General features: G+C 60.2%; 97 protein-coding genes, 5 pseudogenes and 1 riboswitch (2 of these 103 cut by a window edge). Of the genes and pseudogenes, 60 read left to right on the forward strand and 42 right to left on the reverse strand.

The features are described 5' to 3' along the window. The 6 genes and pseudogenes from MUU54_RS07045 to MUU54_RS07070 form a co-directional block, all read left to right on the forward strand. A pseudogene (locus MUU54_RS07045) lies at nucleotides 1-480 on the forward strand (ABC transporter substrate-binding protein) (its annotated part extends 99 nt beyond the left edge of the window); the annotation flags it as partial. Between the two features lie 274 nt (nucleotides 481-754). Continuing rightward, nucleotides 755-2,281, forward strand: coding sequence for an ABC transporter substrate-binding protein (locus tag MUU54_RS07050; protein ID WP_247243327.1), 1,527 nt, complete (start codon nucleotides 755-757; stop codon nucleotides 2,279-2,281). A 78-nt stretch (nucleotides 2,282-2,359) separates the two neighbouring features. Next, on the forward strand, nucleotides 2,360-3,301 hold the full coding sequence (locus MUU54_RS07055; protein WP_247243328.1) for an ABC transporter permease: 942 nt from the start codon (nucleotides 2,360-2,362) through the stop codon (nucleotides 3,299-3,301). Next, the gene (locus MUU54_RS07060; RefSeq protein WP_247243329.1) at nucleotides 3,301-4,173 is read left to right on the forward strand and encodes an ABC transporter permease; all 873 of its coding nucleotides are present in this window, start codon (nucleotides 3,301-3,303) and stop codon (nucleotides 4,171-4,173) included. The genes MUU54_RS07055 and MUU54_RS07060 overlap by 1 nt, the downstream gene beginning before the upstream one ends. A 1-nt stretch (nucleotide 4,174) precedes the next feature. Continuing rightward, nucleotides 4,175-5,383 carry an amidohydrolase/deacetylase family metallohydrolase gene (locus MUU54_RS07065; RefSeq protein WP_247243330.1) on the forward strand — a complete coding sequence of 403 codons (1,209 nt, stop codon included), beginning with the start codon at nucleotides 4,175-4,177 and terminating at the stop codon, nucleotides 5,381-5,383. A gap of 30 nt (nucleotides 5,384-5,413) precedes the next feature. Continuing rightward, nucleotides 5,414-5,911, forward strand: coding sequence for a RidA family protein (locus MUU54_RS07070; RefSeq protein ID WP_247243331.1), 498 nt, complete (start codon nucleotides 5,414-5,416; stop codon nucleotides 5,909-5,911). A gap of 9 nt (nucleotides 5,912-5,920) precedes the next feature. Here the strand turns inward: MUU54_RS07070 and MUU54_RS07075 are convergent, their stop codons facing one another. Then, on the reverse strand, nucleotides 5,921-6,742 hold the full coding sequence (locus MUU54_RS07075; protein ID WP_247243332.1) for an IclR family transcriptional regulator: 822 nt from the start codon (nucleotides 6,740-6,742) through the stop codon (nucleotides 5,921-5,923). A gap of 105 nt (nucleotides 6,743-6,847) precedes the next feature. Here MUU54_RS07075 and MUU54_RS07080 point away from each other — a divergent pair, with 105 nt between their 5' ends. From MUU54_RS07080 to MUU54_RS07100, 5 genes are all read left to right on the forward strand, one after another. Further along, a complete protein-coding gene (locus MUU54_RS07080; RefSeq protein WP_247243333.1) occupies nucleotides 6,848-8,044 on the forward strand; it encodes an aminotransferase class V-fold PLP-dependent enzyme in 1,197 nt (398 codons plus the stop codon). A 36-nt stretch (nucleotides 8,045-8,080) separates the two neighbouring features. After that, entirely contained in the window at nucleotides 8,081-9,913 is a 1,833-nt protein-coding gene (locus tag MUU54_RS07085) for an ABC transporter ATP-binding protein (protein ID WP_247243334.1), read from the forward strand. 342 nt (nucleotides 9,914-10,255) lie between these two features. Then, nucleotides 10,256-10,618, forward strand: coding sequence for a hypothetical protein (locus tag MUU54_RS07090; protein ID WP_247243335.1), 363 nt, complete (start codon nucleotides 10,256-10,258; stop codon nucleotides 10,616-10,618). A 307-nt stretch (nucleotides 10,619-10,925) separates the two neighbouring features. Further along, nucleotides 10,926-11,648, forward strand: a complete 723-nt coding sequence (locus MUU54_RS07095; protein ID WP_247243336.1) for a Crp/Fnr family transcriptional regulator — start codon at nucleotides 10,926-10,928, stop codon at nucleotides 11,646-11,648. A gap of 222 nt (nucleotides 11,649-11,870) precedes the next feature. After that, nucleotides 11,871-12,635 carry a response regulator transcription factor gene (locus tag MUU54_RS07100; protein ID WP_247243337.1) on the forward strand — a complete coding sequence of 255 codons (765 nt, stop codon included), beginning with the start codon at nucleotides 11,871-11,873 and terminating at the stop codon, nucleotides 12,633-12,635. Nucleotides 12,636-12,778: 143 nt separating this feature from the next. Here the strand turns inward: MUU54_RS07100 and MUU54_RS07105 are convergent, their stop codons facing one another. Beyond that, nucleotides 12,779-14,152, reverse strand: coding sequence for a glycosyl hydrolase (locus MUU54_RS07105; protein WP_247243338.1), 1,374 nt, complete (start codon nucleotides 14,150-14,152; stop codon nucleotides 12,779-12,781). Nucleotides 14,153-14,220: 68 nt separating this feature from the next. Next, nucleotides 14,221-15,252 (reverse strand): glycosyltransferase family 8 protein, encoded by a 1,032-nt coding sequence (locus MUU54_RS07110; RefSeq protein WP_247243339.1) that lies wholly within the window; start codon nucleotides 15,250-15,252, stop codon nucleotides 14,221-14,223. 135 nt (nucleotides 15,253-15,387) lie between these two features. Between MUU54_RS07110 and MUU54_RS07115 the strand changes: the two genes are divergently transcribed. From MUU54_RS07115 to MUU54_RS07135, 5 genes are all read left to right on the forward strand, one after another. Next, entirely contained in the window at nucleotides 15,388-16,560 is a 1,173-nt protein-coding gene (locus MUU54_RS07115) for a glycosyltransferase family 4 protein (RefSeq protein ID WP_247243340.1), read from the forward strand. A 59-nt stretch (nucleotides 16,561-16,619) separates the two neighbouring features. Beyond that, nucleotides 16,620-18,008: a hypothetical protein gene (locus MUU54_RS07120; protein WP_247243341.1), complete on the forward strand. Its 1,389-nt coding sequence runs from the start codon at nucleotides 16,620-16,622 to the stop codon at nucleotides 18,006-18,008. A gap of 217 nt (nucleotides 18,009-18,225) precedes the next feature. Further along, nucleotides 18,226-18,900, forward strand: a complete 675-nt coding sequence (locus MUU54_RS07125; protein WP_247243342.1) for a sugar transferase — start codon at nucleotides 18,226-18,228, stop codon at nucleotides 18,898-18,900. 305 nt (nucleotides 18,901-19,205) lie between these two features. Further along, the gene (locus tag MUU54_RS07130) at nucleotides 19,206-20,768 is read left to right on the forward strand and encodes an oligosaccharide flippase family protein (RefSeq protein WP_247243343.1); all 1,563 of its coding nucleotides are present in this window, start codon (nucleotides 19,206-19,208) and stop codon (nucleotides 20,766-20,768) included. Then, complete coding sequence (locus MUU54_RS07135; protein WP_247243344.1) at nucleotides 20,749-21,615, forward strand: methyltransferase, TIGR04325 family; 867 nt, start codon at nucleotides 20,749-20,751, stop codon at nucleotides 21,613-21,615. Before MUU54_RS07130 ends, MUU54_RS07135 begins: the two co-directional genes overlap by 20 nt. 23 nt (nucleotides 21,616-21,638) lie before the next feature. Here the strand turns inward: MUU54_RS07135 and MUU54_RS07140 are convergent, their stop codons facing one another. From MUU54_RS07140 to MUU54_RS07150, 3 genes are read right to left on the reverse strand one after another with little or no spacing between them, the layout of a single operon-like run. Continuing rightward, on the reverse strand, nucleotides 21,639-22,550 hold the full coding sequence (locus MUU54_RS07140) for a glycosyltransferase family 2 protein (protein ID WP_247243345.1): 912 nt from the start codon (nucleotides 22,548-22,550) through the stop codon (nucleotides 21,639-21,641). 8 nt (nucleotides 22,551-22,558) lie between these two features. Beyond that, nucleotides 22,559-24,877, reverse strand: a complete 2,319-nt coding sequence (locus MUU54_RS07145; protein ID WP_247243346.1) for a GumC family protein — start codon at nucleotides 24,875-24,877, stop codon at nucleotides 22,559-22,561. 35 nt (nucleotides 24,878-24,912) lie between these two features. After that, nucleotides 24,913-26,253: a polysaccharide biosynthesis/export family protein gene (locus MUU54_RS07150; protein WP_376742065.1), complete on the reverse strand. Its 1,341-nt coding sequence runs from the start codon at nucleotides 26,251-26,253 to the stop codon at nucleotides 24,913-24,915. A gap of 302 nt (nucleotides 26,254-26,555) precedes the next feature. Between MUU54_RS07150 and MUU54_RS07155 the strand changes: the two genes are divergently transcribed. The 3 genes from MUU54_RS07155 to MUU54_RS07165 all read left to right on the forward strand — a co-directional run bounded on the left by MUU54_RS07155 (nucleotide 26,556) and on the right by MUU54_RS07165 (nucleotide 31,296). Further along, nucleotides 26,556-27,731 (forward strand): glycosyltransferase, encoded by a 1,176-nt coding sequence (locus MUU54_RS07155; protein ID WP_247243348.1) that lies wholly within the window; start codon nucleotides 26,556-26,558, stop codon nucleotides 27,729-27,731. Nucleotides 27,732-27,850: 119 nt separating this feature from the next. Next, nucleotides 27,851-29,875, forward strand: coding sequence for a glycosyltransferase (locus MUU54_RS07160; RefSeq protein WP_247243349.1), 2,025 nt, complete (start codon nucleotides 27,851-27,853; stop codon nucleotides 29,873-29,875). A gap of 197 nt (nucleotides 29,876-30,072) precedes the next feature. Beyond that, nucleotides 30,073-31,296: a glycosyltransferase family 4 protein gene (locus MUU54_RS07165; RefSeq protein WP_247243350.1), complete on the forward strand. Its 1,224-nt coding sequence runs from the start codon at nucleotides 30,073-30,075 to the stop codon at nucleotides 31,294-31,296. Between the two features lie 18 nt (nucleotides 31,297-31,314). Here MUU54_RS07165 and MUU54_RS07170 read toward each other — a convergent pair whose 3' ends face one another. Continuing rightward, nucleotides 31,315-31,911 carry an MATE family efflux transporter gene (locus MUU54_RS07170; protein WP_247243351.1) on the reverse strand — a complete coding sequence of 199 codons (597 nt, stop codon included), beginning with the start codon at nucleotides 31,909-31,911 and terminating at the stop codon, nucleotides 31,315-31,317. Between the two features lie 26 nt (nucleotides 31,912-31,937). Further along, the gene (locus MUU54_RS07175; protein WP_312038807.1) at nucleotides 31,938-32,717 is read right to left on the reverse strand and encodes an oligosaccharide flippase family protein; all 780 of its coding nucleotides are present in this window, start codon (nucleotides 32,715-32,717) and stop codon (nucleotides 31,938-31,940) included. 747 nt (nucleotides 32,718-33,464) lie between these two features. On the opposite strand from MUU54_RS07175, the gene MUU54_RS07180 reads away from it, so the two are divergent. From MUU54_RS07180 to MUU54_RS07195, 4 genes are read left to right on the forward strand one after another with little or no spacing between them, the layout of a single operon-like run. Beyond that, complete coding sequence (locus MUU54_RS07180) at nucleotides 33,465-35,375, forward strand: non-ribosomal peptide synthetase (protein WP_247243353.1); 1,911 nt, start codon at nucleotides 33,465-33,467, stop codon at nucleotides 35,373-35,375. After that, nucleotides 35,372-43,531 carry a non-ribosomal peptide synthetase/type I polyketide synthase gene (locus MUU54_RS07185; RefSeq protein WP_247243354.1) on the forward strand — a complete coding sequence of 2,720 codons (8,160 nt, stop codon included), beginning with the start codon at nucleotides 35,372-35,374 and terminating at the stop codon, nucleotides 43,529-43,531. The genes MUU54_RS07180 and MUU54_RS07185 overlap by 4 nt, the downstream gene beginning before the upstream one ends. Then, nucleotides 43,528-46,068, forward strand: a complete 2,541-nt coding sequence (locus MUU54_RS07190; RefSeq protein WP_247243355.1) for a condensation domain-containing protein — start codon at nucleotides 43,528-43,530, stop codon at nucleotides 46,066-46,068. The genes MUU54_RS07185 and MUU54_RS07190 overlap by 4 nt, the downstream gene beginning before the upstream one ends. Nucleotide 46,069: 1 nt before the next feature. Further along, a complete protein-coding gene (locus MUU54_RS07195; RefSeq protein ID WP_247243356.1) occupies nucleotides 46,070-47,689 on the forward strand; it encodes a glucosamine inositolphosphorylceramide transferase family protein in 1,620 nt (539 codons plus the stop codon). On the opposite strand, the gene MUU54_RS07200 is transcribed toward MUU54_RS07195, so the two are convergent. The 11 genes from MUU54_RS07200 to MUU54_RS07250 form a co-directional block, all read right to left on the reverse strand. Next, on the reverse strand, nucleotides 47,641-48,387 hold the full coding sequence (locus MUU54_RS07200; RefSeq protein ID WP_247243357.1) for a 4'-phosphopantetheinyl transferase family protein: 747 nt from the start codon (nucleotides 48,385-48,387) through the stop codon (nucleotides 47,641-47,643). The genes MUU54_RS07195 and MUU54_RS07200 overlap by 49 nt on opposite strands. Nucleotides 48,388-48,676: 289 nt before the next feature. After that, nucleotides 48,677-49,504 carry a 5-deoxy-glucuronate isomerase gene (iolB, locus tag MUU54_RS07205; RefSeq protein WP_247243358.1) on the reverse strand — a complete coding sequence of 276 codons (828 nt, stop codon included), beginning with the start codon at nucleotides 49,502-49,504 and terminating at the stop codon, nucleotides 48,677-48,679. Nucleotides 49,505-49,562: 58 nt separating this feature from the next. After that, nucleotides 49,563-50,468, reverse strand: a complete 906-nt coding sequence (gene iolE, locus MUU54_RS07210) for a myo-inosose-2 dehydratase (RefSeq protein ID WP_247243359.1) — start codon at nucleotides 50,466-50,468, stop codon at nucleotides 49,563-49,565. Nucleotides 50,469-50,529: 61 nt separating this feature from the next. Further along, entirely contained in the window at nucleotides 50,530-52,362 is a 1,833-nt protein-coding gene (gene iolD, locus MUU54_RS07215; protein WP_247243360.1) for a 3D-(3,5/4)-trihydroxycyclohexane-1,2-dione acylhydrolase (decyclizing), read from the reverse strand. Continuing rightward, on the reverse strand, nucleotides 52,359-54,314 hold the full coding sequence (locus tag MUU54_RS07220) for a bifunctional 5-dehydro-2-deoxygluconokinase/5-dehydro-2-deoxyphosphogluconate aldolase (RefSeq protein ID WP_247243361.1): 1,956 nt from the start codon (nucleotides 54,312-54,314) through the stop codon (nucleotides 52,359-52,361). Before MUU54_RS07220 ends, iolD begins: the two co-directional genes overlap by 4 nt. A gap of 23 nt (nucleotides 54,315-54,337) precedes the next feature. Next, nucleotides 54,338-55,165, reverse strand: a complete 828-nt coding sequence (locus MUU54_RS07225; protein ID WP_247243362.1) for a MurR/RpiR family transcriptional regulator — start codon at nucleotides 55,163-55,165, stop codon at nucleotides 54,338-54,340. Between the two features lie 7 nt (nucleotides 55,166-55,172). Beyond that, nucleotides 55,173-56,159 (reverse strand): inositol 2-dehydrogenase, encoded by a 987-nt coding sequence (gene iolG / locus MUU54_RS07230; RefSeq protein WP_247243363.1) that lies wholly within the window; start codon nucleotides 56,157-56,159, stop codon nucleotides 55,173-55,175. A 30-nt stretch (nucleotides 56,160-56,189) separates the two neighbouring features. After that, nucleotides 56,190-56,969: an ATP-binding cassette domain-containing protein gene (locus MUU54_RS07235; protein ID WP_247243364.1), complete on the reverse strand. Its 780-nt coding sequence runs from the start codon at nucleotides 56,967-56,969 to the stop codon at nucleotides 56,190-56,192. Between the two features lie 11 nt (nucleotides 56,970-56,980). Further along, complete coding sequence (locus MUU54_RS07240; protein ID WP_247243365.1) at nucleotides 56,981-58,057, reverse strand: ABC transporter permease; 1,077 nt, start codon at nucleotides 58,055-58,057, stop codon at nucleotides 56,981-56,983. Nucleotides 58,058-58,145: 88 nt separating this feature from the next. Next, nucleotides 58,146-59,090: a sugar ABC transporter substrate-binding protein gene (locus MUU54_RS07245; protein WP_247243366.1), complete on the reverse strand. Its 945-nt coding sequence runs from the start codon at nucleotides 59,088-59,090 to the stop codon at nucleotides 58,146-58,148. A 292-nt stretch (nucleotides 59,091-59,382) separates the two neighbouring features. Beyond that, nucleotides 59,383-59,607: a hydroxypyruvate isomerase family protein gene (locus MUU54_RS07250; RefSeq protein ID WP_247243367.1), complete on the reverse strand. Its 225-nt coding sequence runs from the start codon at nucleotides 59,605-59,607 to the stop codon at nucleotides 59,383-59,385. Here MUU54_RS07250 and MUU54_RS07255 point away from each other — a divergent pair. Both MUU54_RS07255 and MUU54_RS07260 read left to right on the forward strand, forming a co-directional pair. Beyond that, on the forward strand, nucleotides 59,601-59,822 hold the full coding sequence (locus MUU54_RS07255) for a hypothetical protein (protein WP_247243368.1): 222 nt from the start codon (nucleotides 59,601-59,603) through the stop codon (nucleotides 59,820-59,822). The two genes, MUU54_RS07250 and MUU54_RS07255, sit on opposite strands and share 7 nt — an antisense overlap. A gap of 403 nt (nucleotides 59,823-60,225) precedes the next feature. Continuing rightward, the gene (locus MUU54_RS07260; protein WP_247243369.1) at nucleotides 60,226-61,356 is read left to right on the forward strand and encodes a Gfo/Idh/MocA family protein; all 1,131 of its coding nucleotides are present in this window, start codon (nucleotides 60,226-60,228) and stop codon (nucleotides 61,354-61,356) included. Nucleotides 61,357-61,470: 114 nt separating this feature from the next. On the opposite strand, the gene MUU54_RS07265 is transcribed toward MUU54_RS07260, so the two are convergent. The 3 genes from MUU54_RS07265 to MUU54_RS07275 are packed head-to-tail and all read right to left on the reverse strand — an operon-like array spanning nucleotide 61,471 to nucleotide 65,262. Continuing rightward, entirely contained in the window at nucleotides 61,471-63,720 is a 2,250-nt protein-coding gene (locus MUU54_RS07265; protein ID WP_247243370.1) for a xanthine dehydrogenase family protein molybdopterin-binding subunit, read from the reverse strand. Next, entirely contained in the window at nucleotides 63,710-64,768 is a 1,059-nt protein-coding gene (locus MUU54_RS07270; RefSeq protein ID WP_247243371.1) for an FAD binding domain-containing protein, read from the reverse strand. The genes MUU54_RS07265 and MUU54_RS07270 overlap by 11 nt, the downstream gene beginning before the upstream one ends. After that, nucleotides 64,765-65,262 carry a (2Fe-2S)-binding protein gene (locus tag MUU54_RS07275; protein WP_247243372.1) on the reverse strand — a complete coding sequence of 166 codons (498 nt, stop codon included), beginning with the start codon at nucleotides 65,260-65,262 and terminating at the stop codon, nucleotides 64,765-64,767. The genes MUU54_RS07270 and MUU54_RS07275 overlap by 4 nt, the downstream gene beginning before the upstream one ends. 182 nt (nucleotides 65,263-65,444) lie before the next feature. Between MUU54_RS07275 and MUU54_RS07280 the strand changes: the two genes are divergently transcribed. The 9 genes and pseudogenes from MUU54_RS07280 (at nucleotide 65,445) to MUU54_RS07320 (ending at nucleotide 76,189) form a co-directional block, all read left to right on the forward strand. Then, the gene (locus MUU54_RS07280) at nucleotides 65,445-66,020 is read left to right on the forward strand and encodes a TetR/AcrR family transcriptional regulator (RefSeq protein WP_247243373.1); all 576 of its coding nucleotides are present in this window, start codon (nucleotides 65,445-65,447) and stop codon (nucleotides 66,018-66,020) included. Between the two features lie 176 nt (nucleotides 66,021-66,196). Continuing rightward, on the forward strand, nucleotides 66,197-66,352 hold the full coding sequence (locus tag MUU54_RS24945; RefSeq protein ID WP_354532032.1) for a hypothetical protein: 156 nt from the start codon (nucleotides 66,197-66,199) through the stop codon (nucleotides 66,350-66,352). Between the two features lie 604 nt (nucleotides 66,353-66,956). Further along, nucleotides 66,957-68,129, forward strand: coding sequence for an ABC transporter substrate-binding protein (locus MUU54_RS07290; protein ID WP_247243375.1), 1,173 nt, complete (start codon nucleotides 66,957-66,959; stop codon nucleotides 68,127-68,129). 50 nt (nucleotides 68,130-68,179) lie between these two features. Continuing rightward, nucleotides 68,180-69,037, forward strand: a pseudogene (locus MUU54_RS07295) (branched-chain amino acid ABC transporter permease). Further along, nucleotides 69,034-70,074: a branched-chain amino acid ABC transporter permease gene (locus MUU54_RS07300; RefSeq protein ID WP_247243376.1), complete on the forward strand. Its 1,041-nt coding sequence runs from the start codon at nucleotides 69,034-69,036 to the stop codon at nucleotides 70,072-70,074. Before MUU54_RS07295 ends, MUU54_RS07300 begins: the two are co-directional and overlap by 4 nt. Continuing rightward, complete coding sequence (locus tag MUU54_RS07305) at nucleotides 70,071-70,817, forward strand: ABC transporter ATP-binding protein (protein ID WP_247243377.1); 747 nt, start codon at nucleotides 70,071-70,073, stop codon at nucleotides 70,815-70,817. Before MUU54_RS07300 ends, MUU54_RS07305 begins: the two co-directional genes overlap by 4 nt. Then, the gene (locus MUU54_RS07310; RefSeq protein WP_247243378.1) at nucleotides 70,814-71,533 is read left to right on the forward strand and encodes an ABC transporter ATP-binding protein; all 720 of its coding nucleotides are present in this window, start codon (nucleotides 70,814-70,816) and stop codon (nucleotides 71,531-71,533) included. The genes MUU54_RS07305 and MUU54_RS07310 overlap by 4 nt, the downstream gene beginning before the upstream one ends. Nucleotides 71,534-71,624: 91 nt before the next feature. Further along, nucleotides 71,625-72,910, forward strand: a pseudogene (scpC, locus tag MUU54_RS07315) (succinyl-CoA:acetate CoA-transferase ScpC); the annotation flags it as partial. Between the two features lie 180 nt (nucleotides 72,911-73,090). Then, complete coding sequence (locus tag MUU54_RS07320) at nucleotides 73,091-76,189, forward strand: hybrid sensor histidine kinase/response regulator (RefSeq protein ID WP_247243379.1); 3,099 nt, start codon at nucleotides 73,091-73,093, stop codon at nucleotides 76,187-76,189. A gap of 30 nt (nucleotides 76,190-76,219) precedes the next feature. Here the strand turns inward: MUU54_RS07320 and thiD are convergent, their stop codons facing one another. The 4 genes from thiD to MUU54_RS07340 all read right to left on the reverse strand — a co-directional run bounded on the left by thiD (nucleotide 76,220) and on the right by MUU54_RS07340 (nucleotide 80,327). Continuing rightward, nucleotides 76,220-77,017 carry a bifunctional hydroxymethylpyrimidine kinase/phosphomethylpyrimidine kinase gene (gene thiD, locus MUU54_RS07325; protein WP_247243380.1) on the reverse strand — a complete coding sequence of 266 codons (798 nt, stop codon included), beginning with the start codon at nucleotides 77,015-77,017 and terminating at the stop codon, nucleotides 76,220-76,222. Further along, a complete protein-coding gene (thiE, locus tag MUU54_RS07330) occupies nucleotides 77,014-77,652 on the reverse strand; it encodes a thiamine phosphate synthase (RefSeq protein ID WP_312038808.1) in 639 nt (212 codons plus the stop codon). Before thiE ends, thiD begins: the two co-directional genes overlap by 4 nt. Continuing rightward, nucleotides 77,649-78,455: a hydroxyethylthiazole kinase gene (gene thiM / locus MUU54_RS07335; protein ID WP_281433247.1), complete on the reverse strand. Its 807-nt coding sequence runs from the start codon at nucleotides 78,453-78,455 to the stop codon at nucleotides 77,649-77,651. Before thiM ends, thiE begins: the two co-directional genes overlap by 4 nt. A 38-nt stretch (nucleotides 78,456-78,493) precedes the next feature. Continuing rightward, nucleotides 78,494-78,588, reverse strand: a riboswitch (TPP riboswitch). A gap of 53 nt (nucleotides 78,589-78,641) precedes the next feature. After that, complete coding sequence (locus MUU54_RS07340) at nucleotides 78,642-80,327, reverse strand: glycoside hydrolase family 13 protein (RefSeq protein ID WP_247243382.1); 1,686 nt, start codon at nucleotides 80,325-80,327, stop codon at nucleotides 78,642-78,644. Between the two features lie 123 nt (nucleotides 80,328-80,450). On the opposite strand from MUU54_RS07340, the gene MUU54_RS07345 reads away from it, so the two are divergent. Next, the gene (locus MUU54_RS07345; RefSeq protein WP_247243383.1) at nucleotides 80,451-80,636 is read left to right on the forward strand and encodes a hypothetical protein; all 186 of its coding nucleotides are present in this window, start codon (nucleotides 80,451-80,453) and stop codon (nucleotides 80,634-80,636) included. A 54-nt stretch (nucleotides 80,637-80,690) separates the two neighbouring features. Here MUU54_RS07345 and MUU54_RS07350 read toward each other — a convergent pair whose 3' ends face one another. The 5 genes from MUU54_RS07350 to MUU54_RS07370 form a co-directional block, all read right to left on the reverse strand. After that, on the reverse strand, nucleotides 80,691-81,920 hold the full coding sequence (locus MUU54_RS07350; protein WP_247243384.1) for a GGDEF domain-containing protein: 1,230 nt from the start codon (nucleotides 81,918-81,920) through the stop codon (nucleotides 80,691-80,693). 172 nt (nucleotides 81,921-82,092) lie between these two features. Next, on the reverse strand, nucleotides 82,093-82,875 hold the full coding sequence (locus MUU54_RS07355) for an SDR family oxidoreductase (protein ID WP_247243385.1): 783 nt from the start codon (nucleotides 82,873-82,875) through the stop codon (nucleotides 82,093-82,095). A gap of 69 nt (nucleotides 82,876-82,944) precedes the next feature. Beyond that, the gene (locus tag MUU54_RS07360) at nucleotides 82,945-83,358 is read right to left on the reverse strand and encodes an HD domain-containing protein (RefSeq protein ID WP_247243386.1); all 414 of its coding nucleotides are present in this window, start codon (nucleotides 83,356-83,358) and stop codon (nucleotides 82,945-82,947) included. Continuing rightward, a complete protein-coding gene (locus tag MUU54_RS07365; protein WP_247243387.1) occupies nucleotides 83,355-83,729 on the reverse strand; it encodes a GFA family protein in 375 nt (124 codons plus the stop codon). The genes MUU54_RS07360 and MUU54_RS07365 overlap by 4 nt, the downstream gene beginning before the upstream one ends. 55 nt (nucleotides 83,730-83,784) lie before the next feature. Further along, nucleotides 83,785-84,204, reverse strand: coding sequence for a pyridoxamine 5'-phosphate oxidase family protein (locus MUU54_RS07370; protein WP_247243388.1), 420 nt, complete (start codon nucleotides 84,202-84,204; stop codon nucleotides 83,785-83,787). Between the two features lie 132 nt (nucleotides 84,205-84,336). On the opposite strand from MUU54_RS07370, the gene MUU54_RS07375 reads away from it, so the two are divergent. Both MUU54_RS07375 and MUU54_RS07380 read left to right on the forward strand, forming a co-directional pair. Further along, nucleotides 84,337-84,495, forward strand: a complete 159-nt coding sequence (locus MUU54_RS07375) for a YqaE/Pmp3 family membrane protein (protein ID WP_247243389.1) — start codon at nucleotides 84,337-84,339, stop codon at nucleotides 84,493-84,495. A 103-nt stretch (nucleotides 84,496-84,598) separates the two neighbouring features. After that, complete coding sequence (locus tag MUU54_RS07380) at nucleotides 84,599-85,372, forward strand: DUF1194 domain-containing protein (protein ID WP_247243390.1); 774 nt, start codon at nucleotides 84,599-84,601, stop codon at nucleotides 85,370-85,372. A gap of 19 nt (nucleotides 85,373-85,391) precedes the next feature. On the opposite strand, the gene MUU54_RS07385 is transcribed toward MUU54_RS07380, so the two are convergent. Next, nucleotides 85,392-87,116 (reverse strand): sensor histidine kinase, encoded by a 1,725-nt coding sequence (locus tag MUU54_RS07385; protein ID WP_247243391.1) that lies wholly within the window; start codon nucleotides 87,114-87,116, stop codon nucleotides 85,392-85,394. Between the two features lie 195 nt (nucleotides 87,117-87,311). Between MUU54_RS07385 and MUU54_RS07390 the strand changes: the two genes are divergently transcribed. Together MUU54_RS07390 and MUU54_RS07395 are read left to right on the forward strand one after the other, a co-directional pair. After that, entirely contained in the window at nucleotides 87,312-88,187 is an 876-nt protein-coding gene (locus MUU54_RS07390; RefSeq protein ID WP_247243392.1) for a TIGR02587 family membrane protein, read from the forward strand. A gap of 10 nt (nucleotides 88,188-88,197) precedes the next feature. Beyond that, the gene (locus MUU54_RS07395) at nucleotides 88,198-88,608 is read left to right on the forward strand and encodes a TIGR02588 family protein (protein WP_247243393.1); all 411 of its coding nucleotides are present in this window, start codon (nucleotides 88,198-88,200) and stop codon (nucleotides 88,606-88,608) included. Between the two features lie 7 nt (nucleotides 88,609-88,615). On the opposite strand, the gene pobA is transcribed toward MUU54_RS07395, so the two are convergent. Continuing rightward, entirely contained in the window at nucleotides 88,616-89,785 is a 1,170-nt protein-coding gene (gene pobA, locus MUU54_RS07400; protein ID WP_247243394.1) for a 4-hydroxybenzoate 3-monooxygenase, read from the reverse strand. Between the two features lie 109 nt (nucleotides 89,786-89,894). Between pobA and MUU54_RS07405 the strand changes: the two genes are divergently transcribed. After that, the gene (locus tag MUU54_RS07405; RefSeq protein WP_247243395.1) at nucleotides 89,895-90,866 is read left to right on the forward strand and encodes a helix-turn-helix domain-containing protein; all 972 of its coding nucleotides are present in this window, start codon (nucleotides 89,895-89,897) and stop codon (nucleotides 90,864-90,866) included. Here MUU54_RS07405 and MUU54_RS07410 read toward each other — a convergent pair. After that, nucleotides 90,780-92,039, reverse strand: a complete 1,260-nt coding sequence (locus MUU54_RS07410) for a glycerate kinase type-2 family protein (RefSeq protein ID WP_247243396.1) — start codon at nucleotides 92,037-92,039, stop codon at nucleotides 90,780-90,782. The two genes, MUU54_RS07405 and MUU54_RS07410, sit on opposite strands and share 87 nt — an antisense overlap. Nucleotides 92,040-92,163: 124 nt before the next feature. Between MUU54_RS07410 and MUU54_RS07415 the strand changes: the two genes are divergently transcribed. Then, on the forward strand, nucleotides 92,164-92,493 hold the full coding sequence (locus MUU54_RS07415) for a hypothetical protein (RefSeq protein WP_247243397.1): 330 nt from the start codon (nucleotides 92,164-92,166) through the stop codon (nucleotides 92,491-92,493). A 12-nt stretch (nucleotides 92,494-92,505) separates the two neighbouring features. On the opposite strand, the gene MUU54_RS07420 is transcribed toward MUU54_RS07415, so the two are convergent. Beyond that, the gene (locus MUU54_RS07420; RefSeq protein WP_247243519.1) at nucleotides 92,506-92,946 is read right to left on the reverse strand and encodes an Lrp/AsnC family transcriptional regulator; all 441 of its coding nucleotides are present in this window, start codon (nucleotides 92,944-92,946) and stop codon (nucleotides 92,506-92,508) included. 114 nt (nucleotides 92,947-93,060) lie between these two features. Here MUU54_RS07420 and rocF point away from each other — a divergent pair, with 114 nt between their 5' ends. Together rocF and ocd are read left to right on the forward strand one after the other, a co-directional pair. Beyond that, on the forward strand, nucleotides 93,061-93,981 hold the full coding sequence (gene rocF / locus MUU54_RS07425; protein ID WP_247243398.1) for an arginase: 921 nt from the start codon (nucleotides 93,061-93,063) through the stop codon (nucleotides 93,979-93,981). After that, nucleotides 93,981-95,048, forward strand: coding sequence for an ornithine cyclodeaminase (gene ocd, locus MUU54_RS07430; protein WP_247243399.1), 1,068 nt, complete (start codon nucleotides 93,981-93,983; stop codon nucleotides 95,046-95,048). The genes rocF and ocd overlap by 1 nt, the downstream gene beginning before the upstream one ends. A gap of 10 nt (nucleotides 95,049-95,058) precedes the next feature. Here ocd and pcaQ read toward each other — a convergent pair whose 3' ends face one another. Beyond that, nucleotides 95,059-95,985: a pca operon transcription factor PcaQ gene (pcaQ, locus tag MUU54_RS07435; protein ID WP_247243400.1), complete on the reverse strand. Its 927-nt coding sequence runs from the start codon at nucleotides 95,983-95,985 to the stop codon at nucleotides 95,059-95,061. A 91-nt stretch (nucleotides 95,986-96,076) separates the two neighbouring features. Between pcaQ and pcaD the strand changes: the two genes are divergently transcribed. The 13 genes from pcaD (at nucleotide 96,077) to pcaF (ending at nucleotide 107,082) form a co-directional block, all read left to right on the forward strand. Continuing rightward, nucleotides 96,077-96,898: a 3-oxoadipate enol-lactonase gene (gene pcaD, locus MUU54_RS07440; protein ID WP_247243401.1), complete on the forward strand. Its 822-nt coding sequence runs from the start codon at nucleotides 96,077-96,079 to the stop codon at nucleotides 96,896-96,898. After that, nucleotides 96,879-97,313, forward strand: coding sequence for a 4-carboxymuconolactone decarboxylase (gene pcaC / locus MUU54_RS07445; RefSeq protein ID WP_247243402.1), 435 nt, complete (start codon nucleotides 96,879-96,881; stop codon nucleotides 97,311-97,313). The genes pcaD and pcaC overlap by 20 nt, the downstream gene beginning before the upstream one ends. Then, nucleotides 97,294-98,034 carry a protocatechuate 3,4-dioxygenase subunit beta gene (pcaH, locus tag MUU54_RS07450; protein ID WP_247243403.1) on the forward strand — a complete coding sequence of 247 codons (741 nt, stop codon included), beginning with the start codon at nucleotides 97,294-97,296 and terminating at the stop codon, nucleotides 98,032-98,034. Before pcaC ends, pcaH begins: the two co-directional genes overlap by 20 nt. 1 nt (nucleotide 98,035) lies before the next feature. Beyond that, nucleotides 98,036-98,653, forward strand: a complete 618-nt coding sequence (pcaG, locus tag MUU54_RS07455) for a protocatechuate 3,4-dioxygenase subunit alpha (RefSeq protein WP_247243404.1) — start codon at nucleotides 98,036-98,038, stop codon at nucleotides 98,651-98,653. 10 nt (nucleotides 98,654-98,663) lie between these two features. Continuing rightward, complete coding sequence (locus tag MUU54_RS07460; RefSeq protein ID WP_247243405.1) at nucleotides 98,664-99,731, forward strand: 3-carboxy-cis,cis-muconate cycloisomerase; 1,068 nt, start codon at nucleotides 98,664-98,666, stop codon at nucleotides 99,729-99,731. Between the two features lie 116 nt (nucleotides 99,732-99,847). Then, a complete protein-coding gene (locus MUU54_RS07465) occupies nucleotides 99,848-101,020 on the forward strand; it encodes an ABC transporter substrate-binding protein (protein ID WP_247243406.1) in 1,173 nt (390 codons plus the stop codon). Nucleotides 101,021-101,099: 79 nt separating this feature from the next. Further along, entirely contained in the window at nucleotides 101,100-101,963 is an 864-nt protein-coding gene (locus MUU54_RS07470) for a branched-chain amino acid ABC transporter permease (protein ID WP_247243407.1), read from the forward strand. Next, entirely contained in the window at nucleotides 101,963-102,967 is a 1,005-nt protein-coding gene (locus MUU54_RS07475; RefSeq protein ID WP_247243408.1) for a branched-chain amino acid ABC transporter permease, read from the forward strand. The genes MUU54_RS07470 and MUU54_RS07475 overlap by 1 nt, the downstream gene beginning before the upstream one ends. Further along, nucleotides 102,964-103,728: an ABC transporter ATP-binding protein gene (locus MUU54_RS07480; RefSeq protein WP_247243409.1), complete on the forward strand. Its 765-nt coding sequence runs from the start codon at nucleotides 102,964-102,966 to the stop codon at nucleotides 103,726-103,728. The genes MUU54_RS07475 and MUU54_RS07480 overlap by 4 nt, the downstream gene beginning before the upstream one ends. Further along, entirely contained in the window at nucleotides 103,709-104,425 is a 717-nt protein-coding gene (locus tag MUU54_RS07485) for an ABC transporter ATP-binding protein (RefSeq protein WP_247243410.1), read from the forward strand. Before MUU54_RS07480 ends, MUU54_RS07485 begins: the two co-directional genes overlap by 20 nt. 36 nt (nucleotides 104,426-104,461) lie before the next feature. Then, a complete protein-coding gene (locus tag MUU54_RS07490; RefSeq protein WP_247243411.1) occupies nucleotides 104,462-105,169 on the forward strand; it encodes a 3-oxoacid CoA-transferase subunit A in 708 nt (235 codons plus the stop codon). Continuing rightward, a complete protein-coding gene (locus MUU54_RS07495) occupies nucleotides 105,166-105,867 on the forward strand; it encodes a 3-oxoacid CoA-transferase subunit B (RefSeq protein WP_247243412.1) in 702 nt (233 codons plus the stop codon). The genes MUU54_RS07490 and MUU54_RS07495 overlap by 4 nt, the downstream gene beginning before the upstream one ends. A gap of 9 nt (nucleotides 105,868-105,876) precedes the next feature. After that, nucleotides 105,877-107,082, forward strand: a complete 1,206-nt coding sequence (pcaF, locus tag MUU54_RS07500; RefSeq protein WP_247243413.1) for a 3-oxoadipyl-CoA thiolase — start codon at nucleotides 105,877-105,879, stop codon at nucleotides 107,080-107,082. Between the two features lie 34 nt (nucleotides 107,083-107,116). On the opposite strand, the gene MUU54_RS07505 is transcribed toward pcaF, so the two are convergent. Together MUU54_RS07505 and MUU54_RS07510 are read right to left on the reverse strand one after the other, a co-directional pair. Next, complete coding sequence (locus MUU54_RS07505; protein ID WP_247243414.1) at nucleotides 107,117-108,631, reverse strand: S10 family peptidase; 1,515 nt, start codon at nucleotides 108,629-108,631, stop codon at nucleotides 107,117-107,119. Between the two features lie 318 nt (nucleotides 108,632-108,949). Continuing rightward, nucleotides 108,950-109,822: pseudogene (locus MUU54_RS07510) on the reverse strand (SbmA/BacA-like family transporter); the annotation flags it as partial. Nucleotides 109,823-110,034: 212 nt separating this feature from the next. On the opposite strand from MUU54_RS07510, the gene MUU54_RS07515 reads away from it, so the two are divergent. Further along, on the forward strand, nucleotides 110,035-110,454 hold the full coding sequence (locus MUU54_RS07515; protein ID WP_247243415.1) for a hypothetical protein: 420 nt from the start codon (nucleotides 110,035-110,037) through the stop codon (nucleotides 110,452-110,454). 180 nt (nucleotides 110,455-110,634) lie between these two features. On the opposite strand, the gene MUU54_RS07520 is transcribed toward MUU54_RS07515, so the two are convergent. Both MUU54_RS07520 and MUU54_RS07525 read right to left on the reverse strand, forming a co-directional pair. Next, nucleotides 110,635-111,174, reverse strand: a complete 540-nt coding sequence (locus tag MUU54_RS07520; RefSeq protein ID WP_247243416.1) for an SDR family oxidoreductase — start codon at nucleotides 111,172-111,174, stop codon at nucleotides 110,635-110,637. A 122-nt stretch (nucleotides 111,175-111,296) separates the two neighbouring features. Further along, a complete protein-coding gene (locus MUU54_RS07525) occupies nucleotides 111,297-111,476 on the reverse strand; it encodes a DUF2735 domain-containing protein (protein ID WP_247243417.1) in 180 nt (59 codons plus the stop codon). 389 nt (nucleotides 111,477-111,865) lie between these two features. On the opposite strand from MUU54_RS07525, the gene MUU54_RS07530 reads away from it, so the two are divergent. Both MUU54_RS07530 and MUU54_RS07535 read left to right on the forward strand, forming a co-directional pair. After that, nucleotides 111,866-112,906, forward strand: coding sequence for a glutamine synthetase beta-grasp domain-containing protein (locus tag MUU54_RS07530; RefSeq protein WP_247243418.1), 1,041 nt, complete (start codon nucleotides 111,866-111,868; stop codon nucleotides 112,904-112,906). 169 nt (nucleotides 112,907-113,075) lie between these two features. Then, entirely contained in the window at nucleotides 113,076-113,843 is a 768-nt protein-coding gene (locus MUU54_RS07535) for an SDR family oxidoreductase (RefSeq protein WP_247243419.1), read from the forward strand. A 71-nt stretch (nucleotides 113,844-113,914) separates the two neighbouring features. Here MUU54_RS07535 and MUU54_RS07540 read toward each other — a convergent pair whose 3' ends face one another. After that, nucleotides 113,915-114,118: a hypothetical protein gene (locus tag MUU54_RS07540; protein WP_247243420.1), complete on the reverse strand. Its 204-nt coding sequence runs from the start codon at nucleotides 114,116-114,118 to the stop codon at nucleotides 113,915-113,917. 10 nt (nucleotides 114,119-114,128) lie between these two features. Beyond that, nucleotides 114,129-115,081: pseudogene (locus tag MUU54_RS07545) on the reverse strand (homocysteine S-methyltransferase family protein). A gap of 149 nt (nucleotides 115,082-115,230) precedes the next feature. Between MUU54_RS07545 and MUU54_RS07550 the strand changes: the two are divergent. Next, a protein-coding gene (locus MUU54_RS07550; protein WP_247243421.1) for a TetR/AcrR family transcriptional regulator crosses the window boundary here: on the forward strand, nucleotides 115,231-115,343 show its start. 583 nt of this gene lie beyond the right edge of the window; 113 of the gene's 696 nt are visible here — the first part of the coding sequence; it begins with the start codon at nucleotides 115,231-115,233; its stop codon lies off the right edge, out of view.

The following is a 115,343-nucleotide window of genomic DNA, read 5'->3' on the forward strand; positions in this document are numbered from 1 at the left end:
GACGGCATTCCGCCGGCGAAGTTCCTGGAAATCAAGAACTCGCCCAACGGCGCCCAGATGATCGTCGATGGCGAACAGCTCCACACCGGCTACATCACGCTCAACACCAAGGTGAAGCCCTTCGACGAGGTCAAGGTTCGTCAGGCGGTCAACATGGCGATCAACAAGGAACGCATTGTGCGCATCCTGAACGCCGCGCCACGCCCGCCAACCAGCCGCTTCCGCCGCTGATGCCTGGATATGACAAGGACCACAGGGCTACGAATTCGACGTAGAAAAGGTCAAGGCCCTGCTCGCCAAAGCCGGTCATGCCGACGGCTTCGAGACCACGCTCTTTTCCACCAACCCGATCCGCAGCCGCGCATCGCCCAGTCGATCCAGCAGGACCTCGCAGCCGTGGGCATCAAGGCCGAAGTCCGGGCGCTCGCCCAGGGCAACGTGATCGCCGCCGGCGGCACCGAAGGCGAAGCGCCGATGATCTGCTTTGAGGGTGCCTCTCGGCAGCTTCGTCGGCGCTGGTCGGATTAGTCCGAAGAGCGGGTAGTGGCAGAGGCACTGGAGCCGGGTGGAGCGCCTCAGTAAATGCGCGTGGCTTCGTCCGGCCATTTCTGTTGAATTCTTGCTTGCCGCGCCAGCACCTGCACAGCGACCCCAGCCGTGGAGTGACGCACTTGCTTGACAGCGGCTTCGAAATATATTCTTCTATTTTGGCTCTTATAACATAATAACGGAACAATTAGCTGGGAGAATACGGATGCGAAGAAAACTGGAATTTCTTGTTGCAACGGCGCTGATCGCTGTACCTTCCTTCGCGATGGCGCAGGAAAAAGGCGGCGTCATCAACGTGGCAACGATCGGCGAGCCGCCGACGCTAGATCCGATGTCATCGACAGCCGACCTGGTGGGCATCGTAACGCAGCATATTTTCGAGACGCTCTACACGTTCGACAAGAACTGGGGCGTGACCCCGCTTCTTGCGGAGAGCCTGCCGGAGATCAGCGACGACGGGAAGACCTACACAATCAAGCTTCGCAGCGGGATCACCTTTCACGACGGCAGCGAGATGACATCTGAAGATGTTCTTGCGTCGCTGGAGCGTTGGACGAAACTTGCATCACGCGGCAAGCAGGCCGCAGGCTTCATCGCCTCGATGGAAGCCCCCGATGAGCAGACGGTGGTTATCAAGCTGACGCAGGCCTATGCGCCGCTGACCTCACTGCTTGCCTTCAATAATTCGGCTGCAATCATCATTCCAGCCGAAAAACAGGCGGAGCCGATGACCGAGTATGTCGGCACCGGGCCGTACATGCTGAAAGAGCGCAAGGCGGACCAGTACATCCAGCTTACGAGGTTCGATGGTTACAAGTCGCGCGATGGCGAGAGCGACGGCTATGGCGGCGCCCGTCACCAGTATCTCGACGAGATCCGTTTCGTGCCTGTTCCGGACCCCAACACACGCGTTGAGGCAGCCGTCTCTGGCCAATACGAGTACGTGGATTCCATTCCCGTGGAGTCATTCGACAAGCTGAAGAACGCGTCGGCTTCTGAGCCACTGCTTCTCAAACCTTTCGGTTACCCCGTCTTCGTTTTCAACACAAAGGAAGGGCTTTCCTCCAAGCTCGAAATGCGCAAGGCAATTACCCAGGCGCTGAACATGGAGGACATGCTTGCCGCTGCATTCGGCAGCACGGACTTCTATGCCGTGGACGGCGCGTTCTACCCCGAGAGCTACAACTGGCACACGGAAGCGGGTGTCGACGGTAACTATAATGTGGGGGACCCCGAAGGTGCTGCCGAGGCGGCAAAGGCTGCCGGCTACGCTGGCAACCCTCTGCGCATCCTGACGAGCCGCCAGTATGAATTCCATTACAAGATGGCGCAGGTGGCGGCAGAGTACCTGAAGCTCGCCGGCTTCAAGGTAGATATGCAGGTTGTAGACTGGGCAACGCTCACTCAGCGCCGCGCGGACCCGGCACTCTGGGATATCTACATCACCCACAGCCCGTTCCTGCCGGAGCCGGCCCTGATTGGTGCGCTGTCGACGAGCTCGCCTGGCTGGTGGGATACTCCGGCACGCAAGGCTGCCGTGGATCCGTTCACCTCCGAGCCTGATCCTGCAAAGCGGGTCGAGCTCTGGGGCAACGTGCAGAAGGTCATCTATGACGAACTGCCACTGATCAAGATCGGTGACTTCAACGCGGTCGCGGCCAAGTCCGCCAAGCTGAAAGGCGTCGACCCGGCTCCCTGGCCGTATTTCTGGAACGCTTCCGTCGCGAAGTAAGAAGGCGGATCAACGAAGGTCGGCGCTGCCGCCGGCCTTCGTTCTCGGTTCCGCCCGTGGGCAAGGGAAAAGGCGTCAATGATTCGCTACATACTTCAGCGTCTCGCCGGAATGATCGTCGTAATGTTTCTGGTGGTGACGATCGTTTTTGTCATCGTTCGCGTCACGCCTGGCGATCCTGCCGCCGTGATGCTCGGGCCTGACGCGACGGCACAGGATATCGCCGATCTACGCAGCCGCCTCGGCCTGGATCAGGCCCTGCTGGTGCAGTATGCGATCTATGTCGGGCAGTTGCTGAAGGGCGACCTGGGGCAGTCGATCTTTCTCAACATTCCGGTTGCTACGGCGCTTCTGCAGCGCACCGAGCCAACCTTCTTCCTCACCGTCTTCTCGCTGCTGATCGCCAGCGCGATCGCGCTTCCAATCGGCATCTATGCGGCGTATCGGCGCGGCTCCATGGTCGACCAGCTTGCTACGACCGTTGCGATGCTGGCGGCGAGCATTCCGAGCTTCTGGCTCGGCCTGATCCTGATGCAGTTCTTTGCGGTCAGGCTCAACCTGTTTCCGGTCTCCGGCTATGGCGGCCCCGACTCCAGCTTCTTCGAGCGCATGTATCACCTGATGCTGCCGTCCATCGCGCTTGGGCTGGTCTCCTCTGCATTGATCCTGCGTTTCACGCGTGCCTCGCTGCTCGATGTGCTGGGAGATGATTATATTCGTACCGCGCGTGCCAAGGGCATGATCGAGCGCAAGGTCGTGCTGAAGCACGCGCTCAAGAACGCGTTAATCCCGATCCTGACCGTGCTGGGCCTTACTGCGGCGGTGCTAATATCCGGTGCCGTGGTGACAGAAACAGTGTTCGGCCTGCCAGGCGTTGGAAATCTCGTCGTCTCGGCAGTCTTGCGACGGGACTATCCCGTAATCCAGGGGGCTCTTCTCGTCATTGCTGCCCTCTATGTCCTCATCAATTTTGCGATCGATATGCTTTACCTGCTGGTCGATCCGAGGGTGCGTTACTGATGGCAGAAATTGCGACCTCACCTCCAGGCAAAAGCGAGGGCGCCAAATTCATGCGGCGATTCCTCAAGCGCAAGACAGTGGTGATTGGCGTTTCCGTACTCGCCGTCTTTATCTTGCTCGCCGTCTTGGCACCGCTGATTGCGCCTTACTCGCCATCCAAGCTCTCGATCGTCAACCGATTGAAGCCGCCGAGCGAAATCTATTGGTTCGGGACCGACGAGTTCGGCCGGGATATCTTCTCCAGGACGATCTATGCCGGCCGGCTGTCGCTCCTGGTGGGAGCTGCCGTCGTCCTATTGTCTGCGGCGATCGGCGTGACGCTTGGTCTGCTTGCAGGATTTTTCAAACGGCTCGACACGCCGATCGCGCGATTGATCGATGCAATGATGGCGTTTCCGGATATTCTGCTTGCAATCGCACTCGTCGCCGCGCTTGGTCCATCGCTCACAACCGTGATCATTGCACTTGCGATCGTCTATGCGCCGCGGCTCGCGCGGATCGTCAGGGCATCGACATTGGTGATCCGTGAACTGCCCTATGTCGAAGCGGCGCAAGCGCTTGGCATCTCCACCTTCCACATCATGACGCGGCACGTGTTGCGAAACCTCGTGTCGCCGATCCTGGTTCAGGGGACCTTCCTTTTTGCAAGCGCCATGCTGGCAGAAGCGGGACTGTCCTTCCTTGGGCTAGGAGTCAGCCCCGAGGTGCCGACCTGGGGCACCATGATTGCCGCGGGTCGGCAGTATATCGGCCAAGCAGACTGGATGACCCTCTTTCCAGGCTTCGCCATCATCCTAGCAGTGCTTTCCCTGCAAATGGTGGGCGACGGCCTTCGCGACATGCTCGATCCTAAACTCCGAAGGGAACTCTGAAATGACATCCGGAGAAAAGCAAAGACCGGTTCTCCTCGCTAACGTGAAGCCGATATCCTTTGGCGCCTCCACACTGGACGGCGCGATCGACATCCTCGTAAATGCCGACGGAAACGTTGCTGCAACCGGTGCTGGCTTGGCTGCACCGGACGATGCGATCCGGATCGACGGCAAGGATGCCTTCATCTCTCCTGGTTGGGTCGATCTTCACGTGCACATCTGGCATGGCGGCACGGATATTTCGCTTCGGCCCTCCGAATGCGGTGCCGAGCGTGGGGTCACGACCCTCGTCGATGCTGGCTCTGCTGGGGAAGCCAACTTCCACGGCTTCCGCGAATACATCATCGAACCGTCGCGCGAGCGCATCAAGGCCTTCCTCAATCTCGGCTCGATCGGTCTTGTTGCCTGCAACCGCGTCGCCGAATTGCGCGACATCCGGGACATCGACCTTGACCGCATTCTTGAATGCTATGCCGAAAACAGCGAGCACATCGTCGGCATCAAAGTGCGCGCGAGCCATGTGATCACAGGTTCCTGGGGTGTAACGCCGGTCAAGTTGGGCAAGAAGATCGCCAAGATCCTCAAGGTGCCGATGATGGTCCACGTCGGAGAGCCGCCGGCGCTCTATGACGAGGTGCTCGAAATCCTCGGACCTGGCGACGTGGTCACCCACTGCTTCAACGGCAAGGCGGGATCAAGCATCTTGGAAGACGAAGATCTCTTCAATCTTGCCGAACAATGCGCGGGCGAGGGCATCCGTCTCGATATCGGGCATGGTGGCGCGTCCTTCTCGTTCAAGGTGGCCGAGGCTGCAATTCAGCGCGGCCTCCTGCCGTTCTCCATCTCGACCGATCTGCATGGGCATTCGATGAACTTCCCGGTCTGGGATCTCGCAACCACCATGTCGAAGCTGCTGTCGGTCGGAATGCCGTTCGACAAGGTCGTCGACGCCGTGACGCATGCGCCTGCATCGGTGATCAAGCTTTCGATGGACAACCGCCTTGCAGTTGGTGAACGCGCCGACTTCACAATCTTCGACCTGGTCGACGCGGATCTCGAAGCGACGGACTCAAACGGCGACGTTACGCGTCTGACCCGGCTGTTCGAACCGCGCTACGCCGTCATCGGATGCGAAGCCATCACGGCAAGGCGCTACATTCCGCGTGCGCGCAAGCTCGTCCGTCACAGCCACGGGTACGCCTGGCGCTAGCCGGCAGCCACTCCACCACGAGGACAGTTAGTGAAACATTCTTCTCTTGCCGCAGATCTGAAACCCGGCTCGCCTTACGAACGGCTGGCAGCTCTCGGCATTCAGCTACCGCCCGCGCCGCCTCCGATTGCCAATTTTGTCACCCATGTGCAGGAGGGTAATCTGCTTTACCTCTCCGGCCAGGGGCCCAGAGAAGTCGATGGACATCTGCATGCAGGAAAGGTGGGAGGTGATGTCCACGTCGGCGATGCTTATCGCCATGCTCGTCTGACAGGCATCAACCTGCTTGCGGTCATGCACCATGCACTGGGGGATCTGGGGCGGGTCAAGCGGGTGGTGAAGCTGCTCGGCATGGTCAATGCGGTGCCGGACTTCGAGGACCATCCCACGGTCATCAACGGCTGCTCCGACCTGTTCATCGAGGTTTTTGGCGACGCAGGGCAGCATGCGCGATCTGCGGTCGGCTTCGGGTCGCTCCCCGGCAACATCACGGTTGAAATCGAGGCGATCGTTTCGCTGCAGGATTGAGAGGCAGGCTCAGTGGTTGCGCCATCCCATCAGCGTCTCGATCCGGTTTGCCGAAGCGCGCACGTGCTCGGTGTATCTGCTCTCGTCGGAGAGAACCTTCTGCTCGGGAAGCACGATCGATATCGTAGCGGCACAATGGCCTTCGCGGTCGACAATGGGGGAGGCAATGCACGCAACGGCATAGTCGGATTCTGCGACCTGGATCGACAAGCGCTCGTCGAAGGCGCGCCCTGCAGCCTCCGACAGCGTCGCCGCATCGATTTCCGCCCGGCCGGTCGGAGAGGTTCGCGCACAGCGGCGAAAGAGTTCCATCCTCTCGGCCTGTGGAAGATGACCGACGAGAAGGCGTCCGGACGCTGTCCAGTTCAGCGGCACGCGTGTTCCGACGCGGGAGGCAACCTGGAAGGGACTCGGCCCATCGGCCATGGCCAGCACGAGCATATGGTCGCCATCGCGTCCGCAAAGTTGGACGGTCTCGCCGGAGATGCGGCAGAGGTCGTGCATTTCGTGGGTAGCGACGCTCATGAAGTCGAGCGATCGGGCATAGGCAAGCCCGTAGTGGTACAGGCGCGAACCAAGCCAGATCGAGCCGTCCGGCGTTCGGGCGAGCATGTTCTTTTCCACCAGGTCATCAATGATGACGTAGACGGTGGAGAGCGGCGCCTTGACCGCCTTGGCGATTGCGTAAGCGCCGGCCGGCGCACCGGTCTCGTACAGATGGTCGATGATCTGCAGCGCTCGGTCGATGCCGCTGACGCGCGAACGGCGCGCTCCTCTGCCCGTGTTCTCGGAAGTGGCTTTGGCTTCGAGGGGGGATGTGCGCGATGACATCTTGGCGTCCAACTGTCTGCTCCTCGTGTGAACTTGAGAGCTTACTACATTACTGTGGAATAGTTGTCGAGCTGGTGACGATGCCGCTCGTACTGGAGATGAAGAATGACTGAAGACATGCGCGCATCCATTGGCCTGCGCCAGGTAATCAATGTTTCTGGCACCATGACCAGTCTCGGCGCATCCATCGTGGTGCCGGAGGCGATAGAGGCTATGGCGCAGATCCTGCCTCAGTTCGTCGAGATCACCGATTTGCAGCGCAAGGCAAGCGCCGTCATTGCGCGTTTGACGGGAGGAGAAGCAGGCTTTGTGACGGCATCCTGCTCAGCCGGCATCAGCCTTGCCGTGGCTGGCGCCATCACGGGCGAGAACCTGCTTGCAATCGAGAAGCTGCCAGATGTTGCGCCGGAAAAGAACGAGGTGCTGGTCCAGATGGGGCACGTGGTCAGCTACGGCGCGCCGGTCGACCAGGCAATCCGGCTCGGTGGCGGCAAAGTGGTCCTGATCGGGCAGGCAACCTCAACCCATCGCTTTCATATGGAGCAGGCAATCACCGAGAAGGCGGCGGCCGCAGTCTATGTCGTGTCGCACCACGTGGTGAACTACGGCCTGCTGCATCTCAAGGAGTTTGTGGAGATCGCCCACTCGAAGGGCGTACCGGTTATCGTCGATGCAGCCTCCGAATACGATCTGCGGATCTTCCTGGAGCAGGGCGCCGACATCGTTCTCTATTCGGGTCACAAGTTCCTCGGCGGCCCGACCAGCGGGATCGTCACGGGCCGCAAAGATCTCGTGCGCCACTCCTTCCTCCAAAACATGGGGATCGGTCGCGGAATGAAGGTCGGCAAGGAGAGTATCTTCGGCGTCATGGTGGCGCTGGAGGCATGGGAGAAGCGCGACCATCAGGCGGTGCGCGAGCGCGAGAGTTCCTATCTCGACCTCTGGAAGCAGACTTTGGACGGACGGCCGGGCATCACTGCGCTCATCGAACCCGATCCTACCAACAACCCGCTGGACCGCATGCGTGTAATCATTTCGCCGCAGGAGGCCCACATCACCGCCTGGGACATGGCGGCGGCCCTTCGCAGAGGGACACCGCCGATCATCGTCCGCGACCATGAGGTCGAGCATCACTATTTCTATCTCGATCCCTGCAACCTGCATCCGGGCGAGGAAAAGGTCGTTGCCAGCCGTCTTGCCGAGGAGTTCGACAGGGCGCGGGCGTCCAACGACATCATTGCCACGCCCATTGAGGATCTCAGCCGTCACAGGTTCGATGGCATGCTGCGCTGGCCCGATTGAACCGAGCATGACGAGTTAATTGAAAGGGAACCTGCCATGGCCGTCCTTCAAACATCGCCTCTCACCGCCGAGCAGCCGGTGCTTTCGGTGGAGAACCTCACCACCTCCTTCCTGGTCGATGGAGAGTGGAAAGAGGTTGTGCGCGATGTGTCATTCGAGGTGGCGCCAGGGGAGACGGTTGCCATTGTCGGCGAAAGCGGGTCTGGCAAGAGTGTGACCTCGCTGTCCATCATGCGCCTTTTGCAGCCTGACACGAGCCGCATCAGTGGCAGGATTTCACTTTCAGGCAGGGATCTTCTTTCTCTCCCCGAGCGCGAAATGCGCAAGGTGCGCGGCAACGAAATCGCCATGATCTTCCAGGAGCCGATGACGAGCCTGAATCCGCTTTTCACGATCGGCGAGCAGCTTTCGGAAGCCTTGCTTGCGCATTCGTCGATATCTGCGGCGGAGGCACGATCGGAAACGATCCGGCTTCTGGAAAAGGTGCGGATTCCTTCCGCGGCGTCGCGTTTCGACGAGTACCCGCACAGGTTCTCCGGGGGCATGCGCCAGCGCGTCATGATCGCTATGGCTCTGGCCACCAAACCGAAGCTCCTGATTGCCGATGAGCCCACGACGGCGCTGGATGTGACTATCCAAGGTCAGATCCTCGACCTGATCAAGACGCTGCAGGAAGAGGAGGGGACCTCGGTCCTCTTCATCACCCACGACATGGGGGTCGTCGCGGAAGTAGCCGACCGCACGGTGGTGATGTTTCGTGGCGAGCAGGTGGAGACGGGAGCGACGGCGGATATCTTTCATCGCGGCAGACATCCCTATACGCGCGCATTGCTTTCCGCAGTTCCCGTGCTCGGTTCCATGAAGGAGCATCTGCGGCCGTTGCGGTTTCCGGTGGTAGACACGGCAACAGGACTGTCTGACACGCCGGTAGAGGTGCCGGATACAGTTTCGACGGAACGGCCGGTGCTGGCGGTCAAGAACCTCACCAAGCGCTTCGACGTACATTCCGGACTGTTCGGCCGGCTGAGCGGGCGGGTTCATGCCGTCGAGGATGTCTCCTTCGATCTCCATGCAGGAGAGACGCTCTCGCTCGTTGGAGAGTCGGGCTGCGGCAAATCCACGACTGGGCGCGCGATTATGCGCCTGATCGAACCGGACGGCGGCTCCGTTGTTGCTGACGGTAAGGACGTGCTTGCACTTAGCAAGAAGGGTATGCGCGAGATGCGCAAGTCGGTCCAGATGATTTTCCAAGATCCCTTCGCGAGCCTCAACCCGCGGATGACCGTGGGAGCGGCAATTGCCGAACCTTTCCTCGAGCACAGGATGGGATCGCGAAAACAGGCGCTTGAAGCCGTCCATGACATGCTGCTGCGGGTTGGGCTTTCTCCCGATATCGCTTCCCGCTACCCGCACGAATTTTCTGGTGGGCAGCGCCAGCGGATCTGCATAGCGCGTGCACTTGTTCTCAAGCCAAAAGTGATCGTGGCCGATGAAAGCGTCTCGGCGCTCGACGTTTCGGTCAAGGCACAGGTCATCAATCTGATGCTCGACCTGCAGTCGAGCCTTAACCTGGCCTTTCTATTCATCAGTCACGACATGGCCGTTGTTGAACGCGTCAGCCACCGCGTTGCCGTGATGTATCTTGGCGAAATTGTCGAGATCGGGCCGCGGGCTTCCATCTTTGCCAATCCGCAGCACGCCTACACGAAGAAGCTCTTGTCTGCGGTGCCGGTCCCCGATCCCAGCCGTAGAGCAACCAAACGTGCCATGGCCGTCGAGGAGTTGAGGAGCCCTATTCGGCCCGTGGACTACAAGATCAGTCCCATCCGCTACAAGGAGGTTGGAGCAGCGCATTTCGTAGCTGGTTAGCCAACTGACGCCGAAGTATTGTCTGGCGTTAATTTACCTCGTCCGTTCGGCGCGCCATCAGCTTTTCAAAGCGGCAAACGCGGCATGCAGTCCGCGACTGCTTGCAGCAACTGCCGCAAGTGAAGCGAAAAGCTGCCTCTACACCACCGTCGCTTGCTACTCGTCGCTTCTGCGACGTCGGCATCAAGATTCCTCGCCTGAATCTCCATGTAGCGTCAATATCAGCAATGCAGATATGAAGGCTGTGGGTTCCCAACTTGGCTGGCTCGAATGCAGACAGAGCCCTGCCGAACAGCACTGGGGGTTTCGACAACAAGACCCTCTTCCCGGCCAGATCGAAAAATGGATGGAGCGTTCTACGTCGTGCCGGATGCGCCCGGCCTGGGGGTAGACGTGAACGAGGCGGAGCTGGAAAAGATGCCGTTCGAATACTCCGAGCCGCCGCATCTACGCCGTACTGACGGATCATTCAGGAACTGGTGCATGCGCGGGCGATGCGTTAAATGCGGCCGTTGGTACAGCGTGCGTTCAAACGAGGATCAGCGGTCCCTGTGCCTTATGTTCAGCTTGCCGACGCCCATTGATTTCGCGCCGCCGATGACCTGCCAATCGATATCCTGGTGCTATCCTGCCACCGCCAAGGAGCGCCAGCGCTCGGTCTGTGCCAACGATACGCTCAGGCTGACTGGCACAGGCGAAAAATGAGGAGGCGCTGTCCAGCAACCATGGAGGCTTGACGGGCATGACGTCGACGCAGACGCTGGCCTACAAGCCTCCGCGAGGCTCCTGTAACCACCACGATTCTCGCATCTGCGGTGACATCACGGAAGCGTACTCATCCTTTATGGCGACACCGTCCTGCCAGCCCTGTCCTAACGGTCGAACGACGTAAGCCCGCAGGTTAACCTGAACCAGTGATCACTTTGATGCAAATATAGACGAAAGAGATTACGCCAATAAATAAGTGTGGTAATACCTAATTGTCTATTACTGGGCTGGAATAGGCTGTACCATGGGCTTGGATAGTTATGTACATAAACAGGTCCTAACTCCTGGACATCGCAAAGGCGGTGTTCAGTTGAGCCGCGCAAGTTTGCGCCGGTTCCCCGCCGGTACCACCGTCTTCGACGATGATTGCGCCGCACCACGCCTCCTTCTCGTCGAGAATGGTTGGCTCATCTCAAGCAAGACGATGTCAAATGGTACCCGCATCGTGACGGATTTCTTCCTGCCCGGCGATATTCTTTCCTCAGTTTCGGCGGCCATGTCGCACGAAACGGTCCATACAGTTTGCGACGTCAGCTGCTACGAAATCCCCGGACGAATGACCGTCACGGGTGGTGACGGCGCATCGCAGGTGCCATTGATCATGACGATTGAACTGATGAAACGTCATGCGCGCATTACCGAGCGTCTCGCCAGCATCGGGCGTCGCGATGCGTTCGGGCGCGCCGGTCATCTCTTGCTCGAACTTGCTGTCCGCGCCGGCAAGTCGATGCGTCCTGGTTTGGACGGATTCGAATGTCCCTTGACGCAAGCCGAGATTGGCGATGCTCTTGGTTTGTCGACGGTCCACGTCAATCGCGTTCTGAAGGAGATGCGGTTGAGTGGTCTTTTGTCCTTTCGGAACGGGGTGGTCGAGTTTCTTAATCGTGGGAAACTAGCGGAACTAGTGGATTTCGACCCGAGCTACCTGACGGGCAGTACTGAAGACGTAGGCCTTCAGAAGACCTGACGATTCAGCTGATGGACGGCAGGTACTTCAACCTCCCAGGTGGGATCAATGACGTTTCTGTCTAACGATTACTCGGCGCCGAGTATATTTATTAGATCTTTAACGCAGGTTAATGCAGCCGCAACATAACCATGAAAAAGTCATCTGGACGGCTAATAAATAACACAAATGGTGAAGTGAGGGCCCTTTTGGCAGGGGGTAAGTGTTGGTTTTTCTCTCAGCATGAATGCTCGGGGGCAAATTAAGAGGTTTAAAATGGGTGCCTATGCGTCGACCTCGGAACGCACGAACGTAACAAAGGCCGACATTGACTATGTTGGCTCTCTGACGGCTGGTCAGGGGGCTGAGGCTCAGTCAGGCGAATACATTCTCATTCTTGATAGCCGCGTTTTGGATAGGGAGTGCTTGTCTCGTAGTCTTTCGAGCTATGATCCCACAATGAAGATCGCGGCCGTGGCATCCATTGAGGAGTGGCGGAAACGCGAGTTTCCTGCAAATCCCTCGGCTATTCTTCTGGTCATGGCAGGCAACAAGGCTAACGGAACCCTGACCTGTGACAAAGTCGAAGAGGTAGCGGCTGCTTTTAAGCTCGTTCCCGTTATCGTGATCGCAGACTCCGACGATCTTGGCGAGATACTTAAGGCCATTGATTGCGGCGCACGCGGATACATTCCGACAAGTGTCAACATCAGCGTCGCTGCGGAGGCCATTTCGCTTGCCCGGGCCGGCGGCGTCTTTGTTCCCGCCAGTAGTCTTCTTGCAAATCGCGACGCGCTGAGCTCCGTGGTCAAGGGCACAAGCCCACTCCAGGAAGGGTTCACGCCGCGGGAGATCCAGGTCGCAGAGGCTTTGCGCCGCGGAAAGGCAAACAAGATCATTGCCTACGAGATGAACCTTTGCGAAAGCACCGTGAAAGTCCATATCCGCAACATCATGAAGAAGTTGAACGTGACCAACCGAACGCAGGTCGCCTTCAAGTTGAAGTAACTGGCTTAACCTGAGCGGCTTTGGCTTCGCTCTGGCACTGGTGCATGAGAGCGCAACACGGGAAGGATGCGGGCTTTCCAGCGCGGTACTTTCACGGATTTTGATGAGCGAACAGGTTGTGGTCACGCGTCGGAGGGGTACCGTTAGAAGGTCAGTTTAAGCACCAGAGGATGGTCACTCACGACCAGCTCGATCTCTGAAAGGTCTTGGAATACTGCAAATGGAGCAGTGCCCTTGGTGACATCGTAGAGTTCGGCATGCTTGGCTGTCTCGCGCAACCGAACTTCGATAATGTTTTCGCCGGATAGCGCTTCGCCCCAGACGACCAACTGAAACGATCCGTCGCTATGCTGCAGCAACAGGTCATGGACGGTCTCGAGGTGCGGGTTGACTACGTAGTCGAGCCGATCTGGCGGATGTCGGCGCGCGGTATCTGCGAGGATACGAGTGAGGTTGTGCAAGTAGTGGGCGGCCAGCCTCGGGCTAAAGTCTGGCCGGAAGAAGCCGTAGGCCTGAGGACCCTGTTCATCTGTTCTGTCGCGCAGGATGTAGACCGAGGTGTAGCTGTAGCCTCGGGCGAACTGCGACAGATAGAGATTCACTAGGTTGACGCCCTGCAGTGCCTCGTCAACGGACCCCTTAATCGCCACACCAGTCTCCGTTGTCACCCGCGGGAGGTCCGCCAGCACCTCTTCTGAATAGCCCATGTACCTGTTGGCCCATGTCCTGCCGAAGTTGCCATAAAGGCCATCGACCGGGCTGGTGCTGGAGGGATCGGAGGCATTCCAACTCTTGTTGTCGGCAGGTTCAGGTACGTTCGGATGGTAGAGGTAGTTGTGGACATTGGCATGATCGGCGAAACGAGTGCCGGCTGGCATTAGGGTCCCAGCACCTTCCGGGATCTCGAGAAACTGCAGCCCCGTGTTATCGGTCTGAGCCCCTGGCTCCGAAACCGACCACACCGGATACCCGGCCAGCAAAGGATCTTCCTTCACCGCCCGATAAAGATCGGCGTGCAGTTCCGCCACTGGCAACCAAGAACCTGATCCACCACCTTTTCGGCCCTTGTATGTGATCGGCCAATTGTTCGGCTCGTTATTACCTTCAAAGGCCAGCAACGCGCCCGCCTCGGCGAGAGTGCGCCCGGTCGAAAGCAAGCGATCGAGATCGCTGATGCCACTGCCCAGACCCCAGCTGATCTTGACACCTAGCTCGCGGTGCAGCCGCAGGAAACTGTCGATTGTTAAGGGGCCATCCTCGCTTAGCCCTTCAATCCCGCCGCGAAGCCAGCGGAAACCGCCGTAACGCAGCATTTCGAGCGTTCTATCATAAGGTTGACCTCGATCCTCGAAGGTGGAGACCACTCCAATACTGTCGAGGAACCTGGCGGTCGGTTGTGCATGTACTTCGCCGGCCGCCACAGGCAGCTCGATCGAACCGATGATTGCGAATGTAGCGGCCATCAATTTCGCGGCCGCTCGCAGGGAGCTAGCAGTTCTCTCCTTCGCCTTGATCATTCGGTGCTCTCCTCACTCAGGTGCGGCCCAAGCCGAATGATGGCGTCTGCTTGGTGCGGGTGCCGGCTTCAGACTGGAACCTGGGCGGTGGAGCAAGGCGAGAGAGCCGTCTCGTCATGGTGCCCAGCACATACCACACTGCGAATTGCCTCCGGATCTGTACCACGTCCCAAGACAGGGAGGTAATAAGCCATTCGGTCTCCAATAGAGCGCAGACGATACTTCAAACGCCTTAGCGGGGTGATCTTTAGGACGAAGTGTGCAAGGGACGGATGAGGTTTGCAGGCTTCGTGATAGACGGTCGTTTGTCGGCGAGAGCAGGGGAAGTACACTCCGTCCCAAGGCTTAGGGTGGGATGCGAAGTGGATGATCGCCGGGCGCTTCTTGGCCAGGTGGAGAAATTGCCTGGGGAAGTTCCAGCGGTTCGAGATGAAGATCGTGGCATCTCCCGCCACGGTGTTCAGCGCACCTTGATCATGGAGGTGACCTCCATGCTCGGTAAAATACTGGAACGCTGCCGCCCCGACCCAATCTGCCGGATCAAACTTCAGAACGCCGGAATTGAAGTATGTCTGAGGACGGCCTGTCTGGGCGGCGTTGGCAATCGACATATAGTCCATCGCGGCAAGTAGCCTGCCTTTTGGAACTTCCACATTCTCTAGTGGAGTGAGATCGCCAACAATCTGCGTGTCGCCATCCATATAGATTAGCTGACGATAATGGGGTGGGAGAAGATCCCACAAAAGGAGGCGGCCCATAGCCGCAATGCTGATCCGCGCCTTGAAGTCCTTCCGGTCCACCTGGGCGAACCGATCGGCCAGAATTTGTGCTCCGTCCCGCAAGATGATCCCGGTAGATTTACAGAATCCCGCCGCTTCCGCTCGATGTTTGAAGTCCTCAGCAAGAACGACAACAACATCAGTTGACGCGGACGCCGCCTTCCTAGCCTGAAGCGCAGATACAGCAGTCGGGAGGAAATAATTCTCGTCTGTCACGTAGAAGATGCACTGATATTCAAGCCAAAACACCCTTATGGAGGTCATCATAAAGTACAAGTGAATCAGTACTGTTTCAATCGCCCATCCGACCCTTCTCTCCATCGCCACCCCATGGTATGCATAAGAACAATAACGCGTGCCTAAGCTATTTCAGTAGAGGCTCTGGCGTTCGGGAGTGGCGGTGTCTAACAGTTGCGCATCGGAGAAGTTGCTTCACTCTTGCTGTGGGTAAGCTCGATGTCAGTCAGTCATGCCGATCAATTCGGGTGTGGTACAAAGCTCCGTGTCTTCGTCCATCTTGCGGAAAACAAGGATGCCCTACGCTGGAAGGCGGCGTGGGACGCGGGGACGCTTGTGGGGGTCAATGACGAAACGCCCTACGGCTACGGGCGCGCGAACGCGTTTGGTTGCGCTGTCTCTTTCTCCAAGTCCTCTCGGGAGCGGTGGACCGGCAAACTTCTACGCTATGGTGCACGACTCATCCTCGGGTTCGACATTTTGCATGCGTGGCATCAGCGTCATGAATTCGAGAATGCCGACGTCATCTGGACACATACAGAGTCGCAATACCTCGCGGTGGCAGGCGTGGTGAGGCTAACGGGCATCAAGACCAAGATCATCGGGCAGACCGTCTGGCTCTTCGATCACTGGAGCAAGCTCTCGCTGCCAAAACGATATCTGTATGCCTATCTCATCAAGCGGGTCGACGTCCTGACTTTTCTTTCGACTGGCAACATGCAGGTTGCGGACCGCCTGTTTCCGGATACGGACCTGCGGCTGGTTCCGTTCGGGATCCCAGCAGAAGCCAAGGTTCCGCCTCGAATGCGTGATCAAGCGCCCTTTCGGATCCTGGCGATCGGCAATGACAGGCATCGGGACTGGCCAGCGCTCCTAGAAGCCGTCAGGTCGCAGTCTGATCTCCTCGTCACGATTCTCTCCGGCACGATACCCAAGCGGCTCTTTCAAGACATCCCCAATGTCGAAGTGCGGTCGGCGCAATCTGCGGAAGAACTTCGTAATGCGTTCGAGGCCGCTAACGTCGCCTGCATCCCTCTGCAGCCAAACCTGCATGCGAGCGGCATTACGGCCATCCAGGAAGCAGTGCTGGCCGGCGTACCGGTGGTTGCTTCGGATACGGGGGGGCTGCGGCACTACTTTTCCGATAGCGAGGTTCATTATGTACCCCCAAGCGACCCGGCCGCCCTGCTGCAGGCGTTGCTCGATATTCGTCATCGCCCGGATGATGCTCGACAGATGGCAGTCAAGGCGCAAGCCCGGATGGGCAGCGGCGGGTTGAGCGCAAGCGACTACATTCTCAGTCATGTCCGGATCAGTCGAGATATTCTCTGTGAAAGAACTGAACCCCTGGCCCTGACTGAGGCGGTACAACCCGTCGACAAGATAGCTTGAAGGGCTCAGCAGGACTCCTGCCGGAGGTCGTCCTGCTGCTGTAAACGAGAGGGTAGTGAATGGGCGTCGAGCCTGTCGGAATCTTGACGATGATCGTTGGCGTGATCTGCCTCATTCGAGGCAGTGGAGCAACTGTTCTTGCCTTCTCAGTATTTCCGGTGCTTGGCGGTGCTGCAGCGCTTATGCTTGGTTCCACCGGCATCCAGCCTGGCCACCTGTTTCTCGGCTTCCTCATGGTTTCTGCGCTACTGCTGCACGGAGATCTGAGCGAGACCGTCGACAGAAGCCTTCGCTCACAGCCGTTCGCCTGGCTAGTGTTGCTGGTCACCTACGGTGTGCTAGCCGGCTATTTCGCTCCCCGTTTCCTACGGGGTACGATGAACATCGTACCCCTCGGTGCGCAGGCCGGTGCCGCCAGCGACGGCACCATATTACTTGGTCCAGTCAGCGGGAACTTCACGCAGGCAGTCTATCTCTTCGCTGACCTGATCACCTTCAGCCTCATTCTCTCGGTCGCATCAACGCCGAAAGGGTTCCGGCACGTGGTCATCGGGTTGCTCGGCTTCGGGGCAGCGAATGTCTTCTTCGGCATCGCGGACTTGATCAGCCCTGGAACACCTTTGGACAGTCTCTTCGGTTACATCCGAAACGCTTCCTACACCTTTCACGCGGACGAAATGGTCGCCGGCGTGCGCCGCATTATCGGTTCTTGGCCGGAGGCATCGGCTTTTGCGGGTGCCAGTATGGCGGTGGTCGGCTATTGCGGAACCCTGTGGGTCTGCGGCCGCCACAGTAAGGCCAGTGGGATCTTGTTCATCGTCTCCTGCGTCCTAATCGTGCGCTCCACTTCCTCTGGAGGGATTGCTGGGCTGCCCGTCTGTCTTGCAATTCTCTACGTCACGAGCCTGTTCAGATGTGGTGGATCCACCGGAACACGGGCTAGCATCCTGGTCGTCGTGGCATTGCCGCTTGCAGCTTTGCTCACCGGCTTTGCGCTGATCCTCCATTCCGAGATCTATCAACGGGTCTTTGATTTCATCGACGCAACCATCCTCAGCAAGCCAACCTCATTGTCAGCGATCGAGCGGGGAAGCTGGAATGCATCCGGCATCTCAAATTTCTTCGACTCCTACGGATTTGGCGTGGGCCTCGGCACAGTCAGAGCGTCATCCTTCGCAGTTGCCCTGCTGTCGAATGTTGGTATTCCAGGGACTTTGTTCTTTCTGCTCTTCCTGCTGACGGGCATTCTTTTCCCGCGGGGAACTCCGCGAACTTATGAATCTGACGCCGGTCTCGCTGCCCGTAACGGCTGCCTTTGCCTCATTGTCGGTGCGTTGATCTCCGGTTCGACCGTGGATCTTGGCCTGATCTTTTTCATCATGGCCGGTCTACGCAGTGCAGTTCCACGTGGTGCGGCTATACCAGTACCCTTGCTGGCTCGGGTTTAGTGAACCTTGGAGTTCAGTCTCTTCCTGACAGCGACAAGACGTGCGTTGCTGCAACCTGGTGCCGCAACCTGAACCGATTGGTTCCGTGCCGCCGTCCTCGCCTTTTCGGCCAAGGAGCCTCTTAAGATCTACCTCTATCGGTCTAGCGGGTGCCTGCCTGGATCAATTGCTTCGGCGGGATTTGGCAGGCAGCTTAAGGGCATCGAGAGGGTAGGGAATGTCGTTGTATTCTGACAATTTTGGCCAACGGGAAGTCGACCTTATCTCGCCGCCAGAGATCTCGCGGCGAAGCCTGAAGCGCGCGTTAGACATCATCCTTGCGCTTTCGGCAGTCGTGTTCCTTCTGCCGGCGCTTGTGGTGATCGCCATCGCCTTGCTTCTGGTCGACGGGCGGCCGATCATATTCCGCCATCGGCGGATGGGGCGCGGCGGCAGGTCCTTCTCATGCCTGAAGTTCCGAAGCATGCGAAAAGACGCCGACAAGGTCCTGACTAAACTCCTAGAGTCTGATCCTGAACGGCGCCAAGAATGGAGTGAAAGCCAGAAGCTAAGGAATGATCCTCGTATCCACTGGCTCGGCAAGATGCTGCGCATCACAAGTCTCGACGAGTTGCCCCAGCTCTTCAACATTCTGGTAGGCGATATGAGTATTGTGGGGCCAAGGCCGATCGTTGCTGATGAGCTTGAGCGCTACGGTTCAAATGCGCGCTACTACCTAGCCATGACGCCTGGCCTTACAGGCCTTTGGCAGGTCTCCAGAGGACCGGACACCTCATATGAGGAACGCGTCCAGTTCGATCTCGACTACTACAAGTCCTGCTCCATGCGCACGGACATAGCAATCATCATGAGGACGATTGTTGTTGTGCTCTTCGCCCGAAACGATTTCTAAAGCCGGTCACAATACCCAATAGGCAACAGCCATCCAGAAGCTCAAGCAGAAGAGAAGGACGAGCCATCTGAGTTGAGGTGTCAAAGCAATCTCGCTCACTGGTAAGCCTCGCGGTAGCATTGCGTCTTCAAGGACGGTGACAGCCTTACCGAGAGGGTCTGAAACGTCCGGAGATTTCCATGGCTGCATTACACCGGAGACGGTCAACGAAGTCTGAAGTCTTTCCCGATCCTGATTCGATAGAAGTGGAGCCGACATTAATCCCGGTCAGCGTGTTGTAAAAGATAACTAAGGCTGGAATCCTGATGGCAGGAATGACCCGAAAGGCTTGCACGTGGCTCCAGATCGATCTTCTGGGACGATGGAACCGCCGTGGCCTCGCGATCGTCAGCAGCGCAATGTGGGTGCTTGTCGCGAAGGTCTTCATGCAGGTCTGCCAGCTCGCAACCTTCATCATTGCTGCGCGTATCCTAACCTCCGCCGAGTTCGGCCTCTTCTCCTACACTGTAGCCGTGGCTGCCTTGCTCGTCGTCGTTGCAGAAGGGGGATGGCGCGAGTTCGTGATGAAGACGACGCATGAAGGTGGTCGGGTTGATCAGATCGCAACTGTTGCTCTTATTTCCGGCTTCGCTGCCACTACGATCGGTTTATGTGCTGCTGTCATTCTCGACATACAGTTCAACCTGAAAGCCGAGGCTTTGCTTGTCGTTCTCGTCAGCCTGTGGCTCTTCCCAACGCCCTTTTCGTCCGTTTGCGAAGGAAGGCTCATCGCGAATGCGCGGTTGAGGGAGCTGAGCATCATACGCATTGCTGCAGAACTCTGCGCAACTCTTGTTGCCGTATACGGTCTCTTCCATGGCTGGAACATCTATGCATTGGCTGCAGGCAAGCTTGTGAGCCAGTTGATCAGCATGGCAGCATCGCTCGTAGTGCTGAAATGGGTTCCCACGCTGAAGCTCAGAATTTCGTTCGTTCGGGAATTGGTCGACTTCTCCAAGCACATCACCTCTAATCACGTTCTCGTTCTGATCCGCTCCTATTCCGGCACGCTCGTCGTCGGCAGCGTCCTCGGGCTTGCGGACGCTGGCTATTATCGCGCAGCAGAGCGCGTCGTCTCGGCATTTTCCGACCTTGTCGGCGAGCCCGCGCGGCAGATCGCCTGGAGCACGTTGCGCAAGATAGCGATGACAGACGGCGGTGACGCTCCCGGAGCAGAAGGCAGTTTCGCTTCGCTGGGCCGGGCGGCTACAACTTTCGTCATCCTGCTGATGGTGATTTCCGCGCCGATTTACGTCGGTCTCGTACTCATGTCCGACACGTTGGTTCATCTCGTGCTCGGGGCGAACTGGGCTCCTGCCGCAGTTTTGATCAGTCTGCTTGCCCTCACGCAGATCCTGCTCGTTCCAGGTTATGTCACCGAACCGTTGCTGTCGCTCACGGGAGCGATCCGCAAAGTGCCGGCAGCGATCCTGGTGAACAGTCTCGTATCGATCGGATTGATCCTGGCATTCTCGCCGTTCGGCGTCGTGGCGGCTGCCGCCGGCCAGTCGATTGCCGCTGTCTTCTCCATTCTCGTGTCCGGTTGGTTGCAGAGCCGATATGGCGGCGTCCGCTGGCCAGCCGTCATCAAGGGGTGCATCCTACCTATCGTAGGATCAGTTGCGATGGCGAGCGCCGTTCTCCTGCTGGGTAGGGTCGACATGCATTCGGTTGAGAGTGATCTAATCGTCAAGATCCTGCAGATGCTGGTCGGTTGCCTGATCTACGGTGCCACGGTGGGTCTACTCTACAAGATTTCAAGCAGAGTTATGGCTGCTAGAGCAGCAAACTGGGGTGGTGGCAGTGGACATGTTGGAAACAGATTTTGATGGCCCGAGCCAAAGCGCTGCTCTCCTCAAGAAGATCAAGCGCTCCTTGTTTCGCAGGGTTGAGCACGCGATGAGCCGGTTTGCCCGGCCGGTGAAGGTCTTGAGTGGTAGGCTTCGCTACCTTTCTCCCCTGCCTCGCCGCTTCACCGGGGCATACGCTTCACTCGAGGCGGCGACTGCCGCAGCCGCAAGAGGCGGCAAGCTGGTGGGCTACAATCATGGCGAGGTTGCGCCCGTCTCATTTGAGGAAATGTGCAGAGTTGCTCCTTGGGACTACCCTATCCTCTTTTGGCTAGCTCGCCTAACGAAACAAAGTGGCGGACTGCTGGACGCCGGTGGACATATGGGCACGAAGTTCCGTGCCTTCGCCGGTCTGCTGGAAGTGCCCAAGAGTTTTCAGTGGGTAATCTATGAGCTCCCGGAGATCGCCGAAGCCGGTCGCAAACGAGCAGCGCGAGACGGGATAGCCCAGCTCACGTTTATTGATAACCTGTCTCGGGCACCCCGTCTTCCGGTTTTTCTTGCGTCGGGCCTTATGCAATACCTCGATCGCCCGTTGTCAGATCTTCTCCTCGAGCTGCCTCGCTTGCCGCCGCATCTGCTTCTGAACAAGGTGGCCTTCAGGCGGGACGGCAGGCCGGTGACCACGCTGGAGCGGATCGGCCGTGCCCACGTTCCCTACCAGATGCGCAATGAAGCGTCTTTCGTGCAGGATCTCGAAAGTCTCGGCTACGAGCAGGTCGATCGCTGGTCCATTCCCAGCCTCTCGCATGTCATAGACACGCATCCGGAGCTCGGGGCAAGCGAGAGTGCAGGGTTTTACTTCCGGCTGATCCACAACGTGTAGGCCGGACGGCTGCGTTCTTTCCCTCAGTTCATGCCGCAGATATTCAAGGGTGACAGGTGACCGGTGCACAAATCGCGAAGTGCGAGCAGATTTCCCCTCAGCCGGCCCTTACGGTCGACCCATGGCTCCGCTCGCGACGCTTTGGAAGTGTTGGCAGCCACGTTTCGCGCCATCTGGATGAGAGCATGGCGCCAAGTCATTGTTCGCTTACGGGCGAGGTAGATCGGGTTGGCAATCTGTGAGTAACCCAGACGCAGTCCGGATATGCGTCCGTTCTTGGTTCCCAGATGCACGCCGAGCAACTGTGGAGAAGCAACCACTTGACCAAAGCGGGAGACGGTGCGGCTAAAATCGAGATCTTCCAGCCAGCCGTAGAGCGGCAATCTCTCGTCGAACCGTAGTGCGCCGGCGCGTACCGTCGACATTCGGACGGCCATGTTGCAACCATACCCGCTGTAAGTTTCCCGTACCGACAGTTCGTGCGCAAATGCAGGAATGCCGCACAGGAGCGCCAGTCCCTCGTCAACAGAGATGCCCGGACCAGTCGCGCCATCAGCGAGAACAGTCCCGGTTACGACATCTACGCTAGGATATTGCAGGAACAGTCGTTCCAGCTCGACGATATAGGTGGGAGCGAGCAGGAAGTCATCGTCAAGAAACAAGACAATATCGATGTCCGGTATCGCATCAATGATCGCGTTTCGCTGCCTGCAGAGGCCCCGCTCGGACTGCAGGAAGCGGACAGGAAATGGGAGATCGGCCAGCGTCGCCATGTCAACGTCGTCGGACGTTGGAGCGCAAATCAGCAGTTGGTCCGGTTTCCGCGTCTGGCGCACCAGATCCGGAACCACGGCGGAGACGATTTCACTGCGCCCGGAGGTTGGTATTCCTACTGCGACGGTGTGTCTTGCCGAAACCGTTCCGGGCTTTGTCATTTTCATGTTCATGAGATCAAGCCTCTCGTAGAGGTGCGATGGCGACCAGAGCCTATGCGGCTGCGGTTCGAAACGACCCCAAGGAGCGCAATCCGCGAGCGGCCAAACGACTTCAGCGCCTCCGAAAGGCGTTCGATAGTTAGCTTTCGGCTGTTGCCGATCACGAGGATTATTCCGTCAACATGAGAGCAGATCGCCCGCGTGTCGGCCGACTCCTCAAATCCCGACATATCGACGATGATCATCTTGTACTGCGTTCTCAGTTTCGTCAGCGCCTCCTTGAGAGCCGAGAGGTGACCATAGCGATAGGTGGCAATTGCAGACCGACGTGTCTGCTCTACCGTCAGCAGTGGGACGGGAACGGCATCTTCGTCTGCTCCATATTCGGGATCATGATCGATCACAACCTTCTCCGGATAACGGCGCATGCGGGGGAGCCGCGAAACGGGGTTTCCGTCGGAAGGCCCGCCCAATAAGGTGGAAGAGATAGGCTCGATAGCGAAATCTGGCGCAGCGTTGTAGGCGAGCTTGCTCAGTCGAGCCGATACGAAGTCGGCATCCACCAGCAGGACTGACTGCTCCTCGTTCTGGTAGAGCTGCGCAAGGTTGGTCGCAATCGTTGTCTTGCCCTCGCCGCTACCAACGGAGGTAATCCCGATTACCACCGATGCGTCAGCCGGCATCAGCGAATCCAGCGAGTGCTTCACCCCTCGCAGTGCTTCCGAGAAGGCTGAATACGGTGTGTCGAGAATGGCGCGAAGCGGCAGCACAGTGGGAGGCAGGTTTTTTGCGTTGTCACGTCTTGCACCTGCTTGCCTGTAGATCGGCACATGCCCCAGTGGCGCGAGACCGAGTTCGCGCTGGAGCCTCTCGCCGGACCCCGTGCGCCGGTCCAGAACGTGACGGCTGACCGCAGCCAGCAGGCCGAATGACACGCCGAGGATCATCGAGAAGGGCAGGAGAACAGAGGGCTTCGGCCACACTCGTGTCAGCGGGGCCGTCGCCGCCGTCACGACACGTGCCTTGCCGAGCGGGAAGGATTGGGTCTGGAAAGCGCCTACAAACTGCTGGAGAATGCTCTCGTAGAGCTGTCGGTAGGTACTCGCTCGGCTTTCAATCTCAGCCAGCTCAACGCGTGCAATGTTCTTGTCCGCGCCTTGACGGTTGGCGCTAGCGAACTGCTGCTCGGCCAGCGCTTCTCTGCTCTTGGCTGTTTCGAGGTTTGATCGGTAAAGGGCTTCGACCTGACGCAATTCCTTAACAAGGCTCGACTGGATGCGAGCAATATCGGCCGTCGCTGCAGTGATCGCCGGGTTTCCGGGGGTATAACGCTCCTTCAGCCCCGCAAGACGCGTCTCGGCTAGGCGCATCTCCTCGCGCAATTTCATCAGCTGCGGATTGTCTGCCAGCTCCGGCAGATTCGAGTCGGTCGAGTTGTTCTCGATCAGGCGGGTGAGCGTGGTGAGTTTCGCAGATGCATCGGATGTGGCGGCCCGTGCCGCTAACATCTGGCTGCTGAGTTCAGCGAGTTGCTGCTGATCCAGCGTCGTGGCGTTCGCCATTGCGGTGATGTCGTGCTGGTTGCGGTATTCTTCAGCCGCAAGCGCCGCCTCCCGCGCCTTTCGCCCCACGTCCATCAGGCGACCCTCCAGCCAGAGAGCGCCCTGCTTGGCTGCGGCTGCTCGATCGTCCATGCCATTGCGGATGTAAGCTTCTGCAAGGGCGTTTGCCGTCCGCGCGGCTTTATCCGGGTCCCCTGACCGATAACCGATCTCCAGCACATAGGATTGACCCACGCGGCGGACGGATACGCGAGAAAGAAATCCGTTCATAGTTCGCCGCATCCGTTCCTCATCTGCCTGGGGCGTCTCGGCAACCACCTGCTTGTTGAGGACCAGATCAACGGCTGAGGCGAGATAGTGGCGCAAGGCGCCGTACCAGGATGAGGCGTCGACGATCTCGGGATCGTTCAGGAGACCGAGCTCGCGAATGACACTCTCGGCTATTGCTTCCGATTTCACGATCTCCACTTGGCTTGCAATCTCAGCGGCCTCGATAATGACCGTGCCCGTCGCGGCGTCCTGGGACAGGATTCGGCTCTGCTCCGGGTCGATGACCAGACGCGCATAAGCTTGGTAGCTCGACGGCGTTTTGATGATGTAGGTGACGCCGAGCAGAAGTCCGATAGCTGTCGAAAGAGTGATTAGCCAAGCATTGCGGCGAAGGAAGTTGATCAGATCTCGGAAAGACACCGTTTCTGATCGTAATGCTTCCCCCCGTTCGGCCGTCGCAAGACCGTCGATCGTTGAAAGCTGCTGGATTGCCATAGGCTCAATTCCTTTTGAAGTCTCAGGTCCCGACGCTATTGCGAAAGCTGCGGTACGACCGCTGATCGAGAGGCGTCAGCGACGGTGGAGGAAATGTCGTAGCGCACATCCAGAACGTCGCCCGGGCCCAGTTCTTCCGATTCGGAAAGCCTCACGGGTACGCCGTCGCCACCCGCGCGGGTCACCCAGTATTCGAGCGGCTGTGTGTTGGCCGCCACGCGTGCTGCGTCTCGGGAAACTGCGGCTCCCGCTGCCTGCAGCAGCGCAATCACCGTGTTGCGCTTCAACTTGGTATCCTCGAATTCGGCGACAATTTCCTGGAGTTCGCGGCCTGCTTCCGTTCGCAACTGGCCCTTCAAGGCAATCGCATCTCGCTCGCTCTCGCTCAGTTTCTGTTTTGCGCGCATGGCAGCGATGACGAGATCCAGCCTGTCGCTGCTCAGGTCAGCCACGACACGCTCAAGCGAGGTCTCGCGCGACTTGGCGAGCGTACCCGAATTAACGAGCGACGAGATACTCTCCAGCTCGTCCTGAGCGATCTTGATCTGACGGTCCTGAACGGCGGTCTTCTCGTTCAGCACGTTGATCTCGTTCTGGAGCTGATCCTGCAATTCTGAAAGGGAGGTCAACTGGCGTTTCAAGGCTTCCGCCCGTGCAACGAAGAGGTCGGTTTCGCTTTGGACGAAGATCTTACCGGCACTTCCATCGCGTGCGTGGACGAGCTCCGGCGGGAAACCGATCTCAGTGCGTTCTGCCAGTTCGGCCTCAAGCCGGGCCCTTCTTGCCATCAACTGGTTAAGCTTCAGGTCGTAGCTGTTCAATTCACCCGCGTACCGCAATTGCTCCAGCTCGCGCGACCCGTTGGCGTCCGTCCGGCGTTCGCGCCCCCCCGCCATAGCCACTGCCTGTGTCACCGTCAGACCGGGCCGATACTCGAGTTCACCGGCGCGCTCGACGGCGCCCGACACGTAGAACATTGGATAACGGATGATCTCGACCGATGCGGCAGGAGGCTCGGCCAGTCCCGTCTTCCTCTTCAGCAGGGTGCTGATCTTGTCAGCAACCTGCTTTGGCGTCTCGTCATCGACCGAGAATTCCCCGAGAAGTGGGATCGCGATCGTGCCAGAGGGAGAGACTACATACTGTCCATTGAGCGGTGTCCACTCCTTATATTCCCCGGTGGAGGCGATCCACTCGACAACCGTGACCCGCACCTGGGTCAGGGGCATCAAGGGTATCTCGGCCGCGGACGCAACAGAAGCGAAGAGGCAGAAGATGCCTGCGACTGCGGCCCGACAAAGTTGCAATGGTAACTTCGCGGGCGATGATTGTGTCACATCCGTTTCTTTCGACATATGCCGTCCCGCCGTTGTCATACGATGGGCCAATGGGCTGAATTCAAACCAAGGCCAAGCCTGCCACGCCCATCATCACGGCATGTCGATGCGAGTAAATTCTCTCCGTCACCAGTCGACCTAATCAGTTTTGGTAGGGGCGTCTAAGCTTCCACCCCAAAATGGATAAGGGAAGGATATGTGGCCCGCCCGCCCTCTGCGTCCTTCGGGCAAGCATCTCTTCCTTTTGGAAGCGATCGTATGTCCGTGCTGGCCTTAGGGCGTTCTTCGCGGCAGCCTCTAGCCCGCCTAGGGTACGAAGGACATGTCGGGGAACGAGTGGTATGCGGGTAGCGATCGTCCATTATTGGCTGGTGTCGATGCGTGGCGGCGAAAGGGTGGTCGAAGCGCTTTGCGACATGTATCCCGATGCAGACATTTTCACGCTGGTTTGCGATCACGAGAAAATCTCTGACAAGATCCGACGGCACAGGATCTTCACGTCCTTCTTGCAACGCATCCCAGGAGCGAGACGGCGGTATCAGTCGCTGCTACCGCTGATGCCCTTTGCGCTCGAAGGATTTGACCTCAGCGGCTACGATTTGGTCCTGTCCAGCGAATCCGGACCCGCGAAGGGTGTCATCCCACCGCCACAGGCGGTGCATGTCTGCTACTGCCACTCGCCGATGCGTTACATCTGGGACCACTATCATCTCTATCGGCGCAACGCCGGTTTCCTCGCAAGACTGATGATGCCGCTGATTGCGCCGCTCTTGCGAGCCTGGGATGCGGGTTCGAGCTTGAGAGTAGATCGTTTCGTCGCAAACTCGCACCACGTTGCAAGCCGCATCGGGAAGTACTATCGACGCTCCTGCGTGGTGGTTCATCCGCCTGTCGCCATCGAAGAATTTGCGCCATCAGCAGGCTTTGACGACTTCTACCTCTGCGCTGGACAGATCGTGCCCTACAAGCGTGTCGATCTTGCCGTTCGCACTTTCACGAAGCTCAACCGGAACCTTGTGGTGGTCGGGGACGGCGATAATCAGGACCTTGGCGCCCTCAAGCGCATTGCCGGACCGACAATCAGATTTACCGGCCCAGCTTCGTTCCCCGAACTCAAAGATTACCTTGCCCGCTGCCGGGCGTTGATCTTCCCAGGCGAAGAGGACTTCGGCATCGTGCCCGTCGAGGCCATGGCGAGCGGACGACCCGTAATCGCATTTGGCAAGGGCGGAGCTCTTGATACGATCGTTCCCGGCCATACAGGCCTGCTGTTCAAGGAGCAGACGGTCGATTCCTTGGCGGACGCGATCGACCTGTTTGAGACAATGGAGCATAGCTTCCATCCTGAACTGATCCAACTTCATGCAGCTCAGTTCAGCATCGAGAATTTCAAGGCAGGCATGAAGCGCGTGATCGACCAGGCGCTCTCGGATCGACAGACGGTGGTCGATGTTAAGCCTTACGCAGCGCATCTCTCGCCCGTGTTCGAGGACTTGAAACATGCACCTCTGCACTAAGCCGGAGCTCCATCCCGCATGCCAGTCACCTGCACCTTTGGTTGCGGTAGCAAGGAGAATGGTGTGAGCGACCGCGCCAAGTTCGCATTTGCAAATCCCGGAAATAGGTCAGCGTCATAATGGCGTCTTTTGCGGTCAACGGTCGCTATCTCACTCAAAACCTGAGCGGCGTGCAGCGGTACGCCCGGAGTATCGTACACGCTTTGGATCAAATCGAGGCCGCGTGCGGAGGGGTGATCCTCGCACCCAGAACGAGTTGCCATCCGGATTATGAGAAACTTTGTGCAGTCGAGGTGGGTGTCATGAGTGGCTATCCTTGGGAGCAAGTCGAACTTCCGATGGCAGCGCGGGGACGGCGGCTGCTCAATCTCTGCAACATGGCGCCCGCCATCAAGAGCGAGCAGGTCGTCTGTATCCATGACACCAACGTCCTCTCTTCTCCCGACAGCTACACCCACGGCTTTCGTGCGGTTTATCGTAGCCTTCAGCCGCTCTTTGCCCGGCGAGCCGTCAAAATCGCGACTGTCTCGCATGCCTCGGCACGTCAACTTTCCCGCTATCTGCCTATCCCTCTCTCGCAGATCATCGTTCTGCCGAATGGCCATGAACACGCGCTTCGGTGGAACCCGGATCTCGCCGATCTACCCGCTGAGCTTCCTGTTCGGCCTGAGGACAGGCCCTTCGTTCTGGCGATCGGGTCTGGGGCGCGGCACAAGAATATGTCATTGCTGCTACATATCGCTCCAAGGCTCGATGAGATCGGCATCAACCTCGTCATCGCTGGCGGCAACGGTATCTTCATAGAAGACCATGTGACCTTTCCCGCCAATGTTTACCTATGCGGCCGGGTTAGCGATGACGACCTTGCCTATCTGCTTGATCATGCTCTTTGTCTTGCCTTTCCGTCTCTAACGGAAGGCTTCGGTCTTCCCATCATCGAGGCAATGGCGCGGGGCTGCCCGGTTGTCTCGTCGAATTGCGCCAGTATGCCTGAAGTCTGCGGCGACGCAGGCCTCTTGGCATCGCCGCTGGATCCTGCACAGTGGGTACGTCACATCGAGATGCTCAATGCGTCGGCACAACTGCGATTCGATCTTGTCGGACGGGGTAAAGAACAGTGCGGGAATTTTTCCTGGCATAACAGTGCAGGAGGGTATCTAGACGTCATAGAGGGCCCTGCCGTGCATACGACACGCGGCCTGCCAAAGAAGCAGGCGCTACCGCAAGTCGCGGCTGTCTTCGCCACACTGGGAAGGCCGAAGGTCGTTTCTGAGACGGTTCGGCATTTTCTTTCTACGCAGAGGCTGGCCCCTTCTTCTGTGATTATCTCTTGCGCGACCTCCGAGGATGCCGGAGACCTCGTCAGACTTAAAGATGTGAAGATCGTGACGGGTCCTGTGGGGTTAGCGGCGCAGCGGAACACCGCGCTTAACCACCTGGAGCCGCAAACGGACCTCGTTGCCTTCTTTGACGACGACTTCGTTGCCCACCCAGAGTGGCTGTCTGAGGCTGCTCAGGTATTTCAGGACGAGAGCTCTATTGTTGGGCTCACCGGGCATGTCATCGCTGATGGAATCAAAGGACCAGGAATCGCATTTCACGAGGCCGTGAAGCTGATCAAAAGAGAAAGCGGAAGAAGCGATAAACAATGGCTGGAGCCGTTCAGTCCCTATGGATGCAACATGGCATTCCGGCTGAAGGCGATCGGCACCCTTCGTTTCGACGAAAGACTCGTGCTTTACGGCTGGCTTGAGGATCGAGATTTCGGGGCGGCCTTGGCGAAGATGGGCGGGCGCCTCATCAAATTCTCGGCTTGTCGGGGTGTCCATCTGGGCGTCAAGAGCGGTCGCACCAGCGGCGTGAGGTTGGGTTACTCACAGGTCGCCAATCCTCTGCATCTGATGAAGAAGGGAACCATGAAGCCCCGTCTCGTCTTCGGCCAGATCTTTCGAAACCTGGCCAGCAATGCCGGGCGATCGATCTTGCCAGAGCCTTATGTGGACCGAAAGGGTCGGCTCAACGGGAACTTACATGCGCTTCTTGATGCCGTGACGGGGAAACTTGGTCCAGAACGGGCAGCAGCCATCGGTACGGGAAGTGCATTAGTCCCAGTCGAGCGCAAACCTGCGCGCGCTAAAGCGTGACTTCCGCGCAACGAATAGGCTCGGGCAACCCAAAAATTGAAAGCGGGGAAGCTGGCGAGTTCACACACATCGAGCATAGGAACGGGGGGACAAAGATGAGGGCATTGACGGATGCGACCGAGCCTCGCGGCCTCCCGCGTCGCGTGGTGGTGATTAACGACCTTTGCCAGCCGCGGGACGGGCCCTCGGTTATCGCGTTGAAGAATGCAGGTGTGCTCTCGGAACGCGGAGTGTTGGTTGAGTACTTCTGCGGAGACTTTGGACGCAATGGCGATCTTGCCAAGGCGGGCGTTGCCGTTCATGCGGTGGGTGCAAATGATCTGCGAAGCAGCTCGTTTGCAATGGCAGTGGCAAGAGGACTCTACAACTTCTCCGCTGCCCGCCAGCTGAAATCGCTTATCCGTTCGAAGGACACCCCGGACACCCTCTATCACGTGCACAATTGGTCGAAGATCCTTTCGCCATCGATCTTCGATGCACTTCGACCAGTGATGGATCGCGTCGTTCTGACGGCGCACGACTACTTTCTCGCATGCCCCAACGGCGGCTACTTTCATTTTCAACGTGGTGTCCCCTGTACGGCCAAACCGCTCTCGTTTGGATGCCTTGGAGCGAATTGTGATCGACGGTCGCGCCTCGAAAAAACGTGGCGGATCGCGCGCGATATCGAGCGACGCGCCTTGATGAATCTGTCGGGTTCCCTGGCAACGGTTCTTGCTGTTCATGACGGGATGATCCCGTTGCTCGAGAGGGGTGGCATTCCCGCCGGTCACATAAAGTCTCTGCGAAACCCTGTCGAATCCTGGTCCACGGAGCGTGTGCGTGCCGAAGAAAACCGAGAATTCTTGTTTGTGGGACGGCTTGAACACGACAAGGGGGTCATCCTTCTTGCAGAAGCGGCGAAACAGGCGAAGGTGCCGATCACATTCGTTGGGGAGGGGGCTTTGGGATCAGAGATCGCCTCAATCAATCCCGACGCGAAGCTCGTGGGTTTCAAGGATAGGGCAGCGCTGAGGGAAATCGCTGCGCGAGTGCGATGCCTCGTGGTGCCGACTCGCTCGCGCGAGACGTTTTCACTTGTCGCCTACGAGGCACTGACTTCAGGAATTCCCGTCATCATCAGCGATTTCGCGACCACTCGAGACGAGATACTCGAAAGCGGCGTGGGGATTGCTTGTAACCCATACGAAGCCGGTGCCTTGACCAGAACTTTGGTGGAGTTGGCAAGAGATGACGATGGTGTCTTCCGGATGAGCCTCGAAGGATTTCTCCACAGACACACACTGACACTTTCCTCGCAAGATTGGGAGCGTGCGCTCCTCGATGTGTACTGTCAGCAAGCCAAAGTAGCCGAAATTCGCCACCGTGCTCTCACCCGCGGCGGGTCCGGCTCGGCCGCTTCACTTCACTTGCTTGGGTGAATTTCCGCCGTACGACCTCTAAAGCGGATGACAGCTTTTCAGGATCCGCAAAAACAGGGCTTCGCAACTGTCAGATGCGCCCGCTAGCTTCCATAGCGCCAAGTTCGCTGCGGCAAAGATTGCTAAAGCGAGGCCGCAGATCCACACCAGATTGAAGAGGGTTTTAGGAGTGCTGTCGTTTGCCTCGAACAGAGGCAGCATCGTGAGCAAGAATACTGCCATCGGGATCAACGCAAGCGTGGGGCGGAGCAGCGCTGCCAGCTGTTTCAGAATACCGAGCTGGGTCAGTCTCGCGACGACAACCAAGTTGATCAGGAAGCCGGTCAGAGCGGCGATGGCGTGACCGATGAGGAGCCCCTTCAAGCCTATGGCCATGGTCAAAATGACATTCAAAGGGACCTTCACGCAGAACTCGATCGCCAGCTTTTCGAAGGCAACCCGTGCTCTGTTTAGAGACACCGCCAACGCCGGCAGCAGGACGGTCGGTGCGTAGCCTACGGCGCCAGCGAAGGCCAGCCAGGCGAGGATAGGAGCCGTCTCTCGCCATCCGGAGCCGAGGACTAAATTAATTATGGGTTGGGCCAGCATTGCTATCATCAGGAAGAGGGAAGCCATGATCGGGTAGACCCCCGCCGATGCTTTCAAGTAGACTTTGCAGATGGTGCCGCCTGTCGCGCCATCACGAAGGCAGAGAAGAGGGGCGGAGTGATAGGTTGGATGATTGCCTGGGCTGGCACCGCAACCAGATTGTCGGCCCAGGTGAACTGGCCGAAGGTTCCGGTATCAACGTAGCGGGGCAAAACGACCCTGTCGGCTTGCCAATTGACGGCCGACAGCAGCTGCCGGGCCGCATTCCAACCCAATCTCCGGAAAACAAATGCCATCCTCCAAGCGTGAACCGAAAGCGCTGCGGTGCAAGGAAGTAAGAGGTGGCCATTGCCAGCGCGGTACTTGAGATCTTGCCGATGGCGATGGCCCAATAGCTGCCCGTGGTGATAGCCAGCGTGGTGGCGATCATGAAGCGCTCCCCCCTTGGCGATGATTTCAAGAACGACGTCTCTGCGGAAGTCCATAACCCGGGCATATTCAGTCAGCTTCTGACTAAGCAGTCCACGCATGGCAGGAGCGAGGGACAGCGCACACTGAAGCGCGACCAGGCGAGGTTCGTGGTAGAGCAGCGAGAGCGGCCAAGCGGTGGCACAGAGAACCGCAACTATCGCCAGCGCGCGCAGTGCCGCGATTGACAGTGCTGTGTCGTACATCCGCTCCGTCGGCTGCGGATGGTTGAGCAGTGCGGCGGCCAGCGGTACCTCGCATAAGTTTCCACGATCAGAACTGCGGTCATCGCCATCGTGACGACACCAAACTCCTCGGGACCAAGGAAGCTGGCCAAGATCAGGAGCGTCACCAGGTCGCGACACTTTGTGAAAAGGCGGCCGCCTGTCGTCCAGAGGCCCGCCTTTACAGTGTCGGAGAGAGTGGATCCACCTTTGCTGCCTACTGCCCTGTGAGAACTATTGCTGGTCTCGACCCGCGTCATGGGGATTGTCGCATACTTTACCTGCTACGGCCGTTTTCACAAATTGCCAAGAGTGCCACTAACACTCCAGTGCCGCTGCGATCTTTACTGTTCGCAGTATTTCATCGCGCCTTCATCTTGGACCGCCCATGGAGTCGACGCAGGCTTAGAGTGAGAAAGTTCGAAGGCCCTTCGCATCCGGATCTCGTCAGCTCGCGCTTTGGGTATGTCAGGTTTTCGCAAGAAACTTGAGTCTCCGGATGCGGTGACGGACTACTTCATTCGGACGGAGGGGTGGTAGAGCTCCCAGCCGCCTCGAAGCGGTCTCCATGCGCCTGGTGGGCTGCAGTCCAGGGCTAGCCGCGCCTGCAGTGAGCGCGAACGTCGCTCTCCGTGACCGGGTTTGCTGGCGAACGCCTGCCTTTACCTCATCCGCGATCTCTGTCTTCGCGACCGGAAGGGCCGAGTGGTGGCCCACCTCACTGACCAAACGGATTAGGCTAAGGTTTATCCGCCGGCCCATTTCAGCCCAATGATCAGATGTTCATTTCACAGGCGCGTGAAATTCTGTCGCACGGGGAATGTCTCCCCGACCGAGTTCTGGCGGTAAAGCAGCTTTGGGCTCCGATCGGCAACAGGCGGGACGACGATGAGCGGAAACCAGGAAGTCGCAAGCGGGTTGACAAGGCAGGGAGTGGGCGCGCCACGTTACGACAGGGCCCTGGGTGTACCGGAGATGGTCCGGGGGCACGCGGAGCAGCGCCCAGAAGCGATCGCAATCATCTGCGATGACGTTCGCCTGACTTACGGTGAGCTAGACAGAATCTCCGACGGTCTTGCGACCTATCTCGTTTCCTGTGGCGTCGCCAAAGGAGACGTGGTTTGCCTGCTCGTTCCGCGGTCGCTCGAAACGGTGGTGGCTAAGCTGGCGATCCTGAAGGCGGGGGCCGGATATCTTCCCCTGGATCCGAGCTATCCGGCGGACCACCTGCGATATGTATTGGAGGAGTGCCGACCAAAGGTCGTCTTCACAATGGGCAACCCCGCTCTGGTCCCGCTCGAACTTCAGGCGTCAGGCAGTCGACCCGTCGACCTTCCCACCCTCCTCCGAAACCTGTCACCCGGAGATGTATCGCAACTGCCCCGCAGCGAAGGCGCCGACCTCGCCTACGTCATGTACACCTCTGGCTCCACCGGGCGTCCGAAGGGCGTCGCCGTGCCACACCGGGGCATCACACGTCTCGTTCTTGAGCAGAACTTCATCAAGTACCGCCCAGGCGACATGGTGCTTCATGCAACTACCATTTCCTTCGACGCTAGCACGCTGGATATTTGGGGCGCACTACTGAACGGCGCCACTCTCGTGGTCATGTCGAAGCCCAGTTTTTCACTGGCCGACGTGCGGGAAATGATCAAGGCCCGTCATGTAACCAAAGTGACTTTTACCACGGGCCTGTTCAACGTGTTCGCTGATCACGCGGAAGAGCAGATGCCCAGCCTGCGTCAGATCATCTTTGGCGGAGAAGTTGCCTCAGCTCCGCATGTGAAGCGCTTCATTAAGGCTCATCCGGCTTGCATTCTGACAAATGCCTATGGCCCGACCGAAGCAGCCTGCATCGCGACCACCTTCACCGTACCCGCCGACTTTTCCGCCTCCGAACTGCCGATTGGAAAGCCAATTTGCAATACCGAGGTTCTGCTCCTGGACGAAGGACTCCGCGTTGTGCCACCGGGTGTCGAGGGCCAGATCGCTATCGCGGGCGACGGATTGGCCCTTGGATACTTCAATCGTCCTGATCTGACCGCCGAGCGTTTCGTGACGATCGACACCGGGGAGGGCGAGAGGCGTTGCTATCTGACCGGGGACCTCGCTGTCATGGAGGAAGACGGAACCTTCCACTTCCGTGGGCGACGAGACCGGCAGGTCAAGATCAACGGCAAGCGGATCGAGCTGGAAGAGATTGAGGCCGCATTGCGTCGCCATCCGCGGCTTGCTGAAGCTGTGGTCGAGTGCCGGGAGACCGGGGGCGTAAAGCGGATCATCGCCTATCTTCGTCCCAACAAGCCTCAGGATTTATCCAACGCCAATCTCATCCCCTCCGTCATGGAGCGCCTGCGCAGCAGCCTTCCGGCCTACATGATACCGAGCACGGCGCTCGTGATGGCGCAATTCCCCCTGACAAAAGCCGGGAAGATCGACAGGGCGCGCCTGCCACTACCGCCGATCGAGGACACCCATCCTGCAATTGCCCGCAGCCGCAGCGAGGAGATTCTCACGAGGCTCTGGAGCCAGGCGCTCGGCATCGAAACCGTGCCGATCGATCGTAATTTCTTCGATCTCGGCGGCACCTCTCTACAGTTGATGCGCATCCACGCGGGGCTCGAACTTGAACTGGGTCAGCGCTGCGAAGTGCTTGCCCTGTTCAAGCACCCGACCGTGCGAGACATGGCACTCTTCCTGGATGGACGTGAGGCGCCGTCGTCCAGAGCAGCTGAGGTCGACTGGCGCGCCGCCATGCAACGAAGGACGATGTCCCAGTTCCGGCGGAGCACACCATGAGCCGCGACACCCGTCCGAACGGCCTCAATCATGAACAACCTTCCGCAGATGATGCTGATCTTGTGGAAGGCATCGCGATTGTCGGAATGTCGGGTCGCTTCCCCGGCGCGCCCGACGTCGACACACTATGGGAGCTCGTCACACGAGGTGGAAGCGCGTTTCGGAAGTTCGACACGGACGAAATCGAAGATGCCTTCACCGACGAGGAGCGGGCATCGCCGGATTACGTCCCATGTCGCCCGCATCTGGACGGCATCGACCTGTTCGACGCCGAGTTCTTCGGTATGTTTGCGCGCGAAGCGGCACTCACGGATCCCCAACATCGCCTCTTCCTGGAGATCTGCTGGGAAGCTTTGGAGATGGCGGGCTACGACCCCTATCACTGCCCGGGTGCCGTAGGGGTGTTCGCGGGCAGTGCAATGCCGACATACCTGCTCAACAATGTGCTTTCAGACCGGGCTGTCGTCGAGGAGCTGACGTCCAATTACCAGATCGGCTTCTACAACCAGGTCCTCGGCTCGATCAGTGATGCGCTGGCCACGCGGATTGCCTACAAGTTCAATCTCCGGGGGCCGGCCTTCACGCTGCAGTCGGCCTGCTCCACCTCTCTGCTTGCTGTCTCGCAGGCGTGCCAGAACCTTCTGACCTACAGCTGCGACATGGCGCTCGCGGGTGGCGTCTCCATAACCGTTCCCCAGAAGCGCGGTTACATCTATCAGGAAGGCGGGATGGTGTCCCGCGACGGCATTTGCCGGCCCTTCGATGCTGACGCCTCCGGCACCGTCTTCGGCAGCGGGGCGGGTGTGGTGCTGCTCAAGCGTCTGGAGGACGCCATTGCGGACGGTGATTTGGTCTATGCTGTGATCCGCGGCTACGGCGTGAACAACGACGGATCGGACAAGATCGGCTTCGCGGCACCAAGCGCGGAAGGACAGGCAGACGTTATCAGCGCCGCCATTGCCCATGCCGGCATCGACCCATCCTCGATCGGCTACGTCGAATGCCATGGAACAGCCACGCCGCTCGGCGACCCGATCGAGTTCTCGGGCCTCAAGCAAGCCTTCTCCGGCGCACATCACGAGCGGAACGCGTGCGCACTCGGCTCGCTGAAGGGCACCGTCGGTCATCTCGATGCAGCAGCAGGCGTGGCGGGGCTTATCAAGGCCACTCTGGCTTTGCACCATCGCAAGATCCCGGTCATGCCGAACTTCAACACGAGCAATCCACGAATCGAGCTTGGCGACACCAGGTTTTATATCCCGCGGCAGACGAAGGAGTGGGCTGCGAGCTCTACGCCCCGCCGCGCAGGGGTGAGTGCCTTCGGCGTTGGCGGAACTAACATACACGTGGTGCTCGAAGAAGCGCCGAGGAGACAGGAACGGCAGGAAAAGGAGATCGCCCCCCTGATTCTGCCGCTTTCTGCGCGGTCAGAGCCGGCATTGGTGGAGATGCGCCGCAATCTTGCAAGTCATCTGGAGCAAAACCGCGCAGTTTCGTTGTCGGCGGTGGCGAGAACGCTGCAGGAGGGACGGCACGCGTTCATGACGAGGGCGACTATCTCGGCGACAAGCGTCGACGAGGCAATCAATGGGCTGAGGCGCGAAAGCCTGGTGACCGCAGTCGCCGAAGATCAGCCGCCGCCGGTTGTCTTCATGTTCCCGGGCCAAGGGTCCCAATACGTCGGCATGGGTGCGGCGCTCTATGCAAGTGAGCCCGAGTTTGCCCGCTGGATTGATCGAGGCACAGAGCTTCTGAAGATGCACTTCGGCATCGATCTTCGAGAATACATCTGCCATGCGGGCCCGGCGAGTAGCGCGATGACTGCCGAGCAACGGGAAACGCGTATCGCGCAGCCTTGCCTGTACCTCGTGGAATATGCACTGGCCCAACTCTGGCTCAGCCGTGGTTTGCGGCCGACGGCGATGATTGGACACAGCGTCGGCGAATTCGTCGCAGCGACCCTCGCAAACGTGATCTCATTCGAGGATGCGTTGAACCTCGTCGCGACCCGCGGACAACTCATGCAGGAGCAGGCGCCCGGCGCAATGCTGTCTGTCCGTGCGGCGCCCGAGAGTCTCCGCGAGCATCTCAAAGGAGGAGCAGAGATCGCCGCGATAAACGCGCCCAAGCTCTGCGTGGCTTCGGGCCCCCTCCACGAAATTGAGTTACTTTGCCTCACGCTTGAGCAGGCTGGCATCGCGTTCAGCCGGCTGCATACTTCGCATGCCTTCCACTCTGCGATGATGGAGCCCTGTGTCGAGGCGCTACGCGATGTTGCGTCCAAAGTTACCTATGGTCGTGCGACAATCCCGTACATCTCTTGCGTGACGGGCGACTGGCAGACTGATGCTTTGGGTTCGTCCCCGAATTATTGGTCGCGCCATTGCCGCGAACCTGTCCGTTTCTCCGACGGACTTTTGACGCTCTGCCGGGAGCAGCGCCCGATCCTTCTCGAGGTTGGCCCCGGCCGAACGCTTTCCGTGTTTGCGGCGCAGACGGTAGGCCGCGATCAACTGCCGTCAATCGTGCAGTCCCTACCGGAGCATGACAATGCGGCTGCGGCCCGCCATTTCGTGGCGGAGGCTCATGGACGCCTGTGGATGGCGGGCAGCGATCTTCCATGGCCCGACCTGCTTCACGAACCGCGTCGGACTGTGGCTCTGCCGACTTACCCGTTCCAGCGGCAGCGGCATTGGATGGACGCGCCGCCGTCGGCACGACGGGCGCACGCCACGCAACCCGCACAGCTAACAGATCCAGAGACCATCAAGAGCGAGCGTTTCGCAAGAAGTGAGGTGGAAACCATGAACGCCATCAGCACCATCACGGTCGCCGATCGTACACCAGAACTGGAGACCGCGCTGATCACGCTCCTGAGCGAGATGTCAGGTGAGCCGATTGGCGCAGGCAATATCAATGACAGTTTCCTCGACCTGGGTTTCGATTCTCTCTTCATCGGGCAGTTCGCCCAGAAGATTGACAAGCAATATCGCGTGAAAATTTCTTTCCGTGAGTTGCTCGCCAACATTCCGTCGGTCGCCGCCCTCGCCCGATATCTGGACCAGACTCTGCCGCCTGAACCCGCAAAGGCAGCGGTTGCGGTGCCGCCGCGGTCGGAAGAGGTCAGGGAGAACTTTGCCACTCCACCCACCCCGGCTCAAACGATGGCGCCGATCGGTGCGTCCGTGGCGGCACCGGTTCTCAGCGATGCGGGAGATGTTCAGAGCACACCCGTGGGCGCCGGCCTAGAGGCCTTGCTGCAATCGCAGCTTTCCCTTGCCCAGAGCCTATTTACGCAACAATTTCAGCTTCTGCAGGGGGGAAGGCCGGCTCCCGCCGCCTTATCGACAGCAATGACGCACACCGATGCGACACGGCCTGTCGCCTCCGAGCTTGTTCAGAGCGCGCTACAACCCTCAGAGGCTCCGGGCCCGACTGTCGACAGCAGTCTAATTGAGGAGATCGGCGGGGAGCGCTATCGCCATTATCAGCAGGGGGGGGCGAAGGCTAAGACAGACCTTGGCCCTGAGAAGGAAGCATTCATCAACGACCTGGTTCTAACCTACTCCAACCGCAATCGGCGCTCCAAGGAGTATACGCAGGCGCACAGAGCTCATCTCGCAGACCCGAGAACCGCCTCCGGGTTCCGAGCAGAATGGAAGGAAATGATCTTTCCGGTGGTCTGCGACCGCTCCAAGGGGGCCCGTCTTTGGGACATCGACGGCCACGAATACATCGACCTCGTCAACGGCTTCGGTCAGACGGCGTTCGGCCACGCGCCGGACTTCGTGGTGGAGGCCATGAAGGCTCAGGTGGACGATGGTTTCGCGATTGGTCCGCAGACGCCGCTCGCCGGCGAGGTTGCCGAGTTGCTTGCCGCCATGACCGGTCATGAGCGTGTGACCTTCTGCAACACCGGTTCGGAAGCGGTCATGGCCTCCATGCGCTTGGCTCGAGCTATCACCGGACGCGAGCGCATCGTCGTATTTGCCAACGATTATCACGGTCAATTTGACGAGGTGCTGGTCAAGGGACGGGCGCGCGCAAAGGAACCGGTTGCGCTGGCGATCGCGGCCGGCATTCCCTCAGCCTCCGTGAGCAACATGATCGTGCTCCCCTATGGAGCCACCGAAAGTCTGGAATGGATCAGGGCGAACGCCGAGGATCTGGCTGCGGTGATCATCGAGCCGATTCAGAGCCGCCATCCCGAGTTGCGGCCGCGCGACTTCGTTCTCGAACTTCGCAAGTTCGCCGACGCATCGGGCTATGCTCTTGTGTTTGACGAGGTGGTCACCGGATTCCGCGTGGACCCCGGCGGCATGCAAGCGATCTGGGGCATCAAGGGCGACATGGCGACCTATGGCAAGGTTGTCGGCGGCGGAATGCCCATCGGCGTTTTGGCCGGCAGCAGCCGTTTCATGGACGCTCTAGACGGCGGACACTGGTGCTATGGAGATGATTCGGTGCCCAATGTGGTCCCGACCTTCTTCGCCGGCACCTTCGTACGTCACCCGGTCGTGCTCTCTGCCGCGCGCGCGGTGCTTCACCACATCAGAGGTGAAGGCGCTGCCCTCTATGATCGCGTTGCCCGGCGTACCGAGGAACTGGTCGAGGAAATCAACTCCGATCTGGCCAAGCGGGGAATCCCGCCCTGCCTCCGTGGTTACAAGAGCTGGTTCGTCACCGATTTTAGCAGTCAGGATCCGCTCGGCGGCCTCCTCTACCCATATTTGCGCATGAACGGCATCCATATCCAGGACGGCTATCCCTGCTTCCTGACCACTGCCCATACCGAAGAGGATTTCACGACGATCGCAAGAGCGTTCCGCGACGCTGTCGATGCGCTTCAGTGTGTAGGGATATTGGCGCCGAAGGCTGAGAGCGAAATCGGTGGGATTGACCCGGCGCCAAGCCAAGGCCCAAAACCGACACTGCATCGATATGTTCGCGCCGAGAGCGCTCAGCTCACGGAAGCACAGTCGGAAATCTGGCTGGCCGCCCAGGCCGGCGAAGAAGCGTCCTGTTCCTTCAACGAGTCCCTTTCCCTTTTGCTGAATGGGCCTCTTGACCGTGAAGGCTTCCTTTCGGCAATTCACGCAGTCGTGGCGCGGCACGATGCCCTGCATATCCGGTTCGACCGAAACGGCGAGTGCTTCCGCTTTATCTCTGGATTCGAGCTTCCGGTCGAGGTCGTGGATCTAACAGAGGAAGCGGATGCAGACGCCATTCTTCAAGAACTGATCGAAACAGACGCGAAGACGCCATTCGATCTCATTGAGGGCCCGTTGGCACGCGCCTACCTAGTGATCCTCGGACCGAACCGTCATGTTCTTGTGTTTACCGCGCATCACATCGTCTGTGATGGCTGGTCGCTCAACGTGATCATCAACGAATTTGCCGAGACCTATTCTGCTGGATTGAGGGGAGAAGGGCTTTCTCTGGAGCCGGCCATGTCATTCGCTGAATATGCTGAAAAATACGCCCCAAGCGCGGAGGTCAGCACTGCGACGGCGCAATTCTGGCACGAGCAATTCAAGGAATTGCCCGAGCTTCCGGATATGCCGCTGGACCGGCCCTACCCCGACCGCCGCAGCTTTGCTGGCGGAACCTGCACGGTGATGGTCTCGTCCGAAATCGCGGCGGCGGTAAGGAAGCGCGGTGCGAGAGCTGGTGCGACCATGTTCTCAACCATGCTAGCGGCGGTCCAGGTGATGCTGGCACGTCTTTCCGGCCAGACCGACATGGTTATCGCAGTCCCCTCCGCCGGCCAGAGTCAGCTCGACGAACGAGTCCTTGTCGGACATTGTGTGAACCTGCTTCCGATCCGCCAGACCGTCGAACTCGGCGCCTCGTTCGAGGATCACTTGCAGACCACACAGCAGCTGATCCTGAAGGCCTTCGAACACCAGGACTACACCTACGGTACCCTGGTGAAGACGCTCGGGGTGAAGCGCGATCCGCGCCGGCTGCCGCTGACCGGCATTCAGTTCAACCTCGAGCGCGTTGCCGCCAACGCTGAGTTCGAAGGACTGCAAACAGAAATCGTTCCGAATCCCAAATGCTTCGCAAACTTTGACATGTTCCTCAACATGATCGAGAGCAGGGAGGGCATCCGGATTGATGCGGACTACAATGCCGACGTGCTGGATCGCGAGACGGTGGAGCGCTGGATTGGCCACCTCGTTACATTGATAAGCGCTCTGGCCGATGACATCAGCCGTCCCTTGAATGATCTACCTCTCCTGTCAGAAGCGCAGATCAAATGGCTGGCCGACGACCTCAATCAGACTGCGACCGAGTATCCCCAAGAAGCATTTGCCTTCTCCCTGATCACGCATAAATCCCAACGGAGGCCGGATGCCGTTGCGGCACGGTATCGCGGCCAGTCCATCACCTATGCAGAACTCGAAGCGCAGACCAACCGCTTCGCCCGCCATGTTCGAAACGTGGTTCCTGGGGAAGGGGAGCGGCTCGCCCTGCTCGTAGATCGTTCACTCGACATGCTCGTTGCACTGATCGGTATCATGAAGGCAGGACATGCGTACGTCCCACTCGACCCCACCCACCCAGAGACGCGATTGCGCCAGACCTTGTCCGCGGCAAGACCTGCCGCACTTATCTGCAGTAGTGACGTGACAGCGGCCCTGGCCACGGAAGGTATGGGTACGATCCGGTTGGACAAGGAGGCCAGCGCGATCGCGGCCTATTCGGGTTCGAACCTGGAGAGCCTCCCCTGTGACACGGAAACGACCGCCTATGTCATCTTCACCTCAGGATCAACCGGAACGCCCAAAGGGGTCTCGATCTCCCATCGCTCCCTCACAAACTTCCTGCTATCCATGGCTAAGGAGCCGGGCTTTGCCGCCGACGACGTCGTCGTCGCAGTGACGACGATCTCGTTCGATATCGCCGGCCTTGAGCTCTACCTCCCGCTGATTGCAGGTGGCAGCGTGGTGATCGCCGACCGGTCCGAAGTCGAGGACGGGTTTGCTCTGGTTCGATTGCTCGATGAGAGCAAGGCGACGGTCCTGCAGGCGACACCGACACTCTGGCAGATGCTGCTAGAGGCGGGCCTCGACGGCACGCGCTCACTTAAGAAGCTGTGCGGAGGCGAGGCGTTGCCGAAATCTTTGGCAAAAACGCTTGCCGCGATGCCAGGCTCCCTGTGGAACATGTACGGTCCCACCGAAACGACGATCTGGTCCTCTGTGGCACGCATCGAAGATGGTGACGCGCCGATAACGATCGGCCACCCGATCGCAAACACGCAGCTCCACATCCTGGGCACCGACGGTCGTCTAGCCCCCCCCGGAACCACCGGCGAGCTTTGTATCGCTGGCGACGGCCTCGCGCAGGGCTACTTCGCGAGAGCTGATCTTACTGAGGCAGCTTTTGTTTTGCTCGACATCGGCCTCGGCGACAGGCAGCGCCTCTACAAGACAGGCGATCTAGGGCGCCGCATGAAAGATGGTTCGCTGCAACTGCTCGGGCGCCGCGACAATCAGGTCAAGCTTCGCGGTTTCCGCATTGAGTTGGGCGACATCGAAGCAGTGATCTCACAAGTTGAGGGCATGCGCAAATGCGCTGTTGTCGGAGCACGCAACGGTCGCGGAGATCTCGTTCTTGCCTGCTATTTCGTTGCCGATGCGGGCACTTCTGCCGCTGATCCGGTACAACTGGCAGACGCGGTACGCGCCGATCTTCCGGCCTACATGGTTCCTACTGTCTGGTCACGGGAAACGGAACTGCCGCTCACCAAGAACGGCAAGCTAGATCGAAAGGCACTCGAGGATCGCGAACTGCGCCGGGGCGATACTAAGACCATAGCTCCCAAGATCGCACCGCGCACCCCCATGGAAGAGAAGTTGATGACGATCTGGAAGGGCGTGCTCGACATCCATCCAATCGGTGTCGAGGACAATCTTTATTCTCTTGGCGCGGACTCGCTGACGATCTTCCGCATTGCCGCGCGCATGTTGGATGAAGGACTCCCGCTGGAAGCAAAACACCTGTTGCGCTATCCCTCGATTGCAGAACTCGCGGCTTATGCCGAAGACGCGCTTGCGAGCGCATCTGCTGTCGGGGTGGTCTATCAGATACCGTCGCTTTCCAGCTTCCGCAATGGCGCTCGACGCCGGATGGAGAGCCTCTCATGAACCAGCTAGAAACTCAGGCAGACGCACCGACCATCGCAGCTCAAGTTGTCGGGGAATTCCCGTGCACGCAGACCCAGCTCCGTTGCTGGGTCCTCGATCAACTGCAGCCCGGAAACCCAGCGCTTAACGTCGCTGTGCGCTGGGAGATCCGCGGAATGTTCAAGGCCTCGACAATCGAGGCGGCATTCCGAAAGATTATCCAGCGCCACGAGATCCTGCGTACGCGCTTTGTCGAGCGGCAGGGTAGTCCCCACCAGCAGGTTCTTGAGGCCGTGGATTTCAAGCTGTCGGTTATCGATCTCAGGAGTATCCCGGCGGAGCAGCGCGAAGAGCGGATCGTCTCGATCGGTGAGGAGACCGCATCAGCCCCGTTCGATCTCGAGCGCGGCGGGCTCTTCCGCGTCACCTTGCTGATGGTCGAGAACAACCGCGCCTTCCTTCTGATCACCGCGCACCAGACGTGCTTCGATGGCTGGTCGATCCGCGTGCTTGGACGTGAATTAGGAGAGATCGCGTCGGCGATGGAGGCGGGCCGCGCGCCCCTCTTACCGGACCTGCCTCTGCAATACGGCGATTTCGCGCTGTGGCAGCAGGAATATCTCTCGAGTTACGGTTTCGAGGCTGAGCGGGGATTCTGGAAGGAAACATTGGCAGACGCCCCCTACTTCGAGGTGCCGAGCGACCATCCACGGCCTGCGGTCAAAACCACGAGCGGTGACATCATCTCTGCGGTCAAGCCGCTCGAATTCGGCGAGCGCATCGAGGCCGCCGCGCGTGATCACAAGGTGTCGCTGTTCACTTATGGGGTCGCTGTCGTCAGCGCTGCACTGCATCGTGTGACCGGAGCCAGGGACATCCTGTTCGGCACTCAGATTGCCGGGCGCGAACACTCCGATCTTGAGCCGATGATCGGCGTCTTCATCAACAACATGGTGCTGCGTCTGCCGGTCCAACCACAAGCGAGCTTTGAGGACCATCTTTATTCGGCCAAGCAGACGGTTAGTGCTGCCGTTAATCACCAGCGCATGCCGTTCAACAAGCTGGTTGAATGCATCAACCCGGTCCGAGACCCTTCGCGAAACCCGCTGATCTCGGTTAATTTCAACTTGTCTAAGGCATTCCTCGAGGACCGTCGCTACGGGGACTTTGAGCTGATCAGCGCACCGTCACAGTCGCCGGGCGTGGTTTACGACATCAGCTTCGGCATGGTCGGACGCCCCTCCGGCTGGCGTATGTCGATTGAATACAACACCGATCTTTTTGACAGGTCCACGATCGAGCATATCCTGCGACTCTGGCAGGACGTTTACGAGCAGGCACTGAACACTCCTTCGGCACCACTGTTGGCTGAGCGGATCAAGCCGCAGCGGTCTACCCCCTCTTGCTCCGTAGACACCGGCACCCCAACTGATGGAGTGCGCGCGGCAGCGACCATTGAGCATGCATCTTCCGACCCGGAAAACGTCTCAACCCTTTCGCAGGCCGAGTGCCTCCGGCTTCTCGGTGAAATCTGGGCAAAGGTGCTTGACGTCGACAAGGTCACGCCGGAGGGCAACTTCTTCACGCTTGGCGGGCACTCCCTCCTGGCACTTCGCATGCTCTCGGCAGTCAGGGGTAGGTTTGGGATTAAGCCGGAGCTCACCTTGCTGTTCAAGGAACCGACGCTGCGGGGATTTGCTACAGCTTTGTTCGGAGGGAACGACCCCGAGGTGCAGCCGCAGCCTCTAGCACGTGCCCTCTCCTGGAACCGTGACCTCTATAAGGAGGGGATGGGCACCGCTGCGATCTACACGATCAACCACCCCTTCCTGTACTTCCAACTCGCCAATCGCCTGAGCGATGAAATCTCCGTCTACAACGTCAACATGTTTGGTACATCGCCAGACGAGATGTCGGTAGACGCGAAGCTGGAGGATGTTGCGGCTTCGGCGATCCGTGCAATGGCCATACCGGCCGACACGAGGCGGGTGGGTGTAGTGGGGCTATGCGTCAACGGGATCCTTGCTCTTGAAATTGCGAGGCAGTTGCGCCAGTCCGGTGTCGAAGTCGCGTTCACAGCGGCAATCGATGCCTGGGCCCCGGGCTATTTCCGCTCACAGCCCTGGCTTCGGCAACGACTGTGGAATGGAGAGCGGCGCATCAAGCGGGCGATTTATTTCATCCGCAAGCTGATGACTGGCCGAATGAAGACTTCAAACTTCCTCAAGGAGTTTCGCGCCACGCAGTGGCTCGGCAAGGCATTTGCGCCCCGCGAGCAGGGACCAAGCCAAGAGGAGACAGCCAACGTGCTGGTCACCAATTTCCTAGTGCGCACCGCCAAGGGCTTCAAACCTGAGCCGGTTGGTGAACTGTTGCTGTACCGCAGCGAGGCGAGCCCCCCACGCGCACGCAAGCTGCTCTTTGGCTGGAGTGAAGCCGTCGCCGGCAAGGCATCTGTAATCGACCTGGAGGGCTGGCACGAGGATTCGCTGTCCGTCAACGGGATGCATCGCTTGGCGAGCAGCATTGAAGAGCGCCTGATGGTCGGGAAAAGCTGAGATGGATGCATCCGTCCACAAACGCTCTCGGACATCTGGTGAATCGCCGCTATCCCCACTGCGGATCGGGCTGCTGACCGATCGTCGGGACGGATTTGAAAATTGGCAACTTGCCTTGATCGACCGCATTGCTGCGGATGACCGCCTTTTACTCGACGCGGTGGTCCTTTGTCCTTCCAAGCTGGGAGAGATATCCGCATTCTTCCGCTTTGCTGCCGCAATGGAACGAGAGACGCTGGGGCGCCAGCCGAACTACCATCTCAAGAATACAAAAGTGCAGGACCTGCCATTCATTACTTTGGAGGCGCACCTGGCCCAAGACAGCGGAACAGAGTTAGATCTGGTCCTGTCGATATCGCCATTGGCAGACGGCCCCGAAGCGTTTTGCAGTTCGCGCTTCGGCTCGTGGCACCTTTCCTTTCTAGATGCCGCAACCTCGGATGTGGACTGGTTTGGCTACCAGGAAGTGATGGGCGGTATACCTGCGACGGAAGTTCGCCTCGCCGTACGGCGTGATGGCGTCAGCGGGCACGAAACCGTCGCAGTCGCCGGGTTCAACACCAAGTTCAGTGCCGTTAGAAGCGGAGATTTCATCAAGGAACGCGCCGTCACGCTGGTCATGCGGGAACTGCGCAAGATCGCGGAAACGGGAATTCTGCTCACGTCGGAAGCGCCACCTCTGCAAGCCGCACAGCCTCCCCGTGTGGAGGAATGGCTTTCCTACGCCGCTGGCGTTGCACGCAATCTCGTCGGGCGGGGACGCCGGGCGGTGAAGGCTCGCTTCGGGAGGGGGGCGCCACCCTGGGCGCTTTTTGTCGGCGAAGGCTCGCCGAAGAGCTTCGATCCTCGGACGGCGGTGCTGCTGAAGCCGGAAAACGACGAGCTTCGGGCCGATCCCTTCCTGCTCGAACATGAAGGGCATATCTATCTCTTCTACGAAGCCTATACACCGCGGGAGGCCAAGGCACATATCGCGGTTGGTCGCCTGGTCGGGGATCAATTTGAGCAGCTCGGCATGGCGCTGGCAGCAGAGCATCATCTCTCCTACCCCTTCGTTTTCCGTCATGCCGGCGGGATCTTTATGGTTCCGGAGACGCACGAAGCGCGTCGGCTGGAAGTTTGGCGGTGCGTTGAATTCCCTTTGCGTTGGGAACTGCATGCGACGGCTCTCGAAGGCCAGTCCTCAGCAGACTCCACTCTGTTCGCCTTCGACGGAAGGTGGTGGCTCTTCACGAACCTCTCGGAGTTTCATGCTTACGAGGATCATTGCAGCGAATTGCACTTGTTTGAGGTTGACGGGCCGGATTTGAAATGGATGAAGCCGCACCGTCACAATCCGGTCGTCATCGGCAGCACCGAGGCGCGCAACGGTGGTCGTCCCTTCGAACATGATGGCCGGCTCTACCGCCCGTCACAGCGCAACGAACGCGGCATCTACGGCTACGGCCTGAACCTTATGGAGGTCGAGCAGCTCAATCTCGAGACGTACCGCGAGCGGCGCGTGCGCACCATCAAGCCGGATTTCGCTCCGGGGTTGTTGGCGTGCCACCACATGGATGCGACGGGTGGTCGTTATGTTATCGACGCCATGTTTGCAGACCAGTCCAGCCTGCTCCGGTAGCGGATCTCTACGTTCCGCCCCTTGGAATGAATGGCAAGCGCGCCGCAGAATCCGTCGGCTACGTCGAGATTGAGCAGCGTCCAGTCGGTGAGCAGACCAATGTGGGGATCAAGGCGCTTCAGCAAGCGTCGTCCCTTCTCCGCAAGGCAGACGTCGAAGCTGTCCAAGGGAACAGAGAGGCCTGCGCCATGCGCCTTCACAAAAGCTTCCTTGCGGGTCCAGCATCGGTAAAAACCGCCTATTCGTTCACTTTGGGGCAGGGCGGCTAGACTATGACACTCGGCGGAAGAGAAAAAGTGCCTCTCGACGTCGTCCTCGATCGGCCGGATTTCTTCAATATCGACGCCGATAACAGCGTGTGCCGAGACGGCCAGAATCGCCTCCGCCGCGCTATGGCTCAGGTTAAACGAAAGCTTTGCGTCGTTGAGGAGATCAAGTTCGGGCTTGCTCCAGCTGTTGTAGACAAAGCAGATGCTCTTCGCATCAATACCAAGGTAGGCTCCGAGAATTCGGCGCAGGGCCGCCCGCCCAACAATGTATCGCCGACGGTCGACGTCTCTCAGGAAGCGTTCCGCCCGAACCCTCTCGTCATCGCTGAGCACTTGGTATAGGCCAGAACAATCCGCGAGAGGCGCGTCCAGAGACCAGGTCCAGACATCGACCTCAATGGACGCAGCAGGCTGCACGTCGCTTCGCATGCTCGGAAGTTTCTCGATCAATGGCACAAGTGTCGCTCAGCCTCGCCTGAACCCTCACTTTGGCTTCGATTGGCCAAAGCCGCAACCTGCGCGATCGGTCAACATCTCCCTCTTCAGGCTTATCTCCCCTTCGGCATCACATCGATCGAGCTCGACTCCCACTACGGTTGATCGGCACCTGAAGCGAGATGCCATGTCTGACGAGTGCTCCGCTCGAGATGCAGGTATATGTTGTGAGAGCCCGTCAGCATGGAAGACAAGGATGCAGGCCGGCGAGCTTGGCAGCCTCCTAGGCGACGGAGGCATCCCGTTTGACGATCCAGTCATGATCCGGGTGGTTTTGGAAGCGCCATTTGCGAAGTGGGCCAGCCATGACGTTGAGGTAGTACATGTCGTAGCCGTAAGGCGCGGCACAGGGGTGGTGGCCTTTCGGGACCATCACGACATCGTGGTTTGAGACGGTCATCGTCTCGTCCAGTTCCCCGCCTTCGGTGAAGACACGTTGATGGCCATAGCCCTGTTCCGGGTTCAGCCGGTGGTAGTAGGTCTCCTCGAGATAGGTCATCTCCGGAAACCGGTTCTCGTCATGGCGATGCGGTGGATAGGATGACCAGTTGCCGGCGGGCGTGAAGACTTCGGTGACTAGGAGGCTGTCGGCCACGTCCGATTCCTCCATGGCGATCGGGTAGATGTAGCGTGTGTTGGCGCCTTTTCCACGCGTCACGAGATCCGGAACATCGAGCACGCGGGCCTCATGGCCGCCCTTTCCAGGTGCGGTGCAGACGGCAAGCGTGCAGTTCGTCACCGCAACCGCGCTCCACTGGCTATCGTCGGGTACATAAGCGCAGGCGGGCTTCTTGCGCTCGAACACGTTCATCCTGTCGCCGAGCGTACCAAAGCTCCTTCCGCAGGCGGTAATCTCCGCCTTGCCTTCCACGAGCACGAGGATCACCTCGCGATCTCCTGTTTGTTCTTGGACCTGCTCTCCCGCCTTCAGGCGGTAAAGCCCGAAACCGACATAGGACCAGCCCGGAGACTTCGGCGTCCTGGCGCTATCGACAGTGACGTTATGGATCTTGCCGGTTGTGCCCTTCGGCTTGATCAGCAGATCTGGCATCGCTTCATCCTCCCATTGGTGCGGGTGATCCCATCCGGCAGGTCGCCCGGCGCGTCGCTCATGGTCTGTCTGCCACGGTCAGCCCTGCTTCGGCGCATACCGCCAAGATGTGTTCGTAACCCTTCTTCGAGTACTCGTAAGGTGGTGCATTGGCCGGATCCTGTTCGGCTTCCACGATGATCCATCCGTCGTAGGCCATTGCCTTCAGGCGGGCGGCAACATCTTTGAAATCGATGCAGCCGTCGCCGGGCACGGTGAAAGCGCCTGCGACCACCGCGTCCAGGAAGCTCCGGTTGTTTTCGCGGACATCGCGCACGACGTTGGGCCGGATGTCCTTGAAGTGCACATGGTGAATGCGATCGCCCCAGCGGTTCATGGTTGTTCCAATATCGCCGCCCCCGAAGACGAGGTGCCCCGTGTCGAAGCAGAGCGTTACTTCAGGTCCGGAGGACTCCATCAGCCAGTCTATATCCTCCTGGTCCTCGATGAATGCACCCATGTGGTGGTGGTAGGCGAGGGTGACGCCCTGATCCGCCGCCCATTTGGCGATCTCGGTAAGCTTGCGACCATAGGCGTGAACTTCGGGACGCGACAGCTTTGGGCGATTGTTGACCGGGACGCTGATCTGTCCTTGGACGGTATTGAAGCATTCGGCGTAGACAATGCAGGGAGCATGCAGGGCAGCGAATTGCTCGACCTGTTTGGCGATGGAGGCCTGTTCCGCTGCAACATCGGAGATCAGTAGGTTGCCGGAGCACCAGCCCCCGCAAAGCGCAATTTCGAACCGCTCCAAGAAAAGCCTCAACCCCTCCGTGTCCTGCGGCATGCGCCGACCGCGCTCGACGCCAGTATAGCCGATCTCGCGCGCCTCCTTGAGCGCCTGCTCCATTGTGTAGGCGGCGGTGAGATCCGGCAGGTCGTCGTTCTGCCAGGCGATGGGAGAGATGCCGATCTTGACGCTCATGGATGATCCTCTCGCCGCTACGGTGGCGGCAGCTTTTCGTGCAGTGTCGTCCAGCCAAGCCTCAGTTGGCTCGCTGGAGCTTCAGGTTTTTCAGGTAGTTTTCGCGCGCCTTCACCACCGTCTCACGCACGGAGACCTCCGGCACGGCGACGTCCCACCACGTGCCGCCAGCCTCCGTAGAGGGATAGGGGTCGGTGTCGATCACAACGACGAAGGGGCCGCGCGCATCGCGCGCTTCCTTCAGGGCGACCTCCAGCTCTCCGATCTTGCTGACCTTGCGGGTTTCGGCGCCCATGGAGGCAGCATGTGCGGCAAAATCGATACGAGACGGATTGACGTGCTGGGCGTGGTCGAGAAGGTTGTTGAACTCCGCACCACCCGTGCTCATCTGCAGGCGGTTGATGCAACCGAAGCCACGGTTATCGGTGAGCACGAGCGTGATGTTGATGCCCATCATGTCGGCGGTCGCCAGTTCGGAGTTGGCCATCATGTAGGAGCCGTCGCCGATCATGCAGATCACGTCCCGATCCGGCTCCGCCATCTTGATCCCGATTGCACCGGCAACCTCGTAGCCCATGCAGGAGTAGCCGTACTCCATGTGGTAGGACATCGGCCGGCCTGCCTTCCAGAGCTTGTGAAGTTCGCCGGGCATGGTGCCGGCTGCACACATCACCACGGTCTCCGGCCCCGCCGAACGCTGGACCGCTCCGATGACCTGCATGTCGGTCGGCAAGGCGTTTTCCTCGGGATCCGGTGCCTCGGTGACTTTGTCCGCTGCAGCGAACCAGTCCGCCTTGAGCGCAGGATCGGGCGCAGCGAAGCGAGCGTCACCAAGAGCCTCCGTAAGCGCAGAGAGCCCCGCCGTGGCGTCGGCGCAAAGCGGCTCTGCGCCGTGCTTTGCGGCATCGTATGCCTGGACGTTCAGGCTGATCAGCTTGCGCTTCGGATTGCTGAACAAGGCCCAGGAGCCGGTCGTGAAATCCTGGAAGCGCGTACCGACACCGAGGACAACATCGGCCTCGGCGCAGACGGCGTTGGCGCTCGACGCACCTGTGACACCCACGGGGCCGAGGTTGAGCCGATGGTCCCAGGGCAGCGAGGATTTGCCGGCCTGGGTTTCCACCACCGGTATCTGGAACCGCTCGACAAATGCCTTCAGCTCAACATGTGCACCCGCGTAGTGGACGCCCCCGCCGGCGATGACGACCGGCTTCGTTGCAGACCTGAGAATGGCAGCGGCCTGCTCGAGCTCCACCGGGTCCGGCTGTGGACGACGGATGCGCCAAACTTTTTGTTCGAAGAAATCCTGGGGCCAGTCGTAGGCCTCCGCCTGGACATCCTGGCAGAAAGCGAGTGTGACCGGTCCGCAATCTGCGGGATCGGTCATGGTGCGGAAGGCGCGGGGTAGGGCGGTCAGCAACTGTCCCGGCCGGATGATGCGATCGAAGTAACGGCTCACAGGACGGAAGCAGTCATTCGCCGAGACGGTGCCGTCGCCGAAGTCCTCGATCTGCTGCAGCACTGGATCCGGGCCGCGTCCGGCGAAGATGTCTCCCGGCATTAAAAGGATCGGCAGCCGATTGACATGCGCCAGCGCTGCGGCCGTCACCATGTTGGTGGCGCCGGGCCCGATGGAGGAGGTGACCATCATTGCCCGGCGCCGGCCGAGCTGCTTTGCATAGGCGATAGCAGTATGCGCCATGGTCTGTTCGTTGTGTCCGCGCCAGGTCTGGAGGTGCTGGCGCTCGCTGTGAAGCGCCTCTCCAATACCCGCGACGTTTCCGTGACCGAAGATGGCCCAGCAGCCGGCGATGAAAGGTTCTCCATCTTCGTTCAGCTGGTTTGCGATATAGCGGATCGCAGCCTGCGCCGTCGTCAGGCGAATGGTCTTCATGCGACTTCTCCAGCGATCTTACCGGGAGCATCTCGGCTATGGGTTCGCGCCTCGTCCCAGATCATGCACAGGCGTCCGTAACGCTGCTTCATCATCTCGACCGCGTCTCCATCACTGATCTCGCCTTTCATCCAGCCGCGCACAGCATCGCCGAAGATCGTGCGGCCGACGGCGAAGCCCTTCACCAGGTCGAACCGCGCCGCGGCCCGAAAGCTCTCCGCCAGTTCCGTCTCCGGCGCATCGAGGCCGAGGATGACGATGCCGCGCACGTGTGGGTCGTTCGCCTGGATTGCCTGACAGGCGGCCTGCCAGGCGGCGGAAGAGCGCATAGGCTCAAGTTTCCACCAGTCCGGATAGATGCCGATCTCGTAAAAGCGACGGATCAACTCTGCTGACGTTTGATCGTTGACAGGCGCGACCTTGGAAGGAATGACCTCAAGTAAGAACTCCAGGTCGTTTCGCCGAGCGGCGGTGAAAAGACGCAAGAGCGTTTCTTCCTGCGTTGCCCGCAGTTGGTCATTGTCGGCGGGATGGCAGAAGCACAGAACCTTGACCACGTGATCCTTAGGCCAATTGTCCAGCCCGCCGCAGTCCGGCCCCAGGTCCGGCTCCAGCGCAAGCGGTCGCGAGCCCGGCCATTCAGTCGGACGTCCGATCCAAAGGCCCGTGCCTGCCGCAGCATGAAGTGCCTGGCGACCGAGCCGGCCGTCGCAGAGCACGCCGAAGCCGTGGCGACCGCTCGCGACGCTCAGGGCAGCCTGCAGGCAGAGCTGTTTGAACTGGCCAATCCGCTCCAGCGGCGCCCCTGTCTCCTGGGCGATGGCTTCAAGCTGCATCCGGTGATCGAAGGCCAAAATACGCATCTGTGACCATTCGCCCTCACGGTTTGTCGACCAGTGAATTTGCTCGAGTTCTTGATCGTTGCGCAGGTCCGGACGCTTGACGCCACGTGCGAGGAAGAGCTGCAACTCCTCCCAGGACGGATAGGCAGGGGTGCAGCCGTGACGCGAGACGGCAAAGGCGCCGCAGGCATTGGCGTAGGTGAGGGCCGTTTCCCAGGTTTCGCCTTTGAGCCAGCCGCGCAGCAGGCCGGACATGAATCCATCGCCAGCCCCAAGGACGTTGAAGACTTCGATGGGAAAGCCAGGGCCCGAACGCCCCCCATCCAACGTGCCACCAATCTCGGCCACGAAAGCGACGGCACCCATGGGACCGCGCTTGCAGACGAGCGTTGCGGAGGAAACCTTCCTTACGTTGCGCAGCGCCTCGACCGTGTCGGTCGAACCGCCGGCAATGTGGAACTCTTCTTCCGTTCCAACGATGAGGTCGAAGAGATGGAGGGTTGACTGCAGTTTTGCCGTCACCGCCCCGGACTCGATGAAGCGGCTTTCTCCGGCCCCATGTCCTGCCAGTCCCCAGAGGTTCGGGCGATAGTCGATGTCGAGGGCGGTTCTGGCACCATGCTTGCGCGCGAGCTTGAGGGCCTTCAGGACGGCGGCTTCCGTTCGCGGATGAGACAGGTGCGTTCCAGTGGCGCAGATACAGCGGGCGGACGCGATGAAGGCCTCATCGATGTCATCCTCGCACAGGGCCATGTCCGCACAGTTCTCGCGGTAGAAGATCAGGGGAAAGCTGTTTTTGTCGCGGATGCCAAGCAGAACCAGAGCGGTCAGCCGCTCGGGATCCGTCTTGACCCCTGTGACATCTACCCCTTCGACAACCAACTGCTCGCGGATGAAGCGGCCCATGTGCTCGTCGCCCACACGCGTGATTACAGCGGACTTGAGGCCCAGTCGCGCCGAGCCTGCAGCGATGTTGGTAGGGCTGCCGCCGATGTATTTGGAGAAGGACCGCATGTCCTCAAGCCGCCCTCCGACCTGGTCACCATAGAGATCGACCGAAGAACGGCCGATGGTGACCAGGTCGAGAGGTTTGCTGTTGTCCTTCAGCATGACGCAACCTTCTCCGTCAGTTCTCATTGCATGTGCCGCCGCCGCTCGGCGATCGCCACCGGCAGAGCGGAAACGATGGCCATGGACGCAGCGATGGAGCGAAAGCCCGCGTAGTCGTTTTCGGCAATCTCGAGCCAGACCTTCGACAGTGGCGCTATTGGCGACAGCGGCGAGTCGGTCAAGGACACGATGGGCACACCGCGATCATGCAGGCGAACTGCGAGATCCACTGTGTCCGAGGCGTAAGGCGCGAAGGAGCAGATAAAGGCTGCATCGTCAGACTGTGCCATGTCCGCGATTTCTTCGTCGATGCCGTTTGTCGATCCCACCATGATGGCGCGGATGCCAAGCTTGCCGAAGGCATAGGCGAGGTGAGCTGCGAGCGGATAGGAGCGTCGTCGGGCGATCAGGTAAATGGTGCGGGCGCAGGAAAGCACCGTAACCGCCTTGGCGAATTCCGCATCGGTCACCTGGGCCGCAAGCTTGTCCACCGACTTGCGCGCCGCATCGATGAACCCGTGCATAACGGTGCCGTCGAACGTCCCCGGGGGCGCCTTCGCTTCGAGCCGCGTCAGGCGTTCCTCATAGCTCGATGCTCGCGCCATCAACCGCTCTCGGAAGACCTGCTGTAGATCGGAAAAGCCTTCATAGCCGAGATGGTGGGCAAGGCGGACCAGTGTCGATGGTTGCACCTGCGCGGCCTTGGCGATGGAGGCGGTCGTGCCAAGCGCGATGTCGTCCGGGTTCGCTAACACGTAACCCGCGGCCTCTGCCAGACGCTTCGGCAACGTGTCTTGTGCGCCAACGATGCGACTGCGCAGGATCTCGAAACTGTTCTTGCCGTTGCCCATTACATCCTCAAAGCGTGACCACGACGCCCTGCTTCGCCGATCGGAACGCCGCATCGGCAAGCACCAGGGCACGTAAACCGTCCTCTCCGCTGGGGGAGGGGGAGGCCCCGCCCTTGACGACGGAAACCAAGGCGGCAATTTCCGCTGCATAAGCCTCGACGTAACGGGTCATGAAGAAGTCGTGCAACGCGGGGCGGGTGAAGCCCTCGGCGGTAGCGACATCGATCGTCACTGGGCGCTGGTTCTCGACAGCGACGGTGCCTTTCGAGCCATGCACCTCCACCCGCTGATCATAGCCATAGGTGGCACGACGGGAGTTCGAGATAGTGCAGTGCTTGCCGGAGGCCGTGGTCAGAGTGACGGAGGCACTATCGAAGTCGACGCCCTTGATCGCTTTGTCGGTGAGAACGGAAGCTGTCGCATAGACCGTGACCGGTTCCTCGTCCAGAAGGAAGCGCGCCATATCGAAGTCGTGGATCGTCATGTCTCGGAAGATGCCGCCGGAGCTCTTGATGTAGTCCATGGGTGGAGCACCCGGATCGCGCGAAACGATCTGGATCATCTCGACGTCACCGATACGCCCGTCGGTGATCGCTTTCTTGACTGCCGAGAAATGCGGATCGTAGCGACGCTGGAACCCGAGCATCAGCTTCGCGCCGGTTTCCCGCACCACCTTAAGGCAGGCTTCTGCGCGGGTCACGTCGAGGTCGACCGGCTTTTCGCAGAAGATCGCCTTTCCTGCTTGGGCAAATTTCTCGATCAGATCGGCATGGGTGTTGGTGGGCGTGCAGATGATCACAGCATCGACTGTCGGATCGGCCGCTATCTCGTCGATAGTCGATACCCGGCAGCCGTATTGCTCCGAGATTGCCTTGGCGGCATCAGCAACCGCATCGGCGACAAAGGCAAGTTCGGCATCGGGATTGCCGGAGATGGCTCGCGCATGAACCTTGCCGATGCGGCCGGCGCCGAGAAGAGCGAATTTCAACGTCATTTTGTCCTCGTGTTCGGGCGTCCGATCAAACTAAGCCGCCGCATCCTGAAATTCGGCGCCTGTCTTGGCGCCCGTGATGTAGGCCACCACGTCCTGTGGGTCAGTCTCTTCCTTCCTCAGGTCCGCGACGATCCGCCCGCGTCGGAAGACGACGATGCGATCGACGAGATCAAACACCTGACGCATGTTGTGGCTGATGAGGATCAGGGACTCGCCCTGCTGCTTTAGCGTACGGATGATGTTCTCTACTTGCGCCGTTTCCTGAACGCCGAGCGCTGCCGTCGGCTCGTCCATGATCGTCAGCTTGGAATGGAAGGTCGCCGTGCGGGCGATTGCGACGCACTGGCGTTGCCCGCCCGACATGTTGCGGATCGTGTTTTTGAGGTTGGGGATCTTGACCGCCGTCTTCTCCAGCGCCTCCATCGTCCTCTGCCGCATGGCCTTGTAGTCAAGGATGGAGAATGGGCCGAGGCGGAAACGAACGAGTTCCCGGCCGAGAAAGAGGTTGTCCGGCACGTCCAGTTCGTCAGCAAGCGCGAGCGACTGAAAGACCGTTTCTATGCCCACCTCGCGCGCTTCCATGGGATTTTCGAACGTCACGGACGCACCATTAAAGATGATCTGGCCACGCGTCGGCCGCTCGACGCCGGTGATCTGCCTGACGAAGGTCGACTTGCCGGCGCCGTTGTCACCCATGATGGCGACATGTTCGCCCGCGTGGATTTTGAAGTCGGCGCCCTCGAGGGCATGGACGCCGCCGTAGTGCTTTGTCAGGCCAACCGTTTCGAGGATGGTGTTGCTGCTGGTCATGATGTCCTCCTTCATGGACCCCAGGCGGCCCGGCGCTGACGCCACTGGTCCAGTACGACTGCGGCCACGATTATCCCGCCCTTGACCATTTCCTGGTAGTAGGCGTCGAGCCTTAAGAACGTGAAGCCGGAAATGATGACGCCGAAGATGAGCGCTCCAAGCACGGTGCCGATGATCGAGCCGCGACCGCCGGACAGCGACACCCCCCCGATTACGGCCATGGCGATAGCGTCCAGCTCGTACATCACGCCCATCCCCGCCTGAGCCGTTAGGTTTTTCGAGGAAAGGACGATCGCCGCCACGCCGGCGAGCATCCCGGCGATCGTGTAGACGAGGACCTTGTGCCGGCCTACCTTGATACCCGACATGCGGGCGGCATCTTCATTCGACCCAATGGCGTGTGTATGCTTGCCGTATACGGTGTGGCGCAGGACCAGATGGAAGAGGACTGCGAGGGTCACGAAGATGATCACTGGCATGAGCCCGTCGCCGACCGCGCGGTAACCGTCGGTGGGAAAGGAGATCGGCCGTCCGGCGGTCCACCACTTGGCGATGCCGCGGGCGGTTACCATCATTCCCAATGTTGCGATGAAGGGAGGAATGCCAGTGTAGGCAACAAGGGATCCGTTGATTATCCCAGCCAGCAGTCCAAACAGGAGCGCGACAGCGATCGGCACAAGGACCGGGAGATCGGCAGCCCACGGCCCCAGCGCCAGCGTCGGATTTGCATTCCCGTTGACCTCCGCAACCTGGGCGAAGCTCATCGCAATCATCGCGGCCGCGCCCACCACGGAACCGGACGAGAGGTCGATCCCGCCGGAGATGATGACCTGTGTCACGCCTATAGCGATGATACCGACAATCGATACCTGCAGAATGATGATGCGAAGGCGCTGCTCGTTGAAGATCGACGTGCTTCGGTCCGAGGTATCGAACAGAAAGCTCTGGCCCATCATCAGGTGGCCAAGCAGCTCGAATATGCCGATGATGAGGATGAGCGCGAGCAGCACGTTCATCTCGTTTGGCCAGCGGCGATTGGAGCTGTCGAAGGTGAGGTCGCCGACGCCGTGCAGGTTAGAGGTAGCCATTGATCAAACTCCCGAAGTGAGCAGCAACAGCGGTGCCGCCCTTGGTCCCAGGCAAGGGGGTGCCCCCCCTTGCGGTCTTGCTCGGAGTTCAGTTCTTCGCCTTGTAGTCGCCCATGTTGTCGGGAGTGACCAACTGGAACGGGATGTAGACCTTCTGCTCCACGCTTTCGCCCCGGGCAAGCTTCAGAGCTGCATCAACCGCACCCTTGCCCTGACCTGCCGCGTCCTGGAAAACCGTTACGTCGAGATCACCGGCCTCCATTGCGGCAAGTGCGTCCTGAGTTGCGTCCACGCCGCCAACGATGACGTCGTCCATGGAGATGTTGGCGGCCTTCATTGCCTGGATTGCGCCGATCGCCATCTCGTCATTGTTGGAGATCACGGCGTCGAACTTCTCGCCGGTGGACAGCCAGTTGGTCATTAGGTCCTGCGCCTCATCGCGCGACCAGTTTGCGGTCTGCTCGTCGATGATTTGCAGTTCCACCTGGCACTCGCCGGACTTCATTACATCCTTGATATCCTGGGTCCGCATAACGGCTGCCTGATTTGAGAGCTCGCCCATCATGATGTAGATGCGAGCCGGGTTCTTTCCTTTCTCGCTGAGCAAGCGGCACACTTCCTTTGTCTCGAGTGTGCCCGACTCCTGTTCGTTGGACGCAACGAAAGCCTGGTTGTCTGGCAGCATGTCGACGTTGATAGGCTCGCGGTTGACATAGACAAGCGGCACACCTGCGGCTTCGGCCGCCTTAGTCATGGCTTCCGTGGCAGACGTGTCGACGGGGTTGACGATGATCGCGTCCACGCCGGAAGCTACGAAGTTGTTGATCTGGTCGAGCTGCTTCGCCACATCATTTTGCGCATCCTCGATCTGCAGGGTGACCCCATCCTGCGTCTTGGCATAGTCGCTCATGCCATTGCGTAGCACGGTCAGGAAGTTGTCATCGAACAGAGCCATCGAGACGCCGATATTCTCGGCGTGGGCGGCAGTCGACATGAAGGCAGCCGTGATGGCGCCCAGAATGAGCTTTTTCATAATTTCTCCTCCACTTCGGGTGCCGGTTCACCCTCGTTCGCCGGATGCGTCAGTCTCTGACTGGATCAAGCGCCTCACCTCCTCGCGAGAACGTTTAATCCTTTTCTTCTAGAAAATGAAATATCCATTCCGTTATGGGTCGTGTCAACCCGCCACGTTCCGATAAACAAATCCTGGATGGCCGAACGAAGGTAAGCGAAGGACCGGCTGAGCTGTTCTTCCGGATCAGCCGAGGCGTGGACCGTCGGGGAGAAAGCCTCGTAGGAGAAGGCGCCGGTGTAGCCCTGTTCAATCAGCCTCGGATTTGAGCCACATTGCCCAGCCGATCGTCGTCGTCGACAAGAATGCGGTGCTCGTCACACACCTGTTCGACGTCGATCTGCTGCTCCGAAACACCGGACATATGCACGATGCCCGTATACTCTGGAAAGAACTCGCTTTCTCCGGCCAGGTGATGGTGGAACGTGTCGTGCAAGAGCCGGAAATGGCTTTTCGCCGCCGATGGCTTCGATGGCATCCACCGCTTCGCGCTTGTACCTCAACGAGGACGCCGGCCTCAGCCACCATGAGCAGAATGGCGGCGAGTCCTCAGGCTCGCGGCACGCTCGCCCGGTGGACTGGCACCTGATTGCGAGGGATGAGGCTGATGCTTTCCGCTCCGCTCTCTCCGCCTTCGCGACGAGGGTGCGGACCTTGTCTGCCATTTCAGGGGTCCAGTTGTTGAAGCCGTAGACCTCGGAGAGGCCCAGGAGGCGGACGTTCCTTTCGCGGGCATAGCGCCGATTGCAGCGGGATCTTCTCCACGAAGAGGCATTTCGGCTCAGTTTCTTGTCGATGAGATCGTTTCGAAGCTCCACACCAACGCAGTCCAGCTCCGAGGCCAGATCGATGAGTTGGTAACAGGTGAGGCGAGGTGCAGTGATATGGTTCAGCGCGAATGGAATAGACATTCTCATCACTATCCTCCCTGATCGAAATCACGAGTCAGAGAACCTGTCCGAAGTCGAGGTCAACCGACTCGGCAACCTCGATTCATCACCTCCCCGGCGGAAGAGATGCGCGGGTTAGGCAAGCATTGCGGCCTTACGCGACTCAATCGAAGATCAGACGATTGGTTCACGGGAGGAGTTGGTTGATGAAATCCTTGGGCATCGGCTTGATCGGCACCGGTTTCATGGGGAAGGTGCATGCGCTCGCCTACCGTTCGGTCAATGCGGTCTTCGGTGATGTGCCCGATATCAGGCTCGAGGTCTTGTGCGATACTCCTATTGACAAGGCGCAAGCCATGGCGAGGCAGTTCGGCTTCTACCAAGCGACTGCCAATTGGCGTGACCTGCTTAATGATTCTGCCGTCGACATCGTCTGCATCACTACTCCGAACAAGATGCATGCGGAGATGGCCATCGCAGCTCTCGAAAGCGGCAAGCATGTCCATTGCGAGAAGCCCATGGCCCTGACGCTGGAGGAAGCGATGCGCATGGAAGCTGCGGCGAAGGCCTCCGGTCGCAAGACCATCGTCGGCTACAACTATGTCGCCAACCCGATCTACAAGCACGCCCGCAAGCTGGTCCGCGAGGGCGCCATCGGCAGGCCCATCCACTTTCGAGGCTTTGTCGACGAGGACTATCAGGCAGACCCGGAGACAGCTTGGACCTGGCGTGCGATCCGTTCTGAAGCCGGGCTCGGCGCGCTGGGTGATCTCGGATGCCACCTCGTGTCCCTGATGCAGGGGTTGATGGGCCCCGTTGCCACTGTCATTGCGGATGTGGACACGGTGCACAAGACGCGGCCCGTCGAAGGATCGGCCGAACGCAAGTCGGTGGAGAACGAAGATATCGCCAGCGCCCTGATCCGCTTCGAGAGCGGCACCACCGGCGTATTCTCCGCCTCACGCTCAGCCTGGGGCAGGAAGAGTCGCATCGGCTGGGAGGTCCATGGCACAGCCGGTATGATTTGTTTTGAGCAGGAGCGGATGAACGAGCTGCAGGTCTACCAGAACACCGGCGACAAATCTTCGGACGGCTTTTGTACCATCCTAACCGGTCCCTCCCACCCGCCCTACGGCAACTTCTGCCCCGCTCCGGGACATCAACTGGGCTTCAACGACCTTAAGACCATCGAGGCCTGGAACTTCCTCGGGGCCATCGCGGAGGATGGCCATGCCTATCCTGACTTCGAGGCGGCGCTCGAGTTTGAACGGGTCATCCACGCAATCGATCGCTCCGCCGCATCAAAAAGGCTGGCCAATGTCGGCTTTTGCTGCTGAGGCGTTCTGAGGTCGGCACATTGAACCGGCTTCGTGCGACACTTCAGACACTCGAGCTACGATAGATGCACGCCACAGACCCCGTTCTGGCGGTCCGCGGCCTCTGTCGCTTGTTCAGATGACCAGGCTCTCAATCCGGATCGGGAACTTGCGGGCGCGGACGCCGGTGGCATGCCAGACGGCATTGGCAATCGCGCCGACTGTGCCGGTGATGCCGATCTCGCCGACGCCCTTGACGCCGAGCGCGTTGACGAAAGGGTCGTCTTCCGGGATCAGGATCGCCTCAAGTGACGGGATGTCGGCGTTGACCGGCACATGATATTCCGCAAGATCCGCATTCATGACGCGTCCGGTCCGGTGATCGATTACGGCCTCCTCGTGGAGGGCAAAGGACGCGCCCCAGATCATGCCGCCGAAGTACTGGCTTCGGACCAGTCTCGGGTTGATGATGCGTCCTGCGGCAAACGCACCGACAAGCCGGCTTACGCGAACCTGTCCGAGGTCCGGGTCAACCTTCACCTCGGCAAAGACCGCGCCGTGGGAGAACATCGCGTGCGTTTCACTATGGTCGGGCTCACGCGTGGATTGGCCGCTGCCAATGATCTCTTGACCACCGGCACGGGCAAGGATTTCAGCGTAGCTCTCGCTGCGGCTGTCGTCGTCGCGACGATAAAGGCGCCCGCCTCTTGCGTCGACACCGACGTTGCCTGCACCGAACAGGGGCGAGGCCGAGTCTTTGGTCGCGAGTTCGGCAAGTTTCTTGATGATATCCTTGCCGGCGTTGTGAAGGGCAAGCCCTGCGCTCGCCGTGTGACCTGAGCCACCGGCAATGCCGCCGTCCGGCAGTGTCGATACGCCCGAGCGGAACTCAACCTGGTCGGGGTCTAGCCCCAGTGCTTCTGCCGCGATTTGCGCCAAGGCCGTCCACGCGCCCTGGCCCATGTCGACGCCAGCCGTCTCCACAAGTGCTGAACCGTCTGCCCGAAGGGTGGCACGCGCTTCAGCGGCGAACTGCGGACAGGGGAAGAGGGCGGTTCCCATACCCCAGCCGACGAGGAAGCCGTTTTCGTCGCGCATCTGACGCGCAGCGAGCGGCCGGCCGGCCCAGCCTAAGCGCTTGGCGCCTTCCATGTAGCACTCGCGCAGTGCCTTTGAGGAGAACGGCCTGCCGGTGCCGGGCTCGGTTTCGGCATAGTTCTTGAGGCGAAAATCGAGTGGGTCCATCCCGCAGGCTTCTGCGGCCTCGTCGATGGCGACCTCGAGCGCCGCCGAACCCGAGGCTTCGCCCGGTGCCCGCATGGGGCCAGGCGTGCCGACATCGAGGCGGATTCCTTCATGCTCGGACAGCAGCGCAGGACTGGCGTAAAGATGCGTCGAAGCATTGGCGGCCGGCTCCAGAAAATCGTCAAAGGAGGACGTTGCCGAAATTGACTTGTGGTGAAGGGCCGTCAGATGTCCGTCCCTGTCCAGCCCGATCCGCAGCTTCTGCCACGTGTTGCCGCGATGCCCGACCGGGCCGTACATCTGGGACCGGCTGAGGGCGAGCTTGACCGGACGCTTCAGCATTCGCGCGGCCATGATCGCCAGCATCTGCGGTCCGTTGAGGATCGCCTTGGAGCCGAAACCGCCACCGAGGAAGGGCGAGCGGATTACCACGTTTTCCGGCCGGATGCCGAAATAGGTGGCATAGGAGGCACTGCTAATCACCAATGCCTGGTTCGGCATGTCGAGCATCAGGCGGTCGCCGTCCCACTCGGCTACCACGGCGTGAGGTTCCATGGCGTTGTGATATTGGGCGGGCGTTTCGTAATCTGCCTCAACCACTTGGGCTGCTGCTGCAAGCCCTGCTTCGATATCACCATGCTCTGCCCGTGGCGGCGAACCCACGCCGACAGCGGGCGGATCAAACCGCATGCCATCATCCAACCCTGTCCGCGGTTTACGGATCTCGTATTGCGGGTTGAGAAGCGCCGCACCCTCTGTAGCCGCCTCGAGCGTTTCGGCGACAACGAGGGCGATGGGCTGGTTGGCATAGCGTACCGTTTCATCCTGAAGGACCTCGATCCGAAAGCCGAAGGGCGGCAGTTTTTCGTCCGGATCATGGGCAAGTGGCGGCCGGTTCTGCGGCGTCAGAACCTCGACAACGCCGGGATACGCCTTGGCCGCCGCAACGTCGAGCGACGTCACGCGGCCGCGGGCGATCTTGCTGACGGCTGTCACCGCGTAGAGCATGCCTTCGGGATGATTGTCCGCAGCATAGGTGGCGCGGCCGGTGACCTTCAGCAGCCCGTCGCGGCGCGTCAGGGGCTGGCCGGCATTGGAGCCGTAGCGGGTGGCCTGGGCGGAAGAAGGATCAAGCGACATGGGATACTCCCGAAGCAGAGGAGAAGGGTGAACCGGGCAGCGCCGGCATGGCCCGCGGCGTTCCTTCAGCGGCAAGGGCAAGTGCGCGAACGATAATGCGGCGCGCCAGCTCGATCTTGAATGCGTTATCGCCCGAAGGGCTCGCACCGGCGAGGGCAATTTCTGCGGCCTTGGCGAACGCTTCAGTGGTCGGCTCGCCTCCGATCAGGCCTTCTTCGGCCTCGCGGATGCGCCACGGCTTGGCCGCCACTGCACCGACTGCAAGCCGCGCATGGCGAATCGAGCCTTCCTGAAGATCAAGTGCGGCGGCCGCGGAAACCACCGCGAAGGCATAGGATGTGCGTTCGCGAAGCTTGAGGTAGCGGGAATGCGCCTTGAAACGCGCAGCTTCGGCCGGAAACCGAACCCCCAAGATCAGCTCACCCGGCGCAAGGTTCGTCTCGATTTCCGGCGTATCACCCGGCAGACGATGGAAGCTTTCGAACGGGATGTCCCGCCGCCCTTGCGGACCTTCCACCTCGACCACGGCATCCAGAGCCGCCAGCGGAACGCAGAAGTCGGACGGGTGCGTGGCGATGCAGTGTTCGCTCCAGCCGATGACGGCGTGGAGGCGATTGTCGCCTTCAAGAGCATCGCAGCCGGAGCCGGGAGCTCGGCGATTGCAGGCGCTGGCGGTGTCCTGGAAATAGGCGCAGCGGGTTCGCTGCATCAAGTTGCCGCCGACGGTGGCCGCATTGCGCAGTTGAGCCGACGCGCCGGAAAGGAGCGCTTCGGCGACGGCAGGGAAATTTTCCGCGAAGCGCAGGTCGTAAGCGAGGTCGGCGTTGCGCACCATTGCGCCCACTCGGACGCTGCCATCCGGCGACCATTCGATCGCATCGAGCCCAGGGAGTTTGGTGACGTCGATCAGGCGCTGGGGACGTGCAACGCCGATCTTCATCAGATCGACAAGATTGGTGCCGGCCGCCAAGTACGCGGAGCCTGTTTCGGCTGCGCCAGCGACGGCCTCCGCAACCGTGGTGGGACAGATGTAATCGAAGCGGTTCATGCTGCGTCCCTCTCCTTCTGTTCCTTGAGTGTGCGCTGTGCCTCAAGGACGGCTTCCGTGATGCCCTGGTAGGCGCCGCAGCGACAGAGATTGCCGCTCATCAGTTCGCGGACCCGCTCCGGATCGTCTCCGGCATGGCCTTCGGAAATCAGTCCGACGGCGCTCATGATCTGGCCGGGGGTGCAGTAGCCGCATTGAAAACCATCGCATTCGATGAATGCCGCCTGCACCGGATGCAGGTCGTCACCCTCGGCAAGGCCTTCGATTGTTGTCACTTCGGTCCCATTCAAGCTCACCGCAAGCGACAGACATGAGTTCATGCGCCGTCCATCAACAAGCACGGTGCAGGCGCCGCACTGGCCACGATCGCAGCCTTTCTTCGTGCCGGTCAGGTAAAGCCGCTCGCGCAGGAGGTCGAGCAGCGTCACCCGCGGGTCATCGAGCGCGATCGTCTTCGGCTGACCGTTGATGGTGAGGCTGATGGAGAGTGTCATGGGATACTCCATTCAGTGATTGTGATGTAAGGATCGAAGCCGCCAGAGACGGCGGAGACGCAGATTGCGAAAACATGCGGACGAAATGCCGCGACCGGATGGAAACAGATGACGTGCCCGGCTGGGCTCATTTATACGGAGGCGCCCTCCGTTTAGCAAGAGGAAAGATCCTGCCAAAGGACATGGAAGCACAACGCGGAAAAACAAGACGTCCAAGGGCAGACTCGCTTCGTAACCGTGCGCTGCTGCTCGAGGCGGCGACCCAGGTCTTCAGCGCGGGTGACAAGCAGGCAAGCCTGGAGGCTGTCGCGCGGCAGGCGGGACTGGGGATCGGCACGTTATACCGCCATTTCCCCACGCGCGAGGCTCTATTCGAGGCCGTCTATCGGCACGAGGTCGACATCCTGGCCGACCTCGCTGAGGAACTGGCCACGCAAGGCGATCCCGTCGACGGGCTGAAGCGCTGGCTGCAGGCGAATGTCAGGCTGCTGGCAACCAAGAAGGGCATGATCGAGGCGCTGCAATTGGCCGCCGCCGGTTCTTCCGAATTGAAGGCTTATTCGACCGAGCGGATGCTCGATGCGATCCGTCTCCTGCTCGACCGCGCCGTCACCTCAGGGCAGATCCGTGACGATGTTCCGGCGGAGGACCTGCTACGCACTTTGGTCGGGATCTTCTATTCCCAAGGACCGGACGATTGGCAGCCGTCGGCGCTGCGCATGGTCGACATCTTCATCGATGGGCTGCGTCGGCGCTGAGCCGAGATGTTCGCCCGCTCCTGCGGAACCTTCCTCGGTCGCTCCGGTTCGGGCCGTTTTCAAGGAGGTTCAAAATGACCGGAAGACTCGACGGCCAGATTGCCATCATCACTGGGGCAGGCGCCGGTATTGGCTAAGCCATAGCGCACGAGTTCGCTGCCGAGGGAGCGCGATTGGTGCTTGCAGACCTGCCGGACGATCCGGTCGATGACGTCGCCGCCACTCTGACACGGGCAGGTGCGGAAGTGATAACCTGTTCCGGTGATGTTGCGCAGGAGGAACATGCCAAGGCATGTGTCGAAGCAGGCAATCAGCAAGTTCGGCAGCATTGATGTTTCTCGTCAACAATGCCGGCATGTTCCTTGAAGTTGGCAGAGTGCCAGGACTACTCGATCGAGAACTTCGACCGGACCGTCATCAATAATATCCGCTCGTGTTTCTGATGACGAGGTTCGCTTTGCCCCACCTGCAGAAGTCATGCGGCGTCGTTCTCTCGGCAGGATCTATGCTCCGGGAGGCTTGCTCAACCTATAGTGGCAACTGGCGAGCTTTTCGCGCGATAGTGATAATGCGTGTGATGCAACAAGGGCGTGAGCCACAAGAGGCGATATTGACATCAGGTGTATACAGGTCCTAGCTTCTCAAACGAAGAGAGACTTGGCGAGCGGGCATGGAGGCGCTTTGTGGACCAGGTGCGATGCTCGCGTTGAGGCCGCGGTGAAGGCGCAGCTGGCTAGAGCGGCGGCTTCACCGGGAGAAGGTGCTACTTCGGGGAGCGCGACGCATTGTGTATACATTATCAGGCCGAAGCCTGAAGAAGAGCTTGGTGCTGCTCAGACCCACTGGTCCGGTACACATCCATCCGCCGCCGGTGAGGAGACCGGCTGCCGCGTAGTCTGGAGGGACTGCCTGGCCGAATCTAGAGGAGGAGAAGGCATGCTCAACAGAAGAAGCTTCATGTGCGCCGCAGCTGTGGTGCTGGGATGCCTGATGGCGCTTCCGGCGCAGGCGCAGGAGGCGGTGAAAATCGGCCTGATCCTGCCGATGACGGGACCCTTCGCATCGACGGGTCGCCAAGTCGAGGCGGGCGTTCGCGCGTACATGGCGCTCCATGGAGACGAGGTTGCCGGCAAGAAGGTGGAACTCGTCCTGCGCGACGATGCCGGCACCGCCGACCAGACCCGCCGCATTGCGCAGGAGCTGGTGGTGAATGACGGAGTCAGCATGCTGATGGGCTTCGGCCTGACGCCCTTGGCGATGGCGGTGGCGCCGGTTCTCAACCAAGCAAAGATTCCCGCGATCATCACGTCCGCGACGACCTCGGCGATCATGCCGCAGTCGGAATACTATGTTCGCACCAGCATGGGCGGCCCGCAGTCGGCGCTGCCTGTGGCGACATGGGCTGTCGAGAACGACCTCAAGCGCGTCGTGACGCTGGTGACGGATTATGGTCCCGGCCACGACATCGAGAAAGGCTTCGTCGACCAGTTCAAGAAGGAAGGCGGGGAGATCGTCGAGTCTGTCCGCGTGCCGCTGCAGAACCCCGATTTCGCGCCTTTCCTGCAGCGGGTGCGGGATGCGAAGCCGGATGCAGTCTTCGTCTTCGTTCCCTCGGGCGTCGGGTCTCTGTTCATGAAGCAGTTCGTTGAGCGCGGGCTGGCGGATGCCGGCATCAAGCTCATTGCAACCGGCGACGTCACCGACGACGATCTCTTGAACGGGATCGGAGATGCGGCCAAGGGCTTGATCACCGGGCACTTCTATTCGGCAAATCACGACAGCCCGGAAAACAAGGCCTTCGTGGAGCAGGTGCGCAATGCCAACAACAACATGCGGCCGAACTTCATGGCGGTCGGCGGCTATGACGCCATGCATCTTGCGTATGCGGCACTGGAAAAGACCGGCGGTGATGCCGACGGGACGAAGCTGATCGAAGCGATGAAGGGCATGGAGTGGACCAGCCCACGCGGGCCGATCATGATCGATCCGGAGACGCGGGACATCGTGCAGGACATCTATATCCGCGAGGTGAAGGAGGTCGACGGCGAGCTCTACAATGTGGAGTTCACCAAGTACGAGAAGATCGGCGACCCGAACACTGCGAAGTGAACCGAACAAGGCGGCCGGTGCTTTGCCGGCCGCTCCACCGGTGAGGGCCTATGCTGACCATCCTGTTCGACGGCATCGCCTATGGCATGCTTCTGTTCATCCTTGCCTGCGGACTGACGATCACGCTCGGCCTGATGAACTTCATCAATCTCGCCCACGGTGCCTTTGCCATGACCGGCGGATACGTCACCGTTGTACTGATGAACCGCTACGGCGTCTCCTTCTACTGGTGTCTGCCTGCAGCCTTTCTCGTCAGTGCGGCGCTGGGAGGCATTCTTGAGAGGACGCTCTACCGCCGGCTCTATCAGGCGAGCCACCTCGACCAAGTCCTTTTCTCCGTCGGGCTGGTCTTCATGTCGGTGGCAGCTGCGGATTACATCATGGGTGGCCAGCAGCAACTGATCCAGCTGCCGGCAGAACTCTCTGGCCGGATGGAAATCTTCGGTGCCGGGATCGGCCGCTACCGGCTCTTCACGATCATTATATGCGCGGTACTGGCCTTGGCGCTTCAGCTGATCCTATCGAAGACCCGCTTCGGCAGCAGGTTGAGGGCGGCCGTCGATGACCGACGCGTGGCCATGGGGCTCGGCATCAACGTGTCCGCGGTATTTGCGCTCACCTTCGCCTTCGGCTAGGGGCTTGCGGGTCTTGGTGGGGCCATGGGGGCAGAGATCCTTGGTCTTGATCCCAACTTCCCGCTCAAGTTCATGATCTACTTCCTGATCGTGGTAGCCGTGGGCGGTACTTCCACCGTCAGCGGCCCGTTCCTTGCTGCGTTGCTGTTGGGCGTCGCTGACGTGGCAGGAAAATACTACGTTCCGGATATCGGACCCTTCGTAATCTATGGGCTGATGGTCATCATGTTGATCCTGCGGCCTGCCGGTCTCTTTGCGCGAGGCGGTCGATGAGTTTGATGGCGCAAGGGGCTATCCGACCAGCGGCGGAAGATCAGGCGGAGCAGGCAAGGGCAAGGCGCCTGCTGCAAAGGCGAAGCGCCATCCGTTTCTTCGAGGTCATCATCTGGATCGCGGCGGTCGTAGCCATCTTCCTGCTGCCCTCGAAGATGCTCATCCTGACGGAGATCGCAATCCTGGCATTGTTCGCGGTTTCGCTCGACCTCGTGCTGGGCTTTGCCGGCATCGTCTCCCTTGGACATACTGCGTTCTTCGGGGTGGGCGCCTATGCGGCAGGCCTCTTCGCTCGCCATGTGGTCGCAGAGCCGGTCATCGGTCTGATCGTCGCCGGTGCCGTCGCCGGCGTGCTGGGGTTTGCGACGAGCTTCCTGATACTACGCGGGTCAGACCTGACGCGGCTGATGACGACGCTCGGCATCGCGCTCATGCTTGCGGAGATTGCCAACCAGATGGCCTGGTTGACGGGCGGGGCCGACGGGCTGAGCGGCTTCAGCCTTGACCCGATCGTCGGGCTCTTCCCCTTCGACCTCTGGGGGCGCAACGGGTACGTCTACTGCCTTGCCGTGCTTTTTATCTCGACGATGATCGCCCGGCGCATCGCCTTCTCGCCCTTCGGGCTTTCGCTCAAGGCAATCAAGAGCAATCCGACGCGTGCTGCGCTCGTTGGTATCCCGGCACGACGGCGGCTTATCATCACCTACACCATTGCCGCGATCATGGCCGGATTTGCTGGGGCGCTGCTCACTCAGACGACCTCCTTCGTGTCGCCGGACGTCCTGGCCTTCCACCGGTCCGCCGACGTCCTTCTGATCCTGGTGATCGGCGGGACTGGCTATCTGTATGGGGGGATCTTTGGTGCCGTGGGCTTCACGCTGCTGAAGGACTGGTTGTCGGTCGTGACGCCTCAGTACTGGATGTTCTGGATCGGACTGCTGTTGGTCGTCCTCGTGCTCGTCGGCCGGGAGCGGCTTGCGCACTGGATCGAGTACATGCCGCAGCGGCTATCCAGGCTGAGGGAGGGCGGACGATGACGGTTGTGTTGGAGACACGTCGCCTGCAGCGGAATTTCGGTGCCTTCATGGCGACGAACGACGTCTCGCTGCAGATCGAACAGGGTGCGCGGCATGCGCTGATTGGCCCCAACGGTGCCGGCAAGACAACGTTCATCAATCTGTTGGCGGGCGTGCGTCCGGTCAGTTCGGGACAGATCTTTCTGGAAGGCAAGGACATCACGACGCTGCCGTCGCATGTGAGGGTCAAGAAGGGGCTGACGCGGACGTTCCAGATCAATCAGCTTTTTGCAGATTACACCCCCCTGGAGACCGTGACGCTCGCGATGCTCGAGCGCGAGGGCGTGGGCGGCAGCCTGTGGTCCAAGGTCACTGGACATGGCGCGCTGGTTGATGAAGCCGCTGCGCTCCTTTCCCGCTTTAGGCTTGCGGCCGTAATGGATGAGCGGACGGACAGACTGCCCTATGGAAAGCAAAGACTATTGGAGATTGCTCTTGCCTTCGCCGCAAAACCGCGCGTCCTTCTCCTGGACGAGCCCGCAGCAGGCGTCCCGGAGGACGAGCGTCATGAGGTTCTGCAGATCGTCTCGGACCTTCCATCAGGCGTGACGGTGGTGCTTATCGAGCACGACATGGATCTTGTCTTCTCCTTTGCAAGCCGCATCTCCGTGCTGGTCGCAGGAGCGATCTTTGCAGAGGGAACAGTCCAAGAGATTGCTGCCAATCCAGGCGTCAGAGCCGTTTATCTTGGAGAGGCTGCATGACGCCGCTGCTTGGCACACACCAGCTGGTCGCAGGGTATGGCGAGGCTGCCGTGCTGGCGGGTATCGATCTGACACTGGAGAGAGGCCGCACACTCGCTCTGCTGGGGCGCAACGGGACGGGCAAGACGACTCTGATCGACACGCTGGCCGGGCTGACGACCCATCACAGCGGCACCATCCACCTGATGGGACAGGACGTCACGCGCCTCCGCGCAGATCGCCGTGCGGCAGCTGGCATCGGTTGGGTGCCCCAGGAGCGCAACATCTTCAAGTCGCTGACGGTTGAAGAGAACCTTACGGCGATCGCCCGCCCCGGCGTCTGGACCTTGGAGCGGGCCTATTCGATGTTCCCGCGTCTCAAGGAGCGCCGGCGGAACCTCGGCAGCCACCTGTCGGGCGGCGAGCAGCAGATGCTGGCGGCGGCCCGTGCGCTGATGGTCAATCCGAAACTGCTGCTTCTCGACGAGCCGCTGGAAGGACTGGCGCCGATCATCGTCGACGAGCTTCTGGCGGCGCTTGCGGAGATCGTCACCGGCGAGGGTATGTCTGCGATCATCATCGAGCAGAAGGCCCGAAAGGTTCTGCCGCTCGCGGATGAGGCGGTCATCCTGGATCGGGGCGCCATTGTCTACAAAGGCTCCAGCGAGGAGCTTCTGGCGGACGATCGGGCGCTCGGGCAGCATCTTGGCGTCGAGAAGGCTTCGGCGACCGCTTGAGCTTACAGTACATGTGCCGCCCGCTGCACCAGAGCTTGACTTTGATCAAGGCCATCTTTGTTGCGCGCGTTTGAACGTGGTCGAAAGCAAGACGGACCCTTTCAAGATCACCCTCATCACAGGGGCCTTGCTTGGCCATGGTGTGTACCGGGTGCTGACAGAGGCGCATGTCCTGGCGCGGCGGACGCCCTTCAGGCGGACCGAACGCTCCGGGCGGCGATAAATCGCGGCGAGATCTTGTTCATCGACCAACACCTGTCCGAGACCGTCGAGCATCTGCGGTCCGTCCAGTTAGGGCCGATAAATCATGCCATTGTCGAAGCGGCGGCGATCACCGAGGATCGCGGCATCGTGCCGTCGACCTCCGTCGGCAACTCGGCGAGTTTCGCCGTGCTTGCGAACAAGATCATCGTCGAGATCAACCTCAGTCAGCCGGCGGAACTGGAAGGGCTCCACGACATCTACTTCCCTGGAAGGCGCCCGTCGCGCGTGCCGATCCCTGTCGTGACCTGCGAAAGCCGCGTCGGTTTTCCCTATGTGCCGATCGATCCGGACAAGATTGTCGCGATCGTGGTGACGGACGAGAAGGACAGCGCGTCCTCGATCAAGCCGCCTGACGCGGATACGGATGCGATCGCTGGCCATCTGATCCGGTTCCTCGAGGAGGAGGTGGCGAAGGGACGGCTGGACCTGACGCTGCATCCGCTGCAGGCCGGCATCGGGACGATCGCGAACTCCGTCCTCAGCGGCTTGGCCAGCGGTCCGTTCCATCTGAGGATGTACAGCGAAGTCCTGCAGGACAGCACATTCGACCTCTTCGATGCCGGTAAGCTGACCTTTGCATCGGGATCCTCCATCACCCTTTCCACTGCCTGCGCGGAGCGCGTATTCGGCAACTTCGAGAAGTACAAGGAGCACATCGTTCTGCGCCCGCAGGAAATCAGCAATTATCCTGAGGTGATCCGGCGTCTCGGCGTGATGGGCATCAACACCGCCCTGGAGTTCGACATCTACGGCAATGTCAACCTCGACCCATTCTAACGGGACGCACATGATGAACGGCATCGGCGGCTCAGGGGACTTTGCGCGCAACGCCTATTTGTCCATCTTCGTCACAAAATCCTTGGCCAAGGATGGCAGAATTTCCTCGGTGGTGCCGATCATTCCGCATGTGGACCACAATGAGCACGACGTCGACATTCTTATCACGGAAAACGGGCTGCGGACCTGCGCGAACTTGCACCGCGTGAGCGGGCGAGGGAGATCATCCGGCACTGCACGAACACCGACTTCCGCAACGATCTGCAAGACTACTTCAACAGGGCTTGCCTCCGCGACGGACATACGCCGCATCTGCTGGAGGAGGCGCTTTCCTAGCATGAGCGGGCCCGGACGAGGGGAAGCATGCCATCGGAACGTTGATCTGGCTGGCGATCCGGTCAGCCCGCATCTGGCAAAGCTTCAAGGCCGCTCTATCTAATGCAAGTCAAAGCCCCTGTTGCCGTACCTTGCAGTGCGACGGGTGGACGAGCCAATGCCGCCCACCGGAACCCTTTTATGACGGTACCAGCGTCTGAAACTGCCTTCCTTTCTCATGATGGCGAACTCGCCGGGCTCATCGCGCAATTCGATTGGAGTGACACCTCGCTTGGGCCGATCGTTGAATGGGCGCAAGGGACAAAGGCCGTCGTCTCTCTGATCCTGCAGTCACCCGTGCCGATCGTCACGCTTTGGAACGAAGACGGGGTGATGATCTACAACGACGCCTACTCTGTGTTTGCTGGGAGTCGGCATCCGCAGTTGCTCGGCTCGAAGGTGCGAGAAGGCTGGCCGGAGGTGGCTGACTTCAACGACAACGTTATGAAGGTCGGTCTTGCGGGCAAGACCCTGGCGTACCTCGACCAGGAGCTGACGCTTCACCGGCGCGGCGTGCCAGAGCAGGTCTGGATGAACCTCGACTACTCTCCGATCATGGACGAAGGCGGGCGCCCTGTCGGAGTGATGGCCGTGGTCGTCGAAACGACGGGAAAGGTTCGTGCGGAGCGGCAATTGCGTGGCGAGCGCGGGCGCTTGCGCAAGATGTTCGAGCAGGCGCCGGGGTTCATGGCGATGATGCAAGGGCCGGACCATGTTTTTCAGGATGCTAACTCCGCCTATCTCGCTTTGGTCGGGCATCGGGACATACTGGGCAAGCCGATTCGCGAGGCCTTACCGGAGATCACCAATCAAGGCTTTGTAGAGATCCTGGACCGCGTGCGTGGAACCGGCCTGCGGCACGTCGGCAGGGGAGCCAGGGTTGCGCTCGCACGCCGACCTGGTCTGCCCCCGGAAGAGCGATTCGTGGATTTCGTCTTTCAGCCGATCCTGGAGGAGGACGGGCGAACGGCGGGCATCTTCGTACAGGGCAATGACGTTACCGATCAGCGGCGTGCGGAGATCGCCCTGCGGCGGGAAACACGCCATCTGGAAGTGCTGAACAGGCTCGGCGCTGATCTTGCGGCCGAACTCGGTCTCGAAAAGGTTGTGCAGCTGACCGTCGATGCCGGTGTAGAATTGACGGGGGCAGCATTTGGCGCCTTTTTCTACAACGTCTTCGACGAGAGCGGCGAGAGCTACATGCTCTATGCGCTGTCCGGCGTCGAACGATCTGCATTCGATGCCTTTCCGATGCCGCGCAAGACGGCGGTGTTCTCGCAGACCTTCAATGGCGAGGGGGTGATCCGATCCGGCGATATTCTGGAAGATCACAGATACGGCAAGTCGGCACCTTATCTTGGGATGCCGGAAGGCCACCTTCCCGTTCGTAGCTATCTCGCCATCCCGGTTATCTCTCGATCTGGTGCCGTGATCGGCGGGCTCTTCTTCGGCCACCCCGAGCCGAACCGTTTCGAGGAGGAGCATGAGAGGCTTCTCGTTGGCGCTGCCGGACAGGTGGCGATAGCACTGGACAACGCCCGCCTTTTCCAGGCGGCACAGAAGGAGCTAGCGGACCGCAGGCGTGCGGAAGAGGCGCTGCAGGAGCTCAATGCACGCCTTGAGCAGAAGGTCGCCGAAGAGATCGCCGAGCGGCTGAAGGCGGAGGATGCTCTGCGTCAGAGCCAGAAAATGGAGGCCCTGGGTCAGCTGACGGGCGGAGTTGCCCATGACTTCAACAATCTGCTGCAGGTCATCTCGGGCAATCTCCAGCTGCTTTCGCGTGACGTGGGCGGCAATGACAGGGCCACACGGCGGGTGGACAACGCCCTTTCGGGTGTCCAGCGGGGAAGTAAACTGGCAAGCCAGCTCCTCGCCTTCGGCCGTAGGCAGCCGCTGGAGCCGAAGGTCGTCAATGTCGCGCGCCTCGTTCATGGCCTTGAGGAATTGCTGCGGCGGACCCTTGGAGAAGACATCACGATCAAAACCAACACCTCCGCCGACCTTTGGAACGCCTGTCTCGACCCCACGCAAATCGAGAATGCGCTTCTCAACCTCGCGATCAACTCTCGAGACGCGATGGAGAATGGTGGGACGCTCACGATCGACGCCAGCAATGCCAAGCTTGACGAGGCGTATGCGAGGCAAGAGCCGGAAATCACGGCGGGATACTATGTCCTGCTCACCGTTTCCGATACCGGTTCAGGCATGCCGCCGGAGGTGTTGGCGCAGGTATTCGAACCCTTCTTCTCGACCAAGCCCGTTGGTAAGGGGACCGGCCTGGGGCTTTCCATGGTTTACGGGTTCGTCAAGCAGTCCGGCGGGCACATCAAGATCGACAGCGAAGTCGGCCGCGGGACGACGATCAGGCTGTACTTTCCCCGGGTCGAGCAAGATGAAGACATCGTGATCGATCTAGAGCACGGTCCCATCAGCGGAGGTACGGAGACGATCCTGGTTGCGGAGGACGACGAGCAGGTACGGGCGACTGTGGTGGAGATGCTCGGTGAGCTCGGCTATCGCGTCCTCAAGGCCAAGGACGCGGCCGGCGCTCTTAACGTAATCGAGAGTGGAATGCCGATCGATCTCGTTTTCACTGACGTCGTTATGCCAGGCCCGATCAAGAGTACAGAGCTCGCCAAGCAGGCGCGGCAGCGCTTTCCCGATATCGCTATCCTATTTACATCAGGCTATACGCAGGACTCCATTGTTCATGACGGACGACTTGACCCCGACGTGGAGCTGCTTTCGAAGCCGTATTCCCGAGAGTCCCTGGCGCGGAAGGTGCGGCAGGTACTCAGCAGCCAGCAACAACGAAACCGCACTCGTGCAACCCTTGCCGCAGGCGATGTTCCTGCAATCAAGACGGAAAATCCCACCATGCCCAGCTACCGCGTTCTTCTCGTCGAGGACGATTTCCTCATCCGCATGAGCACCGCCGACATGCTGACGGATCTCGGCCATCAGGTCGAAGAAGCGGGTAATGCCGAAGAAGCGCTGAACCTCATGCGTTCGGGAAGCTTCGATGTTCTCATGACGGATCTCGGCCTGCCTGGCGTCAGCGGCGCGGAGTTCGCGCGCAGTGCCCGCGAGATCTCTCCCGAGGTCGGCGTCGTTTTTGCCACCGGGCGTGATCGGATTCCCGATGATGGCGCAGTGGATGGTGCAGTGCTCCTCAAAAAGCCGTTCGCGAACGAGGAGATTGAGCGCGCGCTCAATTCTCTATCGCTCAGCAGGCGCTGATCTTCCGCTGTGTCGCGGCTGCGACAGCTTTCACCACCACTGGTGAAAATGATGAACAGGGCCGTGGCCACTCCCGACGGATAGCTCCCCCGACCGTTCAATGGCGGTGGCGATGAAATTCTTCGCGGACTGTACGGCGGTCAGTGGATCTGCTCCCTTGCCCAGTTCGGCAGCGATAGCGCTTGAGAGCGTGCAGCCGGTTCCATGTGTGTTCCGCGTCGTGCTCCTGCAGCCCTCCAGCCACACGAGTGACTCGTTGTCTGCGAGGACATCGGGGCTTTCGGAGCTATTGAGGTGCCCACCCTTGACCAGCACGACACGCGGACCGAGGGCCATTAGCTGCTTTGCTTGCGCCGCCATGGCCCCTCGGTCACTTGCTTCGTTTTCCCCCAAGAGCGCTGCCGCTTCAGGCAGGTTTGGCGTGATCAGGGTCGCGAGCGGAAGCAGCCTGCGGTTCAGCGCCTCAACGGCTTCCGGCGCCAGGAGCGAAGCGCCGCCCTTTGCCACCATCACGGGGTCCAGCACCACCGGTACATCCGGATGCGCTGCGAGCGCATCGGCGACGGCTTCAGCAATCTCTGCGGTGGCAATCATGCCGATCTTGACTGCATCCACCCGAACATCATCGAAGACAGCGCTGATCTGACTCGCGACGAAATCGGCCGGGATCAGGTGTACTCCCGTCACCCCTTGGGTGTTTTGCGCCGTCAAGGCGGTCAAGACCGCCATCCCGTAGGTGCCACGCGCAGCGAAAGCCTTGAGGTCTGCCTGAATGCCAGCGCCGCCGGAGGGATCGGAACCTGCAATGGTGAGAATATTGGCAATCATCGGCTAGCCTCCCGAATCTCAATCGCAAGCTTTCGTGCTGCGGCTTGCGGATCTGTCGTTCCGCAGATGGCGGAGACGACGGCCAGCCCGTCTGCGCCTGCCGCCAGAACCTGTGCGGCATGCCCTTCTTTGAGACCGCCAATGGCAACAGTCGGTACGGGTACGGCTCGAGCGATACGCGCCAGACCATCGAAACCGATGGGCGTCTTGTGATCGAGCTTCGTTCTGGTGGCGAAGACGGGTCCTACGCCGACGTAGTCCACAAGCTGCGGATCGACAGCCTGCGCAAGTTCGACGGTTCCTACTGAGAGGCCAAGGATCATGCCGGCGGGAATCTGGCGACGAACCTCGGTCACCCCAAGATCGCCCTGGCCGACATGGAGACCTTCTGCGGAAATGGCGATGGCTGCCTCGACATCGTCGTTGACGATCAGCGGAACGCCGGTGCCGGCAAGGGCGCTTTTCAGCGCCAGTCCACATTCGATCATGGCGTTCGTATCCGCCTGCTTGTCGCGTAGCTGCACCACGGTCGCTCCGCCGGCTACCGCCAGCCTCGCAGTTTCGACCATTCCGATTGAGCTGCAGAGGAATGGGTCAAGAACGAGATAAAGGGAAAGATCCAGGCTTCTTCTCACAGCACTTTCACCCGAAGATTGGAAACAAACTGGACGCTATCGATCGCATGCAGTGCATCAAGAAAAAGAGGTTGAAAGGAGCCGGGCCCTTGGGCGCGTCTGCCGACGTCCTCGCCGCAGACCGCGAAGAGCCCGAGTGCGGTGACAGTTGCTTCGAGTGGTTGGCCGGGAGCCACCGCGACACAGGCACCGACGAGACAGGTGAGGGCGCAGCCAATGGCGGTCACTTTCGGCATAACGGGGGAGCCTCCCTCGATATCGATCGAACGAGCGCCGTCAGTGACAAAATCGACGTCTCCGGTGACCGCGACGATGCAATGCTGACGCTGCGCCAATGCGGTCGCTGCGGCCTGTGCCGACCGGGCGCTGTCACCGCTGTCGACGCCCTGTCCCCTCGCGGTCTCCCCGGCCAGCGCCATTATCTCCGAGGCGTTGCCCCGAACGATTGTCGGGTTTAGCGCTATCAGTTCGGCAATTGCTTTGCGGCGGAAGCCCGTCGCGTAGTGAGCGACTGGATCGAGCACCCAAGGAATTCCGGCCGCCGTCGCAGCACGGGCCGCCTCGCGCATGCCGGCGACGCCGCCCGCCCACAGAGTGCCGATGTTTATGGTGACTGCGCCAGCAAGTCCCGCGAACTCGCCGGCCTCTTCTTCGGCACTCACCATGGCCGGGGAGGCGCCGGCGGCCAGCAGCACGTTGGCGGCGATGTTCATCGCGACATCATTGGTGATGCATTGCACCAGAGGGTTTTTCTGGCGCATTGCTGAAAGAATGTCACCGCAGGGAAGAGAAGTATCGGTCAAGGCTCGCCCTTTCGGCGGGGCGGCCGGAGACGCTACTGATCCGCGTCTTCACGACTCCCTCCGCCAGCATGATCTGGTTCAGGTTCAAAGGGTGCTTCTCAGCCCGCAGTCGCGGACGCCCCTGTCACCGCGTACCTTACAGGAAAGACGACGGATGTCATGGCCCAATCGTGGATTTGGTGACCTCTACCTGACGCGCAGATCGGAATGCATGGCAAAGGCTTCATAAGGCTGCAAAGTTACCTCCTCGCCAATGGCTTGCACCATGTCGTAATTGCTTATCAGGCAGCGTCCGGACGACTGAAGCTCGTTTGGCATCGTCACAGTGACCACCTCCGCCCGGAAGTTCGCGACGACCACGATACGTTCCTGCTCCAGCGTACGACTGTAGACGAATACGTCCGGGTGTCGGTCCAGCCACGAGTGATATTGACCATAGACGATCACCTCATGCTGCTTTCGCAGCTCCACGAGGCGCCGATAGTGGTTCCAGATCGACCGATCGTCGCCAATCTGTAGCTCTGCATTCAGCGTCGTGTAGTTGGGATTCACTTCGATCCACGGGGCGCCGGTGGTGAAGCCGCCGTTTGGCGTTGCATCCCATTGCATGGGGGTGCGGGCATTGTCACGCCCGCTCTCGTTGGCGCCCTTGATGAAATCCTCCGGCGACAGCCCCGCCTCTAGGTGCAGTCGGTGCATGTTGAGCGTCTCGATGTCCTTATATTGGTCGATCGAGACAAATGGCACGTTCGTCATGCCGATCTCCTCTCCCTGATAGATAAAGGGCGTGCCCTTCATCAGGTGGAGGACCGTCGCCAGCATCTTTGCGGATTCGACGTGGTAGCCAGTCGTATTCCCATAGCGGGAGACGGCTCTGGGAAGGTCGTGGTTGCCCCAGAACAGCGTGTTCCAGCCGTCGTCCGCAAGCGCCAGCTGCCATTTTGCGAAGACGGCCTTCAAGGCAACGAGGTCGAGCGGCTTCGGCCGCCACTTGCCGTAGGTCTCATCCCAAGCCTGCGTGACATGCTCGAACTGAAAGACCATGGAAAGCTCGTTCCGGTCATGGGCAGAGTAGAGCAGCGCCGAGGCCGGAGTGGCGCTCCACGCTTCCCCGACCGTCAGCACGTCGCGGCTGCCGAAGGTTTCGCGGTTCATCTCCTGCAGGTAATCGTGGAGATGTGGCCCGTCGCTGGTGATGCCGGCATCCACCTGCTTGCCGATCAGGTCGATAACGTCCATGCGGAACCCGGCAATGCCGCGGTCCAGCCACCAGTTCATCATCCGGTAGACCTCTGCTCGCACCAATGGGTTTTCCCAGTTGAGGTCAGGCTGGCGGCGGGAGAAAAGGTGCAGATAGTATTGGCCTGTCTGCGGGTCGAGCGTCCATGCCGGTCCTCCGAAGGATGAGGTAAGGGTATTAGGTACGCCGCCGTCAGGCGATGGGTCGCGCCAGACATAGTAGTCGCGGTAGGGGTTATCTCTCGACTTTCGCGCCTCCCGGAACCACGGATGTTCGTCCGAGGTGTGGTTTACGACCAAATCGAGTAAGATGCCAATGCCGCGCTTCCGCGCCTCCGACACCAGCCGGTCGAAGTCTGCAAGCGTTCCAAACTCCGCGGCGATTCCTTGGTAGTCGGAGATATCGTAGCCGTTGTCATCCATCGGAGAGGTGAAGATCGGCGAAAGCCATATCACCGTTATGCCGAGCGACTGCAGGTAATCGAGTTTTGACACGATGCCGGGGATATCCCCGGCACCGTCGCCATTGCTGTCGCAGAAGCTTCGGGGATAGATCTGATAAACGGTGGCGCTGTGCCACCATTTGCGATCGCTGGAAGGTGTGGTCAGCGGCTGGATCGCGGGGTGACTCATCTCTTGCTCCGGGGGCCATCGTTGCCTGTCGAACGCGCTAGTGAGAAGCGCGGTTCCCGCGTTCCGGAACATCAAACGTCGCCAATGGTTAGCCAAACAGAGTGCTCAACCAAGGAGGTTCAGATGAACAGCAAGCTGCCGCCCGTTCCGGAAGAGAACCGCAGCCACAAGGGGCCCGGCGAGCCTGCCACAGCGAACAGCTCGGAGGGCCGGGGCGTTGATCCGGGCGACAAGAACTTCGATACGCAAGGCCGCCAAGGCAACATCAAGGTCAATACGACCAATCAAGGCTATCAGCAGGACCGCTAACAGGGCCGCGCATCAGCTGAGAGGCTCGTCGTAAAAGCGATGGGTCTCTCGGCTTCAGTCTTCAAGCCTCGCGTTTGAGAGTGTCGTCCATTTCTGCTTCATCGGATCCTGGAAGACCACTCGATCCCGACCCTGCTGTTTGGCTTGGTAGAGCGCTCGATCTGCGTGCCGAAGCAGTGTGTCTACGGTGGTCGTGGGATCAGGGCAAAGGGTCGCTACTCCCACACTGATCGTCTGACGATCAGGTTTGCCAGGGACGTGCGACAGATCCTTCAGCTTCACGGAGAGTCGCGCCTGTTCGGCCACACGCATCACGAGATCGGGAGAAGCTTCCGGCATGACAACAGCGAATTCTTCGCCACCATAGCGAGCCACAAGGCTGCCTTCGCCCCAGTTGCACGCCGCCAGCACCTCGGCGACTGCTTTGAGGCAGATGTCGCCTGCCTGGTGACCGTAGGTGTCGTTGAATCTTTTGAATTGATCAACGTCGATGAGCAGCAGCGACAGCGTCTGACCTCGCTCGAGAGACGAAACCAGCTCAGCCTGCAGCTTGCGATCGAGTTCACGTCTGTTTGCCAAGCCCGTCAGGGAATCGGTCGTCGCCAGCTTCACGAGTTTCGCATTCGCGGTTTCCAACTCCCCGTTCTTTTCGAGGAGCTGTTCCAGAAGGGTATCAGAAAGCCGTTCCGCCCTCAGTTGCCGCAGCCGCAGTTTCGTCATCATGGCGATGAAGGACGTGAGAAATCCTATGTAGACGACCGCGGCGGGTGCGAGCAGGTAAGTCCCGTCCGCGATCGCGGCAGCACTCATTGGACAAAGTACGAGAAGCAGGTTCAGAACGGCGACGCCCGGCATCATGTAGGCACGACCCGCAACGCCCTGTACGATGGCGCAGGCCGATCCGATAGCAAGCAGCTGCGTGCCGTGAGGCATGCCGTTGAGGAGCAGGCTTCCCGCTGCTCCATAGCTCGCGCCTGAGAATAGAGAGCCTAGGACGAACCTGTGGATCCAGCTCCGGGTTACGGGACCCGGCGGTCGCCTGCCATATGCCCAGTGGAGCGACGCACGGACTACCAGCGACACCGTGAGGATACAGGCAGCCAGAACCGCCGTATCATTCGCCCCGGCGATTGCTGCACTTAGAGCGGCAAGGGACATGCCCGCCGTCGCCGAAGCATGCGGCCGGACATTGAGCAGCTCCGCCAGCGTCTCCTGCTTGTGGTCGGAAGAAATAATGTCCGCGCCGGAAAAGTGGAACGGGTTCAACATCGGGAATGCAGACATGGAAGGTACTCCGCTACCCGCATTTTTAGCGAGGCCGTCTTAACGAGACGTAAGGAAGATTGCTCGCCTGCGCGCGTCTTTTTGCGATCTGCAAAACGAGCTCTCGCTGCCCGGGCGGCAAACGGTCGCACGGACACTTCAAGCTGGGAGTTCGCCGCCGAACTGCGGTTTGCTATCGCAGCAGGCTTTGGGCGCCGTCGACGAAGATCGGAACGCCGGTCACGTGGCGCGCTCGATGGGAGGCGAGGAACAGGATCACGTCGGCAACGTCCAAGGAGGAGCCAGCGGCGCCTTCGGTCAAGGGGATATCCCCCTCCGGCCAGTCAACAGGCACGGCCGTCTCGTCCTCGTCGCGCAAGCTGGTATTGTCCTGTATCTCAGTGTCGATCTTGCCGGGGCAGACGGCGTTGATGCGGATCTTGTGGCGGCTCAACTCGACGGCCAGCTGCTGCACGATCGCAACCTGCGCCGCCTTGGTAGCGGAATAGGCCGTTGCTCCGGGCGAGGTGAACGTGCGGTTGCCGTTGATGGAAGAGACGATGATGATCGACCCGCCGCCATGCTCCTTCATGTGGGGGACAGTCGGGTGGAGGGTGAGGTAGGTGCCGCGCAGGTTGATGCGGATCGTCTTGTCCCACTCGTCCGGGGACAGGTCATCGATCGGCGCCCACACGCCGTTCACTCCGGCATTGGCGACCACCACGTCAAGGCGCCCGTAAGTCTCGATCAGTTTTGCAATGGCGGCACGCATGGCATCTTCATCGGCCACATCTGCTTCCAACGCCACCGCGCTGCCGCCTTCCGCCTCAATTTCTGCGACCGTCTTGTCCAACTCGCTTTTCGTGCGCCCGAGGATGGCGACCTTTGCACCCTCGCGGGCAAAGGTTATGGCTGTCGCCTTGCCGATGCCGGAGCCTCCGCCGGTCACCAATGCCACACGTGCCTGAAGTTGCATCTAACCCTCTCCCATTATGGTATGTTCGCCATTCGTGGGCGGCAACGGGTGAGCAGAGGCAAGGTTCCTCTACCGGTCGTTCTCCAGAATGCGCAGCCCGATCCTGTATTTGCTGGCATCGACGCCCGAGACTTCGGCCTGGGCAAGATTGTCGGCCAGATCGGCCCGTTTGACCGAGCGGGCAAGCGAGTTGTCTGAGGCCCGCCGGACGAGCTCCGCATGCTCCTCGCCCGCGCGCTTCGTCAGGGCGTCAACAGCTTGGACGACCTCTTCGGAAAAGCCTTCCTGCCGCAGGCGATCCAGCGTCCATTCCGGGGATTTCTCGACCACATCGTGCAGCCAGGCAACGATCGTCTCGTCCTCCCCTTCCACGCCAGCCGCGACGCGTGCAACATGATCTATTATCGGGCCCCCAGTCTTCTTGGTCTGGCCTTCATGCGCTTCGATCGCGATCCGTCGAGCCTTGTCAATGTCGCCGGTCACGGACGATCCTCCTCAAACTGGGGGAGGTCCTTGATCGGGTGCAGCCAAGTCTCCCGTCGCTTTACCCACAGCTCATACTCAGGAGCCAGATCTGTGGGTGCCATATCGAAAGATCCGACGCGTATCTCCACTTCACCGTCGCCCGGGTTGAACAGGCGTGAGCCACAGCTGGGGCAGAACCCGCGCCCATTGAAGGTGGTGATTTCTCCGGAACTTTCGAATGCATGTGCGGGCCAGATGGCGAAGGTGACGAACGCCGAGCCACTTTCCTTGCGGCAATCGGCACAATGGCAAAGGCCGACCCTCAAGGGGGAGCCTTTGACCGAGTATCTGACATGGCCGCAGAGGCAGCTTCCCGACCGCGTGATCATCCAATTGAACCCCGACGGCTGCAGCGACGCAACGCGCCGCTGATCAAGGTTGACATCAGGAAAGCACGATCTCGCCTTCGTCCATGCCATCCCAGTAGTGGAGTCGCGTGGCATCGACCCTAATCATGACGACGCCGGGCGTATCGATGCCGTTTTCGAACCACTTATCCAGATCCGCATTCCAGTGCTCCTTGAAGGCATGCTTGTCGCGGATCACCTGTGCCTTGCCTTCCGCTGCGATCAGGAAGTGCTTGTGGCCCTGGTACGAGAGCGACACGTTCTGGTTGTTCTCGATCTCACCGACCATGTGGGCGTTTTCCCACGTGAAGAAATAGGAATCGCCCTCGTAATCGACATCTCTGTTGTTGCTCATCGGGCGCGAGGCGATTGCGCCGTTGGCCGCATACGTCGAGAGCATGGTGATGTCGATATCGCGCATCGCCTTCGAGATTTCTTCCAGCGTCTTCTCGCCCATGGGACAGGTCTCCGTTTCTTCTTCCACCACAACGGCGACATGATCATTGCGTTCCGGCGCTCAGCATGCGGTGCAATTGAAACCGGCCGCCTTCTCGGACGTTGTCCGGACATTGAAACGGAGGACGTAACCTTGGACATCATCCGCATACTCCTGGCCTTCTTACTTCCGCCGCTTGGCGTCTTTCTTCAGGTCGGCCTTGGACTTCATTTCTGGCTCAACATCCTGCTGACGCTCTTGGGATGGCTGCCGGGGATCATTCACGCGCTCTGGGTCATATTGAGAAAGTGATCGACGCTGCGCAGCTTCACCGAGATGTGAAGCTTCCTGCGCGGCCGCTGGATGCCAGGCGCTCATCATGTGGTAGCATGACCTCCGTTGCTAGGAGGTGGTCATGCTTGCTGCCCTTGCCATGCTTCTCAGTGTTTCGTCGGCACCTTCTCTGTTTGCCCAGGCATCTTCCACCGAAGTGGATGTGGAGCTGGTGCTGGCCGTCGATGTATCGCGATCGATGGATTACGAAGAGGTTCGCATCCAGCGGGAGGGGTATGTTTCGGCCCTTCGCCATCCGGACTTCATCAATGCAGTCCGCAACGGGCTGATCGGCAAGATCGCTCTCAGCTATTACGAATGGGCGGGGAGGATCGACGAGTCGTCCATCATCGACTGGCAAGTGATCGAGACCGAGGCAGACGCGCAGGCGTTTGCGGCCAAGCTGGAGGCTCGTCCGATTTCGACCCAGCGCCGCACCTCCATATCCGCGGCGATCGCCGAGGGCGCCACGCGGCTTGCATCAAACCAGTTTCGCGGGATGCGACATGTTATCGATGTGTCGGGGGACGGTCCCAACAACATTGGCGATCCTGTGGCGCCGGTGCGGGACAAGGCGGTCGATGCGGGCATCATCATCAATGGTCTGGCGATCATGCTGCGTCCTTCCGGAGGGCCGATCCCGCTCGACGATTACTATGGCGACTGCGTGATTGGCGGACCGGGCTCCTTTGTGCTCCCTGTCCACGATATCGAGGACTTTGCGGTCGCTGTGCGCCGAAAGCTCGTTCTGGAAGTCAGCGGCAGGACGCCAGAGCCACGTGTTCGTCCGGTTGCGGAAGAGGCGGCTGACTGCATGGCAGGCGAGAGGCAGTGGCAGAACTTCCTGGATCGCTGAGGAAGCTATAGGGCCCGCATCATTGAGCAGCGGGCGCTGTCACCTGCGGAGAGAAGGATGCGTCTTCGTGATCGCGATCTGACGCTGCCGCCATCTTGTCCGCGGGTGCCTTGATCCGGCAGTGAAGCCCTTCGGGCCTATAGTCGAGATGCACGTCCGCCTGAAGTTGCTGGGACAGCACACGTTCGATCATCAGCGTCCCGAAGCCTTCGCGCTTCGGCGGCGCTACTGTTGGTCCGCCACTTTCAACCCATGTGAAGACAAAGTCGCCACCCGGCGCGGCGGAGTAGGTCCAAGAAATTTCTACGCGGCCGGCGTCTGCGGAAAGGGCGCCATACTTTGCAGCATTGGTGCAAAGCTCATGCAGTGCCATGGAGAGGGATAGCGCGATCGAAGAAGGCGCCTCGAAGTCTTCTCCGTTGATGTGGAAGCGACGTCGCTTCGGGTCTTCGAAGGGGGCAACTGCCGTCTCCACGGTTGCTCTCACGGACGCGCTCTGCCAGTTCTTCGTGAGAAGCTGATGTGCCCCGGCCATCGCGTTTAGCCGGCGAAAGAATGCATCCGAAAGTTCTGTGACCGAGTCGGAGGAGCGGAACGTCTGTCGCGCCACCGCCTGAACCATGCTGAGGATATTCTTGATCCGGTGGTCGAGCTCCCGGATCAGCATCTGGCGCATCCGGTCGTCCTGTTGTTGCTGTTCGCGGCGCAGCGCCAGTTCGTCCATGAACGCATCGACTGCCGACCCGATGATGCCGAACGCGCCGTCTCCCGTCATGCCGGTACGCGCATTTTCCTGCCCGCTCCGCCAAGCATCGATCGAGCGGACGATCTCATGCGCTGGGCGGCGGATTAGCGCATACCCTGCCCACCAGACGGCGAAAAAGGGACCAACGATTGCCAGCGCAATGACGGCAAGGCCGAAATAGGTGACCTGGCTTACCTGCTCCAGGCCGCCCTCGACGGAATAGCCGGCGCTCACGTAGACGCCGTTCTGGTCGGGATAGTAGCCGATGATGCGGCGCGTTCCGTCCTGGCTGACGAGCTCCATGGTGCCCGGAGCATCCGCATGAAGGAGATCCTGGAAGGCGTCAGGTATCCTTGTTCCCACAAAGCGCTCCGGAAACGGCTGCCGGGCGAGGATGACGCCGTTGCGGTCGGCGACCGTAAGCGAACTTCCACCGTCGGAGTATCCTCTCTCACGCACCCGCATGCCAAGCCACGTTAAGTCGAGGTAGGCCACGATAATCTGGCGAACCTCGCCCTGATCCAATACCGGGAGCGCAAGCGGGAGTGCGGCCTGGCCCGTGATCCGGTCTTCAATGTAGGTTCCGACGACGAACTCCTTCGAAGCGAGGGCTCGCTGGTAGTAATCTCGATCCGAGAAATCCGCGATCCTTGCAGGCTTGGACGTACATAAAAGTTGTCCGGCCGGAGACATAACCGTCACGTTCTCCAGCGTCTCAAGCTTGTCGTCCACAGCACGGATATAGTCGCTGCACGGCCGGCCGGGGCCAGTTCTCAAGATCGGAACGGTGCTCAATACCTCCAGCGTGCTGCGAACGGAGGAGATGATCCGCTGCATCTCAAGTGAGGCGAGGCGGCCGGTATCAAGCGCGCTGCTGTGCATCTCGCGGTAGGCCGCCTGCCGAGCGCTGAACAGATTGTATGTCAGGACGAGCAGCGCCGGCATCAGCGCCAGAAGCGTCAGAAGCAACAGCCGGGACGTGACCGACATTCTGCGCATGTTTTTCCCCGCGATACACCTGATTTGAATGTTTAGAGCAAATCCCACAGGGGTCAAATCAGGTAAGGCGTCGCTTGCGACAGGGCGCTAAGGCCCTGGCAGGACAACCTTGACGCGGCACCTCCCGCAGCTACTTAGATGCCTTTCACCGAAGGGCCCCCGCGGGAGGAGACCTGTTCAGAGAGCCAAAGCTGCATGCAAACGCGGGACGATCAGGACAAGACTAAATTCTACAAGCCTGACTCACGTAGATTTCTGGTGGGCCTTGCTCGGGGCGCTGCTGGATCGCTGATCTTCGGGCTGCCGATGCTGATGACCATGGAGCTCTGGTTCCTCGGCTTCTATATCGAGCGCTATCGCCTCCTTCTGCTTCTGCTCGTCAACATCCCGCTCCTTGTCGTTCTTGCGCATCGCATTGGTTTCGAAGAGACCTTTACCTGGCGTCAGGCGTTTCGCGATGCGGTGATAGCCTATGGCATCGCCATAGCGATGAGCGCGGCCGTGCTCACCCTGCTCGGTGTCGTCAAAGCTGGAATGCCCCCCACAGACATCCTCGGCAAGATCGCAGTCCAAGCCGTGCCTGCAAGTATCGGCGCGCTACTCGGTCGGTCGCAATTGGGTGGTCAAAACGATGAAGAGGCGGCCGAAGAGGATAAGAAGAAGAACAGAGACATGACGACGAGCTATGGTCGGGAGCTTTTCATGATGGGCATTGGAGCGCTGTTCCTTAGCCTGAACGTTGCTCCAACCGAGGAAATCATCCTGATTTCGTTCAAGATGACGCCTTGGCACGCCCTCGTGACCGTGTCGCTCTCGATCCTGATCATGCACGCTTTCGTCTATGCGGTGTCCTTCAGGGGAGCGCACCAGCTGAGCCAAGGTACGCCGCAGTGGCACGCCATCGTTCGCTTCACTCTGCCGGGCTATGTCGTCGCTATCCTGATCAGCCTTTATGTGTTGTGGACGTTTGGACGCCTGGACGACACTGCGTTCACGCACATCCTGATGTCAGCAATCGTCCTGGGGTTCCCAGGCGCCATTGGCGCTGCTGCGGCGCGCCTTATTCTTTAGGATCGGAAGCATGACCGTAACCTCAAAGAGCGGCAATGTAGAAGCCTCCGCACCCCATTGGCTGGAATGGGCGACTGGCATCATCTCCATGCTTCTCATCATTGGCATGATCGGCTGGATCGCCGGCGAAGCAATCTTTCAGCAGCAGACGTCACCCGCGTTCCGCTCTGAAGTTGTGGCGACGCACGAGGTGGATGGTGGCTTCCGTGTCGAGTTCGAGATCTTCAACGATGGCACCTCCACGGCTGCGGCCGTCGAGGTGCGCGGAGAGCTAGCGGGTCCCGGACAGCCCACCGAGACTGCGGAGACGACGTTCGACTATGTACCCGCGCGCTCCAGCTCCAAAGGGGGGCTGATCTTTACGCAGAACCCCAGCGGCGGTGTTATCCGCATCCGTGCCGTGGGCTATACCGAGCCGTAAGAACGCTTCAATATGGCAGCCCGACGTAGTTCTCCGCGAGCGCTGTGGAAGCCGCCTTGGAGTGAACCAGGTAATCAAGCTCGGCCTCCTGGATCTTCTGTCCGAAGGCGCCGGTGTCGGGAAAGCGGTGCAACATCATCGTCATTGACCAAGAAAAGCGCACGGCCTTCCACACTCGCTTCAGTGCTCGCTCCGAATAGGCATCTACGCCTGCCTGCGAGCTCTCCGCGTAAAACTCCTGTAACCCTTCGAACAGGTAGTGGACGTCACTCGCGGCGAGGTTCAGCCCCTTTGCGCCTGTGGGAGGCACAATGTGGGCCGCATCGCCCACGAGAAACAACCTGCCGAACCGCATGGGTTCAGCCACGAATGAACGCAAGGGTGCTATGGACTTCTCAAATGATGGGCCTGTTACCAGGGCCTCGGCCTGTTCCTCAGGCAACCGGCGGCGCAATTCTTCGTAGAAGCGATCATCGCTCCAATCTTCGATCCGTTCCTCAAGGGCACACTGGATATAGTACCGGCTGCGGGTCGGCGAGCGCATCGAGCAGAGCGCGAAGCCGCGCGGGTGGTTGGCGTAAATCAGCTCATGGCTCACCGGCGGCACGTCGGCGAGGATACCAAGCCAGCCGAACGGATAAACCCTCTCGAAGGTGGTTAGTGCGCTGGTGGGGGGCGACTTTCGGCTCACGCCGTGATAGCCGTCGCAGCCTGCGATGAAGTCGCAGTCGATCCTGTGCGTCTGCCCGTCCTTCTGGTAGGTCAGAAAGGGGCCATTGCCGTCGAAATCGTGGGGCACAACGTCTTCGGCCTCATAGATTGTGCGCCGTCCCTCTGCTTCTCGCCGATCCATCAAATCATGGGTCACCTCGGTCTGGCCGTAGACCATGACTCGCTTGTTTGTCAGGGCGAAGAGGTCGATGCGGTGGTCACGACCATCAAAGGCGAGCGATATGCCCTCATGGGGAAGGCCTTCCGCGTGCATTCGGGTGCCGGCGCCGGCACGTTCCAGAAGCGACACCATTCCTTCTTCGAGCACCCCGGCTCGTACGCGGCGAAGAATGTAGTCCTTGCTTACGCGGTCGATGATAACGTTGTCGATGCCGGCCTGCGTCAACAACTGACCAAGAAGCAGGCCAGAGGGGCCCGACCCGATGATGGCGACCTGCGTTCGCATGATTATCCTCCCACAAACTTGCGAAATGCTAATCGGGAGGTGCCACTCTCGAAATGGACTTTCGGCTCCTCTTATGGGACAAAAACAACATTACGAGGAGCTTTCCGGAATGACGACTTCCGTTCCGACGTTTGGGCTGTATGGAGAGCAAACGCGGGAGAAGCTCGATTTCTGGGTTCATTGCGAGACGATCGCGTCGCGAAGCAGAACCTATCAGTGGGAGATAGGGCTGCATAAGCACGACAACTTCTTCCAGATCTTGTACATTCACAACGGCACGGGGGACGCTCTGCTTGGTCAAAGCACCTCTCCTCTTTCGCCCCCATGCGTCGTGCTGATGCCGCCCGGGATCAGTCACGGCTACCGCTTTTCGAAGGATGTTGAGGGCTTCGTCATCACCGTGGTCGCCGATCAGCTTCGGTTGACGGCCGAACTCTTGAAGCGACCCGACGCTTGGCTCCGCCGGCCACATATGCTGCCTCTCAGCGGCGTCAGCGACCAAGGCTATGTCGACACCACGATCCGTCGCCTCGCGGAGGAGATCGAGAGCGGCCGGAGCGACCGAAACGATCTCATCGACTCCTACCTCACAACCCTCCTGACACTGGCGGGTCGCCTGGCGGGGCCACAAAACATAGGAGTTTCCGGCGATACAAGTTCTGCTCGGGTGTCGACGCTCAAGGCAATGATCGGGAGGAGCTATCGGAGCCAAATGCCCGCTGCGGAGTACGCTCGGCGTCTCAATCTGTCTCCGACGCATCTGAACCGGATCGTGCGCCAAGTGACCGGAATGACCGTCCATGACCTCATCATGTCGCGCGTGATAGATGAGGCACGGCGTGCGCTGGTATTCACTCCGGCCACAGTCCAGCAGGTCGCAGATGATCTGGGCTTTGCCGATGCTGGCTATTTCTCGCGCTGTTTCCGCAAAAGAACCGGTCAGACGCCCGGTGCCTTCCGTCGAAGCGAAAGGCGAAAGCTGAGCGGAGACGTTTCAGCGGATGAGAATGGCACGGAAATCGTTGACGTTCGTGCCCGTCGGTCCCGTGACGAAGAGGTCGCCGAGAGCATGGAAGCCTGAATAGCTGTCATGGCTTGCAAGCAGGGTGCGGCCGTCGAGGCCGACGGATTTCAGACGTTTGGCCGTCGTGCCGTCACAGTAGGCACCGGCATTATCTTCCGACCCGTCGGTGCCATCGGTGTCTGCTGCAAGTGCAGTGACCGCGTGACCATCGATTGAAAGAGCCAGGGAAAGAGCAAATTCACCATTGCGGCCCCCTCTGCCTCCCCGAGAGTCGTCCAAGGTCACTGTAGTCTCGCCTCCGGACAGGAGCAGGGCAGGCCGCGAGAAGGGACGGTCGCGCAGGCAGATTTCCCGAGCAATCGCTCCGTGAACCAGCGCCACGTCCTGTGCTTCGCCCTCCATGGAATCAGACAGGATGTGAACCTGGATGCCGTGACTCTCTGCAAGCTTGGCTGCGGCCTCCAAAGAGAGGCCCGCAGATGCAACGACGTGCTGCCTGTTGCTGGCGAAGACAGGGTTATCTGGACGCGGCGCGTCTGCTGCCGGAGAAAGCAGATGAGCGAGAATGGACTGTGGGAAGTCGATTCGGTACTGAGTGACGAGATCCAGGGCTTGCTGTCGCGTCGTATCGTCCGGAACGGTCGGGCCGGAAGCAACGAAGGCGGGATTGTCCCCTGGGATATCCGATACGATCAGGGAAACCACACGAGCGGCCGTCGCTGCCGCAAGCCTTCCGCCCTTGATGGTGGAGAAGTGTTTCCGGATCGCATTCATCGCGGAGATGGGGGCCCCGGAAGCGAGGAGTCTCTGGTTGAGGATGATCTCGTCGGCAAGCGAGTAACCCGCCGGAGGTGACGGGAGAAGAGCGGAGCCCCCGCCGCAGATCAGCGCGATGACGAGATCGTTCTTCGTGAGGTCGCGTACAGTCCGCATTAGCTCTGCCGATGCGACAAGCCCCGCCTCGTCGGGCACCGGATGGGCGGCTTCCAAAATGCGGATCGAGCGGGTTCGGCACCCGTAGCCATACCGGGTAACCACCACTCCCGAAAGCGGTCCTGGCCACAGGCTTTCAAGCGCGGCAGCCATCTGCGCAGCTCCCTTGCCGGCGCCGACCACGACTGTCTTGCCTATGTTCGGAGGCGTCGGCAGGTGAGCGCGGATACCGTTCAGTGGATCGGCCGCCGAGATTGCGGCTCGGAAAAGCGTCGCCAGCAGATCCCGGTCATTCATCGGAGCTCCTCTTCCTGCTGCAAGTGCCGGACAACTGCATTGTCTCTGCCGCTACCGTGGCCGGAACCAACCTGCGCACGAGACGGTTGTCCCCGGACCTTTTCGTTTCGAGGAGCACGAGAGCATGAGCGAGTATCTTACGCAAGCTAGCTACCCCGGAGAAATCGCCGTCGGCAACGACCGCGCGCCCGTCTCCTATAAGTTGAAGGCGAGCAAGGAAGACGACGGCTCTATCCACGTGGCGCTAAGCCTAACGGCGCCGCGGGATTGGCTGCTGAAGCATGGCTTCCGCAGCGAGGCCACGCTGATGCGAAAAAAAGGTGAGCCTGTTCCCGTTCGCTTCGAGGAGACGCTGAACGTCGCGGACAATATTGCGGTGACGCTGCATGCCGACGAGTCGGTGTGCCGAAGCAAGGACGAGCTTCATCAGCGCTTTCCCGAGCTGGACGCCTGATCATAATCCCCTTTATTCGAGGCGCGCCTTGGCACTTCGCGGCGTCGCAAGCAGAAGGCTGGTCTCGCTTGCGGTGATGCCCGGGATCAGGCGCACCCGTCGCAGCACATTATCGAAGTCGGCAAGCGTTGTCGTTCGCAGCTCCAGGATCAGGTCCCAGCGCCCGTTGGTGGTGTGGATGGCTGATATCTCTGGCAAGCCGCCCAGTGCCGCGATTACCCTATCCGTTACACGTCCTTCGATTTCGACCATCATTATCCCCCGCACGGCCGACTCCAGAGCATCCGCCCGAAGAACGGCGGTGTAGCCGATGATGCTGCCAGTGCGCTCCAGCTTACCGATGCGGCTGCGGATGGTAGCTCGCGACGCTCCCAACTCCAGTGCCAGATCCGAAATGCTGCGCCGCGCGTCGTGGCGCAGCAGTGTGATCAGTTTTTCGTCCATTTCGTCCATGCCAGATCGATACGCCATTCTCCCAGTTTGGCAAGATAGGCAGTCTAGTATGGCACATCGCATTGTTCAAATCGCCAGATATTTGTGATTCTTTTGTCGCCAAAGGAGATCACGATGCACTGCAAGCTGATTGGAGTACCCATCCAGGAAGGTGCCTCCCGCCTCGGTTGCGAGATGGGCCCAAGCGCTCTGCGCGTGGCCGGGCTTGAAGCGGCCCTCTCTGAACTTGGCCACCAAGTCAACGAGCTTGGCAACCTTCCACCGCCCGCCTTGCAGCCTTGCAGCCATCCGAACGCCGCAATCCATCATCTTCCGGAGATTGCTGCCTGGACGAGGCTGCTGGATGAGGTTGCCTATCGGGAAAGCGGTGACGGCATGCCGATCTTTCTCGGGGGAGATCACGCGCTTTCCGCCGGCACGGTTGCCGGTGTCGCCCGCCGGGCGGCAGAGACAGGCCGCCCTCTCTTCGTGTTGTGGCTGGACGCGCATACCGATCTCCATTCGCTGGAAACGACCGAGAGTGGCAACCTGCATGGCGTGCCGGTGGCCTACTTCACCGGCCAGGCGGGCTTCGCAGGTTCGTTTCCGCCGCTCGCGGCACCCGTCGACCCCGGCAATGTCTGCATGATCGGTATCCGCAGCGTCGATCCCGCCGAGCGCGAGGCGGTCGCCCGCACCGGGATCACCGTGCATGACATGCGCTCGATCGACGAACACGGCGTTGCGGCGCTCCTTCGCGGATTTCTTGAAAAGGTCGCCGAAGCCGATGGGCTGCTGCATGTCAGCCTCGACGTCGATTTTCTCGATCCTGCCGTCGCGCCAGCGGTTGGGACAACCGTTCCTGGCGGTGCGAGCTTCCGTGAGGCGCATCTGGTGATGGAGATGCTGCATGATAGCGGCCTCGTCTCCAGCCTTGATCTTGTCGAACTCAACCCATTCCTCGACGAACGGGGACGGACCGCGACGCTGCTCGTCGACCTGACCGCCAGCCTGATGGGTCGAAAGGTCCTCGATCGTCCGACGAGGAGCTTCTGATGGCGACCGAAAACCTGAACCTGGTGCCCTTCGTCAGCGTCGAGAACATGATGGATCTGGTGCTGGAAACCGGCATCGATCATTCTCTCGCGGAGCTTGCCCAGTACATCGAGGAAGACTTTCTGCGCTGGGAGAACTTCGACAAGACGCCACGCGTTGCCTCTCACTCGGCGGAAGGTGTAATCGAACTCATGCCGACGAGCGACGGCCGCCTCTACGGCTTCAAGTATGTGAATGGGCATCCGAAGAACACTCGAAGCGGACGCCAAACGGTAACCGCCTTTGGCGTTCTTGCCGAGGTGGAGAGCGGCTATCCGCTGCTTCTTTCGGAGATGACGATCCTCACGGCACTTAGGACCGCCGCGACCTCCGCGGTGGCTGCTCGTTATCTCGCGCGTCCCGATTCCACGACCATGGCGCTGATCGGCAATGGTGCCCAGAGCGAATTCCAGGCGCGCGCCTTCAAGGCCCTGCTCGGCATCGACACGCTCCGTCTTTACGATTTGGACCCTTCCGCGACAGAGCGCTGCAGGCGCAACCTCTCAGGCTTAGGCCTCGACATCATGGCGTGTGGGTCGCCGGAGGAAGCTGTGGAGGGCGCAGACATCATCACCACCGCGACAGCGGACAAGCAGTGCGCCACCATCCTGACCGACAACATGGTCGGGCCGGGTGTTCACATCAATGCCGTCGGCGGCGACTGCCCTGGGAAGACCGAGCTGCACCGGGATATCCTGCTGCGATCCGATATCTTCGTCGAATACCCGCCGCAAACGAGAATCGAGGGTGAGATACAGCAACTGGCTGTGGATCATCCCGTTACGGAGCTGTGGCGGGTGATGAGCGGCGAGCTGGAAGGTCGCCGGTCCGAGGCGCAGATCACACTCTTCGACAGCGTGGGCTTTGCAACGGAAGACTTCTCCGCCTTGCGCTACGTGCGCGACAAGCTGGCGGGAAGCCGGCACTTCATCGAGCTTGACCTGCTTGCTGACCCCGATGAGCCCCGGGACCTCTACGGCATGCTGCTTCGCCGCCAGGTGGTGCTGGATCATCAGCACACGGCCTAGCTCTCATTAATCAGCCTCGCGGGACGATCTCCTCAGCCGCTTGGCGTATTGTCTGCATCAGCATGGCTTGAGGGGCCGACGGTGGTATGTCTGCCTTAAGGGTCAGGCCGACAGGGCCTTTCGTTTCGCTGGTGTCGACAGGTAGGGCGCTGAGCAGCCCTTCCGCCAGATCGTCCGAGATGACGCCTTGCGAGATGATCCAGACGGCATCGCTTGAGCGGGTAAAGGCGCGTCCGAAGGCATGGGACACCGTTTCCACCTGCAGCGGCAGCCGGCCGACGCCGTTAGCGATCAGCAACTGCTCGACGTAGGGCCTGATCACCGAGCCCCGGGTCGGCATCAGCACCGGGTATTGCTCCAGCGTCTCGAAGACTGATCCGCCCGTTGCCAACAAGGGATGGCCGGGTCGCACGGTGAAAACAACTTGCTCGGAATAAAGGTGCTCGAACGAGAAGCCCGTCATCTTCTCCGGTGCCGCAAGCCGTCCAACGACCAGATCCAGGTCCCCGACCCGCAACTGCTCCAGCAGGACTGCATTCTCGCCGGTGACGATCTTGATGCGGCTGCCCGTCTCTTCCTGGAGGAAGAGTGTCATCGCGCGCGGCATGATCCGTGTCGAGACCGTCGGCAGAGCGCCAACGCGGACCGGCGGAGCGGCATCGGACAGTTCCTGTGAAACCGAGTCCAGCCCTTGCCTCAAGGCGGTTATGGCTGCGCCTGCGTGCCGAAGAAAGACCTCCCCGTAGCGCGTGATGCGGATACCGCGGCCTTCCCGCTCAAAGACTGCTACGCCTAGCGCCTCCTCCAGCTCGCGGATTGTCTTCGTCACCGCCGGCTGGCTGACATGCAGCAGCTCTGCCGCCTTGACGACGCTCTTCTGGCGCGCAACTTCTAGGAATGTATGCAAGTGACGAAATTTGACGCGGGAGTCCATCACCAGTCATAACCCATGAGTTAAGGGAAGTGGCTTCGAAGTCATTTTACCTAACCAGTTCTGTGCGGCAATGTCTTTAGGGGAGGATGGACACATGCAGTTTGTACGCATTGATGGCGTCACGATTGCCTATCAGGTGACGGCGACCGCGCCGGACAGTCCGGTGCTCGTGCTGATCAATTCGCTCGGGACAGACAGCCGGATTTGGCATCTGGTGGTGCCGAAGCTGGCCGAAGATTTCACCGTGGTGACCTACGACAAGCGGGGTCATGGGCTTTCCGACCTTGCCAGTCCGCCCTACGGCATCGGAGATCATGTTGCCGACCTCGTCGGGCTGCTCGACCATCTGGAGTTTTCCGACGCTGTACTGTGTGGCCTTTCGGTCGGCGGCCTGGTTGCGCAAGGTCTATATGCGCAGCGCCCGGACCTGGTGAAGGCGATGGTGCTTGCCGATACGGCCCACAAGATTGGCACACCAGAGATGTGGAGCAGGCGGATCGCCGCGATCGAAGAGGGCGGTGTCGCTGCGATTCTCGACGACATCATGGGCCGATGGTTCACGGAACCCTTCCGCCGGCCGGACAATGCTGCCTACAGCGCCTACTGCAACATGCTGCTTCGCCAACCGGTCAAGGGTTACACCGGCACTTGCGCAGCCATCCGGGATGCAGATTTCACCGAGGAGGCTCGGACGATCCGGGTGCCGGTTCTTTGTGTCGTCGGTGATCAAGACGGCTCGACGCCGCCGGACCTCGTTCGATCTCTGGCCAACCTCATCCCCGGCGCGCAATACGAAGTGATCGAGGGCGCGGCGCACATTCCTTGCGCGGAAACGCCGGCGGCGTTCGCTGCCGCGGTGAGAAGTTTCATAATCAACGACGTCAAGGACCGAGATCATGACGGACAAGCCAGTTGAAACCGACCGTTATCGTCAGGGCCTGACAACGCGACGTGAGGTCCTTGGCGAGGCGCACGTGGATCGCGCTCTGGCAAACGAGACGGAGTTCGACAAGCCGTTCCAGACGTTCATCACCGAAGGCGCCTGGGGCTCGCTGTGGTCGCGCCCGGGTCTTTCGAAGCGGGAGCGATCAATCGTAACGATCGCATTGCTGGCAGCTGGAGGGCACTATGACGAGGTCGCAATGCATGTTCGCGCAACGGCCCGGACCGGCGCGACAAAGAACGATATCTGTGAGGCGCTGATGCATGTGGCGGTCTATGCCGGCGTGCCGGCCGCCAATCATGCCTTCAAGATCGCCAAGTCGATCTATTCGGAAATGGAGGCCGGGACAGACACCGGGGGAGACGCTGATGAGAAACGCACCGCCTGAGACCACACCCTTTTTCGCACGCGACCGGGACATGCACCCGCCCGCCTATACGCCCTGGTACAAGACGACGGTCCTGCGCTCGCCGCAGCGCGCCCTGATTTCGCTCGAAGGGACGAAGAGCGAAACCACGGGTCCTGTCTTCGGCCACAGCATTCTCAACGAGTTCGACAACGATCTGATCGTCAACTATGCGAAGCCGGGCGAGGGGCCGATCGGCCAGCGCATTCTCGTCCATGGCCGCGTCCTCGACGAGCGCGGTATCGGCGTCGCCGGTGCCTTGGTGGAGTTCTGGCAGGCGAATGCCGGCGGGCGCTATCGCCACAAGAAGGAAACGTATCTTGCGCCGCTCGATCCGAACTTCGGCGGGTTCGGCCGGACGATCACCGACGAGAACGGCTCCTACTGGTTCAAGACGATCAAGCCCGGCCCCTATCCGTGGCCCAATGGCGTCAACGACTGGCGGCCGGCGCATATTCACTTCTCCGTCTTCGGTCACGGCTTTGCTCAACGTCTCGTCACGCAGATGTACTTCGAAGGCGATCCGCTGATCTGGATCTGCCCGATCGTGAAGACCATTCCAGACGAGGAGGCGATCAAGCGCCTCATCGCGCCGCTCGACATGAACAACACCATCCCGCACGATATGCGGGCCTACAAGTTCGACATCGTGCTGCGCGGGCGTCGCTCGACCCTGTTTGAGAACCGCAAGGAGGGGAACTGACATGGCTCAGGCACTTGGTTATCTGAAGGAAACCGCCTCCCAGACCGCGGGTCCCTATGTGCACATCGGCTGTACACCGAACTTCACCGGCATCCACGGCGTCTACGACAAGGATCTCGGCTCGGGTTCCTTGGTCAACGACCAGACGCGAGGCGAGCGGATCACCATCCGCGGTCAAGTGATCGATGGCGCCGGCACGCCGCTCAAAGATGCACTGGTGGAGATCTGGCAGGCGGATGCGGATGGACTCTACAACAGCCCCTCGGAGACGCGCGGCAAGGCGGACCCGAACTTCTTCGGCTGGGCTCGCTGCCCGGGAGATATGGAGACCGGCGAATTTGTCTTCGAGACCATCAAGCCTGGCAGGGTGCCGTTCCGTGACGGGCGGCTGATGGCGCCGCATGTCACGTTCTGGATTGTGGCGCGCGGCATCAACCTCGGGCTGAACACGCGCATGTACTTCTCCGACGAGGAGCAGGCGAATGCGGAGGATCCGATCCTGGCGCGCATCGAGCACCGGGTCCGGGTTCCGACGCTGATCGGCAAGCGCGAGGGGAACGAAGTTAGGTTCGAAATCCATCTGCAGGGTGATAAGGAAACGATCTTCTTCGACATCTGATCGGACCGTCATGAGTTCTTCTGCCTTCACTCATCCGTTTCTTTCGGCGCTCCTGGGGGACGACGAGACGGCCGGCTTCTTCTCGGTGGAAGCGGACATTGCCGCCATGCTCGGCTTCGAACGAGCACTCGCCAATGCAGAGGCGGCCGCTGGTCTTGTTCCGGTCGCCGCCGCCGAGCGGATCGGGGAGGTGTGCACCACCTTCGTCCCGGACATGTCCGCACTGCGGGCAGGGACGGCCAAGGATGGCGTGGTCGTGCCGGAGTTCGTGAGGCAGCTGCGGTCGGCGGTCGGCAAGGAGCTCGAGAGCTATGTCCATTTCGGTGCCACCAGCCAGGATGTCATCGACACGGGCCTGATGCTGCGGCTGCAGCAGGTCTGTCGCATGTTTCTGGGACGCCTTTCGGGCCTCGACGAAGGCTTCGAGAGGCTTCAGGATCAAATCGGATCGCACCGGATGATGGGCCGCACGCGGATGCAGGCTGCAATGCCGATCAGCGTCGAGGACCGGCTTCGCGCATGGCGGGAGCCGCTTCAGCGGCACCGCCAGCGACTGGAGCAATTTGCCGCCGAAGGTTTTCCGGTTCAGTTGGGCGGCGCTGTAGGGAACCTGGACAAGCTCCGTGACAAGGGGCCGGTCATTCGCCTTGCAGTAGCCAGCGAACTAGGCCTTGCGGACGAGCCGCAGTGGCAAAGCCAGCGGGATCGCGTTGCAGAGTTCGCGGGCCTGCTGTCGCTGATCACGGGGAGCCTGGGAAAACTCGGGCAGGACGTTGCCCTGCTGGCGCAGTCTGGCGGGGAAATTGAACTTTCCGGCGGAGGCGGATCGTCCGCGATGGCGCATAAGCAGAACCCGGTCGGGGCGGAGGTGCTGGTTTCGCTGGCCCGCTTTAATGCCACGCAAGTATCCGGTCTGCATCATTCGCTGGTTCACGAACAGGAGCGCTCCGGTGCCGCGTGGACGCTGGAGTGGCTCATTCTGCCGCAGATGGTGATGGCAGCGGGCGCGGCGTTGCGGATCGCAACGGAGCTTCTGACAAATATCCGTTCGCTTGGCTCTCAAATTCATAACTCGTAGGATATGAATGTTGGCCAGTATTTCATTTTACATTACCACTTCGTGTGGCAAGGTTGAAGCACCAGAAAGCTGATAAGAGGACGTCCAGACACGGACGGTCGGCACAGGGAGGAAACATGAAGAAGCTCATCACTACAACCATTGCGGCTTTCGTTTTGTCGAGCGCCGCTTATGCCGACACAATCAAGGTCGGCGTCATCGGACCGTTTTCCGGGCCGTTCGCCCTGCAGGGCAAGAACTTCAAGGCGGGCATCGACGCCTATTTTGCGCTCCACGGCAACACCGCCGGCGACGATACTATCGAGGTCATCTACCGCGACGTACCGCAGCCGGATCCGGCGCAGTCGAAGGCGCTCGCGCAAGAACTGGTCGTCAAGGAAGGGGTCCAGTATCTTGCCGGCTTCTACTTCACACCAGACGCCACGGCAGCGACCCCCATTCTCGAGCAGGGCAATGTGCCGATGGTGGTGATGAATGCCGCGACCTCGGCCATCGTCACGAAGAGCCCTTATGTGGTGCGCACCTCGTTCACGACCTGGCAGACGTCGACGCCGATCGCCAAGGTTGCCAAGGATGCAGGCGTCAACAAGGTCATCTCCATCGTCAGCGACTATGGTCCGGGCGTTGACGCCGAAAACGCCTTCAAGGCGGCCTTCGAGAAAGAAGGCGGTGAGGTCGTTGAGGCGATTCGCATGCCGCTGTCGACCAACGACTTCTCGCCGATCATGCAGCGCGTGAAAGATTCCGGTGCGGAAGCCGTTTTTGCATTCTTGCCGTCGGGTCCGACCACGCTCGGCTTCGTCAAGGCGTTCAACCAGAACGGCCTCAAGGATGCGGGCATCAAGCTGTTCGCTCCCGGTGACCTTACGCAGGAATCCGATCTGCCGGCTCTTGGTGATCAGGCGCTCGGCATGCAGACGACCTTCCACTACGCCGTCTCGCACGACTCTCCGGAGAACAAGGAGTTCGTGGCTGCGGCACAGAAGGCCATTGGCAATCCGGCGGAACTCTCGTTCCCGGCCGTCGGCGCATTCGATGGCATGCATGTGATCGCAAAGATGATCGAAGCCACGGGTGGCGAACAGGATGCTCAAAAGGCGGTGGAGGCCGTAAAGGGCTTGTCCTGGACGAGCCCGCGCGGGCCGGTCACTGTCGATCCGGAAAGCCGTCACATCATGCAGAACATCTATCTGCGCGAAGTGACAAAGGCTGATGACGGCTCCTATTTCAACAAGGAGATCCAGACCTTCGAGAAGCAGGGCGATCCGGGTCTCGAAGCTGCGAAGTAACATTAGCTAGACAGTGGATCAGGCGCGGAACCTTGAGCGGTTGCGCGCCTGATCGCAAGAATGGGAGAGAGTGGCGCCGATGCAGACCGTGTTCAGCATAGCCGTCGACGCGCTGGCTTACGGAATGGTGCTGTTCGTGATTTCGATCGGCCTTTCCGTCACGATGGGATTGATGCGCGTCGTCAACCTGGCTCATGGCGCATTTGCCATGATCGGCGGCTATGTCGCCTCCTATGCCGCGCGCGACCTTGGTCTCGGATATGCGGCTGCGGTGTTGCTTGCGGTGGCCGGCACGGTGCTGATTGCGATCCCAATAGAGCGGCTGCTTTACAGGCGTGTATACGGTGCGCCAGAGCTCACGCAGGTGTTGATGACGATCGGCATCACCTTCTGCATCATCGGCATCGCCAACTTCGTCTTCGGGCCGACGCTGAAGACGATCCCGCTGCCGGACACTCTGCGCGGGTCGGTGGATCTCGGCTTCCGGTCGATTGCGACACATCGGATCTTTGCCATCATCTGCGGCCTAGTGGTTGCGGCGGCATTGTGGTTCCTGATTGAGAAGACGGCTTTCGGGATCAAGCTACGCGCCGCAGTGGACAATGCGGCCATGGCCGCAGCACTCGGCGTTAGGACGGAGATCGTCTACGCCGTCAGCTTTGCCGTCGCGATTGGCCTTGCCGCACTCGGCGGCGTTGTCGGGGCCGAGCTTCTTCCGGTCGAGCCCTATTACGCCCTTCGCTACATGGTCACCTTCCTCGTCGTCGTTTCCGTGGGTGGCGCGGGCTCAATTCCGGGTGCGCTGCTGGCCTGTCTTCTGCTCGGCGCAATCGACACGACCGGCCGTTACCTCGCTCCTGAGTATGGTGAGTTCTTCTTCTACCTTGCGGTGATCGTCATCGTCATCCTCTTCCCGCGCGGCCTTGCAGGGCGGTTTAAATAATGGCGGCCAGCACGACTCAAACACTTGCGGCCGGTGCACCGGCGCGCCGAAACATCACCGGCAGCCTGATCGGCATCGCCGCCATCATCGTGATCGGGATCATCGGCTACTACCTGTTCCCGAACAACCTGGCGCTCCTGACGCGCATCATCGCTACTGCCCTGCTGGTGCTGTCGATCGACCTCGTGACGGGCTATTGCGGCGTCGCCACGCTCGGTCATGCAGCCTTGTTCGGCGCCGGCGCCTATGCGGCGGGGATTGCTTCGGCACATTACGGAATCTCCGACCCGCTGCTGATGACTCTCGTTGGCGCATTGGCGGGCGCAGTCGCCGGATTGGTCTCGGGCCTGATCATCCTGCGTGCGCATGGCCTGCCGCAACTGGTGCTTTCTATCGCGGTGATCCACCTCTTCCACGAAGCCGCCAACAAGGCATCCTCCTGGACCGGCGGCAGCGATGGCCTCTCCGGTATCGCGCCGACGGCCTTGCTCGGCTTGTTCGAGTTCGACCTCTGGGGGCGCACGGCCTATATTTACGGGCTGGCTCTCCTGCTGATCGTCTTCGTTCTCCTGCAGCTCCTCGTGCGCTCGCCCTTCGGCATGCTGGCCCGTGGCGTGCGGGAGGATCCGCTGCGCATTTCGGCCATGGGTGCTTCGGTTCAATCGGTGCTGCTGCGGATGTATGTGATCTCCGGCGTCGTGGCGGGGATTGGCGGTGCGCTCAGCGCCATGTCAACTCAGGTGGTCGGGCTCGACAGCCTGTCGTTCACGCTTTCCGCGGAGTCGCTCGTGATGCTGGTGCTCGGCGGAACGGGCAGCCTTTACGGCGCGCTGGTCGGGACCGTTTCCTTCATGTGGTTCGAAGATGTCGTGTCCGCAGCCAATCCCTTCCACTGGCTCACCATGGTGGGCGCTCTGCTGATTGCGGTCGTGCTCTTTGCGCCGAGAGGTCTCTATGGGACGGCCGCCGCCCTGGTCCAAAGATTGAAGGGAGGGCGCGCATGATTCCCCTGTTTGGAGTCCAAAACCTCAACAAGAGCTTCGGAGGCCTCGCAGTCACCAACAACGTTTCGCTCTCTCTTGCGGCGGGGGACCGCCTAGCGCTCATTGGCCCGAACGGCGCCGGGAAAACGACTTTCGTCAATCTCGTTACGGGGAACCTTCTTCCCAATTCCGGAACCGTGCGCCTGGCAGGCCAGGATGTGACGCGGCGCAACGCCATGGAGCGTGTGCGCCTCGGGTTGGTTCGTTCGTTCCAGGTGACGCGCCTGTTCTACGGAATGACGCCGGAGGAGCATCTGGCGCTCGCGGTCCTTCAGCGGGAAGGCAAATCCGGGCGGATGGTCGGGCGCTACCAGGCCATGCCGGAGGTGATGGACGAGGTGCGCGATATCCTCGACCTGCTCGGTCTGCTCGAGCTGTCGCATCTGAAGGTGCGCGAGATCGCCTACGGGCAACAGCGCCTGCTGGAAATTGCGCTCGCGCTGGCGTTGCGGCCAAAGGTGCTGCTGCTCGACGAGCCAGCTGCCGGCGTGCCGCAAAGCGAAACGGCACGTATTGAACAGGCGCTAGATAAGCTGCCGCCGGACTTGGCGGTTCTGATGATCGAGCACGACATGGACCTGGTGTTTCGCTTTGCCAAGCGCGTCATCGTGCTGGCAGCCGGAACCGTGATCTTCGACGGATCGCCTCAGGACGTCACAAAAGATGCCCGCGTGCGGGAAGCTTATCTCGGGAGCTATGCGAATGTCGGCAGCGCCGCTTGATATCGAAGACCTGTCGGCCGGCTATGGCCCGACGCGCGTCGTAGAAGGCGTCTCCTTCTCCGTTGCTGCCGGGTCGCGTCTTGCAGTTCTTGGCCGCAACGGCATGGGCAAGACAAGCCTTTTTGCAACGCTCGCGGGACAGACCAAACGCTATGGCGGCGCGATCCGGCTTGGCGGACGCGACATTGCGCGTGAGCCGAGTGCGGCACGCGCTCGCCTCGGCCTCGGCTATGTTCCGCAGACCCGGGACGTGTTTCCGACGCTGACGGTGGAGGAAAATCTCTTCGTCGGATTGAAGGGTCGGCCGAAGACTGATGTCGAAGAAGCCTATGAAATGTTTCCGCGGCTGAAGGAGCGTCGCCGCAACCTCGGCAGCCAACTGTCGGGTGGCGAGCAGCAGATGCTTTCGACCGCACGCAGCATTCTGGGGCAGCCGAGCGTGCTTCTTCTCGACGAACCGCTGGAGGGGCTGGCGCCGGTTATCTGCGAGGAACTGATGGCCGCTTTCGCGCGGCTCGCACAATCCGGCAACATGACGATCCTGCTCGTAGAACAACGGATCCAGAGCGCGCTCGACTTTGCCGACCACGTGATCGTCATGGAGCGGGGCAGGATCGCCTGGTCGGGTACCCCAACGGCATTGGCCAGGGATCACGATACCGTCGATAGGCTGCTTGGCGTCGGCGGTCTCCACTAGGGTACAGTCTCGGCAAAGCGCATTGGGAGAGTACAGATGGACAAGACAGTGCGGAGCGCGGCAGAAGTCGTCTCCCAGATCACAGACGGAGCAACCGTCATGATCGGCGGCTTCGGCGGCTCCGGCGCGCCGATCGAGCTCATCCACGCCATGATCGACCAGGGTCCAAAGAACCTGACGGTGATCAACAACAATGCGGGCAATGGGCGGATCGGCATTGCAGCGATGATCGACGCTGGGATGGTCAGGAAGATGATCTGCTCCTTCCCGCGTTCTTCCGATCCGCGTGCCTTCACTGACAGATATCTGGCCGGAGAGATTGAGCTGGAACTTGTGCCGCAGGGCACGCTCGCAGAGCGAATCCGCGCCGGTGGCGCCGGCATTCCGGCCTTTTATACCCCGACCGCTTATGGGACCGAATTGGCCGAAGGCAAGGTGATCGCGGAATTCGATGGCCGCCCCTATGTTCAGGAGCGATGGCTCAAGGCCGACTTCGCTATCGTCAAGGCGCAGCTGGGCGATACCTACGGCAACCTTACCTACAACAAGGCCGGTCGCAACTTTAATCCGCTGATGTGCATGGCTGCCGCCAAGACGATCGCTCAGGTTTCAAAAGTCGTCGCTGCCGGTGAGATCGATCCGGAGCATGTGGTGACGCCCGGGATCTTTGTGGATGCAGTCGTCGAGGTTGCCAACCCGCAACAGGAAGAAGAGCTCATCCGAGCCGGAGTGGCCTACGCATGACCGATGCTCCCACGATCAATATCCGTGACGATATCAAGCTGTCCAACGCCCAGATCGCCTGGCGCGCGGCGCAGGACATCATGGATGGCGCCTACGTGAATCTCGGGATCGGTTTTCCCGAGATGGTCGCCCGCTTCCAGCCGCTGGGCCGGAAGGCGATCTTCCATACCGAAAACGGCATTCTCAACTTCGGCAAAGCGCCGCCTGAGGGCGAAGAGGACTGGGATCTGATCAATGCCGGCAAGAAGGCAGTGACGCTGAAGCCCGGTGCTGCCTTCTTCCATCATGCCGACAGCTTCGCCATGGTGCGGGGCGGTCATCTGGATGTTGCGATCCTGGGCGCGTACCAGGTTGCTCAGAACGGCGATCTCGCCAACTGGCGCGTCGGCTCAAAGGGTGTTCCAGCCGTCGGCGGCGCCATGGATCTCGTGCATGGTGCGAAGCAAGTCTTCGTCATCACCGAGCACGTCACCAAGGATGGAAAGCCGAAGCTGGTCGAGAAGTGCACATTCCCGCTGACCGGGGTTGCGTGCATCACTCGCGTCTACACGAGCCATGCCGTGATCGACATCAAGGATGGCATATTCGTCGTCCGTGAAAAGCTCGCGGCGATGACCATGGACGAACTGCAGGCGATGACGGGCGCACCGCTGCACACGGATGGCGCCGTCGCCGATCTCGTCGTGCCGGAACTCTGAGGATTGAAAATGACCGAAGCCTATATCTGCGACTATATCCGCACGCCGATCGGCCGCTTTGCCGGGGCTCTCTCTTCCGTCCGGGCCGACGACCTCGGTGCCGTGCCGCTGAAGGCGCTGATGGAGCGCAATCCTTCCGTCGACTGGGAAGCCGTCGAGGATGTGATCTATGGCTGCGCCAACCAGGCCGGCGAGGACAACCGCAATGTTGCGCGCATGGCGTCTCTGCTGGCAGGTCTCCCCGTTTCCGTCACCGGCACGACGATCAACCGTCTTTGTGGCTCCGGCATGGATGCCCTGTTGACGGCCGCCCGGGCAATCAAGGCCGGCGAGGCGGAGCTTATGATTGCCGGCGGGGTAGAGAGCATGAGCCGCGCGCCTTTTGTCATGCCGAAGGCCGAAACCGCCTTTTCCCGCAATGCAGAGATCTACGACACAACGATCGGCTGGCGTTTCGTCAATCCGCTGATGAAGAAGCAATACGGCGTCGATTCCATGCCGGAGACCGGCGACAACGTCGCGATCGACTTCAAGGTTTCCCGTGAAGATCAGGACGCCTTTGCTGTGCGTAGCCAAGAGAAGGCGGCACAGGCGCAGGCGAACGGCCGGCTGGCAAAGGAGATCACCTCCGTCAGTGTTCCTCAGCGCAAGGGCGACCCGGTCATCGTGGACCGCGACGAGCATCCGCGCGCCACCTCCATGGAGGCGCTTGCGAAGCTCAAGCCCGTAAACAAGATCGAAGGCGGCACAGTGACGGCGGGCAACACGTCTGGTGTGAACGATGGTGCAGCAGCACTGATCATCGCATCGGAAGCGGCTGCCAAGAAATATGGCCTTAAGCCGATCGCACGTGTACTCGGCGGGGCTACCGCCGGTATTCCGCCGCGTATCATGGGCTTCGGCCCTGCACCCGCGTCGAAGAAGCTGCTCGGCCGCCTCGGTCTCACGCAGGAGCAGATGGACGTGATCGAACTCAATGAAGCTTTCGCCAGCCAGGGGATCGCTACCTTGCGGGACCTCGGCATCGCCGACGACGATCCCCGCGTGAACCGCAATGGGGGCGCCATCGCGCTCGGGCATCCGCTCGGCATGTCCGGCGCCCGCATCGCCGGCACCGCAGCGGTTGAGCTGAAGGAGACTGGCGCCCGCTATGCGCTTGCCACCATGTGCATCGGCGTCGGGCAGGGGATTGCGGTCGTGATGGAGCGGGTGTGAGCAAGCCTCGGTTCCGTTCGGCTTCGCAGCCCGCTCAGTCCTGCATGTCAGCTTGGTAGAAGCTCCGGGCGTCCTCGAAGATCGCCCGGCGCTCCTCGTCACGCGTGTAAAACATGTGTCCGCCGCGATAGAGTTCCAGGCTTGTCCGATCCCGGGCGAGTTCCGGCGGAAGATGGCTTAGAACATAGCCGCTCATCCCATAGGGCGTGAGAATGTCGCTATAGCCGTGCGCCACCATCAGCCGGAAGGACGGGATGACGGAGAGAAGGTCGCGGATGTCGGTGGAGACGCTTGCTGTGGCACGGCTTTCGCCGTGGCTGCCGTTCCATTCCCAGCGACGGTTTACGTCCTCGTTCAGCAGGGTGTAGGTCATCGGCGTGTCGAAGCCCAGCGTGTCACGGGCGTAGTTGGCGAAGGCGGAGCCGTAGGCGCGGGTATAGCCGTCCAGAACCGGGTCGTCGTTGCGTGCCGTGCTGGATTCTGGATAAGGATCGGGCAGCGAGGCACCTGCGTCGTAAGGGCTGACGATGCGTCCGGCACCGCCCGCCTCCTTGGCATAGATATCGCCGACAAACCCGTGCGTCCGCTCAACGGCTGCAAGGGGGAGACCCGTCAGTTCGGCCACACGCTGGTAAAATGCCTGCGCCTCCGCGCCGGTCTGAATTGGGCCGGCAAGCGTCATCAGATAGTCCGTCATGGCGAACCGCTCGATTGCCGGCACCGCATCGAGGGAGAAGGCACCCTTGCGCTCGAGCTCTGCTGCGGCGAGCGAGGGGAACTGTAGCGACGAAGCAAGCGGGTCCTGGTCAAGACCGAACAGAAAACGGCCCTCGATGAGCGGCGAAATCATGATGATGCCGGCTGGGATCATGTTCTGGCTGTTCTTCATGGCGAGCGCCACCTTGGCGGCCCGGAAGCCGCCATAGCTTTCACCGAGCAGGTACTTCGACGCCGTCAGAAGGTTGTTCTTCTGGACGTAAAGAGTGATTGCCTTGGCGATGCTCTCGGCATCCTGGCGGACGTTGAAATAGCGCTCCGCCGCGTCGTCGCTGACGGCCCTGCTCCAGCCGGTACCAGTGGGGTCGATCAGAACGAGATCGGTGAAGGCTAACCAGCTTTCCGGATTGTCCTTCAGCTGTGGCTGTGTGCCATCAGCGTTATCCCCGTCGAAGGGAAGGATCTTCGGGCCGACGAGACCGAGATGCAGGTAGGCCGAAGCAGCGCCAGGGCCGCCGTTGAAGGCAAAGGTGACCGGCCGATCGGGGGGGCGATCTTCTTGCAGATAGGCTGTATAGAAGATCTTGGCATTCCGCTTGCCGTCCTGCCCGATCAGGTCAAGCGTGCCGGCGGTTGCGGTGTAGCGCAATTCGCCTTTCCGTGTCTGAAGCACGTGATGCGTCACGGAGTCCGCCGGCAGGAGATCCAGGAGACCTTGCCCCTCCGACTGTGCGGCCGAGCGCTCTTGTGCAGCTGGTTCCTGCGCCAGCGCCGTCAGCGGCGAAAGCAGAAGCAGGGCGAGCAAGCACGACAGGACAGGTTTGAAGAACAAGACAATCTCCCGAGACGAGGTGGTTACACTCCATCTAGGGCAGGGGCGCAGGCTGGGCATCTCAATTACCGTTGATCCTTTCGTGACTGGCTACCGGCGGTGGACGATGCACCTGCCTTGTCCTTGCGGCGTCGCCTCTACTGAAGCGCAGCGATCTCTGCCGCCGTTATCCGACCGTCGCCATTCTTGTCGACGCGGGCAAAGGCGAAACCTTATCAGGCCGCCGCCCTTATCTTCTGCGCCTGGGGTCGTCCTGCCTTGGCAAGGATATCGATGAAGATCTGGAGCTCATTTGCGTTAACTGCGCCGTCTCCGTTTGTCGACATACCACCGCAGCGCCGCATTGACCTGGTTGAATGCACCAACCGCCATCATTAGGCCGCCGAATGTGAGGTTTCCGGCAAAGTAGACCGGCGCGGCGATCAGGATCGGCGGGACGGTCGAGAGCCAACCGAAACAGCGGAGACCCAGGTGAGGTTGGTATAGCCGAGAGCCCGACGAGGTTTTCGTTGGCATGCATCAGGGCGAACCGAAGCTCTGCTTCCTTGGAATGCGATCAGCATTCAGAGAGGGCATTCTGCGACCGACGATGTTGCTGAGGAGCGAAGCCAGTCCTGCATACAGAAGGGCTGCCCATACTATGTAACAGGGTATTGCGATTTCGCCACCTCCGAGGTCAAAGCGGAAGGTGGAGGAGATCATCGATAATCGCCGATGTAGGCTCGCAAGCAGGACCTTGGAGTTGACCAGACCGATCGCAAGGGAGGTCGTGAGTTCCGACAAGTTGCGCGCATCTTCATGCAGTCGCTGGTCCGGATTGACGCCGACCGCGCCGAGATGGGCAAGCCGCAATGCACGCCTTGGCTTCAGCAAGAGATCGACAAGGTCGCGCGTCAGACCCTCGCGCATGTAAAGCGCCGTGATCTGGTTCAGCCAGGCCTGGATAACGTTCAAGACGAGGAGCGGGCCCGCCAACACGGCAAACACCTGCAGCTGATACAAGAAGGCGAGCATGTCGCGGCGCTCGAGCGCATTATAGAAGGGCACGTTCCACTGGTTCAGGCGATACTGCGCGTAAACCGTGGTCAGGATGATAGTCAGAAGAGCGACCGTGTAGCCGAGGACCCAGTTGCGCACGGACGAATGCCAGAAGGCGCCGAGCATCTTCCCAAGTTGACTGGAGAAGGGCAGAGCGAATTCTCGGACCTCTTCTTTAGAGGTCTATTGACGATCCTGCTGCATCACCCGAAGTTCCGAAAGTGGTGGACAAGTTCTACTGTCATAGCCTCATCCCATTCAAAAACGATGAACCAGATCAATCTGCTGCTGTTGACGTGCGTCAAGCTCGTCGCTAGCAAGCGGTTCAGCCGTTTCATCCTCCAGCGAAAGTAAAGAAGAGGCGGATGCCGAAGAAGCAGAAGCATCGCGATGAAGATGCTCGCGAGCAGGATGCGGAAAGGCCGCGGCTGGAAAAGCTGCGCAAAACTTGGTCGAAGGCGAGCGAGGAAGAGCGGGCTGAATTTCTCCGAACTCTTCCACGTGACCAGGTTATGTTTTTCCCGCAAGGGGAAGCGCCGCTGGTGGCAAACGGCCGGTATCTGCTTCAATCGACCAAAGCTCGCGTCCAGCGGATCATGGTGAAGCGCAATGTCCGACCCGACGAGATTGCTTCAGAGATGGGATTTTCTGGAGAAGGAACCGCTTTGGCTCGCGCTCTGATCAGGGATGCCAGTCTTCGACTCTCCATGGTTCGAGCGCTTGCGTTGTGGCTGGAGGAACAAGAGCGCCCGTCGAGCATTAACCGGGTTACGCGGTGCCGCTAGCGTATGCGGTATACCGGCTGTAAGTTCTCTTTCTTCGCCTCCAATAGCTTGAAGTCATTGGCGCGAGGGGCAAGTAGTGGTTCACTGTCTGCTTGTCGGGCAAGGGGTGATTTGGGGTTTCTCCCCGTAATTGAAATGGTGGCGACAACATCACAAAGCCGGGATTGACGACCGTCAGCTTCACGCCTTCCCGCTCAAGTTCGGGGTAGAGCCCCTCACACAGGATGTGGAGAGCCGCTTCGGCGCGCCGTAGAACGCGCCGCCTGGCAAGCCGACATAGCCGGCCACGGACGCGATGACGGCAGTATGGCCGGCCCGGCGCGCGACCATCCGCGGGATAGCTGCGTCCATGCAATACCCGGTGCCCACCACGTTCAGCTCCATGACATCGGCAAGCGCTGATCCTTTGAAGCGTGTGGCGCTGTCGCGCTTGTAGCTGCCGGCAGAAAGGAGGGCGAGAGCAATTTGGCCAAGCGCCTGTTCGATCCTGTCCACCGTCGTCGGGACCGCCTCCTGTTCCGTCACGTCGAGGGGGAAGGAAAAGATCCGGCCCGGCCGAAGCGCTTCGAGTTCCGCAAGCTTGCCGGCGCTGCGGGCGCTGACGGCGTCTGTCCAGCCTTCGTTGCCCAACCTCAAGGCCACAGCACGCCCTAGGCCGGAGCTGGCTCCTCTAACCCAAGCCAGCTTCGACTGAACGTTGCTGCCCCTTGGCGAATTCATCACGCACCCCCAGTCACTAACGTCATGCTACGCGCTGACAGGAGGTATGGTTCATTCCAGTAGCAGCCTGTGGTCGGAAAAAGGCCGGTTTTTTCCAACAAAGCGGCAATTCGCTTGAAGCTTCAATCGTGGCGAGGTGGCGTCCGCTCCTGCCGTACCGCTTCATCATGGTACCAGCAGCTATCGAGCGCTGCGGCGCAGTAGTCGGCAGGAGGCTGGGTCTCCGCTGATCGCAGGCTCATCCGCTTGATGGGGAACTGGTAGATCTTCGCTGATACACGCTCAACATCTGGAGTCATCATGCTGTTCCTTGTGGCGGTATTGACGGTGTTAATGTAGCACAGTTTTTGCGCATCTGCATCGAAAATAGTCAGCCCTAGGCGACAGACGGCGGAGGTCGCGACTTCGAGCCGCTCTCTGGTCTAACGCCCTTCGCTCTACTCCGTTCCTCCGCGATGAGCGTCCACGAACGGGCTTGAAGGCTCAGATGGGCAGCTAAATCATTGAATTGTCGGCGGCAAGCGCTGCGGCAGCACCCTCTAACATGCCGAAAGTTTAGCCTTGGCACGCTGGAGGCGCGAAACTGGCACGGGTTATGCATTGTCTCTGTCATCCACCGACCGCCGAGGCCATGACGGACCCTCTAGGCCGGGCGGCGCTCACTGACGCAGCACATTGAAGAGAGAGTGCGATGACAAAATACAAGCTCGAGTACATTTGGCTTGACGGCTACACCCCCGTTCCAAACTTGCGCGGCAAGACGCAGGTCAAGGAATTCGATTCCTTCCCGACTTTGGAGCAGCTGCCGCTCTGGGGCTTCGACGGCTCGTCGACCATGCAGGCCGAAGGCCACTCTTCGGACTGCGTGCTGAAGCCGGTTGCGATCTATCCTGATCCCGCTCGGACCAACGGCGCTCTCGTAATGTGCGAAGTCATGATGCCGGACGGCGTGACGCCGCACGCTTCCAACAGCCGCGCCACGATTGTCGACGACGAAGATGCCTGGTTCGGTTTCGAACAGGAATACTTCTTCTATGAAAACGGCCGTCCGCTCGGCTTCCCCGAGCAGGGCTACCCGGCCCCGCAGGGTCCGTATTACACGGGCGTCGGCTACAAGAACGTCGGCTCGATCGCCCGCGAGATCGTTGAAGAGCACCTCGATCTCTGCCTCGAAGCCGGCATCAACCACGAAGGCATCAACGCCGAGGTGGCCAAGGGCCAGTGGGAATTCCAGATCTTCGGCAAGGGCTCCAAGAAGGCCGCTGACCAAATCTGGATTGCTCGCTACCTGCTGCTGCGTCTTTGCGAAAAATACGGCATCGACGTCGAATTCCACTGTAAGCCGCTCGGCGACACCGACTGGAACGGTTCGGGCATGCACTGCAACTTCTCCACCAAGTTCATGCGCGAAGTCGGTGGCAAGGAGTATTTCGAAGCGCTCATGGCCGCTTTCGCAAAGAACTGGAAGGAGCACATCGACGTCTACGGCCCCGACAACCACATGCGCCTGACCGGCAAACACGAGACGGCGCCGTGGAACAAGTTCTCCTATGGTGTTGCCGACCGCGGCGCCTCGATCCGCGTTCCGCACTCCTTCGTCAACAACGGCTACCGTGGCTACCTGGAAGACCGCCGCCCGAACTCGCAGGGTTGCCCTTACCAGATCGCTTCTGTCGTCCTGAAGACGATTTCGGAAGTTCCGACCGAACAGTACAGCCGCAGCGCTGCTTAAGGTCTTTGAACGGCGCTGGGATCACCAGCGCCGTTCTCCCCCGCGCGAGCATTCATAGGCCTGCGCCGCAAGCTCGTACCGATCGTTCTAGCGTTCCCGTGGCTGGACACGGATGGATCCCGACACGTAAGGGAAACCATCGCATCACTTGCATCGGGAGATCAGCTTCATGAACACCCCCCTCTTCAGCCTCGAAGGCCGAACCGCGCTGGTAACCGGCTCCTCCCGAGGTCTCGGTCTTGCCATCGCGCGAGGACTTGCTGAGGCTGGTGCCTCCGTCGTGCTCAATGGCGTGAATGAGGCGCGGTTGGAGGAAACTGCAGCGGCACTCCGCGGACAAGGTGTCGATGTTGGCACTGCTGCGTTCGACGTAACCGATGAAGCGGCGGTGGTTTCTGCGTTCGAACGGCTCGATGCGGCAGGCAAAGAAATCGGCATCCTCGTCAACAATGCCGGCATTCAGTATCGCAAGCCGATCGTCGAACTCGATAGCGCCAACTGGCAGCGCGTCATCGATACAAACTTGACCAGCGCCTTCCTCGTTTCGCGCGAAGCTGCCAAACGGATGCTGCCGCGCAAGCGCGGCAAGGTCATCAACATTGGCTCGCTGATGAGCGGCCTTGGCCGGGCGACCGTCGCCCCCTATACGGCGGCCAAGGGCGGCATCAAGACGCTGACGCAGGCGATGGCCGCCGAGTGGGCAGAGCACGGCGTTCAAGCAAATGCAATCGGTCCTGGCTACATGCTGACGGACATGAATCAGGCGCTGATCGACAATCCGGAATTCGATAGCTGGGTAAAGGGGCGCACGCCTTCGCGTCGCTGGGGCAAGCCGGAGGAACTGATCGGCGCGGCCGTCTTCCTCGCCGCCGATGCTTCGAACTACGTCAACGGCCAGATCATCTACGTCGACGGCGGCATGAGCGCCGTTATCTAGCGAGGCAGTGCTGGCAATCCTCCTCGCAAGCCTACTTGCGAGGAGATAAATCCTCTTGGTTGTCTTCCGGATCAGATGTCCAGAAACGTCTTGCCGCGCCAACTGGTCCATCGGTCTTGGCGAAAGCCGATGTCGCGCATCAGGTGCTGGTCCAGCAGTTGCCGGGCTGTCAGCTGTGACGGGCAAACGCTGGGTTCGGTCCTCCTGCCGCCTGTGCCACCGGACCAGCGCTCGCGCAGACGTGCGAGGGCGGCAACGAATGAGTTGAAAGCCACGCCATGCTCCTCACTCTGCTGCTGCCCGCGGGAGGCAGGCGTCGCAAATCGCCTGGATATGGCGATGATCTGTACCACAGCATCCGCCGATGACGCGCATAGAAGGATATCTTCCACGCAGGCTTCGGTAGCGCTTTGCCAGATCCACGGGATCGCCGATGTCGAGCTCCGTCGCCTCGTCCAGTTCGGCATGACTTTTGGCTACGCATTGGCGCGAAGGCCGCCGATGCGCATTGCCCAGTGTTCACCACGGGCCAACGCATCCTCGAAATGCGAAGGATGGGCGCAGTTGATCATGTAGTAGATCGGGCTTCCATCGGTCGCAGCGTCGGTCTCCTCGATCGCTTCGCGCAGCGATGTTCCCGTTGCCAGGCGTCCATCGGTCGCAGCGGTGAAGGAGACGACGCAAGGCATGCCGTTGCTCTTGGCCGCGCGCGCGATGCCGATCGCTTCTTCCACTGTGTTCATAGTGACAGCGCTCACCATGTCCGCTTCGGTTTCTGCGAGGACACTGATCTGCAGCGCGTGATAATCCTCTGCTTCCTCGGCAGTCATGCGTCCGGCCTTGTAGCCGTCGCCCCTGGGGCCGATGACGCCGTTCAGTAGGATTTCCTGTCCCGGCCGCTCCCAGCTATCGCGCAGGGTGGAGATATAGGCGACGGAGCGTCTATTCACGTCGGACAACGCGGCAGCATCGTAGCCGAGCTCACGCCCCCAGTCCGGGTTCGCGCGCCAGGTGGGCGTATCGAGGATGAAGCTCAGCCCGCTGTCGCGTGCGATGCGAAGGTATGCCTCGTAGTATTTGCTCAGTTTTGCCCGCCCATCGTCGTCATCGAGCAACGGAAACGACGCGAAGCAGGGAAGATCCAACCCCTCGTGAAAGACAAGCGTCGTCTCCAGTCCGCCGTCGGCGAGAAAAAGGCTATCGATGATCTGTGGTAGCTGGCTCCTGTATTTGGCCATGGTGTCCTCCTGTGGTATCGTTGCAATGGTTCCTCGGCACCCGAGTTGTTACCGCAGAGGTTTTTGCTGAAAGCACGTGGTCCGATCTAGAAGACTCGCGGTCAAGCTGCGTCGGAACCGCTAAGCCGATGATTGTATAGGAGGCTCGAATGCCAGGACCGGCAGAAGGCCTGGCGGGGCAGTTCGCCGAACAACGGGAAACCGTACCGCCGGTCCAGTTGCTGTCGAACGAAAAGCCATCGAAGGGCGAGCGGACGCGGCA

The organism is Pseudorhizobium tarimense (genome assembly GCF_022968135.1).
In the GTDB taxonomy this organism is placed as follows: Bacteria; Pseudomonadota; Alphaproteobacteria; order Rhizobiales; family Rhizobiaceae; genus Neorhizobium; species Neorhizobium tarimense.

Coding starts and splice junctions, on each gene's coding strand:
- MUU54_RS07490 (WP_247243411.1), top strand. CDS start 104,462: ATGGACAAGACAGTGCGGAGCGCGGCAGAAGTCGTCTCCCAGATCACA.
- pcaH (WP_247243403.1), top strand. CDS start 97,294: ATGAGAAACGCACCGCCTGAGACCACACCCTTTTTCGCACGCGACCGG.
- MUU54_RS07170 (WP_247243351.1), bottom strand. CDS start 31,911: ATGGCTTCCCTCTTCCTGATGATAGCAATGCTGGCCCAACCCATAATT.
- ocd (WP_247243399.1), top strand. CDS start 93,981: ATGGCGACCGAAAACCTGAACCTGGTGCCCTTCGTCAGCGTCGAGAAC.
- MUU54_RS07475 (WP_247243408.1), top strand. CDS start 101,963: ATGGCGGCCAGCACGACTCAAACACTTGCGGCCGGTGCACCGGCGCGC.
- MUU54_RS07320 (WP_247243379.1), top strand. CDS start 73,091: ATGACGGTACCAGCGTCTGAAACTGCCTTCCTTTCTCATGATGGCGAA.
- MUU54_RS07535 (WP_247243419.1), top strand. CDS start 113,076: ATGAACACCCCCCTCTTCAGCCTCGAAGGCCGAACCGCGCTGGTAACC.
- MUU54_RS07300 (WP_247243376.1), top strand. CDS start 69,034: ATGAGTTTGATGGCGCAAGGGGCTATCCGACCAGCGGCGGAAGATCAG.
- MUU54_RS07465 (WP_247243406.1), top strand. CDS start 99,848: ATGAAGAAGCTCATCACTACAACCATTGCGGCTTTCGTTTTGTCGAGC.
- MUU54_RS07410 (WP_247243396.1), bottom strand. CDS start 92,039: ATGAATGACCGGGATCTGCTGGCGACGCTTTTCCGAGCCGCAATCTCG.
- iolG (WP_247243363.1), bottom strand. CDS start 56,159: ATGACGTTGAAATTCGCTCTTCTCGGCGCCGGCCGCATCGGCAAGGTT.
- MUU54_RS07220 (WP_247243361.1), bottom strand. CDS start 54,314: ATGCTGAAGGACAACAGCAAACCTCTCGACCTGGTCACCATCGGCCGT.
- MUU54_RS07265 (WP_247243370.1), bottom strand. CDS start 63,720: ATGTCGCTTGATCCTTCTTCCGCCCAGGCCACCCGCTACGGCTCCAAT.
- MUU54_RS07095 (WP_247243336.1), top strand. CDS start 10,926: ATGGGCTTGGATAGTTATGTACATAAACAGGTCCTAACTCCTGGACAT.
- MUU54_RS07405 (WP_247243395.1), top strand. CDS start 89,895: ATGACGACTTCCGTTCCGACGTTTGGGCTGTATGGAGAGCAAACGCGG.
- MUU54_RS07055 (WP_247243328.1), top strand. CDS start 2,360: ATGATTCGCTACATACTTCAGCGTCTCGCCGGAATGATCGTCGTAATG.
- MUU54_RS07195 (WP_247243356.1), top strand. CDS start 46,070: ATGGATGCATCCGTCCACAAACGCTCTCGGACATCTGGTGAATCGCCG.
- MUU54_RS07160 (WP_247243349.1), top strand. CDS start 27,851: ATGGCGTCTTTTGCGGTCAACGGTCGCTATCTCACTCAAAACCTGAGC.
- MUU54_RS07305 (WP_247243377.1), top strand. CDS start 70,071: ATGACGGTTGTGTTGGAGACACGTCGCCTGCAGCGGAATTTCGGTGCC.
- MUU54_RS07385 (WP_247243391.1), bottom strand. CDS start 87,116: ATGCGCAGAATGTCGGTCACGTCCCGGCTGTTGCTTCTGACGCTTCTG.
- MUU54_RS07460 (WP_247243405.1), top strand. CDS start 98,664: ATGAGTTCTTCTGCCTTCACTCATCCGTTTCTTTCGGCGCTCCTGGGG.
- MUU54_RS07520 (WP_247243416.1), bottom strand. CDS start 111,174: ATGAATTCGCCAAGGGGCAGCAACGTTCAGTCGAAGCTGGCTTGGGTT.
- MUU54_RS07225 (WP_247243362.1), bottom strand. CDS start 55,165: ATGGGCAACGGCAAGAACAGTTTCGAGATCCTGCGCAGTCGCATCGTT.
- MUU54_RS07515 (WP_247243415.1), top strand. CDS start 110,035: ATGCCGAAGAAGCAGAAGCATCGCGATGAAGATGCTCGCGAGCAGGAT.
- MUU54_RS07065 (WP_247243330.1), top strand. CDS start 4,175: ATGACATCCGGAGAAAAGCAAAGACCGGTTCTCCTCGCTAACGTGAAG.
- MUU54_RS07245 (WP_247243366.1), bottom strand. CDS start 59,090: ATGAAAAAGCTCATTCTGGGCGCCATCACGGCTGCCTTCATGTCGACT.
- MUU54_RS07380 (WP_247243390.1), top strand. CDS start 84,599: ATGCTTGCTGCCCTTGCCATGCTTCTCAGTGTTTCGTCGGCACCTTCT.
- MUU54_RS07420 (WP_247243519.1), bottom strand. CDS start 92,946: ATGGACGAAATGGACGAAAAACTGATCACACTGCTGCGCCACGACGCG.
- MUU54_RS07140 (WP_247243345.1), bottom strand. CDS start 22,550: ATGACAAAGCCCGGAACGGTTTCGGCAAGACACACCGTCGCAGTAGGA.
- MUU54_RS07350 (WP_247243384.1), bottom strand. CDS start 81,920: ATGTCTGCATTCCCGATGTTGAACCCGTTCCACTTTTCCGGCGCGGAC.
- iolD (WP_247243360.1), bottom strand. CDS start 52,362: ATGAAGACCATTCGCCTGACGACGGCGCAGGCTGCGATCCGCTATATC.
- MUU54_RS07100 (WP_247243337.1), top strand. CDS start 11,871: ATGAATGCTCGGGGGCAAATTAAGAGGTTTAAAATGGGTGCCTATGCG.
- MUU54_RS07495 (WP_247243412.1), top strand. CDS start 105,166: ATGACCGATGCTCCCACGATCAATATCCGTGACGATATCAAGCTGTCC.
- MUU54_RS07120 (WP_247243341.1), top strand. CDS start 16,620: ATGGGCGTCGAGCCTGTCGGAATCTTGACGATGATCGTTGGCGTGATC.
- MUU54_RS07485 (WP_247243410.1), top strand. CDS start 103,709: ATGTCGGCAGCGCCGCTTGATATCGAAGACCTGTCGGCCGGCTATGGC.
- MUU54_RS07355 (WP_247243385.1), bottom strand. CDS start 82,875: ATGCAACTTCAGGCACGTGTGGCATTGGTGACCGGCGGAGGCTCCGGC.
- MUU54_RS07135 (WP_247243344.1), top strand. CDS start 20,749: ATGTTGGAAACAGATTTTGATGGCCCGAGCCAAAGCGCTGCTCTCCTC.
- MUU54_RS07115 (WP_247243340.1), top strand. CDS start 15,388: ATGTCAGTCAGTCATGCCGATCAATTCGGGTGTGGTACAAAGCTCCGT.
- pcaG (WP_247243404.1), top strand. CDS start 98,036: ATGGCTCAGGCACTTGGTTATCTGAAGGAAACCGCCTCCCAGACCGCG.
- MUU54_RS07090 (WP_247243335.1), top strand. CDS start 10,256: ATGGATGGAGCGTTCTACGTCGTGCCGGATGCGCCCGGCCTGGGGGTA.
- thiD (WP_247243380.1), bottom strand. CDS start 77,017: ATGATTGCCAATATTCTCACCATTGCAGGTTCCGATCCCTCCGGCGGC.
- MUU54_RS07060 (WP_247243329.1), top strand. CDS start 3,301: ATGGCAGAAATTGCGACCTCACCTCCAGGCAAAAGCGAGGGCGCCAAA.
- MUU54_RS07525 (WP_247243417.1), bottom strand. CDS start 111,476: ATGATGACTCCAGATGTTGAGCGTGTATCAGCGAAGATCTACCAGTTC.
- MUU54_RS07130 (WP_247243343.1), top strand. CDS start 19,206: ATGGCAGGAATGACCCGAAAGGCTTGCACGTGGCTCCAGATCGATCTT.
- pcaF (WP_247243413.1), top strand. CDS start 105,877: ATGACCGAAGCCTATATCTGCGACTATATCCGCACGCCGATCGGCCGC.
- MUU54_RS07280 (WP_247243373.1), top strand. CDS start 65,445: ATGGAAGCACAACGCGGAAAAACAAGACGTCCAAGGGCAGACTCGCTT.
- MUU54_RS07365 (WP_247243387.1), bottom strand. CDS start 83,729: ATGATCACGCGGTCGGGAAGCTGCCTCTGCGGCCATGTCAGATACTCG.
- MUU54_RS07240 (WP_247243365.1), bottom strand. CDS start 58,057: ATGGCTACCTCTAACCTGCACGGCGTCGGCGACCTCACCTTCGACAGC.
- MUU54_RS07235 (WP_247243364.1), bottom strand. CDS start 56,969: ATGACCAGCAGCAACACCATCCTCGAAACGGTTGGCCTGACAAAGCAC.
- MUU54_RS07185 (WP_247243354.1), top strand. CDS start 35,372: ATGAGCCGCGACACCCGTCCGAACGGCCTCAATCATGAACAACCTTCC.
- MUU54_RS07530 (WP_247243418.1), top strand. CDS start 111,866: ATGACAAAATACAAGCTCGAGTACATTTGGCTTGACGGCTACACCCCC.
- MUU54_RS07155 (WP_247243348.1), top strand. CDS start 26,556: ATGCGGGTAGCGATCGTCCATTATTGGCTGGTGTCGATGCGTGGCGGC.
- MUU54_RS07255 (WP_247243368.1), top strand. CDS start 59,601: ATGGCATCCACCGCTTCGCGCTTGTACCTCAACGAGGACGCCGGCCTC.
- MUU54_RS07470 (WP_247243407.1), top strand. CDS start 101,100: ATGCAGACCGTGTTCAGCATAGCCGTCGACGCGCTGGCTTACGGAATG.
- MUU54_RS07290 (WP_247243375.1), top strand. CDS start 66,957: ATGCTCAACAGAAGAAGCTTCATGTGCGCCGCAGCTGTGGTGCTGGGA.
- pcaC (WP_247243402.1), top strand. CDS start 96,879: ATGACGGACAAGCCAGTTGAAACCGACCGTTATCGTCAGGGCCTGACA.
- MUU54_RS07390 (WP_247243392.1), top strand. CDS start 87,312: ATGCAAACGCGGGACGATCAGGACAAGACTAAATTCTACAAGCCTGAC.
- MUU54_RS07395 (WP_247243393.1), top strand. CDS start 88,198: ATGACCGTAACCTCAAAGAGCGGCAATGTAGAAGCCTCCGCACCCCAT.
- MUU54_RS07340 (WP_247243382.1), bottom strand. CDS start 80,327: ATGAGTCACCCCGCGATCCAGCCGCTGACCACACCTTCCAGCGATCGC.
- MUU54_RS07370 (WP_247243388.1), bottom strand. CDS start 84,204: ATGGGCGAGAAGACGCTGGAAGAAATCTCGAAGGCGATGCGCGATATC.
- MUU54_RS07310 (WP_247243378.1), top strand. CDS start 70,814: ATGACGCCGCTGCTTGGCACACACCAGCTGGTCGCAGGGTATGGCGAG.
- rocF (WP_247243398.1), top strand. CDS start 93,061: ATGCACTGCAAGCTGATTGGAGTACCCATCCAGGAAGGTGCCTCCCGC.
- MUU54_RS07105 (WP_247243338.1), bottom strand. CDS start 14,152: ATGATCAAGGCGAAGGAGAGAACTGCTAGCTCCCTGCGAGCGGCCGCG.
- iolB (WP_247243358.1), bottom strand. CDS start 49,504: ATGCCAGATCTGCTGATCAAGCCGAAGGGCACAACCGGCAAGATCCAT.
- MUU54_RS07180 (WP_247243353.1), top strand. CDS start 33,465: ATGAGCGGAAACCAGGAAGTCGCAAGCGGGTTGACAAGGCAGGGAGTG.
- pcaD (WP_247243401.1), top strand. CDS start 96,077: ATGCAGTTTGTACGCATTGATGGCGTCACGATTGCCTATCAGGTGACG.
- MUU54_RS07110 (WP_247243339.1), bottom strand. CDS start 15,252: ATGGAGAGAAGGGTCGGATGGGCGATTGAAACAGTACTGATTCACTTG.
- MUU54_RS07275 (WP_247243372.1), bottom strand. CDS start 65,262: ATGACACTCTCCATCAGCCTCACCATCAACGGTCAGCCGAAGACGATC.
- MUU54_RS07190 (WP_247243355.1), top strand. CDS start 43,528: ATGAACCAGCTAGAAACTCAGGCAGACGCACCGACCATCGCAGCTCAA.
- MUU54_RS07075 (WP_247243332.1), bottom strand. CDS start 6,742: ATGTCATCGCGCACATCCCCCCTCGAAGCCAAAGCCACTTCCGAGAAC.
- MUU54_RS07415 (WP_247243397.1), top strand. CDS start 92,164: ATGAGCGAGTATCTTACGCAAGCTAGCTACCCCGGAGAAATCGCCGTC.
- MUU54_RS07260 (WP_247243369.1), top strand. CDS start 60,226: ATGAAATCCTTGGGCATCGGCTTGATCGGCACCGGTTTCATGGGGAAG.
- MUU54_RS07125 (WP_247243342.1), top strand. CDS start 18,226: ATGTCGTTGTATTCTGACAATTTTGGCCAACGGGAAGTCGACCTTATC.
- pobA (WP_247243394.1), bottom strand. CDS start 89,785: ATGCGAACGCAGGTCGCCATCATCGGGTCGGGCCCCTCTGGCCTGCTT.
- MUU54_RS07150 (WP_376742065.1), bottom strand. CDS start 26,253: ATGACAACGGCGGGACGGCATATGTCGAAAGAAACGGATGTGACACAA.
- MUU54_RS07200 (WP_247243357.1), bottom strand. CDS start 48,387: ATGCGAAGCGACGTGCAGCCTGCTGCGTCCATTGAGGTCGATGTCTGG.
- MUU54_RS07250 (WP_247243367.1), bottom strand. CDS start 59,607: ATGCCATCGAAGCCATCGGCGGCGAAAAGCCATTTCCGGCTCTTGCAC.
- iolE (WP_247243359.1), bottom strand. CDS start 50,468: ATGAGCGTCAAGATCGGCATCTCTCCCATCGCCTGGCAGAACGACGAC.
- MUU54_RS07480 (WP_247243409.1), top strand. CDS start 102,964: ATGATTCCCCTGTTTGGAGTCCAAAACCTCAACAAGAGCTTCGGAGGC.
- MUU54_RS07050 (WP_247243327.1), top strand. CDS start 755: ATGCGAAGAAAACTGGAATTTCTTGTTGCAACGGCGCTGATCGCTGTA.
- MUU54_RS07080 (WP_247243333.1), top strand. CDS start 6,848: ATGACTGAAGACATGCGCGCATCCATTGGCCTGCGCCAGGTAATCAAT.
- MUU54_RS07145 (WP_247243346.1), bottom strand. CDS start 24,877: ATGGCAATCCAGCAGCTTTCAACGATCGACGGTCTTGCGACGGCCGAA.
- MUU54_RS07345 (WP_247243383.1), top strand. CDS start 80,451: ATGAACAGCAAGCTGCCGCCCGTTCCGGAAGAGAACCGCAGCCACAAG.
- MUU54_RS07085 (WP_247243334.1), top strand. CDS start 8,081: ATGGCCGTCCTTCAAACATCGCCTCTCACCGCCGAGCAGCCGGTGCTT.
- MUU54_RS07270 (WP_247243371.1), bottom strand. CDS start 64,768: ATGAACCGCTTCGATTACATCTGTCCCACCACGGTTGCGGAGGCCGTC.